The organism is Bradyrhizobium sp. HKCCYLRH3099, from assembly GCF_051167855.1.
Lineage (GTDB): Bacteria > Pseudomonadota > Alphaproteobacteria > Rhizobiales > Xanthobacteraceae > Bradyrhizobium.
On record NZ_JBNPTW010000012.1, the window covers coordinates 114,380 to 225,175 of the forward strand.

Annotated in this window: 93 protein-coding genes and 1 other RNA gene (1 of these 94 running past the window's edge); 50 read left to right on the forward strand and 44 right to left on the reverse strand. The window is 66.3% G+C overall.

Translation table 11 applies throughout. The features are described from left to right. Together ACQR1Y_RS22110 and ACQR1Y_RS22115 are read left to right on the forward strand one after the other, a co-directional pair. Positions 1-619: the 3' portion of an alpha/beta fold hydrolase gene (locus tag ACQR1Y_RS22110; RefSeq protein WP_434878030.1), read on the forward strand. It extends 407 nt beyond the left edge of the window; the window shows 619 of its 1,026 coding nt (coding positions 408-1,026); its start codon lies beyond the left edge, outside the window; it ends in the stop codon at positions 617-619. 12 nt (positions 620-631) lie between these two features. Beyond that, a complete protein-coding gene (locus ACQR1Y_RS22115; RefSeq protein ID WP_434878029.1) occupies positions 632-1,591 on the forward strand; it encodes a fatty acid desaturase family protein in 960 nt (319 codons plus the stop codon). 483 nt (positions 1,592-2,074) lie between these two features. On the opposite strand, the gene ACQR1Y_RS22120 is transcribed toward ACQR1Y_RS22115, so the two are convergent. Next, complete coding sequence (locus ACQR1Y_RS22120; RefSeq protein ID WP_434878028.1) at positions 2,075-4,135, reverse strand: ATP-dependent helicase; 2,061 nt, start codon at positions 4,133-4,135, stop codon at positions 2,075-2,077. A gap of 196 nt (positions 4,136-4,331) precedes the next feature. On the opposite strand from ACQR1Y_RS22120, the gene ACQR1Y_RS22125 reads away from it, so the two are divergent. The 8 genes from ACQR1Y_RS22125 to ACQR1Y_RS22160 all read left to right on the forward strand — a co-directional run bounded on the left by ACQR1Y_RS22125 (position 4,332) and on the right by ACQR1Y_RS22160 (position 14,442). Next, on the forward strand, positions 4,332-6,647 hold the full coding sequence (locus tag ACQR1Y_RS22125) for a Tex family protein (protein WP_434878027.1): 2,316 nt from the start codon (positions 4,332-4,334) through the stop codon (positions 6,645-6,647). Between the two features lie 142 nt (positions 6,648-6,789). Continuing rightward, positions 6,790-7,434, forward strand: coding sequence for a nucleoside-diphosphate sugar epimerase (locus ACQR1Y_RS22130; RefSeq protein ID WP_434878026.1), 645 nt, complete (start codon positions 6,790-6,792; stop codon positions 7,432-7,434). 242 nt (positions 7,435-7,676) lie between these two features. Further along, on the forward strand, positions 7,677-8,657 hold the full coding sequence (locus tag ACQR1Y_RS22135; RefSeq protein ID WP_434878025.1) for a TRAP transporter substrate-binding protein: 981 nt from the start codon (positions 7,677-7,679) through the stop codon (positions 8,655-8,657). Between the two features lie 35 nt (positions 8,658-8,692). After that, positions 8,693-10,708: a methyl-accepting chemotaxis protein gene (locus ACQR1Y_RS22140; RefSeq protein WP_434878096.1), complete on the forward strand. Its 2,016-nt coding sequence runs from the start codon at positions 8,693-8,695 to the stop codon at positions 10,706-10,708. A gap of 89 nt (positions 10,709-10,797) precedes the next feature. Then, a complete protein-coding gene (locus tag ACQR1Y_RS22145) occupies positions 10,798-11,490 on the forward strand; it encodes an alpha/beta hydrolase family protein (protein ID WP_434878095.1) in 693 nt (230 codons plus the stop codon). A gap of 313 nt (positions 11,491-11,803) precedes the next feature. Continuing rightward, positions 11,804-12,805 carry an ABC transporter substrate-binding protein gene (locus ACQR1Y_RS22150; protein ID WP_434878024.1) on the forward strand — a complete coding sequence of 334 codons (1,002 nt, stop codon included), beginning with the start codon at positions 11,804-11,806 and terminating at the stop codon, positions 12,803-12,805. A gap of 40 nt (positions 12,806-12,845) precedes the next feature. Continuing rightward, positions 12,846-13,619, forward strand: a complete 774-nt coding sequence (locus ACQR1Y_RS22155; protein WP_434878023.1) for an ABC transporter ATP-binding protein — start codon at positions 12,846-12,848, stop codon at positions 13,617-13,619. After that, positions 13,612-14,442, forward strand: a complete 831-nt coding sequence (locus ACQR1Y_RS22160; RefSeq protein WP_434878022.1) for an ABC transporter permease — start codon at positions 13,612-13,614, stop codon at positions 14,440-14,442. Before ACQR1Y_RS22155 ends, ACQR1Y_RS22160 begins: the two co-directional genes overlap by 8 nt. 5 nt (positions 14,443-14,447) lie before the next feature. On the opposite strand, the gene gtdA is transcribed toward ACQR1Y_RS22160, so the two are convergent. Continuing rightward, complete coding sequence (gene gtdA, locus ACQR1Y_RS22165; RefSeq protein WP_434878021.1) at positions 14,448-15,485, reverse strand: gentisate 1,2-dioxygenase; 1,038 nt, start codon at positions 15,483-15,485, stop codon at positions 14,448-14,450. Between the two features lie 102 nt (positions 15,486-15,587). Between gtdA and maiA the strand changes: the two genes are divergently transcribed. Further along, the gene (gene maiA, locus ACQR1Y_RS22170; RefSeq protein WP_434878094.1) at positions 15,588-16,220 is read left to right on the forward strand and encodes a maleylacetoacetate isomerase; all 633 of its coding nucleotides are present in this window, start codon (positions 15,588-15,590) and stop codon (positions 16,218-16,220) included. Continuing rightward, complete coding sequence (locus ACQR1Y_RS22175; RefSeq protein ID WP_434861831.1) at positions 16,210-16,719, forward strand: MarR family winged helix-turn-helix transcriptional regulator; 510 nt, start codon at positions 16,210-16,212, stop codon at positions 16,717-16,719. Before maiA ends, ACQR1Y_RS22175 begins: the two co-directional genes overlap by 11 nt. A 39-nt stretch (positions 16,720-16,758) precedes the next feature. On the opposite strand, the gene ACQR1Y_RS22180 is transcribed toward ACQR1Y_RS22175, so the two are convergent. From ACQR1Y_RS22180 to ACQR1Y_RS22190, 3 genes are all read right to left on the reverse strand, one after another. After that, positions 16,759-18,372: a benzoate-CoA ligase family protein gene (locus ACQR1Y_RS22180; protein WP_434878020.1), complete on the reverse strand. Its 1,614-nt coding sequence runs from the start codon at positions 18,370-18,372 to the stop codon at positions 16,759-16,761. Then, positions 18,369-19,508 carry an FAD-dependent monooxygenase gene (locus ACQR1Y_RS22185; RefSeq protein WP_434878019.1) on the reverse strand — a complete coding sequence of 380 codons (1,140 nt, stop codon included), beginning with the start codon at positions 19,506-19,508 and terminating at the stop codon, positions 18,369-18,371. Before ACQR1Y_RS22185 ends, ACQR1Y_RS22180 begins: the two co-directional genes overlap by 4 nt. 82 nt (positions 19,509-19,590) lie before the next feature. Beyond that, positions 19,591-20,574, reverse strand: a complete 984-nt coding sequence (locus ACQR1Y_RS22190; protein ID WP_434878018.1) for an ATP-grasp domain-containing protein — start codon at positions 20,572-20,574, stop codon at positions 19,591-19,593. A gap of 125 nt (positions 20,575-20,699) precedes the next feature. Between ACQR1Y_RS22190 and ACQR1Y_RS22195 the strand changes: the two genes are divergently transcribed. The 4 genes from ACQR1Y_RS22195 (at position 20,700) to ACQR1Y_RS22210 (ending at position 25,295) form a co-directional block, all read left to right on the forward strand. Beyond that, complete coding sequence (locus ACQR1Y_RS22195; protein WP_434878017.1) at positions 20,700-20,864, forward strand: hypothetical protein; 165 nt, start codon at positions 20,700-20,702, stop codon at positions 20,862-20,864. Continuing rightward, entirely contained in the window at positions 20,861-21,634 is a 774-nt protein-coding gene (locus ACQR1Y_RS22200) for a ferredoxin--NADP reductase (protein WP_434861826.1), read from the forward strand. Before ACQR1Y_RS22195 ends, ACQR1Y_RS22200 begins: the two co-directional genes overlap by 4 nt. A 204-nt stretch (positions 21,635-21,838) precedes the next feature. After that, complete coding sequence (locus ACQR1Y_RS22205; RefSeq protein WP_434861825.1) at positions 21,839-23,404, forward strand: acyl-CoA synthetase; 1,566 nt, start codon at positions 21,839-21,841, stop codon at positions 23,402-23,404. A 268-nt stretch (positions 23,405-23,672) separates the two neighbouring features. Continuing rightward, positions 23,673-25,295, forward strand: a complete 1,623-nt coding sequence (locus tag ACQR1Y_RS22210; RefSeq protein ID WP_434878016.1) for an FMN-binding glutamate synthase family protein — start codon at positions 23,673-23,675, stop codon at positions 25,293-25,295. A gap of 232 nt (positions 25,296-25,527) precedes the next feature. Here the strand turns inward: ACQR1Y_RS22210 and ACQR1Y_RS22215 are convergent, their stop codons facing one another. The 6 genes from ACQR1Y_RS22215 to ACQR1Y_RS22240 all read right to left on the reverse strand — a co-directional run bounded on the left by ACQR1Y_RS22215 (position 25,528) and on the right by ACQR1Y_RS22240 (position 34,265). Then, positions 25,528-26,829, reverse strand: a complete 1,302-nt coding sequence (locus ACQR1Y_RS22215) for an ABC transporter ATP-binding protein (protein WP_434878015.1) — start codon at positions 26,827-26,829, stop codon at positions 25,528-25,530. A gap of 15 nt (positions 26,830-26,844) precedes the next feature. Continuing rightward, positions 26,845-28,578: an ABC transporter permease gene (locus ACQR1Y_RS22220; RefSeq protein WP_434878014.1), complete on the reverse strand. Its 1,734-nt coding sequence runs from the start codon at positions 28,576-28,578 to the stop codon at positions 26,845-26,847. A gap of 417 nt (positions 28,579-28,995) precedes the next feature. Further along, the gene (locus ACQR1Y_RS22225) at positions 28,996-30,306 is read right to left on the reverse strand and encodes a hemolysin family protein (RefSeq protein ID WP_434861821.1); all 1,311 of its coding nucleotides are present in this window, start codon (positions 30,304-30,306) and stop codon (positions 28,996-28,998) included. Positions 30,307-30,652: 346 nt separating this feature from the next. Beyond that, a complete protein-coding gene (locus tag ACQR1Y_RS22230) occupies positions 30,653-32,653 on the reverse strand; it encodes a carbohydrate porin (RefSeq protein ID WP_434878013.1) in 2,001 nt (666 codons plus the stop codon). 372 nt (positions 32,654-33,025) lie between these two features. Beyond that, positions 33,026-33,301: a hypothetical protein gene (locus ACQR1Y_RS22235; protein ID WP_434862168.1), complete on the reverse strand. Its 276-nt coding sequence runs from the start codon at positions 33,299-33,301 to the stop codon at positions 33,026-33,028. A gap of 148 nt (positions 33,302-33,449) precedes the next feature. Beyond that, entirely contained in the window at positions 33,450-34,265 is an 816-nt protein-coding gene (locus tag ACQR1Y_RS22240) for a creatininase family protein (RefSeq protein ID WP_434878012.1), read from the reverse strand. A 92-nt stretch (positions 34,266-34,357) separates the two neighbouring features. Between ACQR1Y_RS22240 and ACQR1Y_RS22245 the strand changes: the two genes are divergently transcribed. From ACQR1Y_RS22245 to ACQR1Y_RS22275, 7 genes are all read left to right on the forward strand, one after another. After that, on the forward strand, positions 34,358-35,389 hold the full coding sequence (locus ACQR1Y_RS22245) for an ABC transporter substrate-binding protein (RefSeq protein ID WP_434862170.1): 1,032 nt from the start codon (positions 34,358-34,360) through the stop codon (positions 35,387-35,389). 25 nt (positions 35,390-35,414) lie between these two features. Beyond that, the gene (locus ACQR1Y_RS22250; RefSeq protein ID WP_434878011.1) at positions 35,415-36,215 is read left to right on the forward strand and encodes an ABC transporter ATP-binding protein; all 801 of its coding nucleotides are present in this window, start codon (positions 35,415-35,417) and stop codon (positions 36,213-36,215) included. Then, a complete protein-coding gene (locus ACQR1Y_RS22255) occupies positions 36,212-37,024 on the forward strand; it encodes an ABC transporter permease (protein WP_434878010.1) in 813 nt (270 codons plus the stop codon). The genes ACQR1Y_RS22250 and ACQR1Y_RS22255 overlap by 4 nt, the downstream gene beginning before the upstream one ends. Beyond that, entirely contained in the window at positions 37,024-38,007 is a 984-nt protein-coding gene (locus tag ACQR1Y_RS22260; RefSeq protein WP_434878009.1) for a 2-hydroxyacid dehydrogenase, read from the forward strand. Before ACQR1Y_RS22255 ends, ACQR1Y_RS22260 begins: the two co-directional genes overlap by 1 nt. 92 nt (positions 38,008-38,099) lie before the next feature. Further along, positions 38,100-38,699, forward strand: a complete 600-nt coding sequence (locus ACQR1Y_RS22265; RefSeq protein ID WP_434862214.1) for an AprI/Inh family metalloprotease inhibitor — start codon at positions 38,100-38,102, stop codon at positions 38,697-38,699. Between the two features lie 141 nt (positions 38,700-38,840). Then, positions 38,841-40,496: a PAS-domain containing protein gene (locus tag ACQR1Y_RS22270; RefSeq protein ID WP_434878008.1), complete on the forward strand. Its 1,656-nt coding sequence runs from the start codon at positions 38,841-38,843 to the stop codon at positions 40,494-40,496. A 104-nt stretch (positions 40,497-40,600) separates the two neighbouring features. Then, positions 40,601-40,942 carry a hypothetical protein gene (locus ACQR1Y_RS22275; RefSeq protein ID WP_434862175.1) on the forward strand — a complete coding sequence of 114 codons (342 nt, stop codon included), beginning with the start codon at positions 40,601-40,603 and terminating at the stop codon, positions 40,940-40,942. On the opposite strand, the gene ACQR1Y_RS22280 is transcribed toward ACQR1Y_RS22275, so the two are convergent. After that, on the reverse strand, positions 40,936-42,399 hold the full coding sequence (locus ACQR1Y_RS22280; protein ID WP_434878007.1) for a PLP-dependent aminotransferase family protein: 1,464 nt from the start codon (positions 42,397-42,399) through the stop codon (positions 40,936-40,938). The genes ACQR1Y_RS22275 and ACQR1Y_RS22280 overlap by 7 nt on opposite strands. A gap of 104 nt (positions 42,400-42,503) precedes the next feature. Between ACQR1Y_RS22280 and ACQR1Y_RS22285 the strand changes: the two genes are divergently transcribed. Next, positions 42,504-43,364: a DMT family transporter gene (locus ACQR1Y_RS22285; RefSeq protein ID WP_434878006.1), complete on the forward strand. Its 861-nt coding sequence runs from the start codon at positions 42,504-42,506 to the stop codon at positions 43,362-43,364. Between the two features lie 33 nt (positions 43,365-43,397). Here ACQR1Y_RS22285 and radC read toward each other — a convergent pair whose 3' ends face one another. The 3 genes from radC to ACQR1Y_RS22300 form a co-directional block, all read right to left on the reverse strand. Continuing rightward, the gene (radC, locus tag ACQR1Y_RS22290) at positions 43,398-44,111 is read right to left on the reverse strand and encodes a RadC family protein (RefSeq protein WP_434862177.1); all 714 of its coding nucleotides are present in this window, start codon (positions 44,109-44,111) and stop codon (positions 43,398-43,400) included. Positions 44,112-44,179: 68 nt separating this feature from the next. Beyond that, the gene (locus ACQR1Y_RS22295; protein WP_434878005.1) at positions 44,180-44,725 is read right to left on the reverse strand and encodes an MAPEG family protein; all 546 of its coding nucleotides are present in this window, start codon (positions 44,723-44,725) and stop codon (positions 44,180-44,182) included. A gap of 46 nt (positions 44,726-44,771) precedes the next feature. Beyond that, a complete protein-coding gene (locus ACQR1Y_RS22300; protein ID WP_434862179.1) occupies positions 44,772-46,322 on the reverse strand; it encodes an alpha/beta fold hydrolase in 1,551 nt (516 codons plus the stop codon). Between the two features lie 145 nt (positions 46,323-46,467). Here ACQR1Y_RS22300 and mddA point away from each other — a divergent pair, with 145 nt between their 5' ends. Both mddA and ACQR1Y_RS22310 read left to right on the forward strand, forming a co-directional pair. Next, positions 46,468-47,253, forward strand: a complete 786-nt coding sequence (gene mddA, locus ACQR1Y_RS22305) for a methanethiol S-methyltransferase (protein WP_434878004.1) — start codon at positions 46,468-46,470, stop codon at positions 47,251-47,253. Between the two features lie 185 nt (positions 47,254-47,438). Next, complete coding sequence (locus ACQR1Y_RS22310) at positions 47,439-48,629, forward strand: MFS transporter (RefSeq protein ID WP_434878003.1); 1,191 nt, start codon at positions 47,439-47,441, stop codon at positions 48,627-48,629. On the opposite strand, the gene ACQR1Y_RS22315 is transcribed toward ACQR1Y_RS22310, so the two are convergent. Then, on the reverse strand, positions 48,630-49,433 hold the full coding sequence (locus ACQR1Y_RS22315) for an intradiol ring-cleavage dioxygenase (RefSeq protein ID WP_434878002.1): 804 nt from the start codon (positions 49,431-49,433) through the stop codon (positions 48,630-48,632). Between ACQR1Y_RS22315 and ACQR1Y_RS22320 the strand changes: the two genes are divergently transcribed. Then, positions 49,361-50,728 carry a DUF3616 domain-containing protein gene (locus tag ACQR1Y_RS22320; protein WP_434894315.1) on the forward strand — a complete coding sequence of 456 codons (1,368 nt, stop codon included), beginning with the start codon at positions 49,361-49,363 and terminating at the stop codon, positions 50,726-50,728. The genes ACQR1Y_RS22315 and ACQR1Y_RS22320 overlap by 73 nt on opposite strands. An 85-nt stretch (positions 50,729-50,813) precedes the next feature. Here ACQR1Y_RS22320 and map read toward each other — a convergent pair whose 3' ends face one another. Then, positions 50,814-51,638, reverse strand: coding sequence for a type I methionyl aminopeptidase (gene map, locus ACQR1Y_RS22325; RefSeq protein ID WP_009027481.1), 825 nt, complete (start codon positions 51,636-51,638; stop codon positions 50,814-50,816). A 316-nt stretch (positions 51,639-51,954) separates the two neighbouring features. Further along, the gene (locus ACQR1Y_RS22330) at positions 51,955-53,274 is read right to left on the reverse strand and encodes a mechanosensitive ion channel family protein (protein WP_434862184.1); all 1,320 of its coding nucleotides are present in this window, start codon (positions 53,272-53,274) and stop codon (positions 51,955-51,957) included. Between the two features lie 209 nt (positions 53,275-53,483). Between ACQR1Y_RS22330 and ACQR1Y_RS22335 the strand changes: the two genes are divergently transcribed. Continuing rightward, on the forward strand, positions 53,484-55,277 hold the full coding sequence (locus ACQR1Y_RS22335; RefSeq protein WP_434862185.1) for a potassium/proton antiporter: 1,794 nt from the start codon (positions 53,484-53,486) through the stop codon (positions 55,275-55,277). A 113-nt stretch (positions 55,278-55,390) separates the two neighbouring features. Here the strand turns inward: ACQR1Y_RS22335 and ACQR1Y_RS22340 are convergent, their stop codons facing one another. From ACQR1Y_RS22340 to mepA, 4 genes are all read right to left on the reverse strand, one after another. Continuing rightward, entirely contained in the window at positions 55,391-55,621 is a 231-nt protein-coding gene (locus ACQR1Y_RS22340; protein WP_434878000.1) for a type II toxin-antitoxin system RelE/ParE family toxin, read from the reverse strand. Beyond that, entirely contained in the window at positions 55,608-55,826 is a 219-nt protein-coding gene (locus ACQR1Y_RS22345; RefSeq protein ID WP_434862187.1) for a hypothetical protein, read from the reverse strand. Before ACQR1Y_RS22345 ends, ACQR1Y_RS22340 begins: the two co-directional genes overlap by 14 nt. A gap of 66 nt (positions 55,827-55,892) precedes the next feature. Further along, positions 55,893-56,402, reverse strand: a complete 510-nt coding sequence (locus ACQR1Y_RS22350; RefSeq protein WP_434877999.1) for a hypothetical protein — start codon at positions 56,400-56,402, stop codon at positions 55,893-55,895. Positions 56,403-56,566: 164 nt separating this feature from the next. Further along, positions 56,567-57,508: a penicillin-insensitive murein endopeptidase gene (gene mepA, locus ACQR1Y_RS22355; RefSeq protein ID WP_434877998.1), complete on the reverse strand. Its 942-nt coding sequence runs from the start codon at positions 57,506-57,508 to the stop codon at positions 56,567-56,569. A 377-nt stretch (positions 57,509-57,885) separates the two neighbouring features. Here mepA and ACQR1Y_RS22360 point away from each other — a divergent pair, with 377 nt between their 5' ends. Next, a complete protein-coding gene (locus ACQR1Y_RS22360) occupies positions 57,886-60,105 on the forward strand; it encodes a putative bifunctional diguanylate cyclase/phosphodiesterase (protein ID WP_434877997.1) in 2,220 nt (739 codons plus the stop codon). A gap of 9 nt (positions 60,106-60,114) precedes the next feature. Here the strand turns inward: ACQR1Y_RS22360 and ftrA are convergent, their stop codons facing one another. Then, positions 60,115-61,104, reverse strand: a complete 990-nt coding sequence (gene ftrA / locus ACQR1Y_RS22365; RefSeq protein WP_434877996.1) for a transcriptional regulator FtrA — start codon at positions 61,102-61,104, stop codon at positions 60,115-60,117. Between the two features lie 101 nt (positions 61,105-61,205). On the opposite strand from ftrA, the gene ACQR1Y_RS22370 reads away from it, so the two are divergent. After that, a complete protein-coding gene (locus ACQR1Y_RS22370; RefSeq protein WP_434877995.1) occupies positions 61,206-61,604 on the forward strand; it encodes a rhodanese-like domain-containing protein in 399 nt (132 codons plus the stop codon). 190 nt (positions 61,605-61,794) lie between these two features. Here ACQR1Y_RS22370 and ACQR1Y_RS22375 read toward each other — a convergent pair whose 3' ends face one another. Further along, complete coding sequence (locus ACQR1Y_RS22375) at positions 61,795-63,762, reverse strand: methyl-accepting chemotaxis protein (RefSeq protein ID WP_434877994.1); 1,968 nt, start codon at positions 63,760-63,762, stop codon at positions 61,795-61,797. 133 nt (positions 63,763-63,895) lie between these two features. Continuing rightward, positions 63,896-65,707, reverse strand: a complete 1,812-nt coding sequence (gene lepA / locus ACQR1Y_RS22380; protein ID WP_434873452.1) for a translation elongation factor 4 — start codon at positions 65,705-65,707, stop codon at positions 63,896-63,898. 115 nt (positions 65,708-65,822) lie between these two features. On the opposite strand from lepA, the gene ACQR1Y_RS22385 reads away from it, so the two are divergent. Beyond that, complete coding sequence (locus ACQR1Y_RS22385) at positions 65,823-67,427, forward strand: glycosyltransferase family 39 protein (protein WP_434877993.1); 1,605 nt, start codon at positions 65,823-65,825, stop codon at positions 67,425-67,427. 203 nt (positions 67,428-67,630) lie between these two features. Here ACQR1Y_RS22385 and ACQR1Y_RS22390 read toward each other — a convergent pair whose 3' ends face one another. The 5 genes from ACQR1Y_RS22390 to ACQR1Y_RS22410 all read right to left on the reverse strand — a co-directional run bounded on the left by ACQR1Y_RS22390 (position 67,631) and on the right by ACQR1Y_RS22410 (position 71,697). Then, positions 67,631-67,960: an HPr family phosphocarrier protein gene (locus ACQR1Y_RS22390; protein ID WP_434877992.1), complete on the reverse strand. Its 330-nt coding sequence runs from the start codon at positions 67,958-67,960 to the stop codon at positions 67,631-67,633. Next, complete coding sequence (locus ACQR1Y_RS22395) at positions 67,957-68,358, reverse strand: PTS sugar transporter subunit IIA (RefSeq protein ID WP_006611446.1); 402 nt, start codon at positions 68,356-68,358, stop codon at positions 67,957-67,959. The genes ACQR1Y_RS22390 and ACQR1Y_RS22395 overlap by 4 nt, the downstream gene beginning before the upstream one ends. A 131-nt stretch (positions 68,359-68,489) precedes the next feature. After that, positions 68,490-69,014, reverse strand: a complete 525-nt coding sequence (locus ACQR1Y_RS22400) for an HPr kinase/phosphorylase (protein ID WP_434877991.1) — start codon at positions 69,012-69,014, stop codon at positions 68,490-68,492. Continuing rightward, a complete protein-coding gene (locus ACQR1Y_RS22405) occupies positions 69,011-70,798 on the reverse strand; it encodes a stimulus-sensing domain-containing protein (RefSeq protein WP_434877990.1) in 1,788 nt (595 codons plus the stop codon). The genes ACQR1Y_RS22400 and ACQR1Y_RS22405 overlap by 4 nt, the downstream gene beginning before the upstream one ends. Before the next feature lie 197 nt (positions 70,799-70,995). Beyond that, a complete protein-coding gene (locus ACQR1Y_RS22410) occupies positions 70,996-71,697 on the reverse strand; it encodes a response regulator transcription factor (RefSeq protein ID WP_006611449.1) in 702 nt (233 codons plus the stop codon). 217 nt (positions 71,698-71,914) lie between these two features. Between ACQR1Y_RS22410 and ACQR1Y_RS22415 the strand changes: the two genes are divergently transcribed. The 8 genes from ACQR1Y_RS22415 to ACQR1Y_RS22450 all read left to right on the forward strand — a co-directional run bounded on the left by ACQR1Y_RS22415 (position 71,915) and on the right by ACQR1Y_RS22450 (position 81,949). Next, positions 71,915-72,643 (forward strand): HugZ family protein, encoded by a 729-nt coding sequence (locus ACQR1Y_RS22415; RefSeq protein WP_434877989.1) that lies wholly within the window; start codon positions 71,915-71,917, stop codon positions 72,641-72,643. A gap of 478 nt (positions 72,644-73,121) precedes the next feature. After that, positions 73,122-75,695 (forward strand): CHAT domain-containing tetratricopeptide repeat protein, encoded by a 2,574-nt coding sequence (locus ACQR1Y_RS22420; RefSeq protein WP_434877988.1) that lies wholly within the window; start codon positions 73,122-73,124, stop codon positions 75,693-75,695. A gap of 254 nt (positions 75,696-75,949) precedes the next feature. Beyond that, positions 75,950-77,563 (forward strand): phosphoenolpyruvate carboxykinase, encoded by a 1,614-nt coding sequence (locus ACQR1Y_RS22425; RefSeq protein ID WP_434877987.1) that lies wholly within the window; start codon positions 75,950-75,952, stop codon positions 77,561-77,563. Positions 77,564-77,966: 403 nt separating this feature from the next. Continuing rightward, entirely contained in the window at positions 77,967-78,233 is a 267-nt protein-coding gene (locus tag ACQR1Y_RS22430; protein WP_434860615.1) for a hypothetical protein, read from the forward strand. 722 nt (positions 78,234-78,955) lie between these two features. Beyond that, a complete protein-coding gene (locus tag ACQR1Y_RS22435; protein ID WP_434878093.1) occupies positions 78,956-80,404 on the forward strand; it encodes an autotransporter domain-containing protein in 1,449 nt (482 codons plus the stop codon). A gap of 324 nt (positions 80,405-80,728) precedes the next feature. Beyond that, positions 80,729-80,995 (forward strand): hypothetical protein, encoded by a 267-nt coding sequence (locus ACQR1Y_RS22440; protein WP_434877986.1) that lies wholly within the window; start codon positions 80,729-80,731, stop codon positions 80,993-80,995. Between the two features lie 96 nt (positions 80,996-81,091). Next, a complete protein-coding gene (locus ACQR1Y_RS22445) occupies positions 81,092-81,427 on the forward strand; it encodes a hypothetical protein (protein WP_434862202.1) in 336 nt (111 codons plus the stop codon). An 84-nt stretch (positions 81,428-81,511) separates the two neighbouring features. After that, positions 81,512-81,949, forward strand: coding sequence for a hypothetical protein (locus tag ACQR1Y_RS22450; RefSeq protein ID WP_434877985.1), 438 nt, complete (start codon positions 81,512-81,514; stop codon positions 81,947-81,949). 15 nt (positions 81,950-81,964) lie between these two features. Here the strand turns inward: ACQR1Y_RS22450 and ACQR1Y_RS22455 are convergent, their stop codons facing one another. From ACQR1Y_RS22455 to ACQR1Y_RS22465, 3 genes are all read right to left on the reverse strand, one after another. Further along, complete coding sequence (locus ACQR1Y_RS22455; RefSeq protein ID WP_434877984.1) at positions 81,965-82,780, reverse strand: acyl-CoA thioesterase; 816 nt, start codon at positions 82,778-82,780, stop codon at positions 81,965-81,967. A 92-nt stretch (positions 82,781-82,872) separates the two neighbouring features. After that, a complete protein-coding gene (locus ACQR1Y_RS22460; protein ID WP_434877983.1) occupies positions 82,873-85,380 on the reverse strand; it encodes a glycogen/starch/alpha-glucan phosphorylase in 2,508 nt (835 codons plus the stop codon). 219 nt (positions 85,381-85,599) lie between these two features. Next, positions 85,600-85,902, reverse strand: a complete 303-nt coding sequence (locus ACQR1Y_RS22465) for a GIY-YIG nuclease family protein (RefSeq protein WP_434877982.1) — start codon at positions 85,900-85,902, stop codon at positions 85,600-85,602. 179 nt (positions 85,903-86,081) lie between these two features. Between ACQR1Y_RS22465 and ACQR1Y_RS22470 the strand changes: the two genes are divergently transcribed. Further along, complete coding sequence (locus tag ACQR1Y_RS22470; protein WP_434862207.1) at positions 86,082-86,513, forward strand: hypothetical protein; 432 nt, start codon at positions 86,082-86,084, stop codon at positions 86,511-86,513. 98 nt (positions 86,514-86,611) lie between these two features. On the opposite strand, the gene ACQR1Y_RS22475 is transcribed toward ACQR1Y_RS22470, so the two are convergent. Further along, positions 86,612-87,433, reverse strand: coding sequence for a DUF2865 domain-containing protein (locus tag ACQR1Y_RS22475; protein WP_434877981.1), 822 nt, complete (start codon positions 87,431-87,433; stop codon positions 86,612-86,614). A gap of 175 nt (positions 87,434-87,608) precedes the next feature. Next, a complete protein-coding gene (gene pyrE, locus ACQR1Y_RS22480) occupies positions 87,609-88,166 on the reverse strand; it encodes an orotate phosphoribosyltransferase (protein ID WP_434877980.1) in 558 nt (185 codons plus the stop codon). A gap of 206 nt (positions 88,167-88,372) precedes the next feature. Between pyrE and ACQR1Y_RS22485 the strand changes: the two genes are divergently transcribed. Further along, a complete protein-coding gene (locus ACQR1Y_RS22485) occupies positions 88,373-88,999 on the forward strand; it encodes a glutathione S-transferase family protein (protein ID WP_434877979.1) in 627 nt (208 codons plus the stop codon). A gap of 281 nt (positions 89,000-89,280) precedes the next feature. On the opposite strand, the gene ACQR1Y_RS22490 is transcribed toward ACQR1Y_RS22485, so the two are convergent. From ACQR1Y_RS22490 to ACQR1Y_RS22505, 4 genes are all read right to left on the reverse strand, one after another. After that, complete coding sequence (locus ACQR1Y_RS22490; RefSeq protein ID WP_434877978.1) at positions 89,281-89,916, reverse strand: LysE family translocator; 636 nt, start codon at positions 89,914-89,916, stop codon at positions 89,281-89,283. Between the two features lie 84 nt (positions 89,917-90,000). Continuing rightward, positions 90,001-91,200, reverse strand: coding sequence for a glycosyltransferase family 87 protein (locus tag ACQR1Y_RS22495; protein WP_434877977.1), 1,200 nt, complete (start codon positions 91,198-91,200; stop codon positions 90,001-90,003). Between the two features lie 1,002 nt (positions 91,201-92,202). Then, positions 92,203-95,268 carry a DNA polymerase I gene (gene polA / locus ACQR1Y_RS22500; protein ID WP_434877976.1) on the reverse strand — a complete coding sequence of 1,022 codons (3,066 nt, stop codon included), beginning with the start codon at positions 95,266-95,268 and terminating at the stop codon, positions 92,203-92,205. Between the two features lie 282 nt (positions 95,269-95,550). Next, a complete protein-coding gene (locus ACQR1Y_RS22505) occupies positions 95,551-96,603 on the reverse strand; it encodes an acyltransferase family protein (protein WP_434877975.1) in 1,053 nt (350 codons plus the stop codon). Between the two features lie 151 nt (positions 96,604-96,754). Between ACQR1Y_RS22505 and ACQR1Y_RS22510 the strand changes: the two genes are divergently transcribed. The 4 genes from ACQR1Y_RS22510 (at position 96,755) to ACQR1Y_RS22525 (ending at position 103,004) form a co-directional block, all read left to right on the forward strand. Further along, on the forward strand, positions 96,755-98,074 hold the full coding sequence (locus tag ACQR1Y_RS22510; protein ID WP_434877974.1) for a UDP-glucose dehydrogenase family protein: 1,320 nt from the start codon (positions 96,755-96,757) through the stop codon (positions 98,072-98,074). Between the two features lie 111 nt (positions 98,075-98,185). After that, a complete protein-coding gene (hrpB, locus tag ACQR1Y_RS22515; protein ID WP_434877973.1) occupies positions 98,186-100,660 on the forward strand; it encodes an ATP-dependent helicase HrpB in 2,475 nt (824 codons plus the stop codon). 160 nt (positions 100,661-100,820) lie between these two features. Continuing rightward, positions 100,821-101,318: a TIGR02281 family clan AA aspartic protease gene (locus ACQR1Y_RS22520; protein WP_434861820.1), complete on the forward strand. Its 498-nt coding sequence runs from the start codon at positions 100,821-100,823 to the stop codon at positions 101,316-101,318. Between the two features lie 186 nt (positions 101,319-101,504). Next, positions 101,505-103,004 (forward strand): phosphomannomutase/phosphoglucomutase, encoded by a 1,500-nt coding sequence (locus ACQR1Y_RS22525; protein WP_434877972.1) that lies wholly within the window; start codon positions 101,505-101,507, stop codon positions 103,002-103,004. 59 nt (positions 103,005-103,063) lie between these two features. On the opposite strand, the gene ACQR1Y_RS22530 is transcribed toward ACQR1Y_RS22525, so the two are convergent. The 5 genes from ACQR1Y_RS22530 to ACQR1Y_RS22550 form a co-directional block, all read right to left on the reverse strand. After that, entirely contained in the window at positions 103,064-104,530 is a 1,467-nt protein-coding gene (locus tag ACQR1Y_RS22530) for a methyl-accepting chemotaxis protein (RefSeq protein ID WP_434877971.1), read from the reverse strand. A 19-nt stretch (positions 104,531-104,549) separates the two neighbouring features. Then, positions 104,550-104,876, reverse strand: coding sequence for a hypothetical protein (locus ACQR1Y_RS22535; protein ID WP_434877970.1), 327 nt, complete (start codon positions 104,874-104,876; stop codon positions 104,550-104,552). A 133-nt stretch (positions 104,877-105,009) separates the two neighbouring features. Then, the gene (locus tag ACQR1Y_RS22540; RefSeq protein WP_257170229.1) at positions 105,010-105,510 is read right to left on the reverse strand and encodes an Lrp/AsnC family transcriptional regulator; all 501 of its coding nucleotides are present in this window, start codon (positions 105,508-105,510) and stop codon (positions 105,010-105,012) included. A gap of 136 nt (positions 105,511-105,646) precedes the next feature. Then, entirely contained in the window at positions 105,647-106,585 is a 939-nt protein-coding gene (gene nudC / locus ACQR1Y_RS22545; protein ID WP_434877969.1) for an NAD(+) diphosphatase, read from the reverse strand. A 3-nt stretch (positions 106,586-106,588) separates the two neighbouring features. Next, positions 106,589-107,008 (reverse strand): HIT domain-containing protein, encoded by a 420-nt coding sequence (locus ACQR1Y_RS22550; RefSeq protein ID WP_434877968.1) that lies wholly within the window; start codon positions 107,006-107,008, stop codon positions 106,589-106,591. A gap of 148 nt (positions 107,009-107,156) precedes the next feature. Here ACQR1Y_RS22550 and ffs point away from each other — a divergent pair. From ffs to ACQR1Y_RS22575, 5 genes are all read left to right on the forward strand, one after another. Next, positions 107,157-107,253, forward strand: an RNA gene (gene ffs, locus ACQR1Y_RS22555) — signal recognition particle sRNA small type. Positions 107,254-107,398: 145 nt separating this feature from the next. Beyond that, positions 107,399-109,246 carry a DNA polymerase III subunit gamma/tau gene (locus ACQR1Y_RS22560; protein ID WP_434877967.1) on the forward strand — a complete coding sequence of 616 codons (1,848 nt, stop codon included), beginning with the start codon at positions 107,399-107,401 and terminating at the stop codon, positions 109,244-109,246. Positions 109,247-109,322: 76 nt separating this feature from the next. Next, a complete protein-coding gene (locus tag ACQR1Y_RS22565; protein ID WP_006611474.1) occupies positions 109,323-109,643 on the forward strand; it encodes a YbaB/EbfC family nucleoid-associated protein in 321 nt (106 codons plus the stop codon). A gap of 20 nt (positions 109,644-109,663) precedes the next feature. Then, positions 109,664-110,263, forward strand: a complete 600-nt coding sequence (gene recR, locus ACQR1Y_RS22570) for a recombination mediator RecR (RefSeq protein WP_008964175.1) — start codon at positions 109,664-109,666, stop codon at positions 110,261-110,263. A gap of 19 nt (positions 110,264-110,282) precedes the next feature. Further along, positions 110,283-110,708, forward strand: a complete 426-nt coding sequence (locus ACQR1Y_RS22575) for a hypothetical protein (RefSeq protein WP_434861808.1) — start codon at positions 110,283-110,285, stop codon at positions 110,706-110,708. Positions 110,709-110,796 lie beyond the last annotated feature (88 nt).

Below are 110,796 nucleotides of genomic sequence, written 5' to 3' on the forward strand. Positions count from 1 at the left end.
CTATCACTGGGCTGCGCTTCACCCGGACATGGTGGAGCGCGCGGCGGTCGTCTGTGGCAGCGCGCGCTGCTCGCCCTACAATCATCTATTCCTCGACGCCGTGAAGGCCGCGCTGATAGCCGACCCCGCGTTCCGGAACGGCCGCTTCGTGGAGAAGCCGGTGGCCGGCCTGCGCGCCATGGGCCGCATCTACGCGGGATGGGCAATGTCCTACGAGTTTTACCGCGACGAGGTCTGGCGCGAGCAGGGTTTTGGCTCGCAGGAGGACTATCTCGCCGCGACCTGGGACACCGCCTTCGCCCATCGCGACGCCAACAATCTGCTGACGCAGATCGCGATCTGGCAGGGCGGCGACATCAGCAATTGCGCGGCGTTCTCAGGCGATCTCGACCGGGCGCTGGCCGCGATCACCGCGCGCATGCTGCTGATGCCCGGCCAGACCGACCGCTATTTCGACTGGCGCGACAATGAGCGCGAGCTGCCGAAGCTTATCAACGCGCGCTCCGCCGCGCTGCGGCCGATCCCCTCGGTCCACGGCCACCGCGCCGGCAATCCCGTTCGCATCCCGGCCGATCGCGACTTCATCAAAGCCCAAGTGTCGACCCTTCTCCAGAGCTGAGCCCTATCTGTCATGACCGACGTGCCCACCGACGAATTCGCGCCTCGCCCGAAGCTGCTGACTCCGCCAGTGTTGCAGCAGCTCTGCACGCGCTCCAACCTCAAGGGCGCCCTGCGCACGCTCAGCCATTACGGCGCGATCGTCGCCATCGGTGCGCTGATCGGAGCCATTGCCTCGACGCAGGGCGTCGTGTGGACGCTGCCCTTGCTGCCGGTGCAGGGCGTGCTGATCGCGTTCCTGTTCATGGCGGTGCACGAGACCGCGCACAAGACCGCATTCGACAGCCGCAGGCTCAACGTGGCGGTCGGCAATCTGTCCGGCTTCCTGATCGGGCTGCCCTATGAGTACTACTGCCTGTTCCACTGGGAGCATCACCGCCACACCCAGGATCCCCAGCGCGATCCCGAACTGATCGTTGGCCCCAAGCCGCGCTCCGAGACGCAACTCGCGATCGCCTATTCAGGTCTGGTCCAGGTGGCCGGCCGCCTCAAGCTGGTGCTGAAGCATGCGGTGACCGGCGAAGTGACCGTGCCCTGGGTCCCCGCCGGCCGCCGCGCGATCATCGTGCGCGAGGCGCGTTTCTACGTCGCCGGCTACGCGCTGCTGCTGCTCGGCTCGCTGGCGCTGCACAGCGCGTTGTTGTTGTGGGTCTGGGTCGTGCCGCTGCTGCTCGGCCAACTGATCCTGCGCCCCTATCTCTACGCCGAGCACACCGGCTGCGATCACACGAGAAGCGCCTTCCACAACACCCGCACCACCTTCACCACGCAATTCGTGCACTGGATCGCCTGGAACATGCCCTACCACGTCGAGCACCACGCCTATCCGGCGGTGCCGTTCCACGCGCTGCCGAAGCTGCATGCGATCGTGGATGGGGAGATCAAGTATCGCGGGCAGGGCTATGTCGCGGTGACGCGGCAGACCTGGGCGTGGTTTCGGACGCAGTGGGAGGGGACGAAGTCTCAGACCTAACGAGGTCTCGCCCATGATGAGTTGGGATCCGAGCCGTTGCCACGCGATCAGTGCGCCCTCTCTCCCGCTTGCGGGGGAGGGTCGGGGTGGGGGCGCCACAGCGGCAGTCTTTCCGGATCGGCCCCCACCCGCATCGCATCTGACGATGCGATGCGACCTCCCCCGCAAGCCGGGGAGGCGCAGACCGACCGCGTCGCCTGCGATGTCGGCAAGCCCTCGCCGAGCAGACGGTGCACCCTCTCCCCCAAGGCGAAGCAATAGCTTCGCCAGGGTGGGAGAGGGTGGCTTTCAAGCAACGCATGAAAGCCGGGTGAGGGGTTGCCACGAACTCAGTCCTGAATTTGGGGAAAGAACCCCTCACCCGAGTGAGTATGACGCTTATAGCGGCGATGCCCTTTCCCACCCTGGCGAAGCTATTGCTTCGCCTTGGGGGAGAGGGCGCAGTCATTGGCGCCGTAGGAGCGCTGCTGCTGCAGATTTAGTTCACCGCCACCGCTCGCGCATCCTTGCGCCCAGGTCGATCCGCGGCCCCGCGCTCGCAACCGCCGACCCCGCCTGCACCTTCGGCCAGCTCACACGCTCGAACAAATGCACCAGCGCCTCTGGAATAAATCGCGTGCGCGAGGCGTAGACATGACGATCGCCGCGCACGGGCTGGCCATGGACGAAGAAGCGCTGCGGCACCAGCAGATGCAGATCGTCCTTGGCGCGGGTCATCGCGACATAGAGCAGCCGGCGTTCCTCCTCCAATTCGGCATTGGAGCCGGCGCCGAGGTCGGACGGCATGCAGCCGTCGACGACGTTGAGGACGTGCACCGCATTCCACTCCATGCCCTTGGCGGAGTGGATGGTGGAGAGGATCAGATAGTCCTCGTCGAGCAGGGGCACGCCGGCCTGGTCGGAGGTGGCGTCGGGCGGATCGAGCGTCAATTCGGTGAGGAAGCGCTCGCGCGACGGATAGCCGCTGGCGATCTGTTCGAGCTGCAGCAGATCGGCGCTGCGTACCTCCGCATCCTCGTGCACGCGCTCGAGATGCGGCTGATACCACTGCCTGACGCGCTCGATGTCGGCGGGCCAGTCCGAAACGCGCAGCTGGTCGAGCATGCGCACGAACGTCGCCCAATCCTCGCCAGCGCGCGCCGGCGTCGGTTGGGCGCACAACGCACGAAGCGGATCGGCGCTCTCACCAGCGGCATCGAGCAGCCGCTGCGCCGACGCCGGGCCGATGCCCGGAATCAGATGCAGCACGCGGAATCCGGCGATGCGGTCGCGCGGATTTTCGACGAAGCGCAGACAGGCCAGCATGTCCTTGACATGCGCCGCATCGAGAAACTTCAGGCCGCCGAACTTCACGAACGGAATGTTTCGGCGCGTCAGCTCGAACTCCAGCGGTCCGCTGTGCGAGGAGGTCCGGAACAGCACCGCCTGCTGCTTCAGCACGATGCCTTCCTCGCGCTTGGCCAGCACCTGCTCGACGATGTAGCGCGCCTGGTCGGTCTCGTCGCGCACCGTCACCAGTTGCGGCTTGCGCGAGGCCGTGCGGTCGGTCCACAGATTCTTGGTGAAGCGCTCGCGCGCCAGCCCGATCACGGCATTCGCCGCGGAGAGGATCGGCTGCGTCGAACGGTAGTTGCGGTCGAGCGTGACGATGTCCGCGCGCGGGCTGAACTGATCGGGAAATTCCAGGATATTGCGCACGGTCGCGGCGCGGAACGCGTAGATCGACTGCGCATCGTCGCCGACCACGGTGAGGCCCGCACCATCAGGCTTGAGGCCGAGCAGGATCTGCGACTGCAGCCGGTTCGTGTCCTGATACTCGTCGACCAGCACGTGATCGAAGCGGTCGCCGATCTCGCGGGCGATGGTCGCGTCCGCCATCATCTGCGCCCAGTAGAGCAACAGGTCGTCGTAGTCGAGCACGGCATTCGCCTGCTTGGCCTCGACATAGGCCGCGAACAGGCCCTTCAGCTCGCCCGCCCATTCCGCGCACCAGGGGAAGTGCCGCACCAGCGCCTCGTCGAGCGGCATGTCGGCATTGACGCAGCGCGAGTAGATCGCAAGGCAGGTTCCCTTGGTCGGAAAGCGCTTCTGCGTGTTGGACAGGCCGCGATCGTGCCGCACCAGGTTCATCAGGTCGGCGGAATCCTCGCGATCATGGATCGTGAACACCGGATCGAGGCCGATGCGTTCGGCATAGTCGCGCAGCATTCGCGCGCCCAGGCCGTGAAACGTGCCGGCCCAGGTCAGTCCCGAGGTGATCGCCTCCGCCTGGCTGCCCAGCACCATTCGCGCGATGCGCTCGACACGCCGGCTCATTTCGCTCGCGGCGCGGCGCGAGAATGTCATCAGCAGGATGCGGCGCGGATCGGCGCCGTTGACGAGCAGATGCGCGACGCGATGCGCCAGCGTGTTGGTCTTGCCCGAGCCGGCCCCCGCGATGATCAGCAGCGGCGGCCCAGGTGCGGCCAAAGCGCCGCCATGCTCGACCGCGCGGCGCTGCTCCGGATTGAGATCGTCGAGATATGTCGCGGCCGCTGCCTGCACGAATCGCCCCTCAGCTCGCGAGAATCCGCGATTTGCGCCATGCGCGCAACGACATGGCCCGCTTGCGGCAGCGTTTTACATGATTCGCAATCGGTCTTTTTTGCCACGGTTGCCCACAGAGCGTCAGTCAGCCGCTTGCGCCGGCGCGCTTGGACTCCTATCCAATCAGCCCCGTCACGAATCTCGGAAGAACACCGTGTCGAATTTTGCCTCCATCATCGCTGCTGAGCTCTCTGTCAGGGACGCCCAGGTCCAGGCCGCGATCGACTTGCTCGACGGCGGCGCGACCGTTCCGTTCATCGCGCGCTACCGCAAGGAAGCGACGGGCATGCTCGATGACACGCAGCTGCGTACCTTGGAGGAGCGGCTGCGGTATCTGCGCGAGATGGATGCACGGCGCACCGCGATCATCGAGAGCATCAAGTCGCAGGGCAAGATGACGCCCGAGATCGAGCTTGCGCTCGCGACGGCCGACACCAAGGCGCGACTGGAAGACATCTATCTGCCGTTCAAGGAGAAGCGCCGCACCAAGGCGCAGATCGCCAAGGAAGCCGGACTCGAGCCGCTCGCCGACATGCTGATCGGCGACCCCATGAAGAACCCCGAGGAAGAGGCGAAGGCCTTCATCAAGAAGGACGGCGACAATCCGGTCAAGGACGTCAAGGCTGCGCTCGACGGCGCGCGCGCGATCCTGGTCGAGCGCTTCGCCGAGCATGCCGACCTCGTCGGTTCGCTGCGCGAGGAGATGTGGACGCGCGGCGCCGTCAAGTCGACGGTGCGTCACGGCAAGAAGACCGAAGGTGCCAAGTTCGCCGACTATTTCGATTTCTCCGAGCCGTTCACCAAGCTGCCGTCGCACCGCATCCTGGCGATGCTGCGCGGCGAGAAGGAAGAGGTGCTGCAGCTCGATTTCGGCGACGGCGAGCCGGAAGACTCGAAGGATCCGTCGCTGTATGAGAACCGCATCGCGGTGACCTTCGGCATCTCGCGTCAGGGCCGCCCCGCCGATCAGTTCCTGTCCGACTCCGTGCGCTGGGCCTGGCGCACCCGCATCAAGACCTCGCTCGCGCTCGATGTGCGCATGCGGCTGTGGCAGGAAGCCGAGAAGGAAGCCGTGCGCGTGTTCGCCGCGAACCTGCGCGACCTGCTGCTCGCCGCGCCCGCCGGCGGACGCGCGACGCTCGGCCTGGATCCGGGCTTCCGCACCGGCGTCAAGGTCGCCGTCATCGACCGCACCGGCAAGTTCGTCGACCACGCCACGATCTATCCGCACGAGCCGCAGCGGCAGTGGAACGAGAGCATGCTCACCTTGGCGCAGCTCTGCATCAAGCACCGCATCGAGCTGGTCGCGATCGGCAACGGCACCGCGTCGCGCGAGACCGAAAAGCTGGTCACCGACCTGATGAAGCTGAAGCCGGACCTCAAGCTGACCAAGGCGATCGTCTCGGAAGCCGGCGCGTCGGTCTACTCGGCCTCGGAATTCGCCGCCAAGGAATTTCCCAATCTCGACGTTTCGATCCGCGGCGCGGTCTCGATCGCGCGCCGCCTGCAGGATCCGCTCGGCGAACTCGTGAAGGTGCCGCCGGCCTCGATCGGCGTCGGCCAGTATCAGCACGACCTCAACCAGTACGAGCTGGCGCGCGCGCTCGATGCCACCGTCGAGGATTGCGTGAACGCGGTCGGCGTCGATCTCAACACTGCCTCCGCGCCACTGCTGGCGCGCGTGTCCGGCATCGGCGAGACCTTGGCGCAGAACATCGTCGCGCATCGCGATGCCAACGGTCCGTTCCCGACCCGCGACAAGCTCAAGGACGTGCCGCGATTGGGGCCGAAGGCGTTCGAGCAGTGCGCGGGCTTCCTGCGCATCCGCGACGGCGACAATCCGCTCGATGCCTCCGGCGTGCATCCGGAAGCCTATCCGGTCGTGAAGAAGATTCTCGAAGCGACCAAGAGCGACATCAAGGTGCTGATCGGCGAGACCAAGACCTTGAAGGCTCTCAATCCGGCGAAGTTCGCCGATGAGCGCTTCGGCGTCCCGACGGTCACCGACATCATCAAGGAGCTGGAGAAGCCCGGCCGCGACCCGCGCCCCGAATTCAAGACCGCGACCTTCCAGGAGGGCGTCGAGAAGATCACCGACCTCAAGCCCGGCATGATCCTGGAGGCGACCGTCACCAACGTCGCCGCGTTCGGCGCCTTCGCCGACATCGGCGTGCACCAGGATGGCCTGATCCACATCTCGGCGATGTCCGAGAAGCGCATCAACGATCCGCGCGAAGTGGTGAAGCCGGGCCAGGTGGTGAAGGTCAAGGTGCTCGATGTCGACGTGCCGCGCCAGCGCATCTCGCTGACCTTGCGGCTGTCCGATCCGCTGCCGGCCAAGGGCGAGAAGCGCACCAGCGCGCGACCGCCGGCGGCGGCGCGCATGACCACGCGCGAGGAGAAGCCGTCGGGCGGTGGCGCCTTCGCCGCGGCGCTGGCGAAAGCCCAGGAGCGGCGCAAGGGCGCGTGAGCGCTCAGACGACTCCTGACAACGGTGGCACGTCGCGGGATGGCGCTTCATTCCGCGGCGTTGAACTAAAAAGGTCGAGGCGCCTTCCGTATCGGCCTGGCTATGCTTATCTCCTCCGGCGAGCGTTGTCTGAGGGCAGGGGATGGCGAAACGCACCGCGATCATTGCCGGGGCTACCGGCCTCGTCGGCCGCGAGCTTTTGCGCGGCCTGCTCGCCGATCCCGCAGTGGACCATGTCCACGTCTTAGGCCGCCGCGCGCCTCCGGTGATTTCACCGAAGCTGACAGCCCATGTCGTCGACTTCGCCGCGCTGCCGCCTTTGCCTGCTGCCGATGAGCTGTATCTGGCGCTCGGTACCACCATCAAGGTCGCCGGCAGCCAGGCCGCCTTTCGTGCCGTCGATCACGACGCCAACCTCGCCGTCGCCAAGGCCGCGCTCGCGAGCGGCGTCAAACGCGTCGGCCTCGTCAGCGCGATGGGAGCCGACGCCAAGTCGCGCGTCTTCTACAGTCGGGTGAAGGGCGAGCTCGAAAACGATCTGGCTGCACTGCCGTTCACGGGGCTCGTGATCGCTCGGCCATCGCTGCTGGTCGGCGCGCGGGCGGAACTGGGACAGCCGGCGAGGCCGGGCGAGGAATGGGGCAACAGGCTGAACCAGCTCATCGGCTTTCTCATTCCGCCAAACTACAAGCCGATCCCTGCCGCCGACGTAGCGCAGGCGCTCTTGTCCACGGTGCCTAGCGCTGCCGGCACCACGGTTCTTCCATCTGGCGCGATGCGTAGATAATCAGGCCGCGCCACCTTGCGGACCCGAATTGTCGTTTCCATTTATCAGAAATTCGAGGGTCGTAGCCCTGGCCGTAGTTTTACGGAGACGGCGGCCGAGCAGTGTTGGTTCGCCGAGTAAACAGATCCGGTTGATTAACCTATGATATTCCGTGAGTTGAAGAATTAGCTCGTGCTCGCTTTTAACACCTTAACCATATCTGCCTGCTACCACTGCGGTGAGAACAACGAGCTCGGGATCTCATGCGCAGACAGCTTCGAGATGTTTTTGTTGCGGGACTGATGACAGCGGCATTGCTCGGCCCGCATCCAGCGGCGGCATCGCCCCGCATGGTCTCGCTGGTCTTCAACTCACAGCCGCAGAACCCGCAGCAGATCGGGTCGGACGAGTTCCGGACCAAGCTTCAGGCGCTGGCGGGCAAGAAGCTGATCATCGACGAACGCGCCGGCAATTCGTTCGGCAGCGAGGCGGCCGTCCTGGCGGCGACCCGCACCGGAGCCGTGGACATCGCCGTCGTCTCCGGCGGCATCGCCAGCGCAGTCGTCCCCGAGCTTGGCGTGTTCGACATTCCCTTCCTGTTTCGCGACACCGCCCACGCCAAGGCCGTCGCCACGGGCCCCGTGGCAACCGCGATCGGAACGAAATTCGCCGACAAGGGGCTGGTATTGCTCGCTCTGGGCAAACAGGGCTTCCGCAACCTGACCAACTCGAAGCGCCCGGTGCGGACCGTCGACGACGTCAAGGGGCTGAAGATCCGCGTCATCCCCAATCCGGTCTATCAGATGACCTTCAAGGCGATGGGCGCCGAAGTTCTGCCGATGGACTTTCCATTGGTCTATGCCGCGCTCAAGGACGGTCGCCTCGACGGTCAGGAGAATCCGGTCGCGACCATCGCCGCCAACCGGTTCGAGGAAGTTCAGAAGTACCTCACTCTGACCGGCCATTTCTTCGCGCCGATCGCATTCGTCGCCAATCGCGCGACGTTCGAACAGCTCGATGCGAGCGAGCGCGACGCGCTGATCACGGCCGCCAAGGCCGCCGCAGAAGTGACGTGGCAGGCGCAGCTCGATGCCGAGAGGCTCGCCGACCTGCGCAAGGGCGGCATGGATGTGATCGAGACCTTCGATCGCAAGACCTTCGTCGATGCGGTCAAGCCGCTCGACCCCGAATTCGAGAAGCGCTTCGGCAAGGATCTGCTCGCCACCATCAGGTCCACGCCGTGAACGAGCCAGGAAACTTCATGAATCTCTCTTCGATGATGTCGTGGATCGGCGTCCGCCCGCGGATTTTCGGCGGCTTTGCGCTGATCCTGAGCTTTCTCGTGCTGCTCGGCGGCTTCGCCATGAGTCAGGTCGGACGCATCGGCGGCACCGTGGATGATCTCGTGGCCAGCGCCGCAGGCGATGCCGGCATGTCGCAGGTGCGCGCGGCGTTGCTCACGGCCAATGGCGCGGTGGAGAAGTTCATCCGCACCTGGAGCGTAGGTGACAAGGATGCAGCGGGCAAGGCGATTGATGCCGTCGGCGGACTTGCAGACGAGGTCGAGAAGCAGTCGGGCAAGCTGAAGGTGATCGCCGATGGTGTCGGCTCGGTCAGGAGCGCGCTCGCCGCCTATCGTTCATCGTTTGGCGCCGCCGCCGAGGCGGTTGACCGCCTGCGCGTCGCAACAAACAAGACCGAGGCGCTTGGCGCCGTCGCCGGCGTCAATATCGGCGGCATCCAGGTCGCCCTCGCCAACCGCGCGGGTCGCGAGCCGCTGCTCAATCCGTTGCGTCTCGCCAGCACGGTGGATGCGGCGCGCGTGGCGGTCATGCGCTACACCAACTCACAATCTGCCAACGATGCCGAGGACGCGCGGCTCACCTTCGTCTATGTGAAGCTCGCGCTCGCCGATTCCGAGGCTGAGCTCGCCGGCGTCGATGACGCCAAGCTGAAGGGCCTGATTGCTGCCCTCAAGGAGGCGGTGACGGCCGACGCAGCGGCGCTCGAAGACGTCATCAAAGTCACGGCTGACTTGCGCGCCAAACAGGCCGAGCTCGTCAAGGCGAGCGCGGCGATCGACGAGCAGGTGGGGCGGATCAATCGACAGCTCGGCGCGGCTCGCGCCGAACAGGGCGCGAAGACCGGCGTGGCCGTTGCCGAAACGCGGCAGACGGTGATCGTCACGGCCACCGGCGCGGTCGTGCTCGGAGCAATCCTGGCGTGGCTGATCGGCGCCAGCGTCTCCTCGCCGATCCGCAGCATGACCGATCGCATGCAGTCGCTGGCAGCCGGCGAATTGGAGCAGCCGATCCCCGGCGGCGAGCGCCGTGACGAGATCGGACGGATGGCGCGTGCGGTGGAGATCTTCCGCGACAATGCGCTGGCCGTTCGCCGCATGGAGCAGGAGGCTGCCTCGCAGCGTGAGGCCACGGAGGCCGAGCGCGCCCGCATGATGGCCGATCTCGCCGGGCGGTTCGAACAGGGCATGCAGGGCGTGATCACCGGTGTCGGCGGGCGCGCCTCCGACATGGGCCAGAGTGCGAGAGAGCTTGCTCAGATCGCCGAGCGCGGCCGCGGTCTCGCGGAGGCCGTCGCCAATCGGGCCGAGCAGGCCTCGGTGAACGTGCAGACCGTGGCGTCGGCGACGCAGGAACTCGCGGCTTCGATCCGCGAGATTTCCGGACAGGTGCAGCGTTCGGTGACCGTCTCTACGCGGGCAACGCATGAGACGCAGCGGACGTCCGAACTGATCAACGGGCTCTCGAGCGCGGCGGAGCGCATCGGCACCATCGTACAGCTCATCCAGGCGATCGCCAGCCAGACCAACCTGCTCGCGCTCAACGCGACCATCGAGGCGGCCCGTGCCGGCGAAGCAGGCCGGGGCTTTGCGATCGTTGCGAGCGAGGTGAAAAATCTCGCCTCGCAGACGGCGCAGGCGACCGAGCAGATCTCGAGCCAGATCGCGACCATTCAGGGCGCGACCGAGGAGACGGTTGGCGCGATCGCGCAGTTCGGGAGCACCGTGCGTGAGATCGCCGAAATCTCCAACGCGATCGCCGCCGCGGTCGAGCAGCAGGGCGCCGCGACCAGCGAGATCGCCCGCAATGTCGAGCAGGCGGCCAGCGGCACCGCGGCGGTCACGCAGGAGATCGGCGACGTGCGCACCGTGGCCGGGCAGACCGATGCGGGCGCGGAAGCCGCGCTGACGGCAGCCGCAGCGTTGCAGCAGCAGGCGGAGTCGCTGCGGAGCAATGTCGCGGACTTCCTGCAGACGATCCGCACGGCGGCCTGAGCGCCGACGAACGATGACGTTGGCAGGCCGATGTGCCGGTCCTGCTACGGGAGTTGACGATTGCGGAGCGCGACGGCAAGCATGATCCGATGATCGCTCCGCAGTTGCGCTCTCTCAGTCTCGCGGTCGACGGCGACAGCGCGGTCTCCGCACTGTTCCTCGCTCCACAAGCGCCGCGCGCCTGCTTCGTGTTCGCCCATGGGGCCGGGGCCGGCATGACCCACGCCTTCATGGCGCAGGCAGCCGATGGCCTCGCCGCGCACGGCATCGCTACGTTGCGGTTTCAGTTCCCCTACATGGAGAACGGTAGCAGGCGGCCCGACCCGCCGGCGGTCGCCCACGCCGCCGTTCGCGCTGCAGTCGCCGAGGCGGCACGGCTCTGCCCGGGTCTGCCGCTGATTGCCGGCGGCAAATCCTTCGGCGCGCGGATGTCCTCGCAGGCGCAATCGGTGGAGCCGTTGCCGAAGGTCGTGGGTCTCGCCTTCCTCGGCTTCCCGCTCCATCCGGCCGGCAAGCCGTCCATCGCCCGCGCCGATCACCTCGGCGGCGTCGACATCCCGATGCTGTTTCTGCAGGGCACGCGCGACAAGCTGGCGGAGATGCCCCTGCTCGAACCGGTCGTGACAGGGCTTGGGCCGATTGCGACCTTGCATGTGATCGATCAGGCGGATCACGCCTTTCACGTGCCGGCGCGCTCGGGACGGAATGACCGGGCCGTGATGGTCGAGCTGATACAGGCGTTCGCGACGTGGCTCGATGCGCTCGGGGGGCTCCGCGACTGACGCGCTGAATGGGTGCTCTGAAGAAAAACCGAAAGAGAACAAAGAAAGAACTTTCAATGAATCTAAGGTTGAGCCATAGTTCCAGCAAGGCATTCTGGTAGCGCTGCCTTCCATCATCCCCGAGGAGCCCATGAGAAGGGTCATCTCACGTCTTTCGCTGCTGGTGCTTTGCGCAGCGAACCTGCCAGCGATGTCGGTGCATGCCGAGGACGGCTTGAAAGGCATCGAGACCTTGCGTGGGGCTTGCAAGAAACTGACGGTCGCGGCAAAGGACCGGACTTGGTGCGCGGGTCGCCCGATCTTGGAGAGTTTGATGTTCCGATACCTCGGCTTCGTCCTGGGGCTGCTCTGCAGCCTCGTATCGATCAGCGCCGCGCTGGCCGACGACGCGAAGCTCCGGATCGGCGTTCTCCGGCTGTCGTCGTCAGCGCCCGTGTTCATCGCGCTCGACAAGGGCTACTTCCGTGACGCCGGGCTGGATGTCGAGCTGAAGTTCTTCGATGCAGCGCAACCGATCGCCGTGGCGACGGCCACCGGCGATGTCGATGTCGGGGTGACCGCGTTCACCGCTGGTCTCTACAATCTCGCCGGCAAAGGCGCCCTCAAGATCATTTCCGGCATGAGCCGCGACCGACCGGGCTATCCGCTGATCGGCTACTTCGCCAGCAACAAGGCTTACGAAGCCGGTCTCAAGACGCCGAAGGACATCGCCGGCAAGCGCGTGGCCATGACGCAGGTCGGGTCGAGCTTCCACTACTCGGTGGGGCTGCTCGCCGAGAAGTATGGCTTCAAGCTGTCCGATGTGAAGATCGTGCCGTTGCAGTCGATGTCCAACATGGCCGCTGCCATCAAGGGCGAGACCGTTGATGCGGCGCTGATGCCGGTGTCCGTCGCGCGCAAGCTGATGGAAGAGGGCGCGGTGAAGCATCTCGGCTGGGTCGGCGACGAGACGCCGTGGCAGGTCAGCGGCGTGTTCGCTGGACCGAAGACGCTGGCCAATGCGGCGCTTGTCGGCAAACTGCTGACCTCGCTGCAGCGCGCCGAGCGCGAGTATCATGATGTCGTGCTGTCTACCGTGAAGGACGGCAATGCCGCGATCGATGAGAAGACCAAGCCGCTGCTCGAAATCATCGGCAAATACACCAACCTCCCGGTCGAGCAGGTGGTCGGCAATTGCGCCTATATCGACCCCGACGGCAAGCTCGACGTGAAGAACATCGATAGCCAGATCAAGTGGCTGCAAGGGCAGGGGTTCGCTGATCAGGGCTACGATGCAGCCACGATCATTGCGAAGGAGTTCGTCAAGCCGGACTGATGGGAGTGGGAGAGAGCACAGCCGCCGCGGGATCACCGAGATGGACCTGATCGCCGACGCCATCAGTCATCGCTTCGATGCGCTCGAAGTGCTTCAGGACGTCTCCTTCACGGTCGGAGCCGGCGAAGTCGTCGCCATCGTGGGCCCTTCCGGCTGCGGCAAGAGCACGCTGCTCTCGATTCTCGGCGGCCTGCTGCAGCCCACCCGAGGTGAGGCGAAACTGCGTGGCGCTACGCCAGCCGGCAGCCTCAATCCCCTGACCTTCGTGTTCCAGGATTTCGCCCTGCTGCCCTGGGCCAGCGTCGAAGACAATGTCGCCTTCCCGCTGCTGCATAGGCCGCTCTCGGCAGCCCAGCGCGCTGCTGCCGTCGACGATGCGCTGCGGCGCACGGGCCTTGTCGACTTTCGCCATGTCTATCCCAAGCAGTTGTCGGGTGGCATGCGTCAGCGCGTCGGCATCGCCAGGGCACTGGCGGTCCGCCCGGCGATCCTGCTGATGGACGAGCCGTTGTCCGCGCTGGATTCGCAGACCCGCGAGCTCCTGATGGAGGACTTCGTCGATCTCCTGGCCGACGGAGCCATGGGCGCGGTCTACGTGACCCATAACCTCGAAGAGGCCGTCCGGCTCGCCGATCGCATCGTCGTGCTGTCACGACGCCCTGGCCGGATCCGCAAGGTGGTGAGCGTCCCCGCGACGCGGCAGAGCCGCGGCGATGCCGCGACGCACGCGCAATTGCTGGAGCTGCAGAACGAATTGTGGGCGCTGATCAGGACCGAGGCGATCGACGCCGAGCGCGAGGTTCAGAATGCTTGAGCGCTCCCCGGCAGACCGGTCCGAGATCGTCGGCACGCAACCGACCCGCAAGGTGCCGTTTCGCGGCGGCGGCTTCACGCCGGCCGCGAGCCGCTGGGCCGGGTGGCTGGCGCTCGCCGCGGCGCTCGGCGTCTGGCAGGCGGTCGGCAGTCTGGCGCTGGTCAATCCGTTGTTCCTGCCGACGCCGCTGACGATCCTGCGCGCGCTGGTCCGTCTCGCCGAGAGTGGCGCCCTGTGGCAGCACGTCTCGGCGTCGTTCGTGCGCATCGTGACGGGGTGGGCGCTCGGCACGGCCTCCGGCATCGTCACAGGCTTCGCCATCGGCCTGTGGCGGGTCGCCCGCAGCGTCGGCATCACCTTCGTGTCCGCGCTGTTTCCGATTCCGAAGATCGCCGTGCTGCCGCTCCTGATCCTCTGGCTCGGCATCGGCGAGCAGCCGAAGATCGCGACCATCGCGCTCGGCGTGTTCTTCTCGACCACGATCTCGGTCTATAGCGGGGTCGATGCGGTGCCGCGCAACCTGATCCGCATGGCGCAGAGCTTCGATGTGCCGTTCCCGACCATCGTGCGCAAGGTGATCTGGCCCGGCGCGCTGCCGTCGATCCTGGCGGGCTTCCGCATCACCGCCTCGGTGGCGCTGATGCTGGTCGTCTCGGCGGAGATGATCGGCGCCGAGACCGGCATCGGTACCTTCGTGCTGCAGGCCGGCAATCTGATGCAGACCGATCAGCTGATGGCGGGGATCCTCATGCTGTCGCTGTTCGGCCTCGCCGTCGGCCGGCTGATCAGCCTGCTCGAGGCGCGCCTCCTGCATTGGCGCTGAGCGCGTCAAGCATTGCCGCGATCCTCGCGGAACAGGTCGAGCTTCTCCTGCACCGGCCGATCCGAGAACGAGAACAGCACCGCATCCTCGTCCGCCTCGTGGCTCACCCATTGCCAGCTCGGCACCACGAACAGATCGCGCGGTCCCCATTCGAAGGTCTCGTCGCCGATACGGCTGCGCCCGCGGCCTTCGATCGCGGTGAAGACCGTGGCGTCGGTGGAACGGTAGCGCGCGGACTTGAAGCCCTTCGGCAGCAGCTGGATGAAGGTGCCGATCGTCGGCATCGCGAAGTCGCCGGTTTCCGGATTGGAGAACTTCAGCTTCAGCCCATGACACGCGTCCCATTCCTCGCTGCGCTTGGCATTTTCCAGCGCTTCACGCGTGTAGGCGTAGGGATAGTTGAAGATCGGCGAGGTCCGCGATTTGCGCTTGGCGTCCACCGGCAGCAGATTGTGCCCGTAGCGCGCAAAGCTGTCGCCCGCGGGACGCGCGACCTTCTGCTGATCCTCCTGGGCGCCTTGCGCGAACGAGGCGTCGAGGAACTGCACCAGAGGAATGTCGAGGCCGTCGAGCCAGAACATCGGCTCCGAGGTTTCGTTGCCGTGGTCGTGCCAGGTCATCGACGGCGTGATGATGAAGTCGCCCGGCTCCATCAAGGTGCGCTCACCGTCGACGGTCGTGAACGCGCCCTTGCCCTCCAGCACGAAGCGCAGTGCCGACTGGCTGTGGCGGTGGGCCGGCGCGACGTCGCCGGGGATGACCATCTGGATGCCGGCATAGAGCGAGGTCGTCACCTTCGACTGTCCACGCAAACCCGGGTTCTCCAGGATCAGCACGCGACGTTCGGCCTCCTTGGCGGTGATCAGACGTCCGGCCTCGATCATGTAGTCGCGAATGGCGGCGAATTGCCAGAGGTGCGGCCGGCAGGCGCTCTTCGGTTCGGGCGTGATGAGATCGCTCATCACGGTCCACAGCGCCGTCATGTTCTCGCCGTCGATCTTCTTGTAGAACGCCTCGCGTTCTGGCGTCGAAACTGCGGCCATGAGCGCCTCCCGTGATCAAATGTCGTTGTTGATTGACAGTATACTGCCAATTTGGTTACCGTCAAACCCAATCACAGAGAGACATTCGGGAGGATTGCCATGATGAAGCTGCACGGCTATTTCCGCAGCAGCGCGTCCTATCGCGTCAGGATCGCACTGAATCTCAAGGGGCTCACGGCGGAGCACCTGCCGCACCATCTCCGCAAGGGCGAGCAGCGCGCGCCCGCTTTTCTCGCCATCAATCCTCAGGGACTCGTGCCGGCCCTCGAGGATGAGGGAGGCATCGTTCTGATCCAGTCGCTCGCGATCATCGAGTGGCTCGACGAGCTCCATCCGGAGCCGCCGCTGCTGCCCAGCGATCCCCTGCGCCGGGCGCAGGTCCGTGCCTTTGCGCAGGTGCTCGCCTGCGACACCCACCCGGTCCAGAACCTGAAGGTGCTGGCGCGTCTGCGCGAGCTCGGCCTGCCCGAGGACAAGGTCACGGCCTGGGCCGGCTGGGCCAACCGTGAGGGGCTCGCGGCCTGTGAGGCGCTGGTCAAGCATGAGCCGGGCCCGTTCTGCTTCGGCGCCACGCCGACTCTTGCCGATCTCTGCCTGGTGCCGCAGCTGGGCAATGCGCGGCGTTTCGGCGTCGACGTCGCAGCGTTCCCGCGCCTGCTGCAGGCCGAGGCGGCAGCCAAGGCGATGCCGGCGTTTGCGGATGCCGCGCCGGAGCGTCAGCCCGATGCCGAGTAGACCGCCCGACATCACGATGGACGCGGTCTACACCAAGCCCGGCTATCTGTTCCGGCGCATGCAGCAGATCGCGGTGTCCATCTTCGTCGAAGAGTGCCGGGAGTTCGATCTGACGCCGGTGCAATATGCGGCGCTGGTCGCGATCCAGACTCATCCCGGCATCGACGCCACCCGCCTGTCGGCCGTGATCGCGTTCGATCGGTCGACGCTCGGCAGCGTCATCGAGCGGCTGGAGGCCAAGGGCCATATCGAGCGCAAGCCGTCGCTGGAGGACAAGCGCGTCAAGCTGCTCTATCTGACCAAGGCCGGAGCGGCGCTGCTGCGCGCCATTATGCCATCGGTCGACCGCGCGCAGGCGCGCATGCTGGCGCCGCTGAAGCCGGCTGACCGCAAAATGCTGATGCTGTTGCTGTCGCAACTCGTCGACCTCAACAATGAGGTTTCGCGCGTGCCGCTGCGCGCCGAGGATGCGTTGGAGCATCTCGGCAAAGCCGGCTGAGCGCGAGGTGCCATCGAGCGCCGTGCGGACGCGACGCATTCATAGCCGCATCACCGCCTGACGGTCGATCTTGCCGGTGCCGGTCTTGGGCAGTTCGTCGATGAACACGATCTCGCGCGGATATTTGTACGGCAGCAGCTTCGTCTTGACGTAGTCCTGCAACGCCTTGGTCGTCGCCTGCGCGTCGCGGGCTTCGCCGTTGGTCACGACCACCGCCTTCAGGCTCATCCGCCGATCCGGCAGCTCATGGGCGAACACCGCGCATTCCCTGATGTCCGGATGTTCGGCGAGGCAGAGCTCGACCTCCAGCGGATAGACCCATTGTCCGGAGATCTTGACCAGATCGTCGGCGCGGCCGCGGAAGAAATGGAAACCCTCGGCGTCGCGGACGAAGCGGTCGCCGGTGTAGATCCAGCCGCCATCGCGGATCGTCTCCGCGGTCTTGTCGGGCCTGTTCCAGTACAACGGCGTGTTGGAGTCGCCACGGACCCAGAGAATACCTTCCTCGCCAGTGGCGACCTCGCGTCCGTCACTGTCGCGCAGCGCGATTTCGTAGCCGGGCACGCGCAGGCCGGCGGCGCCGAGCTTCTTCCGGTCCTCGCGATTGGAGAGATAGACGTGCAGCACCTCGGTCGAGCCGAGGCCTTCGACGATCTCGAGGCCCGTAAGGCTCTTCCAGCCGTTGAACACCTCCGACGACAACACCTCGGCCGCGGACACCGCGAGGCGCAGGGACGAGAAATCGGTTTGCCCGACGCCGTCGGCCTTCGTCAGTGCGGTGTAGAGCGTCGGCAGGCCGAAGAACACGGTCGGACGGAAGCGGCTGATCGCATCGAAGATCGCGGCCGGCTTTGGCTGGCCCGGCAGCAGCAAGGTGGTGGCGCCGACCGAGAACGGGAAGGTGATCGCATTGCCGAAGCCATAGGCGAAGAAGATCTTCGGCACCGAGAAGCAGATGTCGTCGGACTTCAGGCGCAGCACGTTCTTCGCGAAGGCCTGCTCGCTATAGGCCATGTCGTGCTGCAGATGAACGATGCCTTTGGGACGGCCGGTCGAGCCGGACGAGTACATCCAGAACGCCATCTCGTTGCGATGGGTGTCCGCCTCCGCGAGCTGATCGGGAAAACCCGGGAGCCAGCGATCGGCCGGGACCGTCGAGGCCGCCGACGTCGCTGTTGGCTCGCCATTGACCACGATCAGTGTCTGCAACGCCGTGGCCGCGCAGGCCTGCGCATCGAACCGCCCGGCGAACTCGGCGTCCGCGACGGCCACCTTGGCGCCGGAGTCCGCGAGATAGAACTGCAGCAGGTCCGGCGGGGTCAGCGTGTTGATCAGCAGCGGCACGAACCCCGCCCGCACCGCGCCGAAGAACGCGGCCGGATAGGCCGGCGTGTCGTCGAGGAACAGCAGCACGCGGTCGCCGCGGGTGAGGCCAAGCGACGCAAAGCCGTTGCCCCAGCGGCAGGCGTCGCTGCACAGTTCGGCATAACTGCGTCCGCCCGCGGGACCGATTAGTGCGGGCTTGTTCGCGTTGCCGCGCGCGAGGTTGTCGAACAGGATGCGGCTGGCGTTGTAGCGCTCGGGAATCGCGAAGCCGATTTCGCGGGCGCCGGCGCTGTCGCGCGGGACCTGATCTGCAATGTCAGTCGTCATGCCGGCGCTCCCACATTGCGAGAGGCCTCGTAGCGCGCCATGAACTGCGGCGCCATTGCGCGCAGCCTGCTGTCGTCGATGCGGCCCGAGCGCGTGATGTAGCTGTAGGCGAAATCCATCAGCTCCGCCTGCATGTGCGCCGGGAACTTCTCGTACCACTCGGCGCTGGTGCGGGCGGCCGTCACCAGCTTCTTCACGATCGGCTGACGCTCAGCCTGATAGCGAGCAAGTCCGTCGGAGAGGTTGGCCTCCGCGTCGAGCGCCTTGGCCAGCGCGATCGCATCCTCGATCGCAAGCCGCGTGCCCGAGCCGATCGAGAAATGCGCCGTATGCAGCGCGTCACCGATCAGCACCATGTTCCGGTGCCACCAATGCTCGTTCCACACCCATGGAAAGTTGCGCCACACCGAGCGGTTGGAGACCAGGGAATGGCCCTCCAGCGTATCGGCAAACACCTGCTCGCAGATGCGCCGGGATTCGTCGACCGACATCTCGGCGAAGCCGTAGGCGTGCCAGGTCGCGCGATCGCACTCGACCAGGAACGTGCTCATGTCGGGTGCGTAGCGATAGTGATGCGCGTTGAAGGTGCCGCGCTCCGTGGCGACGAAGGTCTGCGACAGCGTCGGGAAGGTCTTTGACGTTCCGTACCAGGCGAACTTGTTGCTGGAGTAGGAGACCGAGAAGCCGAAATCGCCCTCGAAGCTGCGCCGGACGAGCGAATTCAGCCCATCCGCCGCGACGATGAGATCGTAGCCGGTGAGCTGATCCAGCGACTGGATGGTCGTGCCGTAGCGGGCGATGACGCCGACGCTTTCGGCGCGCGTCTGCAACAGTTTCAGCAGCGCGAGCCGGCCGATCGCGGAAAAGCCGACGCCGTCGATCTCGACGCTCTCCCCATGCAGATTGAGCGTGATGTTGCGCCAGTTCTCCATCTGCGGTGCGATCGCGTCGACGGTGTCGGGATCGTCCGCGCGCAGGAATTCCAGGGCCTGGTCGGAGAACACGACGCCGAAGCCCCAGGTCGCGCCGGCCGGGTTCTGCTCGAACAGATCGACCACGGCGGCGGGATGCCGCTTCTTCCAGAGATAGGCGAAATACAGCCCGCCAGGGCCGCCGCCGAGCACGGCGATACGCAAGGACGCTCTCCCAAATTGACAGTATACTGTTTATTTTTGGGTCGGAGACTAATCCGTCATTCTCATCGACGCTAGAGAAATTTTATTGCGGGATGTCGGGCGAGCCGGCTGCCGATCCTGAGGGGCGGCATCCGAAGATCGCGTCGAGTGCGGCGAAGGTTGCCTCTTCGACCAGCTCGGGCGCGTAGTCGCCGAGCGCTTCCATCTTCACGCCCGAATTGATTTCGAGCACCTGCCATTGCCCGTCGGCCATGACCACATCGACCGAGGCATAGCGGATGTCGAGGGCGCGCGCGGCATCGCGCGCCAGTGCCGTGCAGGTCTCGCGCAGCGGGCCTTCGGTCAGCAGCACCGGCTGGGCTCCGAATTCGAGGTTGTGTCGCCAGCTCAGCAGGCGCTGCTCGCCTTGCGGGATGATCGCTTGCAGCGTCGATGCGTCGAACTCCACCGCCAGACGCCGCAGCAGGCGTGATTGCTGTTCGACTGGCACCGCCTGGAGCGCAAGGTCGCGCAGCGAATGAAGTCCGTCGCCGGTCACGACGGGCCGCAGCTTGCGATAGACGATCAGCGGCGCGCCATCGAGCATGATGACGCGGACTTCGTCGGCGATCTCCAACAGCGGTGCAATCGCCGCGCTGGCGCCGGTCTCGAAGATCTGGGTGAGCGCATCCTTGAGCTCGGCCGAGGTACGGACGCGCGTCACGGCGCGGCCCGACGTCCCCTCGTTCGGCTTGACGACGAGGCCGGTGGGATGCGTTTCGATCAGTTCCAGCATCGTTGTCCAGGCCGGCGCGCTGACGCCGGTCACCGTCGGTGCGAGGAACAGCGCGTGCGGGACGGCGGGAACCCCCGAGGTCGTCAGCAGGGCGGACGTGGCGGCCTTGTCGCACGCAATTCTGTGCGCCACCGCACTGTTCAGGCCGAGGTCATAGCCGAAGATCAGGTGACGTTCGCGGCCGTTCCCGAGCACCAGCAGCCAGCCGTCCTCCCGGACGTCGAGCGCGATCCTCCGCTCCTTGCAATAGCGGGCGACGGCGGCGAGCTGGCGGTGGGGATGGTTAATCATTGCTCAAGGATTGGGCCGGAGATGCGGAATTAAAGTGCTGGAAAGTCACAATCCCGGCAAGTAAATTGCGCGTATCGTTTGTGTACGAATGAATGGCTGATCGAGGCAATCCGGGACGGGCCGGCATGCGTTTGATCGTGATCAATGGTGCAGTCATGCGGGTTGATTATTTGCTGTTTTCACGTACATCAGGCGCCGAAAACCGCTGGATCTATAGGGTTTTTGCGGGTCTGCCTCGTTACGACTTGTTTCTTCCAACTTCAGCCCACGTGAAAAAACAAACGACATGAGCGCGTTCTATAAAGAGAAAGTTCTTTCCGTTCACCACTGGACGGACACGTTGTTCTCCTTCCGGGCGACCCGTGACGCGGGCTTCCGCTTCCAGAATGGCCAGTTCGCGATGATCGGCCTCGAGGTCGAGGGCCGCCCCCTGCTGCGCGCCTACAGCATGGCGAGCGCCAATCACGAGGAGGAACTCGAGTTCTTCAGCATCAAGGTGCAGGACGGTCCGCTGACCTCCCGGCTGCAGAAGATCAAGGAAGGCGACACCATCCTGGTCGGCCGCAAGGCGACGGGCACGCTGATCCCCGACAACCTGCTGCCCGGCAGCCGGCTGCTGCTGCTGTCGACCGGCACCGGTCTCGCCCCGTTCGCCAGCCTGATCAAGGACCCCGACGTCTACGATCGCTTCGAGAGCATCGTGTTGGTGCATGGCTGCCGCCAGGTGGCCGAGCTGGCTTATGGCGAAAGTGTGGTTGCCAAGCTGCGCGAGGACGAGGTTTTCGGCGAGCTGCTGGAAGGCAAGCTGCACTACTATCCGACCGTCACCCGCGAGCCCTTCCGCAACCGCGGCCGCATCACCGACCTGATCTCCTCGGAGCAGCTGTTCAACGATCTCGGCCAGCATGCCCTGGATATCGCCAAGGACCGCGTCATGATGTGCGGCAGCCCGGCGATGCTGGAAGAGCTCAAGACCATGTTCGAGTCGCGCGGCTTCCTCGAAGGCAGCGGCAACGAGCCCGGCCATTTCGTGATCGAGAAGGCCTTCGTCGAGCGCTGAGCCTCTCGCGCCGCCGTTTCCGACAAATTCCAAAGAGCGCCTCGACGCAATCGGGGCGCTCTTTTCGTTGGCAATATCCTCCTTGCACGTCGCGAAGCGGCCGTGCGATTCTCGACGCAGGACCGGACCTGCAGACGTCCGGCGACAGGGAGGGGACATGGATGCCTGGACGGCGCCATCCCCGCGACGATGAGGGGAATGGCCATGGATTCGATCGTTCGGCGGCAGACGCTCGGTGACCTCCTGCGGCGGAGCGCGGCGCGTACGCCGGGCAAGACGGCGGTCATCTGCGGCGAGACCAGCTGGACCTATGCCGAGTTCAATGCGGTGGTCGATCGCCTTGCCGCGGGCTTGGCGAGCCGTGGCGTCGGAAAGGGCGAGCGCGTCGCCATCCTCGCCCGCAATTCGCATGCCTTCGCCGCCCTGCGCTTCGCGCTGGCGCGGCTCGGGGCGGTGCTGGTGCCGATCAATTTCATGCTGAAGCCGGAGGAGGTCGCCTACATCCTCAAGCATGCCGGCGCGCGGCTGCTGGCCACCGACAGCGGCTTTGCCGGCGTGGCGCGCGCTGCCAAGGCGCTGGCGCCGGCGGTCGAGCAGATGATCTGGCTGCCGTCGGAAGCGCCCAGCGAACGGCAAGCCGACATGATCGATTTTGCTGAGCTGGCATCGTCGACGTCGGCCGCCCCGATTGTCGAGATCGCGGGCAGCGATGTCGCGCAGATCGTCTACACATCTGGCACGGAGTCGCTGCCGAAAGGCGCGATGCTGACCCACGACGCGGTCATCTGGCAGTATGTGAGCTGCATCGTGGATGCCGGCATCGCGGCCGACGATGTCACGCTGCATGCGCTGCCGCTGTATCACTGCGCGCAGCTCGACGTGTTCTTCGGTCCCTCAATCTACGTCGGGGCCACCAACATCATCACGGCGTTTCCGACACCCGACAATCTGCTGCCGCTGATCGCGAAGCATCGCATCAGCTCGTTCTTCGCGCCGCCGACGGTGTGGATCTCGATCCTGCGTTCGCCGCTGTTCGAGACCACGGATGTCTCGACCCTGTGCAAGGGCTATTACGGCGCTTCGATCATGCCGGTCGAGGTGCTGCGCGAGCTGGCGCAGCGGCTGCCGAAGGTGCGGCTGTGGAATCTCTACGGGCAGACCGAGATCGCGCCGCTGGCGACGATGCTCGGGCCTGAGGATCAATTGCGCAAGCCGGGCTCGTGCGGACGCGCCGTGCTGAACGTCGAGACCCGCGTGGTCGATGATGACATGAACGATGTCGCCCCGGGCGAGGTCGGCGAGGTTGTGCACCGCTCGCCACATCTGATGCTTGGCTACTTCCACGATGACGAGCGCACCACTGCTGCCTTCCAGGGCGGCTGGTTTCACTCCGGCGATCTCGCGACCATCGACGACGAAGGCTACATCACCATCGTCGACCGCAAGAAGGACATGATCAAGACCGGCGGCGAGAACGTCGCCAGCCGCGAGGTCGAGGAGGCGCTGTACCAGATTCCGGAGGTGTCGGAGGTCGCCGTGGTCGGCCTGCCGCATCCGCGCTGGGTCGAGGCCGTGGTGGCGATGGTCGTCGTGAAGTCCGGCTGCGAGCTGACCGAGGAGGCGCTGCTCAAGCAGGCCTCCAGCCGGCTGGCCTCGTTCAAGACGCCGAAGCGCGTGGTGTTCGTCGATGCACTGCCGAAGAACCCCAGCGGCAAGCTGCTCAAGCGACAGTTGCGCGAAGCGCATTCCAGCCTGTTTTCTGAAGGGTAAGGCACGGCGGGGCCGCCTGGTCAATGGCTCTTCCGGACAGGTCTGCTCCTCTTCCGGACAGATCGGGGCGGCCGGTCGATCCAACAGGATCTGGCCTTCGCGGTCGCGCACTCGCACCCAGCGACACCGTGACATCACGGTCGATAGCCCCAGGCTATCGACGACGTGAAACCTCGGATAGTCAATCGCGCGCGCTTGTGTAACGATTGTTTCGCGATGCGCGTAGTATGGTCATCGCCGATTGTCCACGATCCGCCCGGGGCCCTCCATGGATACGCTGCTGCTTCCGTTCTCGCCGCGCTACATCGTGCTGACGATCTGCGCCTCGGCGACCGCTCTGCTGCTCATCCTCGGGATCTACGATCGCAAGATCTTCGATCTCATTCTCATTCCGTTGCTGATCTTCGGGGCGCTGACCGCGCTCGGTATCCGCGACTTGCTGCAGAGCAGCCACGCCGTCCTCCGCAACTATCCGATTTCGGCGCATCTGCGCTTCATCCTCGAAGAGATCCGGCCGGAGATGCGGCAGTATTTCTTCGAGAGCGAGAAGGACGGCATGCCGTTCTCGCGCGACACCCGCGCGGTGGTCTATCAGCGCGCCAAGATGGTGCTCGACAAGCGCCCGTTCGGCACCCAGGAGGACGTCTACCGCGAGGGCTATGAGTGGATGCACCATTCGGTGTCACCCAAGCCGCATGCGGAGGAGAAATTCCGGATAGAGATCGGCGGGCCGGATTGCACCAGGCCGTACTCGGCCTCGGTGTTCAACATCTCCGCCATGAGCTTCGGCGCGCTGAGCCCCAACGCGGTCCGGGCGCTGAACGCCGGCGCCAAGCGCGGCGGCTTCGCCCACGACACCGGCGAAGGCGGCTTCAGCCCGTACCACGCCGAGATGGGCGGCGACATCATCTGGGAGATCGGCTCCGGCTATTTCGGCTGCCGGCACCGCGACGGTAGCTTCGATCCCGACGTGTTCGCCCGCGTGGCTGCGGCCGATCAGATCAAGATGGTCGAGCTCAAGGTCAGCCAGGGCGCCAAGCCCGGCCATGGCGGCGTGCTGCCGGCGGCGAAAGTGTCGGAAGAGATCTCGAAGATCCGCGGCGTCGCGATGGGCGAGGACTGCATCTCGCCGCCGGCGCATCGCGCGTTCTCGACGCCGATCGGCATGATGCAGTTCATCGGCGAGATGCGGCGGCTGTCGGGCGGCAAGCCGGCGGGCTTCAAGCTGTGCATCGGCCATCCCTGGGAGTTTCTGGCGATCTGCAAGGCGATGCTGGAAACTGGCGTCTATCCCGACTTCATCGTGGTCGACGGCAATGAGGGCGGCACCGGGGCCGCACCGCTGGAGTTCATGGACCACCTGGGCATGCCGATGCGCGAGGGCGTCAACTACGTTCACAATGCGCTGGTCGGGATGAACATCCGCGATCGCGTCAAGATCGGCGCCTCCGGCAAGATCGCGACTGCCTTCGACATGGCGCGGGCGATGTCGATCGGGGCCGACTGGTGCAATTCCGCGCGCGGCTTCATGTTCGCGCTCGGCTGCATCCAGTCCCTGAGCTGCCACACCGACAAATGCCCGACTGGCGTCGCGACGCAGGATCCCACGCGCGCCCGCGCGCTGGTCGTGCCGGACAAGATCCAGCGTGTCTACAACTATCACCACGCGACGCTGCACGCGCTCGCCGAGCTGCTCGCGGCGGCCGGGTTGGAGCATCCGCAGGACCTGCGGCCGATCCACTTCTCGCAGCGGACGTCAACGACGGAGGTCTCGTCGTTTGCAAAACTCTATCCGTCGCTGCGGCCGGGCGAATTGCTTGAAGGTACGCAGGATATCCGCTTCAAGGATGCCTGGGCGATGGCCCGGCCGGACACGTTCGCGGCGGCGTGAGATAGTTCGGCCGCTTTAACTGAGACGGAACGCGGCGTCCCCACCCTCGGTGTCATCCCCGCGCAGGCGGGGATCCATAACCACAGGGGCTGGTTCGTGGCACGAATGTTCAACTGGCCGCCTGCCTCAAGCGAGATCACGCGGTATGGGTCCCGGGTCGGCGCCCACTGACGCGTTGCGTCAGCGGGCTTGCCCGGGACAACGGCGGAGAGTGAGGCAGGCGGTCAGCGCCTCAATGCGGATTTTCCAGGCTGAACGTCTCCGACTGCTCGTCGTAGGAGAACAGCTCGGCGTAGCGGCCCCAGGAGACGATGGTCTGGAGGGTCTCGTCGGCATATTGCTCGGACATGTAGTCCTCGAGCTCGATGCGGAAGCGCGCGGCGGGGGCGGCGTGTGAGGGGCGGTCATCGAGCACGCGGCGGATCAAGCCCATCAGCGGCACGTTCTCCATCAGATGCGCGGCGAACAGCTTCTTGCGGTCGTCGGTCTCGAGGTCGGCGAAGCGCCGGCCGGCGTCGGTCAGGGTCAGGTCGCCTTCACTGAGCTGGGCGAAGCGTAGCAGTTGCAGCGCCTCGGCCAAGGGGAAGATCTCGTCGACTTCGAGCTGCAGATGACCCGCGAGCACCGGCAGATCGGCGTGACCCTTGTACGGCGCGCCGGCGAGCGCCTCGATCAGGCCCGAGATCGAGTTCGAGGAGACGTGGCTCAGCACCATGCCGACCCCGGCGCTCGCGGTGCTCGGCAGCTTCGGTTCGGGCCGCTGCGTCATGCGCGCATAAAGGCTGTCGACGAGCTGGCGAAACGCCGGATCGAGCCGGTTGCGCGGATGGGCTAAGTCGATCCTGAACTCGGCGGCGACGCGGCCCGGATTGGACGAGAACACCAGCACGCGGTCGCACATCAGCACCGCCTCCTCGATATTGTGCGTCACCATCAGCACCGATTTGATCGGCAGCCGTCCGTCGGTCCAGAGATCGACGAGGTCGGTGCGCAAGGTCTCCGCGGTCAGCACGTCGAGGGCCGAGAATGGCTCGTCCATCAGCAAGAGGTCGGGATGCACCACAAGCGCGCGGGCGAAGCCGACGCGCTGGCGCATGCCGCCGGACAGCTCCTTCGGAAACGCGGATTCGAAGCCGTCGAGGCCGATCAGGTCGATCGCCGCCAGCGCACGCTTGCGCCGCTCGGCGCTGTCGATGCCGAGCGCCTCCAGGCCGAGCTCGACGTTCTGCAGCACCGTCAGCCAGGGAAACAGCGCGAACGACTGGAACACCATGGCGACGCCGCGCGGGGGACCGGCGATGATCTCGCCGCGGCACTTCGCTTCGCCTGACGAGGGCGACACCAGGCCGGCGATGATCCGCAGCAAGGTCGATTTGCCCGAGCCGGAGCGGCCGAGCAGGCCGACGATCTCGCCGGCGCGGATCGTGAGGTCGACCTTCTCGAGCACGACGAGATCCTCGCCGCTGCCCTTCGGGAACGTCCGGCTGACGCTCTTGATCTCGATCAGCGAGCTGTCCTTGACCTGGTCGCGCATGATGATCTCTCCCGGTCAGCCGAGCCGCAGCCGGCGTTCACCGAAGGCATAGAGCGGCCGCCACAGCAGCCGGTTGAACAGAGTGACGAGAATGCACATCACGGCAATGCCGAGCACGACGCGCGGAAAATCGCCGCGCTCGGTCGCCCCAGCAATGTAGGCGCCGAGGCCTGACGCCGTGAGATGCGTGTCGCCCCAGCTCGCGACTTCGGCGACGATCGCAGCGTTCCAGGAGCCGCCGGACGCGGTGATCGCGCCGGTGATGTAGTACGGGAAGACGCCGGGCAGCACGACCTTGAACCACCAGCGCCAGCCAGTGAGATGCAGGCTTGCGGCGGCTTCGCGCAGGTCGCTCGGGAAGGCGCTGGCGCCGGCGATGACGTTGAACAGGATGTACCACTGCGTCCCCAGGATCATCAGCGGGCTCAGCCAGACATTGGCGTCGAGGCCGTAGCGCACGATCAGCACGACGAAGACGGGGAAGGCGAGGTTGGCCGGGAAGGCCGCGAGGAATTGCGCCAGCGGCTGGATGCGCTCGGCCAACTTCGGCCGCAGCCCGATCCAGACGCCAACGGGGACCCAGATCAGCGAGGCCAGCGCGATCAGCACGGCGACACGGACCAGCGTGATCAGGCCGTAGCCGATCGCGGCGAAGACATCCGACGGCGCCAGGGTGGCCGACAGATAGAGATAGGTTTTCCAGCCGGCATAGGCGCAGCCGAGGATGACCACGGCGAGCCAGAGGCCGTCGACCAGCTGCGACGGCGGCGCACGACGCACCGGACCGCTCCAGGCTTTCGGCCAGTTGATCCGCAGGTTGGAGAACGTGCGGTTGATCGCCGCGAACGGGACCGACAGCGAGCGCAGCGCGCGGGTGCGGCGGAACAGGTCGAGCATCCATGAACCAGGCGGATCGCCTGACGCCGTCTGCTCGAAGCGGAATTTGTCGGCCCAGGCGACGATCGGGCGGAACAGCAACTGGTCATAGGCGGTGATCACCAGCAGCATGGTCAGCAGCGCCGCGCCGATCGCGGCGAGATCCTTCTGCTGGATCGCCAGCGCGACATACGAGCCGATGCCGGGCAGGGTGACGGTGGTGTTGCCGACGGTGATCGCTTCCGACGCGACGACGAAGAACCAGCCGCCGGACATCGACATCATCGCATTCCAGATCAGGCCGGGCATCGCATAGGGCACGTCGAGCCGCCAGAAGCGCTGCCAGCCGGAGAGGTGGAAGCTGCGCGTCGCCTCCTCGAGATCCTTCGGCACGTTGCGCATCGACTGGTACATGCTGAAGGTCATGTTCCAGGCCTGGCTGGTGAAGATCGCGAACACGCAGGCGAGCTCGGCGCCGAGCACCTTGCCCGGGAACAGGTTCATGAAGAACACGACCGTGAAGGTCAGGAAGCCGAGAATCGGCACCGACTGCAGGATGTCGAGCAGCGGGATCAGCACGATCTCGGCGCGGCGGCTCTTGGCCGCCAGCGCCGCATAGACGAAGGTGAAGACGAGCGAGCAGATGATCGCAAGCAGCATGCGCAACGTCGTGCGCAGCGCGTAGAGCGGCAGGTTGGACGGATCGAGCGACACCGGGACGGTGTCGAGCGCCGACAGCGGCAGCGTGGTCTGCTCGCCGCCATAGACGATCAGAACCATCGCACCGACCACGATGATCAGCGCGACCACGTCCCAGATGTTGGGGCGCACGGCCTCGCGCAGCACGGCCGTCCTGATGTCGTGGAGCTGCATCGGCGTGTCTCGTCTCGTCGGCCGCAGACAGTGGCTGCAGACGTCTTTGGTCGTGGCGCTCGTGGTGGCTCGCGCCGACACGGCGGCCGGGCGAAGCGGCACCCTAGGTGCGCTGTGTGATGGTTTGATTTCAAGCGGCGGGGGCCGGTGATCCCCGGCTCCGTGACCGGCCTATCAAAGGATACGCCGGCCGCGTCTTCACGTTCCCGCGACAACGTGCGTGTGGGCCTTCGTCGCAAGCCGCAACGACGGTCCGCGCCTCCCCCGCTTGCGGGGGAGGTCGTATCGCATCGCCAGATGCGATACGGGTGGGGGAACGCTCCGGAAAGACTGCCGCCGGGGCTGCCCCCACCCCGGCCCTCCCCCGCACGCGGGAGAGGGGGCGCACCGTCGGTGCCGCGACAGCTTGCGCTTTAACTACCCCACGTTCGGCTCGCCGCCCTCGGGCGCGAGCTTCGTGGCCAGGATCTTGTCGATGCGGCGGCCGTCGAGGTCGACGATTTCGAAGCGCCAGCCTTGCAGCTCGAAACTCTGGCCGACCTCGGGCACGCTGCCGAAATGCTGCAGCACGAGACCGGCGACGGTGTGGTAGCCGCGATGCGGCGGGACTTCGATGGCGAGCACGTCGGCGAACTCGTCGAGCGGCATCCAGCCCGACACCAGCAGCGAGCCGTCGTCGCGGCGGACGCAGGCGGGTTCGGGCGGGCCTTCCTCGGACGAGAAGGCGCCGACGATCGATTCCAGAATGTCGGCCGCGGTCACGACGCCTTCGAACGCGCCGTATTCGTCGTGCACCAGGCCCATATGCACGGGCGCCACTTTGAGGATCGCAATCACGTCGCGGGCGTCGACCGTCGACGGAATGATCGGCACCTCGCGCACCAGGCTGCGCAGGTCCGGCGTCTCGTCGCGCAGATAGGCGACCAGCAGATCCTTCGCCTGCAGCACGCCGATCGGACGGTCGCGCTCGCCGTCCGACACCGGCAGGCGCGAATGCGGGCTCTTGGCGAGCAGCTCCCGGATCACCTTGGGATCGTCGTTGAGATCGACCACGTCCACCTCGGGCCGCGGCGTCATGATCGCGCCGACCGGGCGGTCGCCGAGCCGCATCACGCCGGCTATCATTTCCTTCTCGCCCGGCTCGAGCACCCCCGCCGTTTCGGCCTCGCGCACGAGATGGTGGATCTCTTCTTCCGACACTTTCTCCTCTGCGTCGCCGGAGCGGCCGAGCAGCGCCAGGATCAGCTTGCCGGAGACGTCCAGCAGCACGACCAAGGGCAGCGATACTTTCGCGAGCACTTGCATGGCTGGCGCGACGCGCACGGCGATCGCCTCGGGATCGCGGAGCGCGAGCTGTTTCGGCACCAGCTCGCCGACGATCAGGGTCGCATAGGTGATGATGCTGACCACGAGACCAACGCCGACGATGTCGGCGATCGAGGCGCTCATCCCGAGCTCCAGCAGCGTCTGGGTCAGGCGCTGGCCGAGCGTGGCGCCGGAGAAGGCGCCGGAGAGCACGCCGACCAGGGTGATGCCGATCTGTACCGTCGACAGGAAGCGGCCGGGATCGGAGGCCAGCGTCAGCGCCCGGCGGGCGCCGGACACGCCTTTCTCGGCCAGCAGCGCCAGCCGGGCGGGCCGCGATGACACGATGGCGAGCTCCGACATCGACAACAGCCCGTTGACGACGATGAGGACGACGATGATGGCGAGTTCGGCGGAAAGCATTGCGACCTGATGTGGCGCCCGGATGGGCGGGAATGGACACAGGTCCTAGCATATGGGGAGGGCAGCCGCCCATGCTGCATTGCGGTAGGTGCATGGAGGGATGCGCGCAGGCGGCGGGTCAGTTTGGCGCACCCGCCGGTGCTCAGCCCTCCGCCGTCGTCCCGGCCTCGAGCCGGGACCCATAGCCACCGGCCCTGTTGAAGCAGGCAATTGGCAATGGCGTTCCCTCGATAAGCGTCCGCGGTATGGGTCCCGGCTCAAGGTCGGGACGACAGTGACTATGCCGAGTGATGTGGGACCCTAACTCGCCTCGAGCCTGGCTTGGCTGATCGGCTCAGCCCGCCCCTCAAAAATCCCCGTGCAGGCGGCCCGAGAAGATCGACACCGGTCCGCGGTCGGCGTTGTAGGCGGGGTTGTTGACGAACTGATAGTCCGCCGTGAAGGTCAGGTATTTGTTGATCGCATAGGCGTAGTAGGCCTCGATGATGGTCTCGCGCCGGTAGTTGAGCGCGCCGTCGCCGATCAGCGGGCCGAGTCCGCCGGCGGCGAGGAAGGCGCGGTGGTCGCCGGACAGGCCGTTGGTCACGCCGGCGAGGCCGATCGTGTCGTCGGGGCGGCCCCAGCGGTTGCCCTTGATCGAGGCGCCGAGCGACAGGCTGTTATCGATGTCGGTGAACGCCATGATCTCGGTCTTGCCGTCGTTCCAGCTCCAGCGGCCGAACAGGCCGAACTCGTCCGAGATCGCCTGGTCGAAGCTGACCACGTAGCCATATTTGCTGCGGCCGCGGCGGGTCTGGCTGATGTCGAGATTGAGCGCGGGATTGTCGAGCGTCTCGCGATAGCTGCCGGAGAACACGCTGTTGAACCAGGCGATGGTGCGCAGATGGCCGGGCTGCGAGAACAGCTGATAGCGCGTCTCCAGCTCGACGACGTAGCTGCCGCGGCGGAACACCTTCATGTCGAAATTGTTCGAGTTCGACACGGCATCCATCAGGAAGTAGCCGGTGCGCAGCGCCCAGTTCTTCTGGTTCAGCTCGGCGGTGGCGCCATAGGTCAGGCCGAGCTTGTCGGCGGCGTAGTCGAAGGCGCCGGGGGCCCACACCGACCAGTTCATGAAATCCTTGCGCGCGTCCTTGGCGTAGGCGTTGCCGTCGAACACGTCGAGCACCGGGAACTTGCCGATCTGGAAGGTCAGCCGCGAGATGTCCTGCTTGCCGGAGAGCTGCAACTGGCCCGAGCCGAGTTGCTCCTGCTCGCCGCCGAAGCCGAAGGTCTGGCGCAGAAACAGCCGCGACGTGTTGTAGTGCGGATAGGGGAAGTCCGACTTCTGCGCCTCGCCGTTCGAAAAGCCGGCGATGCCCACGGTGTTGCTGAGGCCGAAGCCCTGCAGCAGCTCGGGATTGTAGTAGACCTCGCCGCCGTCCCACAGCCGCGCATTGATGAACAGGCTGTTGCTCCAGGTCTGCTGGAACTGGCGCGCGGGCGTCAGGCTGTTGGTCCCGGTGTAGGGGGCGCGGAAGGACGGATATCCCTGGCCGATCACGGTGGCCTGGCCATGGATCTCCCAGCGGTCCGACTCGGTGTCCGATGGATCGTTCTTGAGCTTGAGGTCGGGGCCATCGGCAAAGTCGAGCTTGCGGTTGAGCCCGAAACGCAAAGTCTGGAATTCCAGCGCTGAATTGTAACTGGCGCCGTTGGAGAAGCGGACGCCGCCATTCTCGAACCGGTTGTAGAGATATTCGAGACGCCAGCTCCAGTGCGGCGCAAAGCCGCGCTCGATGCCGGCGCCGGCGACCCAGCCGAGCCGCGTCGCCAGCTTCTTTTCCTCATTGCCCGCCGGATCGGTGTTGATGAAGCGACCGCCGGTCCAGGCGAGGCCGCCGGTGGCATAGACCAGCCAGTCGCCCTGGGCGTAGCCGACGCGGCCACGCGCGGTTGCGACATAATCCCACAGCTCGGACACGCTTGATCCCGGCGTGTTCAGCATCGCCACGGTGTGGTTCGAGGTCAGATAGTTCGGGAAACTGAAATCGCCCTCGAGACCGAGCAGCAGGCCCGAGCGGGTCACCCAGTTGTAGCCGGCCTGCACGCCGCCCGTCAGTCCGCTGAACGGACTGCCGGCGCTGGCCGTGCCGAATGGATCGGTCAGCGTCGCCGCTGCATGGTCACGGGTATAGCCGGCGTGGACGCCGACATAGAGTCCGGTCCAGTCGAACACCGTCTGCGCCATCCGGGCCTTGACCGGCAGATCGGCGGCCTCGGCTGACGCGCTGGCGAACGGCCCGAGCGCCGCCATCGCGACGGCGCCGGCAATGATCATCTCCCGGGTGCAGTTCGACTTGATCATGGCGGCAGTCCCCAGGCAAAGCACGCGATTCCGGGCTGAAGTCAGAACCTCATTGCCCGAGCACAGTCACGAGAAGAATACGGAGTCGTCGATCTTCGAGCGAAAATGTGGACGAACACGGTCGATTTGTGGATGATTTATATTGCGATTAATTCGCAATAGCAAGATTTGCGCAATGATCCGAACGATCCGACTGAAAGTGTGGCCGTCGAGCAACAAACAACCCGCCCGGGGTTGGCCGGACGGGTTGTGACGATAGGAACCGGGGCAGAGAGGGTGCGGCGTTAACGATCAGGCGCGGACCTGGGCGGGACGGCGGGCGTGGTGAAGCGCGCCCTGGTTGCGCGGCCCGGCGAAGCGATCGCCGCAGCATCAGTAGCGGCAGGCCCGGACACGGCCGACATACTGGCCATAGATGTCATACTGCGGCACCCAGCGGCAGACCCGATAACCACCGTAGTAGTAGGCGTCGTTGCTGGCGGCGATGGCGCTGCCGACCACGGCGGCTCCGACGAGGCCGGCACCGACACCCCAGCCCCAATGGGGATGATAGCCGCCCGCGGCGGCGGGTGTGGAGGTGGCGGCGATGCCGCCGGTGACGGCGAGCGTGGCGAGGGCGACAGCGGCAATCTTGCTCTTGATCGACATGGCGAAGGCTCCTGTGTTTCGCGTTGGGGCGGCCGGTCCTGGCCGCTTGCCCAATTGGACGAAGCCTTTTCGAAAGCGGTTCGATTCGCGCTGCGGCCGACTGGGGCCGCGTCGAATTCGTGAGGCGATGCAGAGGTTTGCGGTTGGCTCAGTGGCCGGCCAACGGGCCCGCGCCAAGCGTGTTCACGTCGAAGTTATCGACGTCCTGCAGCAGCGCGCAGAATGCGCGGGCGCCATGATCGAGCACGTGCGCGCCCTTCTCCGCAGAGGCCTGCGTGGCATCGCCGACGGCGCCGCTCGCATGGAGATCCTGGGTTTGCCAGGCCAGCGGCGCGGGGCGTTGTGTCGACAACACGCGGTTGTCGCGCGCCATCGCCGCGCCCGAGGATGCGAAATCGGCGATCGCCTCGCTCCGCACGAATTGCGGATAGCGCGCCAGCATGATCGAGGTCTCGATCGCGCCGCCATGGATGCCGTGGAGAATCTCGCTGGCCGAGAACAGCCCGTCAGGCGCGCCGAAGCGCGACCAGGAGGTCGTCACCACCAGCATGCGATGGACCGCGCGCAAATCCTGCGCGACCAGGCTCATCGCGGCGCTGTTGCCGCCATGGCTGCTGACGATGACGAGCTTGCGAATGCCTGCGCGCGCGATGCAGTCGCCGAGCGCCCGCCAGCTCCGCAGCGCGACCTCGGCCGGCAGGGTCAGCGTGCCCGGAAAATCGATATGCTCGGTCGAAATCCCGACCGGCTGCACCGGCAGGAAGGTCACCGGGAGTGCTGGCGGCAGCAGAGCGCGGACCTCCGCGAGATACGCCTCGGCAATGTAGACGTCGGTGCCGAGCGGCAGATGCGGCCCGTGCTGCTCGGTGGCGGCGAGCGGCAGCACCGCAATCCAGCCGGCGACGTCAGGCGTTTCCAGAGCGGGCCAGTTCAGCTCGGTCCAATCGCGGGGCGGCAGGGTCATCGCGCGGGCAGTTTCCTTCGTCCGTCGGGCAGGGTAGTTATCGCTCCATTGATCTTAACATGTTCAGCCAGAAAGAACCGGGGAGACCAGAGATGGCGCAATCGCTTCTCGCGCGAACGTTAATGGCGGCATGGCTGGTGATCGGTGGGACGTCTGGCGCGGCGGTCTCGGCCGCGCAGGCCCAGACCCTGGACAAGGTCTCCTTCGGCACCAATTGGGTGGCCGAGGCCGAGCATGGCGGTTTCTTCCAGGCGGTCGCGGACGGCACCTACAAGCGCTACGGCCTCGACGTGACGATCGTGCCGGGCGGCCCGAACGAGAACAACCGGATGCTGCTGATCTCGGGCAAGATCGAATTCTTCATGGCGGCGAACACGCTGATGGCGTTCGATGCGGTGGCCAACAACGTGCCGGTCGTGTCGATCGCGGCGATGTTCCAGAAGGACCCGCAGGTGTTCCTGACCCATCCGGAGTCCAGGATCTCCAAGCTGGAGGAGCTGAAGCCGCTGACCCTGTTCGTCTCCAAGGAGGGCATCTCCAGCTACTATCAATGGCTGAAGTCGGAATATGGCTTCTCCGAGAAGAACGTCCGCCCCTACACGTTCAATCCGCAGCCCTTTATCGCGACGCCGCAGAGCGCGATGCAGGGCTATGTCACGTCGGAACCCTTCGCGGTCGAGCGCGCCGCCGGATTCAAGCCCGGCGTGATCCTGCTCGCCGACAACGGCTTCAACACCTACTCGACCCTGATCGAGACGCGGCGCGACCTGATCGAGAAGAAGCCGGATCTGGTGCAGCGCTTCGTTGATGCCTCGATCATCGGCTGGTACAACTACATCTACGGCGACAACTCCGCCGGCAATGCGCTCATCAAGAAGATGAATCCGGAGATGACCGACGATCTCCTGGCCTATTCGATCGCCAAGATGAAGGAATACGGCATCGTCGATTCCGGCGACAGCATGGACAAGGGCATCGGCGCCATGACCGAGGAGCGCATCACCAGCTTCTTCGACAAGATGGTGCGCGCCGGTGTCGTCAAGCCGACGATCGACTATCGCAAGTCCTATACGCTGCGCTTCGTCAACAAGGGCGTCGGTCTCGATCTCCGGCCGAACAAGTAGGACGCGCGAGCGGCGCGATCAGCAGATGAGTTCGTCCCCTTCGTCCGCGCGCGCCGACGGAAGCGCCGTGCGCCTGCGCGGCGTCACCAAGGTCTACGAGTCCGGCGTGGCAGCGCTGGGGCCGATCGACCTGACGATTGCCAAGGGCGAATTCGTGTCGCTGCTGGGACCCTCCGGCTGCGGCAAGTCGACGGCGCTGCGCCTGATCGCGGGGCTCGTGGCGCCGACGTCCGGCGTGCTGGATGTGGCGGCGGCAGCCTCCGCGACGCAGTCCGGCCACCGCATCGGCTTCGTGTTCCAGGAGCCGACCCTGATGCCCTGGACCAGCGTGCGTGACAATGTCGGCCTGCCGCTGAAGCTCGCGCATCTGCCGGCCGCCGATGCGCGCCTGCGGGTCGACGCGGCGCTGGCGCAGGTCGGGCTCGCCGATTTCGCCGACGCGTTTCCGCGCGAATTGTCCGGCGGCATGAAGATGCGCGCGTCGCTGGCGCGGGCGCTGGTGACGCAGCCGGACATCCTGTTGATGGACGAGCCGTTCGCCGCGCTCGACGAGATCACGCGGTTCCGGCTCAACAACGATCTCCTGGCGCTGTGGCGCAAGCTGAACATGACCGTTCTGTTCGTGACTCACTCGGTGTTCGAGTCGGTCTATCTGTCGCAGCGGGTGCTGGTGGTGACGGCGCGGCCCGGCCGGCTCAGCGCCGAGATCCCGATCGAGGCCGGGACGCGCGACGATGCGTTCCGCGCTTCGCCGGACTATGCGGCGTATTGCCGTCGTGTCTCGGATGCGTTGGCACCGGCCTACACCGGAGTGCATGCGCTGTGAGCGACGGTCGGCGCGGTGTCTCCGTCTCGGCGGCGCGGCTTGCGAGCCTCGTCTCTCCGGCGGTCGTCTTCATTGCCGTGATGACGGCGTGGGAGCTTTCCGTCCGCCTGAATGACATCCAGCCTTATGTGCTGCCGGGACCGCTCCTGGTGCTGAAGACCCTGGTGAGCGATTGGGACATCCTCTTCCAATCGCTGGTGACGACCCTCATCACCACGCTCGAAGGCTTCGTCGCCGCGGCGCTTGGCGGCATCGCGCTGGCGCTGCTGTTCAACCAGTCGAAATGGCTGGAATGGGCGCTGTTTCCCTATGCCGTGGTGCTGCAGGTGACTCCGGTCATCGCGATCGCGCCGCTGCTGCTGATATATCTGCCGCAGCAGACCGCCGTGGTGACCTGTGCGTGGATCGTCGGCTTCTTTCCGGTGCTGTCGAACACCGCGCTCGGACTCAATTCTGTCGACCGCAACCTTGCCGGGCTGTTTCAGCTCTATGGCGCCTCGCGCTGGCAGACGCTGCGCTATCTGAAGCTGCCCGCCGCGCTGCCTTACATTCTCGGCGGCCTGCGCATCGCCGGCGGCCTGTCGCTGATCGGCGCGGTCGTCGCCGAGATCGCGGCCGGCAGCGCCGGTGCCGGATCGGGACTCGCCTATCGCATCGCGGAATCCGGCTATCGACTCAACATACCTCGCATGTTTGCTGCATTGGTGCTGCTGTCGGTGGCCGGGATTGTCATCTATGGCTTGCTGGCGCTAGTTTCGCACCTCGTTTTACGGCGCTGGCATGAGAGCGCGCTTGGAAAGGATAACTGATGGCGGCGACTTCGTCTGACAAGGTCGATGTTCTGATCTATGGGCCGTTGCGGCCGATCCTGGAGAAGGGGTTCCCGGACAGCTTCAATGTGCATCATGCGACGACGCAGGCCGACCTCGAAGCGCTGCCGGCGGACTTGAAGGGGCGCATTCGCGGTGTTGCCGTGACCTTCCACACCGTCAAGACCGATGCCGCGGTCATGGCCATGCTGCCGAAGCTGGAGATCATCGCGAGCTTCGGCGTCGGCTATGACCACGTCGCGGCGGCTCACGCCGGCCAGCACGGCATCGTGGTCACCAACACGCCGGACGTGCTGACCGAGGAGGTTGCCGACGTCGCGCTGGGCCTGCTGATCGCAACCTGTCGCGAGTTCATCAAGGCCGACCGATACGTGCGCTCGGGCGAATGGGAACAGAAGCCGTATCCGCTCAGCGTCGGCTCGCTGCGCGACCGCACCGTCGGCATGGTCGGCATGGGCCGCATCGGCCAGGCGATCGCGCGCCGGCTCGAAGCCTCGCTGGTTCCGGTCGTCTATCATTCGCGCAAGCCCGCGGCCGGCGTCGCCAACAAGCATTATCCCGACCTGCTGGCGATGGCGAAGGACGTCGATACGCTGGTCGTCATCGTGCCGGGCGGCGCCTCGACCAACAAGATCGTCAATGCCGAGGTGCTGAAGGCGCTCGGACCGCGCGGCGTCGTCGTCAACGTGGCCCGCGGCTCCGTTATCGACGAGCAGGCTTTGGTGGATGCGCTGAAGTCCGGCACGATTCTCGCCGCCGGCCTCGACGTGTTCGAGAAGGAGCCGGCGGTGCCCGACGCGCTCAAGGCGATGGACAATGTCGTGCTGCTGCCACACATCGGCTCCGCTGCCATCGTAACCCGCAACGCGATGGATCAGCTGGTGGTCGACAATCTCAAGGTCTGGTTTGCCGGCAAGCCGCCGCTGACGCCCGTTCCGGAAACGCCGGTGAAAGGCCGCTGATGAAACGCTCGCTCCCATTGCTGATCGCATTGCTGTCGTCATTGGCCACCGTTCCCGCGCCTGCGCAGGATGCGGGCGGCCTGAAGAAAGCGATGATCGGACAATGGGAGCTTGCGACCACCGAGCGCAGCAAGACCTGCGTGCTGACCTTGAAGCCCGAGGCGGCGCAGCGCGGGATGAAGCTCGAAATGGAGCCGGGCTGCGCGACCGCGCTGCCCTTCACCAAGGACATCGCCGGCTGGAACGTGAAGGGGCTCGACGACATCGTCAGCCTGCAATCCGCCAACGGCGAGGCGGTGATCGACTTCACCGAGGTTGAGGCCGGCATTTTCGAGGGCCTGCGCCAGGGCGAGGGCGTCTACATCCTGCAGAACCTCGCGGCAGCGCGGTCGCTCGCCAAGTCGATGGACCAGATGATCGGCGACTGGGCCATGGTGCGCGGCAACGGCGCTGTGATCTGCAGCCTGGTGCTGACCAACAACGACGCCGGCAACGACAATTTCCAGGTGTTCGTGAAGCCGAAATGCGATCCCGCTGTCGCGGCTTTCGCGCCGTCGCAGTGGCGGCTCGAGCACGGCCAGATGATGCTGATGTCCGACCGCGGCGAGACCTGGCGGTTCGAGGCGGACGACAATGCGCAGTGGCGGCTGGTGCCGGACAGCGCGAATCCGCTGATCATGCTGCGGCAGTGAGGCCGGGACCGCGCGCGCCATTCGCTGACGTTAACAGTTCGGTCATGCCGGTTAACGCTTCGTTGCGAGTTGCAGAAGCGATTTAAACGTGTCGTTTACAGATGCTGCGTCTGATGGTTGTCCCAAGGCCGGGAGCCAGCCATGCAGAGTCCAGTGCGCAGGTTCACCCATTCGCTGCCGTCGTTCAGCCTCAACGACAAGATTTCGATGGCCGCCATCGGCTTCGCCGTTCTGGTGATGCTGCTGACGCTCGGCGCGTTGTCGGCGTTGCGCGAACAGCGCATGTTCTACGACCGGCTCGAGCACCTCGCCGTCGCCTCCCGCAACATCGAACGCACCAATGCGCTGATCTACGCCGTCGTGATGGAATCGCGCGGCATCTATATGTCGTTCGATCGCAACGTGGCGCGGCGTTACGCCGATTCGCAACTGGCGAAGATCGCGCAGCTCGCCAAGGTCGTTGAGGAATGGCAGGCCGCGCTCGCCGACGATGATGCGGCCGTGTTCGCACCGTTCCGGAAGCGCATCGACCAGTTCATTGCATTCCGGACGGAAATGGCGCGCCGGACGATTTCAGTCGGTTCGTCCGCGGCGCGCGAGCTCGGCGACAACGACGAGAACCGCGCGGTCCGTACCGCGCTCAACGAGGATCTCGAGGCCCTGTCGCGGCTCTACGACGAGCGCATGGGCGAGCTCAACGAGCTCGTGGACGAGCGTGGTCTTGCCTTGGTCTATCTCGGCGGCCTCGGCCTGCTGCTGATCGCCCTGATCGCGGCCGCGGCGCTGGCGCTGCGCTGGGGCGTCCTGATGCCGCTCCTGGACGTCGCCGAAGTCACCGACCGCATCGCCGCCGGCCGCATCAAGCTGAAAATTCCGCATGCGCGGCGGCATGACGAGATCGGACGTGTCGCGCATGCCGTCGAGACCTACCAGGAAGGCACGTTCCGCCTGCAGGAGCTCGAGCAGCACGAAGTCGAGATCGAACGGCAGCATGCCGATGTCCTGCGCGACAACGAGCGGCTGGAGCAGGGCGCGATCAGCAGCCAGCAGCGGCTCGACGCCGCCGTCGCCAACATGGCGCAGGGGCTCATCATGCTCGACAGCTTCGGCTACGTGCTGATGGTCAACGACCAGTATCGCAAGCTCTACGGCGTTCCCGGCTCGATCGCGAAGCCCGGCGCGCATATGCGCGAGATCCTGGCGCATCGCGCCAAGCTCGGACTGTTGCGCGAGAAGCCGTCGGAGTTTCTCGCCGCGCTGCGTGAGCGGATGAAGCAAAGGCGCGCCGAGACCTTCGAGATGGAGCTGGCCGACGGCCGCATCATCCGTATTGCGGAACGCCCGATGGACGGAGGCGGCTGGATCGCGACGCATGAGGACTTCACCGCACAGCGGCGCAACGAGCGGGTGCTGGCGCGCGCCGAATACTTCCTGGCCGCGCTGCTCGAAAACATTCCGCAGGCCGTGGTCGCCAAGGACGCGCAGTCGCTGCGCTACGTGTTCGTCAACCGCGCCACTGAGGTGCTGTTCGGCCTGCCCCGTTCCGAGATCATCGGCCGCGCAGCGCGCGAGCTGTTCCCGGAGCCGACGGGGGAGCTTCTGGAGACCTTCGACCGCGAGCAGCTCGGCCAGGCGGTCGTCGACCAGGTGCCGAAGACGCACAGCATCGAGACGCCCGGCAACGGCAAGCGCGATGTCGTCGTGCGCCGGTTGCCGGTTTCCACGGGCGAGGGCGAGCCGAAATACCTTCTCAGCATCGTCGAGGATCGCACGCAGGATCAGCGCGCAGCGGCATGAGCGGAACGCGGCGATGTCGGGATACGCCGCCTTGACGCTGCCTTGATCTGCATCAAGAACGGCCGGCTCGGGCGGACTAGCTTGCCCGGAACGGAGACGTGTACATGACCCGACGCCTGGGGATTTCTCTTGCCACCCGCCTCAGTGCCGCAGCGCTGCTGACCTTTGCGACGCTTGCGACGACCCTTGCGCCGCTGCATCAGGCCGCCGCGCAGGACGTGCTGGGCGGTGCGATCCTCGGCGGTGCCGGCGGCGCCATTCTCGGCGGTGCGATCGGTGGCGGACGTGGTGCTGCGATCGGCGCCGTGATCGGCGCGGGAACGGGAGCCGCCATCGCAGCCGATGGCGAGCGGCGCCGCGGCGGCTACTACTCCTATCGCAACGGCTGCTATCTGCAGCGCGGCGACGGCTCCTGGGTCCGCGCGCATCCGCGCTACTGCTACTGAGTCCTGCTGATCGCAACAGAGTCTGACGGCGCGCCGTGTCGCGCCGCGGATTGCTGCAGGGCGCGCTCGAGCGCGGCGATCACGCGCACATCCTCGCAATGCGCCACGTTGAAGCGCATCATCATGCCGGCTGTTTGCGCCGTGCTGAAGACGTCGCCGGGCGCCAGCACCACATTGTCGGCCAGCGCGGCCTGGGCGACGTCGACCGCCGCGCATCCGTCCGGCAGCCTGCACCACAGATGATAGCCGCCGCGCGGCATCAGCCAGGGCGTGATGCCGAGGCGCTGCAGCCGCGCCGCGACGCGCGGACGTGCGCGCGACAGCCGCGCGCGCAGCTCCTCGATATGCTTGCGATAGGCGCCGCTGGTCACGACCTGCGCCAGGGCCTCTGCGGCGAATTGTCCGGGGCCGCCGAAGCCGGTCGCGATCTGCAGGTCGATCAGCGGCTCGATCCAGTCCGCCCGGCCCGCGATGTAGCCGCAGCGGACGGATGCCGACAGCGTCTTGGAGAAGCTGCCGACCAGGATGACGCGCTGCAGTCCGTCGAGCGCGGCCAGCCGCGGCGACGGCTCGGGCTCGAAGTCGCCGTAGATGTCGTCCTCGATGATGATCGTGTCGGATGCGGCGGCGGCGTTGAGCAGGCGGTGCGCGGTCTGCAGCGACAGTGACGCCCCGGTCGGATTGTGCAGTCCGGAATTGGTGATGTAGAGCCGCGGCCGCTCGGCCGACAGCACCGCCTCGAACTGTGCGATGTCGGGCCCGCTCGGCGTCATCGGCACGCTCACGATCCGCGCCTGGTGCGCACGCAGCAGCGCCAGGAAATTGAAATAGCAGGGGTCGTCGACCAGCACCGCGTCACCGGGCCGGAGCATCATGCGGCAGATCAGGTCGATCGCCTGCGTGCCCGACGCGGTCAGCAGCACCTGCTCGCTGAACGCCTCGATCCCGAGGCCGGCCAAGCGGGCCTGCAGTACGCGTCGCAGCGCCGGCGACCCGCGTGAGGCGCCATAGTCGGTCAGCACGCCGTCTTCACTGCGCGCCAGCGCGCGGACCGCGCGACGCAGCGCGTCCTGCGGCATCCAGTCGGCCGGCAGCCAGCCGCAACCCGGCGTCAATGTCGCCGTGCCAGCATCGAGCGACTGACGCGACACGAAGAACGGATCGACCGCACGGGGACGGTGCGGCTCACGCTCGGCGAGAGCGAGCGGCGGCAGCGCGAGATCGGCGACATAGAAGCCAGATCCGCGGCGGGCGCGGATGATGCCCTCCGCGGCCAGCCGGTCATAGGCCTCCACGACCGTCGCCGGCGCCACGCCCATGCTCGCCGCGAACGCGCGGATCGACGGCAGTCGCTGACCTGGGCCGAGCGCGCGCGTCTCCAGCCGCTGGCGAATGGCCGCGATCACGGCTGCCGTGCGCGGACCCCGATCGTGGGAAGCCGTGGTGATCGCCTTCAAGTGTATTGCTCCGATAACCAGTACAGTTTGCCAGGATTGTACTGATCTGTGGCTGCCGCAACAAGGCCGCGCCGGCTAGATCGGAGGCAGCCGGGAGGAAGACGATGAAGGGATCAATCGAAGGCTGGGGCAGCGGGGCGATCGGCATGACGATCTTCAGCGGCTCGCTGCCGGCGACACGCGCAGCGCTGGAAGGCTTTGCGCCGCTGTTCCTGACGGGGGCGCGCGCGACGCTTGCGGCGCTGCTCGCGGCAGCGTGTCTCGTCCTGTTGCGGCAGCCGCTTCCCGGGCGGCGCGACCTGCTGTCGCTCGGCATCGTGGCGCTCGGCGTGGTCGTCGGCTTTCCGCTGCTGACGGCGCTCGCGCTCCAGCACATCACCTCGGCCCATGCGATCGTGTTTGTCGGACTGCTGCCGCTGTCGACGGCTCTGTTCGGCGTGCTGCGCGGCGGTGAGCGGCCACAGCCTCTGTTCTGGCTGTTCGCCGCGCTCGGCGCCGCCGCAGTGTCCGGCTTCGCGCTGATGCAGGATGGCGTGGCGTCGCTGATCGGAGATCTTGCGATGGTCGCGGCGATCATCGTCTGTGGCCTCGGCTATGCGGAGGGCGCGATGCTCACGCGTCGGCTCGGCGGCTGGCAGGTGATCTCATGGGCGCTGCTGCTGTCATTGCCGCTGATGCTCGTGGTCTCGGCGCTGACCTGGCCGGGCCCGTCTCAGGCGATCACGGCCGCGGCCTGGCTCGGCCTCGGCTATGTCTCGGTCTTCAGCATGTTCGTCGGCTTCGCCTTCTGGTACCGCGGCCTCGCGCGTGGTGGCACCGCCACCGTCGGCCAGTTGCAATTGCTGCAGCCGTTCCTCGGCCTCGTCTTTGCAAGCCTGCTGCTGCACGAACCGGTGTCATCGTCGATGGTCGGCGCCGCCGCGATCGTCGTTCTCTGCGTCGCGATGGCACGACGCTGGGCGTGAGCTGACTGTCGCGATGACTGCGGTCGCTCCGCCTCACATCAGCCCCGAGCCCTTCAGGCTGGTGTGCCCGTTCTTGCCGACGATGATGTGGTCGTGGACGGTGATCCCGAGCGGCTTGGCGATGTCGACGATGGTCTTGGTCATGCGGATGTCGGCCTGCGACGGCGTCGGATCGCCGGAGGGGTGGTTGTGCACCAGGATGATGGCGGTTGCGGATAGTTCCAGCGCGCGCTTGATCACCTCGCGCGGATAGACCGGCGTGTGGTCGACGGTGCCGGTCTGCTGCACCTCGTCGGCGATCAGCTGGTTGCGCTTGTCGAGGAACAGCAGCCTGAACTGCTCCTTCTCGGCGAAGGCCATGCTGGTGCGGCAATAGGTGATCACGTCCTGCCACGACGCCAGCGCATGCTTCTGCCGGACTTCGCCCCTGGCGATGCGATGGGCGGCGGCTGCGATCAGCTTGAGCTGGGTGATCGAGGCGTCGCCGACGCCGTCGATCTCGCGCAGCCGCGGCTCCGGCGCATGGATCACCTCGGCGAAGGAGCCGAACGTCTTCAGCAGCGCCTTGGCCAGCGGCTTGACGTCACGCCGCGGCAGCGCCGCGAACAGCACCATCTCCAGCAGTTCGTAATCGTTGAGCGCATCGGGGCCGGCGCTGTGAAAGCGCTCGCGCAGCCGCTGGCGATGGCCGAGATAGTGCGGCGGCTCGCTGGGTGTCACATCGACAGGGGAGGTCTTATCCGGCATCCGCCGCAGCATGCCGCGCCGCGCCGGTTTTGCAACCTCGAAGTGTTCGCGACGGCTGCCGGTGACGGCTAGGCCGCCCGGCCGGTCAGCACGAGGACGATGCCTGCGATCAGCGCGAACGCCGTGGGATAGAAGGTCAACGCGAAGCCGAAGGCGCGGCCGGCCGCGCCGCTTGCATAGCCGCGCCAGAACAGCAGGCGTCCGAGACCGAACAGCACCACCAGCGTCATCAGCACAGGCGTCGGCGCGGGCAGCGCCGCCGCCAGCGCCAGATGGACCGTGACGGCCAGCACCACCTGCTCCAGCGTGTTCTGAAGGATCGCGTTGCCGCCCCGGACGGCATCACTCGGCGCGGTGCTGGCGCTGCCTGCGATGTCCTGGGGCGAGAAGAAGCGCAGCCGGGCGACGTTGCCGATGGATGCGAGCAGCCACACGATCACGAGCAGATCGAGCTTGAGGGCAACCGCGAGCCGCTCCGCCACCGGTTGCGCGGGGCCCCCTGCGGCGCGCCAGAGCGCGAATGCGATCGCGGCGATGGCAACCAGGGCGGCCGCGGCCATGCCAATGGCGACCTGCCGCTGCTCGCGTTGGAAACCGGCGTGGTCTTCGTTCACCGACGAATCCTCCCGTCTCGGGACTACATCGATTGGGTCGTCCCGCCTAGACCGGGAGATGGCCGATGAAGTCCCGGATGCAAGCGAGCACCGGCTGCTGATCTCCGGCAAACACCCAGTGATCGGCACCGTCGAGCTCGACAAAGCGTGCTTTGGGAATGTGGCTGGCCAGATGCCGTCCCGCGGCAACCAGCACGGCGCGATCGCGGCGGCGGTGCAGCACCAGGGTCGGCGCGGCGATTCGCGCCAGCAGGTGCCGGACATCCGTATCCCTCAAGGCCTCGAGCAGGCCCCTGATGGCGCCGGGGCTGGAAGACGCCCGCAGCAGGCCGGCCCACCAGGCGCGCGCCTGGGGATCGCCGGCCAGGCTCGGCGCGAATGTCTCGATGCCCGCCGGCCCGCCCCATTCCGCGACGAGCTGCTGCAGCCACATGTCATACTGGGCGGCCTGTAGCGCGTGAGGATAGTCCGCCGTCGCGCTGCCCTTGGCGAGCGAGGCGAACAGGATCAGCCCGGCGACCCGCTCGGGATGATCGGCGGCGAAGGCGACGCAGGCGGGGCCGCCCTCGGAGGCGCCGAGCAGCAGCGTGCGGCGGCTGCCGGCGGCATCGAGCACGGTGGCGATGTCGGCGGCGGTCGCCGCAACGCTCGGGCTGAAGCCGACGCGGTCGGAGAGGCCGATGCCGCGACGGTCGAACAGGATCAGCCGGCCCATGGCGGCCAGCGCGGACAGCATCGCCCGGCAGCGCGGCTCCTCCCAGACGCGCTCGACATGCGAGACGAAGCCGGGCAGCAGCAGGATGTCCAGCGGGCCGCTGCCATAGGTCTGGTAGGCGAGATGGACATGGCCGCCACGGACATAGCGTGTCGGCGGCACGCTTGGGCCGGGCTCGGCTGCCCCTTGCTTCAACAGCGCCAGCGTCTCGGCTTCGGGCGCCACGCCGAGTTCGTCCCGCAGGCGCTGCGTCAGCGCCTCGAGCTGGCGCTCGGCGGCGGCGCGATCGCCGGCCATCAGCAGGCTGCGGATCAAGGCGCGGCCATAGACCTCGCTGAGGGGATCGAGTGCCACCAGGCGGTGAGCATGGGCCGCCGCGGCAGAATGGTCACCGGCGGCACTGCGGTCCTGCACCACGCGCTCCAGCGCCTGCACTGCGCGGCCGCGCAGGGCCTCGCGCCGGAAGAAGGCCCATTCGTCGAATTGCGGGCAGTCGCCGGCCGTGAAGCCGTCGAGGAAGTCATGTGTGTAGAGGCGGCAGGCCTGCTCGAAGTCGCCGGCATCGCAGGCGGCTTCGAACTGCGCGGAATCGACCTCCGGCATGGCGCTCGCGGCCCACTTGATGGTCGACCGGTCGACGGCAAGGCAGCCGTCGCCGAGCGTCAGCTGGATCCGGTGCAGCAGACGGCGCAGCCGCGCCCGAGCGACGTCGTCTGGCGTCTCCGGCCAGAACATCGCGGCCACGCTGTCGCGCCCGACCGGCCCCTTGGTTTCCGCCAGATAGACCAGCAAGGCAACGCCCTTGCGCAGCGCCAGCGGACACGGTCGACCGTCTCGCTGCAGCTCGGGAAAGCCGAATGTCTGGACGCGGAACTGAACCATCGGGAGGCGGCCTGTGGGAGACGCGTCGGGGGACGCTTGGGGGACGCTCGGTTGCTACGGCTCGGTCTCGCCAGGGACGCGCGCGATCGAACGATCGGACGCGTCGATGGCGGCAGGCCGTCCTCGAAGCAACAAGGAAATAGACATGTTTGGCCGTCTCCTCATTCTGCTCTATGCCGCCGTGAGCTATGCCGTCTTTCTTGTGTCATTCGGATGGGCGGTCGGTTTCGTCGGGAACACCAACCTTATCACGGGCAAGTCGATCGACGTCGGCGTCTCCGGCCCGGTCGTCGAGGCCGTCATAATCGATGTGCTGCTGCTCGCGCTGTTTGCGGTCCAGCACAGCGTGATGGCGCGTCCAGCCTTCAAGCGCATGCTGACGCGCATGATTCCAAAAGCCGCCGAGCGCAGCACCTATGTGCTGCTGTCGAGCCTGGTGCTGTTGCTGCTGCTGTGGCAGTGGCGGCCGATTCCAACGCTGGTCTGGCGCCTGGACGGCATTGCGGCGACGGTGCTGACCGGGCTGCATTGGTTCGGCTGGCTGCTCGTGCTGACCTCGACCTATCTGATCGACCATTTCGACCTGTTCGGCTTGCGCCAGGCGATCTTTGCCGTCCGCGGGACGGAGGCGCCGGCGCATCCGTTCAAGACGCCGCTGCTGTATCGCCTCGTGCGCCATCCGCTGATGCTCGGCTTCCTGATCGCCTTCTGGGCGACGCCGGAGATGTCGGTCGGTCACCTGCTGTTCGCAGCCCTCAACACGGCCTACATCCTGGTCGGCGTGTGGCTGGAGGAGCGCGATCTGGTCGCCCAGTTCGGCGCGAGCTACGAGCGCTATCGCCAGAGGGTTCCGATGCTGCTGCCGCGGCTGGTGGGCAGCCGGTTCAACGCAGATGGTGAGGCCTCGCCGGCCCCGCGCAGCAATCCCTGAGGCCGCTGGCGGTTGCCTCGTGCAGGGCAGGCCATGCGCAGTCGCATGGCCACGCAGACGTGACTTGGTGCGGGAGAGCCCCGAACCTATGTCGAGCGTGAATGTTGCGATGCAAAATCGCGTCTCGACAGCCCGCGTCCGCATCGGCCCAATGGCGGCCGTCCCTGCCTTAAGAGAGATCTGCGTTGACCACCCTGACGTCTGATTCCACCGACCAGCTGTCGGCCTGGATCACACTGCTGCTCGCCTTCTCCTGCGGGCTGATCGTTGCCAACATCTATTACGCCCAGCCGCTGATCGGTCCGATCAGCGCCGACCTCGGACTTCGCCCGCAGCTCGCGGGCCTGCTGGTGACGATGAGTCAGATCGGCTATGGCGCGGGGCTCCTGTTCGTGGTGCCGCTCGGCGATCTCATCGAGAATCGCAAACTGATCGTCGCGACCGTGATCATCGGTGCCGCCGCGCTGGCCTGCGCGGCGCTGGCGACGAGCCCGCCGACCTTCCTGCTGTCCGCGCTGCTGATCGGATTCGGCTCGGTCGCGGTGCAGATTCTCATTCCCTATGCCGGCCACATGGCGCCGGAGGCGATCCGTGGCCGGACGGTCGGGAACGTCACAACCGGGCTGATGCTCGGCATCATGCTGGCGCGGCCGCTGTCGAGCTTCGTGGCCGCCCATGCCTCCTGGCACGTGATCTATGCGGCATCTTCCGTGGCCATGCTGAGCCTGGCCGTCGTGCTGCGCGTGGCGCTGCCGCCGCGCGAGCCGCAGGCGCGGCTCAGCTACGGCCAACTGCTCGGCTCGATGGTGCAGCTCTATCGCGACACCCCGGCGCTGCGCCGCCGTGCGTTCTACCAGGCTGCGCTGTTCGGCTGCTTCAGCGTGTTCTGGACCACATCGCCGCTGCTGCTGGCGGGGCCCGACTTCCGGATGTCGCAGACCGGCATCGCGCTGTTCGCGCTGGCCGGCGTTGCCGGTGCGATCATGGCCCCGGTCGCCGGCCGGATCGCCGATCGCGGCTGGACCCGGCCGGCGACGATCGCCTCGATGCTGATGTGCGCGATCGGCTTTGCGGTCACGCTGCTGGCGCCATCGGGAACCAACTGGTCGCTGGCGGCGCTGGTGTTCGCGGCGATCGCGATCGACTGCGGCGCGCAACTCAGCCTGATCCTCGGCTATCGCGTGCTGTTCGTGCTCGGCGCCGGCCAGCGCAGCCGGCTCAACGGTCTCTACATGACCACCTTCTTCGTCGCCGGCGCGGCCGGCTCGGGCCTCGGCGCCTGGGCCTATGCGCACGGCGGCTGGACGTTCGCGGCCGTTCTCGGAACAGTGCTGCCGCTCATCGCGCTGGCCTATCAGTTCACCGAGCAGCGCTGATCAGAACGGGCTGCGCTTGAGCCCCGGCACCAGCGCGGCCAGGCGATCCTTGATCCAGGGCGCCGGCGGCAGCTTGCCGGTGGGCATTTCGACAGCCGCCGCAGGCTTGCGGCTCACCGCGAGCGTCAGCGTCGCAAGGTACTGATCGCGCTCCTCCTTGATCGCGCAATAGGCGCGATGGTCGGGATCGGCGTCGCTGGCGACGCGGTCATTGGCGTTGACGACGAGCCGCTGCTTCGGTCGTCCGGTGTAGTCCGGCACGTTGGTGTAGATGAACTCGTTCAGCGCTTCGGGGAAGAAGGTCTGGCCGGTCAGCACGGTGGCGTCGTCGAGGAACACCCGGAAGTGGATGTGGGTGGCGCGTCCCGCATACCAGCCGGGATAGATCGTTTTGAATGCGGCCCAGCCCGCGGCATCCGCCATCTGCGTGCCGCGCAGGAAGGTTTTGCCGCTCTGGTCGAGCTTGTGGGTGTCGCCCTGGCCCGGATAGCCGGAATAGATGCCGCGGGCGTCGCAATGCCAGATATCGACGCGGGCGCCCGGGATCGGCGTGCAGGCGCCGGCCTCGATCACACGCAGCCGGAGCGACAGCGGCACGCCGGGCCGGCCTTCGGCGATGTCGGCCCGCACTAGCTTGGGATCGAAGTAATAGGGGCCCGATTCGGATTGCGGCATGAGGACGCAGGCGTCGTCCGCGCCCGCTGAAAGCGTCGAGGACTCCGACTCTGCGTGTGCTGAAGGTGCGAGCAGCGCGGCCCCCGCGGAGACAAGTCCGAGAAAGCCGCGGCGTGTTGCGTTCGCCAAGAGCGCCTCCAATCGCATGCCGATGCTGCTCACAAATCACCCGGGCATGGCAACAATCAGACCTGCACGATGCGCAGCACACGCGCAGGGAACCCGCACGGGCCACAGATGATGCCGTTGCAGCTCTCCGATGGCTGTGCAATCGTCGGTTGTTTTCAGCACGCGCTCATTCTCGGGAGGTCATGATGCGATTGGCATGCGCAATTCTCGTCGCCTCGATGGTCATCGACGGCAGCATGGGATTGGTTGCCGCGCAGGGCGGCACCATTCCTCTCACCAGCCTCGACGTGTCCGGCACCTTCGAGAAGAAGCCCGGCAAGACGGCAAAGGATCTCAGCGGCATCGCGTGCCTGGCGCCGCAGCAGGGCAAGCGCAACTGCCTGCTGATCAACGACGAGAACCGGACGGCCCAGCGCGCCGTTCTGGAGACCGATCGGATCACGGCCGGCGCGATGGTGACACTGGTCGACAAGGAGCCGAGCAAGAAGACGCTGGGCGCCCCGCCGGAAGTGGCATGCAACAATAAGAAAGAGGCCGGCCGCAAGAAAGATGATGCCGACGAGGAAAAAGAGGAGAAGGACGATCTGGACGGCGAAGGCGTCGCCTACGCGGAGCCCTATTACTACGTGATCGGCTCCCATGGCTGCTCGCGCAAGATGAACAAGTTCCAGCGGTCATCGTTCATTCTGGCGCGCGTCAGCGCCAATCCAGCTGCCTCGGCCGAGGCGGAGACGACCTATCGCGTGTCCGATCTGCTGCGAAGCGCCACAACGATCAGTGATTTCCTGGGCAAGGATCTCGAATCCGAAAACGGGCTGAACATCGAGGGCATCGCCGCCCAGGGCGACCAGCTGTGGTTCGGCCTGCGCGCGCCCGTCATCGGCGGCAACGCCTATCTCGTGCCGGCGACGGTGTCCGACCTGTTTGCTGCGGGACATCAGCGGAGTGCTGCCACGGCGAAGGCGGTGCCGATCAGGCTCGATGGACGTGGCATCCGCGACTTGGCGGCGTTGCCGGACGGGCGGCTGCTGGTGCTCGCCGGCGCGCCGCATGGTCCGGAGGTGCCGTTCAAGCTGTTCGTCGTCGAGCCCGCGACCGGAGCCTCCGAGGAACTGGGGACGCTCGCGACCGTCCAGCAAACCATCAAGAGAAAGCCGGTCGTCGGCAAAGCAGAAGGATTGGCCGTGCTCGCGGCGAGCGCCGACCGGCTCACCTTCGTCGTGCTGTTCGATTCGCTGCCGAACGGCGCCCCGCATCGCGGCGCTGTCGAACTGCCGAAACCCAAGCGCAATTGAGCAGCGCGGCTGACCCGGTCGATTAGGTGACGGGCCGGACTCGGCACGTTCTAACGTTCTGGCGAGCTCACACGTCCTGGCAAGCTCACACCTGCGTCAGCGGCTTTTCGCCATGGCGCTCGGACAGCGTGAAGATCTCGACGCCGTCATTGGTGACGCCGACCGAATGCTCGAACTGCGCCGACAGCGAGCGGTCGCGCGTGACGGCCGTCCAGCCGTCGGACAGGATCTTCACATGCGGCTTGCCGAGATTGATCATCGGCTCGATCGTGAAGAACATGCCGGGCTTCAGCAGCACGCCCTCGCCGGGGCGGCCGACATGGATGATGTTCGGCTCGTCGTGGAATAGCCGTCCCAGTCCATGGCCGCAGAAATCGCGCACCACGCTCATGCCCTGCGGCTCGACGAAGCTCTGGATGGCGTGGCCGATGTCGCCGGTGGTGGCGCCGGGCTTCACCGCGGCGATGCCGCGCATCATCGATTCATAAGTGACCTCGATCAGCCGCTCGGCCTTCCGCGAGATCGGCCCGATTGCATACATCCGGCTGGAATCGCCGTACCAGCCGTCGACGATGAAGGTCACGTCGACATTGATGATGTCGCCCTCCTTCAGCGGCCGGTCGTTCGGCATGCCGTGGCAGACGACATGGTTGATCGAGGTGCAGGTCGAGTAGCGATAGCCGCGATACATCAAGGTCGCCGGATAGGCGCCATGGCTGAAGGCGAAGTCGCGCACGACATCGTCGATTCGCGAGGTCGGAACGCCCGGCTTGACGATGTCGGTGAGCGCGTCGAGGCACTTCGACACCAGCGCGCCGGCCTTGCGCATCCCGGCGAAGCCGCTCGGGCCATGCAGCTTGATCTGGCCGTTCTTGCGCGCAGCGGTATCGGTGGCTTCGATATAGCTCATGGGCCTGTTTCGTTCCCGGGGGTGTCGTGGGGTGATTGCCTAATTTAATGATCCTGCCCCCCGGTGCAAGCCGGGTCTGCACGGCGCGGCCGGCCCGCGCAGGCGCCGCGCGCACGGTCTGTTCCCTCTCCCGCGTGCGGGGGAGGGCTAGGGAGGGGGCTGCTCCGGCGGCGGTGCAAGTGGCGCCCCCTCTCCAACTCTCCCCCCCGCAAGCGGGGGAGAGGGCGCAGTGGAATGCGGGGCGGATCAATTGCTCAAACGCGCGAGGAGAATCCCTCTTGAGCCGGTGCGACGGGATAGGAAAACGTCGGTGCCCTCAGGCCGTCGGAACCTCGACCGTGGTTTCGACCGGCAGTGCACCGCCGCGAACGCGAAGCTCTCGCACCGGATAGGGCACGCGGATGCCCTCGCGCTTGAACGCGTCCCACAGCGCCAGCATCACCTCGCTCTTGACGCTGTCCATGTAGCTGGGATCGGCGATCCAGCAGGTCAGCGAGAACTTCATGCCGGCCTCGGTGAATTCGGTCAGCAGGCAGTTCGGCGGCTTGGACTTCAGCGTGCGCGGCATCTCGGCGGCGATGTCGGTGGCGAGCTTGACGACGACGCGCGGATCGGCGTCGTAATTGGTGCCGAAATTCACCTTCACCAGCGTGTTCTTGTCCGTATAGGTCCAATTGGTGACCTTCTGGGTAACGAGGTCCTCGTTGGGGATCAGGAACTCGCGGCCGTCGCCGGCGGCGACCGAGATGTAGCGCGTGTTCATCGCGCTGATGCGGCCCGAGCTGTCGCCGATGGTGACGAGGTCGCCGGGCTTCACCGATTTGTCGGCGAGCAGGATGATGCCGGCGACGAAATTGGCGACGATGCGCTGCAGGCCGAGACCGATACCGACACCGGCGGCGCCGGAGAAGATCGCGAGCGCCGAGAGGTTGATGCCGACGGCGCTGATCGCAATCGCGATGCCGAAGATCATCAGGCCCATGCGGACCATCTTGATCAGCAGCACCTGGATCGATGGCGTCAGGTCGGTCGACCGGGTGATCCGGCTCTCGACGAAATTGCTGGCGATGTTGGTCAGCCAGAGCACGCCGAGCAGCAGGACGCCGAGCTTGATGACAAGAAGCGGCGTCAGCCTGAGGCCGCCGAGCACGACGGAGACCGAGTCGAGCGCGTCGACGACGTTGTCGAGCTGGCCGATGATGCTGAGCGCGGCCACCAGCCACGCGGAGATCGAGACAATCTGCACGATGAAGGTGCTGCGGATCACCGAGGTGATCAGCCGGATCACGAGCCAGGCCAGCGCCAGCTTGAGGGCGACAGCGAGCAGATAGGAGCGGCTCGGCCAGGTCCACAGCACCATGCCGGTGCGCGCGATCCGCATCAGGATCACGAAGACGACGGTGGTCACGCTCTCCAGCAGCACCCGCAGCAACTGGCGAAGCGGGCCGGGCCAACCCATCGCCAGCGAGGTGACGTCGATGCGCGCGCGCACCGCGGCGCTCGCCGCAAACGCGATGCCGGCGCCGCTCAGCACCATGCCGAGCTGCAGATAGAACCAGGGCGAGGTGACCTCGGCGCCGATCGAGCGCGCCACGGTCTGCAGGAATTCGAGAACGTCTTTTAAATCGAAGTCCATCAGAGGGATCTCGGAAAGGAACGGAGGCGCGCGGGAGCCCGATTGGCGGGATTTAGCTCGTTTTCGTCACAGGCGATTGCCGCGAAATATACCCCGAACGCGGGCAGGGATGGAAAAATGGGCATATCGCCGCGATAAGAGCAAATCCGGTTGGCGTGCAAGTGTGGCGACGATAAGGATGTAAAACTCGGATCGATCAACGTTTTTTCATGTCATCCCTCGACGCCGTCAGCATTGCCATCCTCCTTGGCGCGATCCTGGTCATGGCCGGCATCCTGTCGAGCCTGCTGGCCCTGCGCTTCGGCGCGCCGCTGCTGCTCGTGTTCCTGGTGATCGGCATGCTGGCGGGCGATTCAGGCCCTGGTCATATCGAATTTCAGGACGTTCGTACCACCTATCTGGTCGGCTCGGTGGCGCTGGCGCTGATTTTGTTCGATGGCGGCCTGCGCACGCGCTTCCAGAGCATCCGCACCGTGCTGGCGCCGTCGATGGTGCTCGCCACCGCGGGCGTGCTGCTGACCGCGTTCATCACCGCGCCCATTGCGAAATACACCCTCGACCTCGGCTGGACCGAGGCGTTGCTGGTCGGCGCCGTCGTTGCGTCGACCGATGCCGCCGCCGTGTTCCTGCTGGTGCATGCGCAGGGCCTGCGGCTGCGTCCGCGCGTCGGCGCGACGCTCGAGGCGGAGTCCGGCAGCAACGACCCGTTCGCAGTGTTCCTGACCTTGATGTTGGTCGAGCTGATCTCGGTCGGCCACGGCAGCGTCGGGCATTTCGTGTTCGAGCTGGTACGTGAGGCCGTGCTCGGCACGCTGTTCGGCATCGTCGGCGGCCGCCTGGTGGTGATCGGCCTCAACAAGGTCGCGCTTCCGCAGGGCCTGCATGCGCCGTTCGTCACCACGGCTGCGCTCGTCATCTTCGGCCTGGCGCAGATCGTCCACGGCTCCGGGTTTCTCGCGGTCTATCTCGCCGGCCTCATCGTCGGCAACCGGCCGACGCGGGCGCACAACTCGGTCGTCACCTTCCTCGACGCGGCCACCTGGCTCGCCCAGATCGTGATGTTCGTGCTGCTCGGCCTGCTGGTGTCGCCGCAGCGTCTGCTGGACAGCCTGCTGCCGGCAATCGCGGTCGCGCTGGTGCTGATGCTGGTGGCGCGCCCGGTCGCGGTCTTCCTCTGTCTCCGTCCGTTCCGCTTCAACTGGCGCGAGAAGGCGTTCATCGCCTGGACCGGCCTGCGCGGTGCGGTCGCGATCTTCCTCGCCTCCATCCCGATGCTGGTCGGCCTGTCGAACGCCTATCTGTATTTCGACGTCGCCTTCGTCGTCGTCATCATCTCGCTGCTGGCGCAGGGCTGGACGCTCGGGGTCGCCGCCCGCAAGCTGCACGTCGCGCTGCCGCGCACCGATCGCGGCCCGCGCCGCATCGAGCTCGACCTGCCCGGCCAGCTCGAGCAGCAGCTGGTCGGCTATGCGATCCGTCCGAAGAGCCTGTATTTCCGCCGCGGCCTGATTCCGTCCTGGTCGAAGCCGACGCTCGTGATCCGCAATCAGCAGATCCTGTCGCCCGCGGAGGCCGAGCCGGTCGCGCCGGGCGACTACCTCTATCTGCTGGCGCCGCCGGAGAAGGCCGAGTCGCTCGACCGCTTCTTCGTCGACATGCCGCCGTCCTCCGCCCCCGACCCGCATCTGCTCGGCGACTTCATGGTCTCGGCCGAGCACACGCTCGACGAGGTCGCGGGCATCTACGGCGTGAAGCTTGGCGAGGGCGAGGACAAGCTGACGCTCGCGGATTATTTCGACATTCATCTCGACAACGCGCCGAAGGAAGGCTCAACCGTCGCCCTCGACACCATCGTGCTGGTGGCACGCTCGATCTCCGGCGGCCGCGTCAATGTCGTCGGCTTGCGCCTGCCCGAAGACGAAGAGGAGCAGCCGGCCCCGACGCGGAAGGAGCAGGTCAAGCGCAAGCTCGCCGAGGTCTGGTCGTCGGTGGCGGGGGTGTGAGAGTGTCCACCCCGGCACTAATTCGCTGGGGGATTCTGGTCTGCGAAGATCGCGGCTATGTCTTGCCGTCCGTCAATGACACGGACGATCTGTGGTCCGTCCCCTGTGACTCGTTAGAACACGACGTGAGCTCCGACCGATATCGAACGTAGACCCGGCTGCAACTCGTCGCGAGCACGCCCCGCATGCGGAAATTCGATCAAGACGATCACGGTACGCTGAACATCGCGAAGGATGCGGTCGGCGGTTGGTGACCCGGCAGCAACGGCTAGATAGTCCCAAAGTCGGTCGAGGTCGCTGGCGGCCTCCGGCGACCAGAGCGCGCGACGCTCACCCGCGGACATGTCCCGCGTTTTTCCGCTTGATCAACTCTTCGATATCCAGCGTCTGACCTTTGCCGGCATCGAGAGACTGAATGCCCTGGTCGAGCATGTCGCGAAGTGCCTGAAGTTTATCGACATGGGCAATCAGCTCCCGGCTGATCTGCTCCTGATCCGCCGCGGGTAGCCGCTCCAGCGCCGAAATTGCGTGTTCCAGTGCCTTGATCATGAAGACATGATACCGCATCTCCGGCAGGAGCGCACCCCCCGTCAATTCGCGAGATATTCTGCAAGCTCACTCCGCCGGCAGGATCGCGACTGATGCTGCAGCCTCCGATGCGCCGCTGATCTGCAGCACGAAGGGCTGTGCGCCGAGCTCGTACTTCACGGTCTTGCGGATGCCATCGCAATTGGTGGCGCCGCTGAAGGCGATCGGCTTGAGGACCTTGCCGTCCTGCACGACATCGATCCAGGCTGCGGCTGACAGGCTCACGGTGTAGACGCCGGTCTTCACGCTCGCGATGCGGATGACGCCAGCGAAGGTGCCGTCCTTGGGCGCGCGTTCCGGCGGGCTCGGCAGCCTGGCATCGGCGAGTGGATGCAGTGTCAGGGCCATGCCCGAGGCAGGCAGCGCGGCGATCTCGGCGCCCGAGTCGAGGGCCTGACGGTCGGCCGCCGTCAGCGCGGCGCGTTCGCGCGCGATGTCCCATTTGAACTTGTCGCAGCCGCTCGGCTCGGCGGCTGACGCCGTGGTTGCAAACAAAGCGAGGAGAAGGGCAGTCGGAGCGAATCGAGGGAGGCGCATGATGACGGCTCGCAGGACAAATGCGCGGCGGCTCGATGCGCCGCGGCGATCAATGAAGACGTGGGACCGTCATCCCGATGGGTGATCATCACGCTTACGGCGCGATGCTGCAGTCTAGCGGATCGGCGTGCGCTGCCGCGACTCGCAATCGCGTGTGTCGTGCCTCAATTCCTGGCGTCCGGCGCGTGCAGCACGGCGCGGCAGCCCGGTGGCAGTTGTGCCATGGTGATCGGCTGCGGCGGCTTCGGCGGCTCCTTCGGTGGCGGCGGATGCAGCACGGCGTCCGAAAACCAGTAGTCGAGATCGCCGCAGCCGTCGCCGCCGTCCTGGTCGGTCTGGCCGTGGCAATCCGGATTGCCCGGCGGACACACCATGCGGATGTGGAAGTGATAGTCGTGGCCCCACCACGGACGCACCTTGCTCAGCCAGCTGCGGTTGCCCTTCGCCTCGCGGCACAGCGCCTTCTTGATCGCGGCATTGACGAAGATGCGTTGCACCGACGGCTCCAGCGCGGCTGCGCGGATCACCGCGACATGGCCCTTCGTGAACACGCGGGGATCGACGTCGAGACGATCCTGCCGCACCATCATCACCGCCGACATCTCCTCGCGCTCGTTGCGCGACAGCCGGTGCTCCGGCATCGGCGTCAGCCAGATGTCGGCGTCGAGGCCGATCTGGTGGCTGGCGTGGCCGCTCAGCGCCGGGCCGCCGCGCGGCTGGCCGATGTCGCCGACCAGGATGCCGGGCCAGCCGGCGTCCTTGCGCGCGCGATCCGCCAGCCGCTTCAATAGCGCGATCATGTTGGGATGACCGAAATTGCGGTTGCGGGACAACCGCATCACCTGCCAGTCCTCGCCATTGATCGGCATGCGCTCGGCGCCGGCGATGCAACCGCGATTGTAGGTGCCGATCACCTTGGTCGGCTGCGCGGAAGGCTGCAGCCGGCGGGCGAACAGCTCCTTGGCCGGTGTCTCGGGATCGTCCGGATGGGCGAGCGGCGGCAGCGCCTTTGGCTCCACGGTGCCCTTGTCCTGCGCAAGGGCTGGTGCCGCGGCGGTCACCGCAGCCGCACTCAGTGCGGTCATCAGAATCAGACGGGCATGCATTGCGGCAGTCTAGCGCCTGCCGGCGGGCAGGGAAGGGCACGCCGGGCACCGAATCTTAACGGTTGTGTAACCCTGCCGCGGAATTGGCACGACATCCCCAACAAGGCTCAATTGCCTGATTTAGTTCGGTAGTTGAACCCAAATTGGGGGGCGATTGCACGGAATGCGCGCAATTCGGCGCCGCTGAAATCGTGCAGCGCTTACCGTCGGTTGTGGCGCAATTTTTGGTTGACCATGTTGCCGGCGCAAGGCTCCCGCGATGCGAGAGTGTGTGGTCTTGCTCGCGCAATCAGTGATGCTAGGTTTCTGCATCAAGATACCATTTTTTCAGACACTTGGCTGAGACAATGGCCCCAGTAAGGAGAGTGAGGCGTGCGATGCGGCCCGTTCGGCCACCCAAGCCCAAGAAGCTGAATTGCGTGCCCCGCGCTCGTGGTTCCCGTCCGGCCAGACCCGCCCCGAAGCTGCGGCGGCACAACCTGCAGACGACGGCTGCGACCGACGAATCCGGCAAGCGCGCCGAGTGGGAAGCCGCCATCGCCGACGCCAAGACGGCCCATGATCGCCTGATGGAAGCGATCGACCTGCTGCCCGAAGGCATCGTCTTCCTGGACTCCGAAGGCCGCTACATCCTCTGGAACAAGAAATACGCCGAGATCTACAACCGCAGCTCGGATCTGTTCCAGCCCGGCGCGCGGCTTCAGGACACCATCCGGATCGGCATCGCGCGCGGTGAATATCCGGATGCGGTGGGCCGCGAGGACGCCTGGATCGCCGAACGCCTGCAACGGCTGTTCCATCCAAGCGGCCGTCATGAGCAGCGCCTGTCGGACGGCCGCACCATTCTCATCGACGAGCGTTTGACCGCTGATGGCGGCATCATCGGACTGCGTGTCGACATCACCGAGCTGAAGCAGCGCGAGGAATCATTCCGGCTGCTGTTCGACGGCAATCCGGTGCCGATGATCGTGTGCGCCAGCGGCGACGGCAGGGTGCTCGGCGTCAACGCGGCGGCGGCCCAGCACTATGGCTATGACCGTGCAGCCTTCGAGCAGCTCAGCATCCGCAATCTCCAGGCCTATGAGAGCGAGCCGCCGTGGGCCGGCGATCCGTCCGGCGAGGAGAACGCGGCCCGCACCTGGAAGCACGTCCGCGCTGACGGCACCCTGATCGACCTCGCGATCTACTCCCGCCACCTCGTCTATCAGGAGCAGCCCGCCGTGCTGCTGGCGCTGATGGACATCACCGAGCGCAAGCGCGCCGAGGCGCGGCTCGCCTTCCTGGCGCAGCACGATGCGCTGACCGGCCTGCCCAGTCGCAACCTGCTGCGCCAGAGGATCGACGACAAGCTCGCGCAGATGCGCCGCAGCTCCGAGAAGATCGCCGTGCTGGTGCTCGGTCTCGACAATTTCAAATCGATCAACGACACGCTCGGCCATGCCGTCGGCGACCGGCTGTTGCGCGGCGTCGGCAAGCGGCTGCGCTCGATCCTGCGCCAGGAGGACATCGTCGCGCGGCTGAACTCGGACGAGTTCGCCGTCGTGCAGGGCGGCCTGGCGCGACCGGAGGACGCGGCGCTGCTCTGCCGGCGCCTGCTGCAGGCGCTCGCCGATCCCTATCTCATCGATGGCAGCTCGGTCACGATCGGCGCGACGATCGGAATTGCGATGGCGCCGAATGACGGCGACGACGCCGAGAAGCTGCTCAAGAACGCGGACATGGCGCTGTCGCGCGCCAAGAACGAGACGCGCGGCACCTTCAGCTATTTCGAGACCGGCATGGACGCGCGGGCGCAGAGCCGCCGGCGGCTGGAGATCGAGTTGCGCGACGCCATCCAGCACGATGTACTGCGGCCTTACTATCAGCCGCTGGTCGACCTTTCGACCGGCCGCATCACCGGCTTCGAGGCACTGGTGCGCTGGCCGCATGCCGAGCGTGGCATGATTCCTCCGTCGGAGTTCATTCCGGTCGCCGAGGAGACCGGGCTGATCTCGGCGCTCGGCCGCACGATGCTACGCCAGGCCTGCCGGGACGCGGCGAACTGGCCTGATGATGTGCGCGTGGCCGTCAACATGTCGCCGCTGCAATTCCGCGTCGGCAATGTGCTGTCGCAGGTGATGGAGGTGCTCAAGCAGTCCGGCCTGCCGCCGAGCCGGCTCGAGCTCGAGATCACCGAGACGCTGGTGCTGGAGAAGAGCGGCCAGGTGCTGGCGACCCTGCATGCGCTGCGCGCGCTCGGCGTGCGCATCTCGATGGATGATTTCGGCACCGGCTATTCCAGCCTGAGCTATCTGCGCAGCTTCCCGTTCGACAAGATCAAGGTCGACCAGTCCTTCATCCGCGATCTCGCCGCCAATCGCGAGGCGCAGGCCATCGTCCGCTCGATCGTCAGCCTCGGCAAGGGGCTCGGCGTGACGATCACCGCCGAGGGCGTGGAGACCGAGGCGGAGCTGCGCTGCCTGCGTGCCGAGGGCTGCGACGAAGGGCAGGGCTATCTGTTCAGCCGTCCGCGCCCCAATGCCGAGATCGTCGGTCTGCTGCAGGCGCAGCGGGATGCCGCGGAGGGGACGACGGCGGGCAAGGCCATGGTGGCCTGAGCGTGCGCCTCATCCCGCAGCGGCCTTGAACCGCGCGCGGTAGGCGGCGGGCGACGTACCGACGCTGCGGCGGAAGGCGACCCGGAATGTCTCCAGCGACTGATAACCGCACTGCGCCGAGACGTCGGCCAGCGGCATGGTCGCGGTCTCCAGCAGTTCGCGTGCCCGCGCCATGCGCTCCTGTTGCAGCCATGCGGCCGGCGCTGATCCCGTCGCCTCCGCGAAGCGGCGCAGGAAGGTCCGCTCGCTCATGCCGGCACGCTTCGCCATCGCGCCGATCGCGATCGGTTGCGCCAGCCGGGCGCGCGCCCAGTCCATGACCTCGCCGATCGTCCGCCCCGGTCGCAACTGGACGGGAGCGGCGACATATTGCGCCTGGCCGCCGTCGCGATGCGGCGGCATCACCAGACGGCGCGCAACCGAATTCGCGACCTTGCTGCCGAAGTCGCGGCGGACGAGATGCAGGCAGGCATCGATGCCGGCCGCGCTGCCGGCCGAGGTGATGACATCGCCCTCGTCGACATAGAGCGTGTCCTCCTCGATGCTGATGCCGGGATAGAGCCGCTTGAGGTCGGGCATGTGCCGCCAATGCGTGGTGGCGCGCTTGCCGTCGAGCAGGCCGGCTGCCGCCAGCACGAACACGCCGGAGCAGATCGACAGGCAACGCGCGCCGCGCGCCGAGGCCTGCGCGATCGCCCGCAGCAGCCGCTCCGGCGGCCGCTCGTTGCGGTCGCGCCAGCCCGGCACGATGATGGTCCTGGCATCCTTCAGCCGCGCCAGCGGCGCGCCGGCTTCGACAACGATGCCGCCGATCGCGCGCGACCGCCGCCCCTCGGCCGACACGACCTTGAACTGATACCAGGGGAAATCGAATTCCGGCCGCGGCAGACCGAACACTTCGACGGCGATGCCGAACTCGAACGTGCACAGCCCGTCATAGGTGACGACGGCGACGAGGCCCGGATCGCGCGGGCGGGCGCTGGGGGCAGTTTGCGACATTGGCGGAAACTTACCGGACTTTGTCAGATCCGTCACTTGGGGCGAGAGCCGGCCTGCGCGAGATTGCGACCTCGATGATCTCCAGATTGCACGGACAAGCCATGACCACGCACGTTACCGACGTCCCCGCCGCGCCGTCGGCAAGGGCGCTTCAGCATTTCGAGGACATGCTTTCTTTCGAGACGGATTGCTGGGACGTCCACGAGAGCCTGCGCGCACCCGAGGTGGATTTCATCCTGGCCGACGTTCGCGGCCCGGCCTCTTTCGCGAAGGGACACATCGCGGGCGCCATCAACATGCCGCACCGGAGCATCACCGCCGAACGGCTGGCTGACATTCCAGGGGACAGGCTGTTCGTCGTCTACTGCGCCGGCCCGCATTGCAACGGCGCCAACCGCGCCGCCATCCGCCTCGCGCGGCTCGGTCGCCCGGTCAAGATGATGATCGGCGGCGTGACCGGCTGGATCGATGAAGGTTTTGCGCTGACGGCGAGCGACTGAGCGAGAGCCCGGCTCCCCTCCGCCAGCATCGGTGTCGTCCCGGCGAACGCCGGGACCCATACTCCGTGACGCCTCCGGTGAGACGCCGCTGTAGCCTCAGCTCGCTCCAACTCCGGCATCGGTGGTCATGGGTCCCGGCTCGAGGCCGGGACGACACCGGTTTTGTGGCGGGCCGTCTTGGCACCCCTCCCTAGGCCGCCTTGCGCAGCCCGGCCAGGAACGAGTCGATGCTCTTCGACAGCGCGTCGGCGTGCTGGCCGAGGTCGCGGGTGGCCACCATGACGTGATCGGCGAGCTGCCGCGACTGCTCGGCGGCATCGCTGGCGCCGACGACGTTCTGTGAGACCTCGGTGGTGCCGGAGGCCGCCTGCTGCACGCTGCGCGCGATCTCGCGCGTCGCCGAGCCCTGCTGCTCGACGGCGGCGGCGATGGTCGCGGCGATGCCGCTGATCTCCTGGATCGTGGTGCTGATGTCGCCGATCGCGGTGACGCAATCCGACGTCGCGGCCTGGATCGAGGTGACCTGGCCGGCGATCTCCTCGGTCGCCTTCGCGGTCTGGCCGGCGAGCTCCTTGACCTCGGCGGCGACCACCGCGAAGCCGCGGCCGGCCTCGCCGGCGCGCGCCGCCTCGATCGTGGCGTTGAGCGCCAGCAGGTTGGTCTGGCTGGCGATCGCATCGATCAGGCGCAGCACGTCGCCGATCTTCTCGGCGGCGGCAGCCAGGCTGCCGACCATCTCGGTGGTCTGCCGCGCCTTGATGACGGCGCCGTCGGCCACCTTGCTCGAATGCGTCACCTGGCGGCCGATCTCGGTCACCGACGATGCCAGCTCCTCGGAGGCGGCGGCGACCGTGGACACGCCGCTGGATGCCTCCTCGGAGGCGGCGGCGGCAGCAGCCGCGCGCTGCGACGCGCCGTTGACGCTCATCGTGATCTCGCGGACGACCCGCTCCATGTCCTGCGTCGCGCTGGCCACCGCCGAGACCACGCCCTTGACGTCGGCTTCGAAGCGGTCGGCCATCTGCCGCTGCAGCGCCTGCTTCTCCTCCTCGGCACGCTGCTGCGTCGCCTCCTGCGCATCGCGCAGGCTGCTCGTTTCGATCATCGTGCGCCGGAACACGTCGACGGCCCGCGCCATGGTGCCGAGTTCGTCCTTGCGTTCGCCACCGGGAATCGTGACTTCGGTGTCGCCGCTCGACAGGCGATGCATGACGGCGGTGATCGCGACCAGCGGTCGCGAAATGCCGCGGGCGACGAACAATGCGACGGCGACCGCGAGCAGCAGAATGACGACCGTACCGAGGATCAGCTGCTGCTGCGCGCTGCTGGCGGCGGCCTGATAGGCGGTGGTGTCCTTGATCACCTCGAGCACGGCGATCGGATCGCCGGCGTAGTTCTTGATCTGGCCGACATACAGCGCCGCGGGCCGGCCGGCCAGCGTCGCCTCGCGCTGGATCGGCGCGCCCTTGAACACCGCCTGCACTTCGTCGGTCGTGGCGACCGTCTCGTCGCCGAACGTCGACGACAGCCGCTTCGGCTGGCCTTCGTTGATCCAGTAGACGGCGAGATCGATGCCGTAGCGCTGCTTGGCCCGGTCGACGAATTCCTTGCCGAAGGCGGCGCCGACGTCGACGGTCGCGATCACCTTGCCGTCGCGCACCATCGGGGTCATGCCGAAGATGCCGAGCGACAGCCGGCTCTGCTCGACCCCGGCGATCTGCTTGCCGGTCTGGTTGGCCTGGACCACCGTGATGCGGCGCTTTGAGGTGTCGTCGCCGAACACCTTCGGCTCATGCACGCGGTAGAAGTTGGTGGCCGGCGGCGCCCATACGTTCACCAGCGGAATGCCCTGCGCCTTCAGCGAGGTCATGGCGCCGCCGAGCAGGGTGCCCAGCGCCTCGCGGTCACCCTTGAGATAGGCATCGGCGACCGGCGGCAACGCCGCGAGCGTCGAGCTCACCGCCAGCGCGGCGCGGCCCTCGTAATCGATGCCGGCGGCCACGCTGTCGAACTGCAGCTTGAGCTGCTGTTCCAAGGCGAGGCGGGTCAGCGACCGCTGCTGCATCACCGAGAAGGTGCCGAGCACGGCGCAGGCGATGGCGACGGTGAGCGAAAGGGCGACGATGAGGCGGGCGGAGATCGATCGAAGGCGGGACATTCGGGGCATTCCTTGCTTTGCAGCAAGGGTCCCAGAATACCATTAAGGAACAGATACCGTAGTTGCACGGGAATGCAGATTCTGCCGGGAGGTGTCCGCCGCTTGCCTCCAGCGGACCGTGTGCGGCCCGGCCTCAGCTATCCACCTTGAGCGCGGCGATGAAGGCTTCCTGCGGGATGTCGACCTTGCCGAACTGCCGCATCTTCTTCTTGCCTTCCTTCTGCTTCTCCAGAAGCTTGCGCTTACGCGTGATGTCGCCGCCGTAGCACTTGGCGGTGACGTCCTTGCGCAGCGCGCGCACGGTCTCGCGCGCGATCACCTTGCCGCCGATCGCCGCCTGGATCGGGATCTGGAACATGTGCGGCGGGATCAGATCCTTCATCTTCTCGACCATCGCGCGTCCCCGGCCTTCGGCGCGGGTCCGGTGCACCAGCATCGACAGTGCGTCGACCGGCTCGTTGTTGACCAGGATCTGCATCTTCACGAGATCGGCCGGCTTGTAGTCGGTCAGGTGATAGTCGAACGAGGCGTAGCCCTTGGAGACGGACTTCAGCCGGTCGTAGAAGTCGAACACGACCTCGTTGAGCGGCAGATCGTATTTGACCATCGCGCGGGCGCCCACATAGGTGAGCTCCTTCTGATTGCCGCGGCGATCCTGGCAGAGCTTCAGCACGCTGCCGAGATATTCGTCCGGCGTCAGGATGGTGGCCTCGATCCACGGCTCCTGGATCTCGGCGATCTTGACGACGTCGGGCATGTCGACGGGATTGTGAATCTCGATCTCCTCGCCGTCGGTCAGCTTCATCTTGTAGATGACGCTCGGCGCGGTCGCGATCAGGTTGAGGTCGAACTCGCGCGACAGCCGCTCCTGGATGATCTCCAGGTGCAACAGGCCGAGGAAGCCGCAGCGGAAGCCGAAGCCGAGCGCGGCCGAGGTTTCCATCTCGAACGAGAAGCTGGCGTCGTTGAGCCTAAGCTTGCCCATCGCCGCGCGCAGCGTCTCGAAGTCGTCGGCGTCGACCGGGAACAGGCCGCAGAACACGACCGGAATCGCCGGCTTGAAGCCCGGCAGCATCTCGGAGACCGGCTTGCGGTCGTCGGTGATGGTGTCGCCGACGCGGGTGTCAGCGACCTCCTTGATCGCGGCGGTGATGAAGCCGACCTCGCCGGGGCCGAGCTCGTCGACCTGCTGCATCTTCGGCGTGAAGAAGCCGACGCGCTCGACGTCATACGCGGCACCCGTACCCATCATCCGGATGCGCTGGCCCTTCTTCATGACGCCGTCGACAATGCGCACGAGCACGACGACGCCGAGATAGACGTCGTACCAGCTGTCGACCAGCAGCGCCTTCAAGGTCGCGTCGCGGTCGCCCTTCGGCGGCGGCAGCCGGGTGACGATGGCTTCCAGCACGTCGGGAATGCCGAGGCCGGTCTTGGCCGAGATCATCACCGCGTCGGAGGCATCGATGCCGATGACGTCCTCGATCTGCTGCTTGATCTTGTCCGGCTCGGCGGCCGGCAGGTCGATCTTGTTGAGGACCGGGACGATCTCGTGGTTGTTGTCGAGAGCCTGGTAGACGTTGGCGAGCGTCTGCGCCTCGACGCCCTGGCTGGCGTCGACCACCAGCAGCGAGCCCTCGCAGGCCGCCAGCGACCGCGAGACCTCGTAGGCGAAGTCGACGTGGCCGGGCGTGTCCATCAGGTTGAAGATGTAATCCTTGCCGTCCTTGGCGCGGTATTGCAGGCGCACGGTCTGCGCCTTGATGGTGATGCCGCGCTCGCGCTCGATGTCCATCGAATCGAGCACCTGCTCCTTGCCCGCCATCTCGCGGTCCGACAACCCGCCGGTCATCTGGATCAGGCGGTCGGCCAGCGTGGACTTTCCATGGTCGATATGGGCGACGATGGAGAAGTTGCGGATGTTGGGAATGGGGACGGTCGTCATGGGTCGCGCAAATAGCATCACAGGCCCCTCACCAGCAACCATATTGCTGAATTTCCAGGGCCTTTCTTCACGGCAAGCTGATTCCCCGCAGCCCTAAAACAGGCTACGAGAGCGGATGTCGAGTACCTCTCTCCCGCCTGTCGCGGCGCGCATGCGCGGCCGTTTCCGACCGCAGCGGCTGGCCGCCTGGCTGGTGGCGCGCGCCACCGCGCCCGCAACCTCGATCTGGGTCGTGATCGGCTTTGCCGTGGTCCACGCGGTGCTGTGGACGGCGATCCTGACCAATCTCAAGGCGGCGCAGGACGTCCATATGGATGTCGCCGAGGCCTATGCCTGGGGCAGCCGATTCCTGTTCGGCTACGGCAAGCATCCGCCGCTGTCGGGCTGGATTGCCGGGCTGTGGTTCGCGGTGTTTCCGGTCAAGGACTGGGCGACCTATGCGCTGGCCATGGCGGTGAACAGCGCCGGGCTCGTCATCATCTGGCTGGCGAGCCTCAAGGTGGTTGACCGCCGCCGGGCGTTCTTCGTGCTGGTGATGGTCGCGCTGTATCCGATCTTCAATTTCAAGGGTTTCAAATACAACGCCGATCTGCTGCAGCTCCTGACCCTGCCGCTGGTTGTCCTGGCCTATCTCAACGCCTTCGAGAAGCGCAGCGCCGTGTCCGGCCTGTGGCTCGGCCTCGCCGGCGCGGCGGCGATGATGACCAAATATTGGGTGCTGACCATGATCGGCGCCATCGGGCTGGCGGCGCTGCTGCATCCGGAGCGGCTGCGCTTCCTGGCCTCGCCCGCGCCCTGGGTCGCGATCGTCGCCATGCTCATCGCGATGATCCCGCATCTCATCTGGCTGTGGCAGGTCGATTTCGTGGCGCTGACCTATGCCGGTGATGTCTATTCGCTGTCGGATCGCGGCCGGGCGGCCACGCTGGTGCTGGGCTATGTCGGCCACAATCTGGCGCTGCTGGCGCTGCCGGTGGCGCTGGCGGCGCTGGTGCTGGCCTGGCCGGCGCGGTTCGCGTTCGCCAATTGGCGGCGCGGACCCAATCCCGGCGTCAATCGCAGCCAGGCGCTGAACGTCTGGCTGGTGCAGGCGATCGTCGCAGTCGGACCGCCGCTCGGCGGCCTTGCCTTTACGATTTACATGAAAACCGATTGGGGCATCTCGCTATTCTTTCTGGTGCCGCTGGCGCTGGTGGCGATCCCCGCGCTTCGGCTGCGGCTGACGATGCTGCCGCGGCTCACGGCGGTCTGGCTGGTGCTGTCGCTTCTGACGCTGATCGCGTCGCCGTGGATCGCCCGGCGCGAGATGGCGGCCAATCCCAACGGCGCGACTGGTTATGGCGCCCGCTCGGAGCTGGCGCGGGAGCTGACCAAGGCCTGGCATGCCCGATTCGGCACGCCATGGCCGCTTGTCGCCGGCTTCTCCGAGATGAACACGCCGATGACCTTCTACAGCCCCGATCACCCGCGGCCGTTCACGGTGCCCTACACGGCCGACGAGACCTGGAGCTCCGGCCTGACCACGCTCGATGACCTCAAGCGCGAGGGCTTCATCGGCATCTGCGATACCACCGACAATCGCATCGCCGCCTGCGAGGCCTGGATGACCAAGGAAGCGCCCAAGGCCGAGCCGCTGGTCATGACCACCCAGCGCTTCTTCCACGGCCAGGCCGGCCCTGCCATCGTTTGGAAGGTGTATATTCAAGGGCCGGGGAAGTAGCCCCGCGCGGCCGGAGGCCGTCCAAATTGGTGGTCGAGCTGCTGAGCGGAAAACGGTGCGCTCCCTCTCCCCGTTCTTTACGGGGAGAGGGCTGGGGTGAGGGGCCGCCACGCCCACCGACCGTGCGGAAAGCCCCCTCACCCGGATTGCATCTGGCGATGCAATCCGACCTCTCCCCGCAAGCGGGGCGAGGTAAGAGATCGTCACACGCCTTCTTCGTGGAACTTGTCGTTCACGAGATCAGTGATCGCCTGCAGCGCGGCTTCGGCCTCGGGGCCGGTCGCGGACACCAGGATCTTCGTCCCCGGCGCCGCCGCGAGCATCATCAGGCCCATGATCGAGCGGCCGCCGACGGTCTCGCCGCCGCGCGTGACCCAGACCTCGGCCTGGAACTTCTCGACCATCTGCACGAACTTCGCCGAGGCCCGCGCGTGCAGGCCGCGCTTGTTGGTGATCAGGAGCTCCCGCGAGATCGCGTCGGCCGGCACGGCCGGCCCGGCGACATTGTCCTGCGGCGCGTCCTCGTCGCTCATTTGCCGGCAAGCACCCGGCTGGCGATGGTGACGTATTTCCGTCCCGCCTCCTGCGCCATCGCGATGGCGTCGGGTAGCGAGCGCTCCTCGCGCACCTTGGCGAGCTTGACCAGCATGGGCAGGTTGATGCCCGCGAGCACCTCGACCTTGGGCCGGCTCATGCAGGAGATCGCGAGGTTCGACGGCGTGCCGCCGAACATGTCGGTGAGGATGGCGACGCCGTCGCCAGTGTCCACGCGGTTCACGGCTTCGATGATGTCGCTGCGACAGAGATCGGAATCATCGTCGGCGCCAATCGTGACCGCTTCAATTTGCTTTTGAGGACCCATGACGTGTTCGAGCGCCGCCCTGAACTCGTCGGCGAGGCGCCCATGGGTCACCAGTACCAGGCCAATCATCGGATACTCCTCGCGGGCGCCTTGGGTGCACCGCACGAACGCGCCACTTTGACCATCCGGAGCCCTCGCGCAAGAGGGCATATTCGCGAGGCTCCCGGATTCTGGCATACGGCAGGAGAGCTAGCGGCGGTCTAATCGGTGGCGATAGTGGGGCTGATATGGTTACCAATTTGCTCCACACAATCGGCCGAAAGATTACCGGAACATGAAGTATTAGTGGTAATCAGTGCTGCTGCAACCAGTGGGAAGGGCTCGAACCCCGCACCAACGGGGACTCGCGGCAACTCGATACCGTTGAGCGCGATGCGGAGCGTTTCCGCGTTCGGCAGGCGGGCGGCGTCCCCGGCCATGAGGTCGACGACGAGCCCCAGTTTTGCCTCCGACACATGGTCGCACCCCCGGATTCCGAGACCGCGGATCTCGATCAGGCCGGCCAGCGCAGGGGCTGGGCTGACCCATAATTCCCTGCCGCGTGTGGCGAGATGAACACGGTCGTCGCCGACCAGGGTCGCGCGCGGCAGCTGTCCGGCGCGGCCGGCGAGAATCAGATCGAAGGCGAGGCGCGATTTGCCCGAGCCGGACGGGCCACGGATCAGGACCGCGAGTTCCCCCACCTGGACGGCCGACGCATGGATGCTGGCCGATTCGGCGGTCACGACGCCGGCAGCCGGACGATGAAGCGCGCGCCGGCGGACGTCGGATTGCCGTCGGCATCGACCGGGCCGGGCCGGTTCTCGGCCCAGATCCGTCCGCCATGGGCGTCGATGATCTGCTTGGAGATCGACAGGCCCAAGCCCGAGTTCTGGCCGAAGCCCTGATGCGGCCGGTCGGTGTAGAAGCGCTCGAAGATGCGCTGCAGGGCGTCCTCGCGAATGCCCGGACCGTCGTCGTCGACCGTGATCTCGATCTCGGAGCGCACCCGCCGGCAGGTGATGCGCACCTTGCCGCCGGCCTCCGAGAACGACTGCGCGTTCGACAGCAGGTTGGAGATCACCTGGCCGAGGCGCGAATCATGGCCCGGCACCGAGAAGGTGTCGTTGACTCCCCGTCCTTCGAAGCGGACCTCGACGGCGACGTCGGTGCCGTTCTTCTTGGTCTCGTTGGCGACCGAGGTCAGCGTGTTCAAGAGCCGGCGCAGGTCGACCAGGGTCATGTCCTGGCGCTGCAACTCGGCATCCAGCCGGCTGGCATCGGAAATGTCCGAGATCAGGCGGTCGAGCCGCTTGACGTCGTGTTCGATCACCGCGAGCAGGCGGGCGCGGCTGTTGTCGTTGCGCGCCAGCGGCAGCGTCTCGACCGCGGAGCGCAGCGAGGTCAGCGGGTTCTTGAGCTCGTGAGCGACGTCGGCGGCGAACATCTCGATCGCCTCGATGCGGGCGTACAGCGCATCCGTCATGTCGCGCAGCGCGCCGGAGAGATGGCCGATCTCGTCGCGGCGGCGGGTGAAATCGGGGATCTCGACGCGGGTCTTGATGCGGCGGCGCACGCGCTCGGCGCTGTCGGCCAGCCGTCGGACGGGGCCTGCGATGGTGCTGGCCAGCAGCAGCGAGAGCACGATCATGACCGCCGAGGCGACGCCGCCGACCTTCAGGATGGCGAGGCGCTCGGCGGTGACCATCTGGTCGATGTCGTCGCCCTGCGTCGACAGCATCAGCGCGCCGTGAATGGTCCGCGAGCGCTGCACCGACACCGCGACCGAGACGATGACCTCGCCACGCGAATTGACCCGCACCATGCTGCGCTTCTGGCCCTTCAGCGCGTCCGAGACTTCCTCATAGCCGTTGCCATTCTCCGGGCCGTATTCGCGGTACAGCGGCAGGTCGCCGCGATTGAGCCAGGTGCGCACCGAGATCAGCGCGCGCTCGACGAAGCCGGGCTTCTCGCTCGACGGCGGCGGCAGGTCGAAACGCAGCACATTCTCGAGATTGCGGCTGTCGAGCAGAAGGCCGCCATTGGGATCGTAGATCCGCGCCCGCGTCTTGGTCGGCGAGATCAGCGTCCGCAGCACCGGCGCCACGCGCTCGGGATTGATCGGGAAATCGAGCGGCGAATATTCGTCCGGCGCGCCATAGCTTTCGCCGGGCTTGAGATCGAGCAGGCGCTCGGGATCGATGGTGATGGTGTTGGTCTGCACCGTCGCCGAGGCGGCGATGGCGCCGGCGATGATTTCCGCCTGCACCAGCAGGCTCTGCGCGCGCGCATCGATCAGGCCGGCGCGGAACTGCGAGAGATAGAGGATGCTGGCAACCAGCGCGAGCAGGCCGGCGATGTTAAGCGAGACGATCCGCCTCGTCAGGCTCGAGAACGACAGCGCGAACAGGAACTGGCCGGCGCGGCGCAGCCAGCTGACCGGACGCTGCCAGCCGGAGACCTGCGGCGTCTCCTCGACCACCTCGTCCGGGGAGTTCAACGCTGGGTCAAGCTGCGTGCGATCGAGCAATGGGAGTGCTCCGATTCCGGATTTCGCAAGGGTCGTGCGGCGGTCTCCCGTGAGACCTCAACTCGCCGCACCAATTCGCCGCAACAATGGCCCCGTTCCGGCAACTGCGCTCAATATGCGCGCAGGCGTCGTAATCTACCCAATCAAGATCGCGACGTCAGCGCGCAATTTCGCATGACGTCGCTCTCAGCAATGCCTCAGGTTTCCTTGAAGCGATAGCCGACGCCGTACAGGGTCTCGATCATCTCGAACTCCTCGTCGACCATCTTGAACTTCTTGCGCAGCCGCTTGATGTGGCTGTCGATGGTGCGGTCGTCGACATAGACCTGGTCGTCATAGGCCGCGTCCATCAGCGCGTTGCGGCTCTTGACCACGCCCGGACGCTGCGCCAGCGCCTGCAGGATCAGGAATTCGGTGACGGTGAGCGTGACCGGCTCGTTCTTCCAGGTGCAGGTGTGCCGCTCCGGATCCATGCGCAGCAGGCCGCGATCCAGCGCCTTGGCGTCGTTCTCCTTCGGCAGCGCCGTCGGATCCTTCGGCTGCGAGCGGCGCAGCACGGCCTTGACGCGCTCGACCAGCAGGCGCTGCGAGAACGGTTTGCGGATGAAGTCGTCGGCGCCCATCTTCAGGCCGAACAGCTCGTCGATCTCCTCGTCCTTGGAGGTGAGGAAGATCACCGGCAGGTCGGACTTCTGCCGCAGGCGCCGCAGCGTCTCCATGCCGTCCATGCGCGGCATCTTGATGTCGAGGATGGCCAGGTCCGGCTGGCTGGTCCGGAAACCGTCCAGCGCCGATGCACCATCGGTATAGGTCATGATGCGATAGCCTTCGGCCTCGAGCGCGATCGAGACGGATGTCAGAATGTTGCGGTCGTCATCGACCAAGGCGATTGTGGGCATGAGCCTGCTTTCAGAGTCTGGTTACGCCGAGACTTCGAGAATCGAGATAAGGGCCGCGTATTTGGGCTTCGAACATGGTCAACGAGCAATGCAAGCTGGGCTGAAGTGTGACCGAGTTCCACAAATACCATGGCAAAGTCTTGTGCCATGCCCAAGTTTGTGGCCCGTTTAGCCGAAAAAAGGCCTTCATTGCAACCGGATGGACGAGGGAAAGACGATGTCCGAGAGCTTTAACCCTAACCGCGTGACCCGGTCCCTGCTGCGACGAAGCCGCCAAGGCGCGCTCGCGACCCTGATGGCGGGCTCCGGCGATCCATATTGCTCCCTCGTGAACGTCGCCACCGCCGCCGATGGTGCGCCGGTCATCCTGATTTCGCGATTGGCGGTGCATACGAAGAACATATTAGCAGATTCGCGCGTGTCGCTGATGCTCGATGAGCGCGCGCCCGGTGATCCGCTCGAAGGTGCCCGGATCATGCTGTCGGGCAAGGCCGAGCAGGCAACTGATGAGAACAGGGAAAGCCTGCGCCGTCGGTATCTCAATGCGCATCCGTCGGCGAGCGACTATGCCGATTTTGCCGACTTCTCGTTCTTCCTCATTCGTCTTTCCGGCACGCACCTCGTCGCGGGTTTCGGCCGTATCGTCGATCTCAAGCCGGAGCAGTTTCTCACGGATGTCTCCGATGCGGCTGAACTGCTCGCGGCCGAGCAGGGCGCCATCGAGCACATGAACGAGGACCATCGCGACGCGCTCGGCCTGTATGCGACGAAGCTGCTCGGCGCCGAGCCCGCTGAGTGGCGCTGCAGCGGCTGCGATCCCGACGGATTGGATCTGATGGCCGACGGCCGGACGCTACGGCTCGATTTTCCCGAGCGCGTCACCACGCCCGGAGGATTGCGCAAGATGCTGGTGCGGCTTGCTGATGAGGCGCGGGCGAAGGACTGATAGTTGCTTGGAAGGACTGATCGTTCGTTCGAAGGCTGATCATTAGTTCGAGCGTGCATTGGTCGAATCGCATCTGCGCGCCTCGCAAGCGGTGCGCTCCCTCTCCCCGTTCTTCACGGGGAGAGGGTTGGGGTGAGGGGCAGCCACACGGGGATTCTAAATAGCGATCGCGCTCAGACTGTATTTCGCAATGCCGTTGATATCTACCGAAGAGCCTTTGTCCATCATACCCACTCCAGCTGCGTGACCCCGCCAAACCCTTTCACCGAGACCTCCCGTGCGGTTGCCCCTCACCCCAGCCCTCTCCCCGTAAGAACGGGCAGAGGGAGCGCAGCGCCGCTGTGGCGGCGTCGGTTAGAACAGCCGACACCGATATTGGCGGCGATCGTATGCTCCTCTTTCCTGGGCATCTCCCCTTTGCGTCGAACGCAGACGCGTGGCGCCGCGACTAAGTCTCCGTGATGGGCGGAGGTCTGGCATGAGAGGCTGCAAACGCGTGGCGATCGCGGTCGGAGCGGTGCTGCTCGCAAGCGCGTCCGCCCCGCCAGCTCTCGCCCAGAAGACCGATCTCGCCGCCGAGAGCGGCCGGATCATCGCGCTCAGCCGCGCCGGCAAATACCGCGAGGCCTTGCCGCTGGCGCAGGCGATGGTGACGCGACTCGAGGCGACGTCGAACAAGCGCGATCTCGCGGCCGCCCTGACCAATCTCGGCCAGGCGCTGGCCTCGCTCGGTCGCGATGCCGAGGCGGAGCCGGTCTACAAGCGCGCGGTGGCGCTGTACGAGACGGCGCTGGGGCTCGACAGCGTCGAGATCGCGCCGGCGCTCAACAATCTCGCCGCGCTCTATCAACGCCAGCAGCGCTATGCCGAGGCCGAGCCGTTGTTCGTGCGCGCGCTCGCCATCCGCGAGAAGGCGCTCGGCCCCGGCCATCCCGATGTCGGCCAGGCGCTGAACAATCTCGCCACGCTGTACGAACGCCAGGATCGTCATGGCGATGCCGAGCCGCTGTTCAAGCGGGCGCTGGCGATCTATCGCAAGGTGGCTGGCAATGACAGCGCGCCGGTCGCGACGCTGCTCAACAATCTCGGCCAGCTCACCAAGAGCGACGGCCGCGACCGCGAGGCTGAGCCGCTGATCCGGCAATCCCTCGCCATCCGCGAAAAGCTGCTCGGCCCCGATCATCCCGATGTCGCGCGCTCGCTGAACAACCTCGCCGACCTGAAGCAGCGCCAGCAGCGCGCCGACGAGGCGGAGCCGTTGTTCGTCCGCGCGCTCGCGATCCGCGAACGCGCGCTGGGGCCCGATCATCCCGATGCGATCACCGCCTTGAACAATCTCGCCGGTCTCTACCAGGCCGCGGGGCCTCATTCCGATGCGCTGCCGCTGGTCGAGCGTCTCGTTCAGCGCGGGCAGGCGCAGCCGAAGGTCGCGCTCCCCGTGCTGTTTGCGGCCGGGCGCGACGGCCTGCTGCCGGCGCCGAGGGCGCTCGACGAGGCCGTCGACGTGATCCAGCGCGGCGCCCAGTCCCAGGCGGCGGCCGCCGTCGACAAGCTCGCGGTCAGGCTCGCGGCCGGCAATGATCGGCTGGCCGAACTGGTGCGCAAGGATCAGGATCTCACGGCTGAAACCGAGACGCTCGACAAGGCCATCATCGCCGCGGTATCGCGTCCCGCCGCGCAGCGCGATCGCGCCGCCGAGACCCGCGACAAGGCGCGGCTCGCAGCTGTCACCGCTGAGCGCACCGGCGTGCGCGCGACGCTGGCGCGGGAGTTTCCTGACTTTGCGGCGCTCGCGAATCCGCTCCCGCTTCGGCTCGGCGACATCCAGCCGCTGCTGGCCGAGGACGAGGCGCTGGTCGCATTCGGCCTCGCCGAGCGCACGGCCTTCGTGCTGGCGATCACCCGCGACAGCTTCGCGTGGAAGCCGATATCGCGTGATGCGGATACGCTGGCGCGGGACGTCATGCGCTTTCGCCGCGGCCTCGCTCCCACGGCCGCGACGTCCGACCGGTTCGACCTCGTCACGGCCCACGAGCTCTACCAGACGCTGCTGGGGCCGATCGACGCCGAGATCAAGGGCAAGCGCAGCCTGCTGATCGTGCCGTCAGGCGCACTGACGGCGTTGCCGTTCCACCTCCTGGTCACCGAGCCGCCGGCGCAAGCTATTCCGGATCGCGCGGCCGGCTACCGCGATGCGGCCTGGCTGTTGCGGCGTCATGCCGTTGCCGTGCTGCCGTCGATCGGCAGCCTGAAGACGCTGCGGGGCGCGGCGCAGACGCGGCGCGGCAGCCGGCCCATGATCGGCTTCGGCGATCCGGTGTTCGATCCTGGTCGCGCCGGCGCGCCGCCGCGGGCGGTCGACAAGCAGGCCGCGCGCAGCATCGCGACGTTGGCCTATACGGAGTTCTGGCGCGGCGCCGGCGTCGACCGCGCTCAGCTCGCGCGCGCCTTGCCGCAGCTTCCCGACACGGCCGACGAGCTCAAGGCGGTGGCGACCGATCTGGGCGTGGCCGCGGCCGATCTTCATCTCGGCAGCGATGCCAGCGAGACGACCGTGAAGCGGGCGCAGCTGTCGGATTTCCGCATCGTCTATTTCGCCACGCATGGTCTCGTCGCCGGCGACGTCAAGGGCATCGCCGAGCCGTCGCTGGCGCTCAGCCTGCCGTCCGCTCCGTCAGTGCTCGATGACGGGCTGCTGACGGCGAGCGAGGTCGCGCAGCTGAAGCTCAATGCCGATTTCGTCGTGCTGTCGGCCTGCAACACGATCGCGGGCGACAAGCCCGGCGCCGAGGCGCTATCGGGTCTCGCGCGGGCGTTCTTCTATGCCGGCGCGCGGGCGCTGCTGGTCACGCATTGGGCGGTCGATTCGGCGGCCGCGACACGGCTGATGACCGACACGTTCCACCGCCTCACGGAGCACCCGACAATGGGTCGCAGCGAAGCGCTGCGCCAGGCGATGCTCGCGCTGCTGGACGATCCATCTTCGTCCGGCGGCGCGGATCCTTCGGTTTGGGCGCCGTTCGTATTGCTCGGCGAAACCGAAACGCGCTGATATATCTGTTGCATTGCAGCATCCTGGGCAGCCGTGATGATTGCCAACTGAATGAGCACCGCACGACGAAAAATGAGCGACGTGCATCAGCTCGCAGCGATAACCAATTCGGCCGGATCGTCTTGGCAAGACCAGCGTTGATCAGTATTAGGTCGGCGACCGCGCTTGGTAAGGCGATGTAAACGGTAACGGTCACCGCGCAACGCGCCACGCATTTCGCGCGCGAGTGATGCGGGCTCTCAGGAGGGTTCTTCGTGCAAGAGACGGGTATTCGCAACGGCGCCTTCGGTGCCGACAAGTTCGGCTTAAAGAACCTCAAGCAGGTGCATTGGAATCTCGGCGCTCCCCAGCTCTATCAGTATTCGCTGGCGGCGGGCGAGGCGGTGCTGTCGGCTGATGGGGCGCTGTGCGCGGATACGGGCGAGTTCACCGGTCGCAGCCCGAAGGACAAGTTCACGGTCCGCGACGCATCGACCGAGAAGATGTGGTGGGCGGGCAACCAGGCGATCACGGCCGAGCAGTTCGAGGCGCTGTATCAGGACTTCCTCAAGCACGCCGAAGGCAAGAGCCTGTTCGCGCAGGACCTCTATGGTGGCGCCGATCCGGCGTTCCGCATCAAGACGCGCGTCTTCACCGAGCTCGCCTGGCACTCGCTGTTCATCCGCACGCTGCTGATCCGCCCGGAGACAATCGAGCTCGACACCTTCGTGCCGGAGCTCACCATCATCGACATGCCGAGCTTCCGCGCCGATCCGAAACGTCACGGCGTGCGCTCGCAGAACGTCGTGGCCATCGATTTCGCCCGCAAGATCGTCCTGATCGGCGGGTCTTATTATGCCGGCGAGATGAAGAAGAGCGTGTTCACGACGCTCAACTACTATCTGCCCGAGCGCGGCGTGATGCCGATGCACTGCTCGGCCAATGTCGGCCCGAACGGCGACACCGCGATCTTCTTCGGCCTGTCCGGCACCGGCAAGACGACGCTGTCGGCCGATCCGAACCGCACCCTGATCGGCGATGACGAGCATGGCTGGGGTCCGTCCGGCGTGTTCAACTTCGAGGGCGGCTGCTACGCCAAGTGCATCAAGCTCTCGCAGGAAGCCGAGCCGCAGATCTTCGCCGCGTCGACCCGCTTCGGCGCCGTGCTGGAGAACGTCGTGCTCGACGAGGACAGCCGCGTCCCGGATTTCGACGACGGCTCCAAGACCGAGAATACCCGCTCGGCCTATCCGCTCGACTACATCCCGAACGCCTCGCGCACCGGCCGCGCCCCGCATCCGAAGAACGTCGTGATGCTCGCCGCCGACGCATTCGGCGTGCTGCCGCCGATCGCAAAACTGTCGCCGGCGCAGGCGATGTATCACTTCCTGTCCGGCTACACCGCCAAGGTTGCCGGAACCGAGCGTGGCCTCGGCAACGAGCCGCAGCCGGAGTTCTCGACCTGCTTCGGCTCGCCGTTCCTGCCGCTCGATCCGTCGGTGTACGGCAACATGCTGCGGCAACTGATCGCCGACCACAATGTCGACTGCTGGCTGGTCAACACCGGCTGGACCGGCGGCAAGTACGGCACGGGCTCGCGCATGCCGATCAAGGTGACGCGCGCCCTGCTGACCGCGGCGCTCGACGGCTCGCTCCGTAATGTCGAATTCCGCACCGACAAATATTTCGGCTTCGCGGTGCCGACCGCCTTGCCGGGCGTGCCGAGCGAGATCCTCGATCCCGTCAACACCTGGAAGGACAAGGCCGAGTTCGACAAGACCGCCCGCGCTCTGGTCGGCATGTTCCAGAAGAACTTCGCCAAGTTCGAAGCCCAGGTCGACGCCGACGTCCGCGCCGCCGCGCCGGACGTGAAGCTCGCGGCCGAGTAAGTTCGCCAACGCTCGTCGGGTCAGCCGCGGCTCGCGGCTGGCCCGATTTTGCATTTAATAGGTCACTATGGCGGCGCTAGAGCAGATGGCTTTGCCCGAAAGGCCCGAGGTCGCGCCCCACCCACAGCCGTCGTCCCGGCGAACGCCCGGACCCAGAACCACAGGACGGCGTGGTGAGGCAGGCTGGGCGCTCCAGCCTTCGTCAAATTTGGAATGGTGTTTATGGGTCCCGGCTCAAGGCCGGGACGACGCCGGGGTGTGACGCAGCCGACTGCGCTTGCGCGTGAAAGGCGCGCGATCACCAGTGTGACCTCCCGCACGGAAGCCGGCGTTGGTGCCGCCTATCCTCCAATCATCGAACGGCAATGACGCCGGGATCGAATGATCAGAAGGGATACCCACCATGCTCCGCTCCATCCTCATCGCCTCCGCCGCTGTCCTGACGCTCGCCTCGTCGGGCGCGTATGCCGGCAATTCGTCCTCGATCGTGCAGAACGGCAATGGCAACGGTGCCGAGACCTTCCAGAAGGGCCGCAACAACGACAGCCAGATCATCCAGTACGGCAACGGCAACGGCGCCGGCGTGCATCAGATCGGCCGCAACAACAACGCCGGCATCGGCCAGAACGGCGACGGCAACTACGCCGGCGTGTGGCAGCGCCGCCGTTGATCGGTGAGTTGGAGCGGACGGAAGCGGGGGCCTGACACCCCGCTTCCGGTTCGCTGCCCTGATCTCGCTCTATCCGACGTGCTCTCCTCGTCGACCGTCCGCAAGAGTTGCCCAGCTCGTTGCGTGAGACCGATCCAGTCCGACGCGCCATCCGGACAAATCTGCAATTCTGAATTGACCAAGTTTCCGCGCATTCGCTGCGCCCTCTCCCCCGCGTGCGGGGGAGAGTAGGAGAGGGGGCGCCACGCGCACCGCCGCCGGAGCGGGCCCCCTCCCTAACCCTCCCCCGCAAGCGGGAGAGGGGACGTACCGACCGCGTGGTGACAGCGGGGCCAACCTTCAGCCCGTTCTATCGGCGACGGTCGATTCCGAGTTCAGGCAATCAAGCCACCGCGCCCACCGCCTTGCCCTCTCCCCCGCGTGCGGGGGAGAGTTGGAGAGGGGGCGCCATTTGCACCGCTGTTGGAGCGGCCCCCTCCCTAACCCTCCCCCCGCACGCGGGAGAGGGGACGCACCGCCCGCCGGGCGACAGCGGGGATAGCCCCATCCTTGAGTCCCGCGCGCCCCGCGAAAGATTTCAGTCCGTGTCACCTTGTTGCAACGGCCGCGGGCGCGCATTCGGTTAAGATACACGTCGCCGTGAGCGTCGTGGAGCTGGACTTCGCGGCCTCGTGACGTGCGCATCGGGCTTGATGCTCAAGGCAGGATGGGGCGGGGTGTCCATGAAGACGAAGCAGGCTTCGCTGGTCTCCGTGATCGGGACAGCCGCCGTGCTGCTGGCAGCGCCGGCCGCTGCGCAGGTTGGTTTCATCGATACCAACGGCAATGGCTTCCTGCCGCTGAACGGGCCGATCGTCCTCAACCAGGCGCTCCCGCCCGGGCAGAACATCGCGGGCATCGTCCAGCTGGCGCCGAACCCGCTGGCCACCGTCACGCAGAACGGCTTCTACAACCGCACCGCCATCATCCAGGTCGACGGCACCAACACCGCCAACATCACCCAGTTCGGCGACTTCAGCCACGCCTTCATCATCCAGGTCGGCCCGACCAACAACGCCGCCATCGCGCAGACCGGCAACAATGCGTCGGCGTTCGCCATCCAGCTAGCGGCCTCTCCGATCACCGCCCTGGGGACCGGCTATCTGCAGCGCGTGGCGGCGAATCTCCTGTTCGCGCCGGAAACGGCCGCGGCGCTTCCCACCATGGCCCAGCTCAGCGCGCAGGATTTCTCGCGGGACCTGCTGTCGCAGCTCGGCACCGGACGAGGCCAGGCGTGCATCGATCAGCCGCCGCCGGCCAGGGCGCCGCTGATCACCAAGGCCGTGCCGGCGGCGGTCGCGCCGCCGTGCAAGGTCGCCTTGTTCGTCCAAGGCAATTATCACCACGGCGACCACGCCGATGCGTTCGGTTCGACTGCCTACAGCTACGATTCCGGCGGCGTGCTGGCGGGCGCGAAGTTCTATCTGACGCCCGAGCTCGCGATGGGACCGACGGCCGGCTACACCCGGACCGCCGCCAGCTTCAAGCAGGGGCTCGGCTCCACAGATCTGGACTCGTACCATTTCGGCGGCTTCCTGGCCTACGACACCCGCTCATGGTTCGTTCACGCCATGGCCGCCTATGGCTGGAACGGCTACAACATCTCGCGCACCGGCTTTGCCGCGCCGATCACGCCGAAGACCAACGGGCAGAGCGCGGTCGCCGCGATCAAGGCGGCCTATCTGTTCGATCTCGGCATGGTGAAGGTCGGGCCGCTCGGCGGCTACACCTACTCGCAGAGCCATGTCAGCGACTATGCCGAAACCGGCGACCCCTTCCTGACGCAGACGGTCGGCAGCCAGTCGCTGCGATCGTCGGTCGTCAGCGGCGGTGTCCGCTTCGAGCCGGGCGTTGCGGCGTTCGGCCCGAAGACCACAGGCTACCTCGACGTGACCGTCGAGAAGAACCTCATCAACACCACGCGGGTGGTGCAGACGACGTTCACGCTGGCGCCGGGCGTGCCGGTGTTCACGCCGGTACGTCCGTTCGACGACACCTATGTCCGGATCGCCGGCGGCATCGGCTACGATCTCGCGGCCAATACGCGTCTCACCGTGTCCGCTGACGGCGTCGTCGCCGACCGCGGCACGCGGAGCGTCGGCGTCAACGCGGGCATCCGCTTCGGGTTCTGATTTTCCGCCGAATCGCGATCGGCGCATCCGACGGTCGCGCCTCACCTTCCGCCGTCGTCCCGGCGAACGCCGGGACCCAGAACCACAGACGGCGTGGTGAGGCAGGCGATCAGCTCCAGCCTTCGCCAAACCGGCAGCGGTGTTTATGGGTCCCGGCTCGAGGCCGGGACGACGCCGGAGTGTGGCGCAGCCAGCGGCGCATGCGAGTGAGCGACGCGCGATTGCGAGTGTGACCTCCCGCACGGAAGCGGACGTTGCGGTCGCCTATCCTCCCATCATCGAACGGCAATGACGCAGTTCGAATGATCAACAGGGATAACGACCATGCTCCGCTCCATCCTCCTCGCCTCCGCCGCCGTCCTGACGCTCGCTTCCTCGGGCGCCTATGCCGGCAACTCGTCCTCGATCGTGCAGAACGGCAACGGCAACGGCGCCGAGACCTTCCAGAAGGGCCGCAACAACGACAGCCAGATCATCCAGTACGGCAACGGCAACGGCGCCGGCGTGCATCAGATCGGCCGCAACAACAACGCCGGCATCGGCCAGAACGGCGACGGCAACTACGCGGGCGTGTGGCAGCGCCGCCGTTGATCGGCCAAACGGAGCGGAAGGACGCGTGCCGCCCCCTCGCCACGCGTCCTGTCCGCTGACCACCGCCGCCAACATCAAACCCAAGGAAACAGTCCGATGAGCAAGCTTCTTCTGATCGCTGGTGCCGCGCTGGCGCTGGTTTCCGCCCCGGCCTATGCCGGCGGCATCACCGCCTGCGTGCATGCCAAGACCCAGATCGGCAACGGCCTGAGCGACAGCGTCACTCAGAACTGCCAGTATAACATGAACGGCCAGATGCAGGCCGGCAACGGCAACACCGCCAGCGCCCGCCAGACCGGCATGAACAACAGCTCGAACTCGACGCAGCTCGGCAACGGCAACGCGACCCGCCTCGATCAGCGCGGCCGTGACAACAGCGCCGGCGCCATGCAGGTCGGCAACGCCAACCGCGTCAAGGTCCATCAATGGTAAGGGCCGCCGCTCGGCCTGACCTGCAACACAACGGCGATCGGGCGAGGCCTCGCCCGGTCGCATCACCGCCAAGGAGACGGACAGATGAAGCTGATCCCGCATAAGGCGCTGCTGCTCACCGCTGCTCTGGCCGGGCTCACCAGCCTGTCGGCGCAGGCCGAGACGACATCGATCACGAACGGCAGCAACGCGGCGACCGTGACCCAGAGCGGCGTGCCGGCCACCGACAAGAAGGTCGAGACGCGTCCGGGCTATACGAAGATCGAGCAGAGCAGCGGCGGCAATTCGGCGACGATCGTCCAGAAATCCGGACCTGCGACGTCCTCGACGACCGAAACCGACCCGGGCCACACCTCTGCGACGCCGACGCCTGATCCCGACGCTGCTGACGGTGACGACGACCGCAAGTCATCGATGACCGACTCGGATGTCTACCGGGAGGTGCGCAAGGGGGCCTCGCCGCAATCGCAGAAGACGCTCGACAACCTCATGAAGTCGATGGGCCTGCAGAAGAAGATGTAAGCCGCGTCGCTCGCGTCACGCCTTGAAATAGGCGATCTGCGTCGTGGTCGCGAGCAGCCGGCCCGACGGCGACCACAGTTCGCCATGCTGGTCCTGATAGCTCCGGTTGAACACCTTGGCGTCGGCGGTCGCCAGCACATGCGTGATGTCCTCGGCCGCGAGCTCCTCGCGGCTGACATGGAAGTAGGTCGTCAGCGACACCGTGCCGAACGGGATCAGCTCGCCGCGGACGTGGAAGGCGCGGCCGAAGAACGCATCCGACATCGACAGCAGCGACAGGCAATCCAGCTTGCGCGGCTTGCGATCGGAGATCCACAGCCGCGAATAGGCGCTGCGCGGTTCGTCGGAACGACTGCCGAAGTCCGGGCGTCCTTCCACGAAGCGGAAATCATATTGTCTGGTCCAGGACATCCCGGCATCGGGATAGCGCCTGACCTGATCGAACGCGGGCGCGTCCGGTTTGACGGCCGGCTGGTGCGACCAGGACGGCCGGCGCTCGGCAAAGACAGCAGTGGCCAGCGTCGCCGAATCGGCGTCGCCCTGGCTGAGCTCCACGCACCAATGCTGGGACGAGCGGTTGGCCTTGATCAGCCGCACGTCGAGATCGAACGGACCTTCCGCGATCGGCGCGCAATAGTTCACCGTCACGGCCAGCGGATCGCCGATGATTTGCGGATGCTCGATCAACGCGCGCAGCACGGTCGCGGCGGTGACTCCGCCGAACGGACCGACGAAGGCCCAGTAGTCCGGGCTGGTGCGGCCCTGCCAGCGGCTGTCGCCGGCGGTGACGCGGGTGGCCTCGTCGAACAGATGCGCTGTTGTCTCGGTCATGCGTTCCTCCTGGCGGCCATCGTATGATGGCCGTCAGGTGAAAAGCAATCGCAGGCGGACTCAATGACCTCACAGGTCATTGAGCAGCAGTGTCACGCCCGCTGCGCGTGCGGCAGCGCGGCCGCTGGCCCGACCGGCACGTTCCAGATGTCGTCGGCATATTCGCGGATGGTGCGGTCGGACGAGAACCACGCCATGCGCGCGACGTTGAGGATCGAGGCGCGGGTCCAGGCCGGCGTGGTCTGCCAGCGCGCGTCGACGCCGCGCTGCGCCTCGTAATAGGAGTCGAAATCCGCCGACACCATGTAGTGATCGAGATGGCGCAGCGCATGCGCGATCGGCTCGAACCGGCCGGGCTCGCCGGGCGAGAACAGGCTGGACGCGATCGCATCGATGGCACGACCGAGCCGCGGCGAACGCCGGATCACGTCGGTGGCATCCAGCCCCTGCTGGCGCCGGATCATGACGTCGGGCGCCTCCATGCCGAAGATCGCGATGTTGTCGGCGCCGACATTGTCGCGGATCTCGATATTGGCGCCGTCGAGCGTGCCGATGGTGATCGCGCCGTTCAGCGCCAGCTTCATGTTGCCGGTGCCGGACGCCTCCATGCCGGCGGTCGAGATCTGCTCGGACAGGTCAGCCGCGGGAATGATCGTTTCCGCCAGGCTGACATTGTAGTCGGCCATGAACACGACCTTGAGCTTGCCGGCGATCGCCGGGTCGCTGTTGACGACATCGGCGACGTCGTTGATCAGCTTGATGATCAGCTTGGCATAGCGGTAGCTCGCCGCCGCCTTGCCGGCGAAGATCTTGACCCGCGGCACCCAATCGCGTTGCGGATCGTCCTTGATGTCGAGATACAGCGCCACCGCCTCGAGGATGTTGAGGAGCTGCCGCTTGTATTCGTGGATGCGCTTGATCTGCACGTCGAACAGCGCGCCCGGATCGAGCCGGACGTTCATGCGCTCGGAGATGAGGCGCGCGAGCTGCACCTTGTTGTGGTGCTTCACCGCGCGGAACTTGTCATGAAAGCCGGAATCCGCGACGTAGCTCTCGAGGCTTGAGAGAAGCGTCGGATCGTCGATGATGGCGTCGCCGCAGGCCTCGCGCAGCAGGCCCGTCAGCTTCGGATTGGCGAGTGTCAGCCAGCGGCGGAAGGTGATGCCGTTGGTCTTGTTGGTGATGCGGCCGGAATAGAGATGGTTGAGATCGTGGAACACGGTCTCCTTCATCAGGTCCGAATGCATCGCCGAAACGCCATTGATGCGATGCGAGCCGACGAAGGCGAGCTGGCCCATGCGCACGCGGCGGCCGCTCTTCTCGTCGATCAAGGACACCGAGGCGCGATAGTCGATGTCGCCGGGCGCGCGCTGCTCGGCGAGCGCGAGATGCTGCGCATTGATGCGGTAGATGATCTCGAGATGCCGCGGCAGCAGCCGTTCGAACAATTCGACCGGCCAGGTCTCGAGCGCTTCGGGCAGCAGCGTGTGGTTGGTGTAGGACAGCGTCGCGACCGTGATCTTCCAGGCCTCGTCCCAGCGGAAATTGTGCAAGTCGACGAGAATCCGCATCAGCTCGGCGACCGCGAGCGAGGGATGCGTGTCGTTGAGCTGCACCGCGGCCTTCTGCGCGAGACTCCGCAACTGGCCGTCGGAGCCGAGATGGCGCTTGATGAGATCCTGCAGCGAGGCCGAGACGAAGAAATATTCCTGGCGCAGCCGCAGCTCGCGGCCGGCCGGGCTCTCGTCGTTCGGATACAGGAACTTGCAGATCGCCTCCGCGCGCGCTTCTTCCGCCGATGCGCCGAGATAGTCGCCGGAGTTGAACACGTCGAGCTTCAGCGGATCGGGCGAGCGCGCCGACCACAGCCGCAGCGCATTCACATGCTGGCCGCGCCAGCCGACGATCGGCGTGTCATAGGCGACCGCCTGAACGGTCTCGCCGGGATGCCAGATCGCGCGGTCGCGGCCCTTGTCGTCGACATGCTCGACGCCGCCGCCGAAATGGACGTGATAGACCACTTCGGGGCGCTGGAACTCCCAGGGATTGCCGAACGACAGCCAGACATCGGGATATTCGTGCTGCCAGCCGTCGACGATGACCTGGCGGAACAGGCCGAAATCATAGCGGATGCCGTAGCCGATCGCCGGGATCTGCAGGGTCGACATGCTCTCCATGAAGCACGCCGCGAGACGGCCGAGGCCGCCATTGCCGAGCGCGGCATCCGGCTCGCATTTGCGCAGGTCCTGCAGGCCGACGCCGAGATCGCCGAGCGCGGTCTCGAACACCTTCATCAGGCCCATATTGTTGAGCGCGTCGGTGAACAGACGGCCGATCAGGAATTCGAGGCTGAGATAATAGACCCGCTTGCGCCCGGCGTCGTAGCTCTCCTTGTCCGCCGTCAGCCAGCGATGCACGATGCGGTCGCGCAGGGTCAGCGCTGCGGCGTGATACCAGTCCTGCTGCGTCGCCTGGCTCGCCTCCTTGCCGATCGCGAGCCGAAGCTTCGCGAGGATGTCGCTCTTGATCTCGGCGACGGCCAATTCGTCGACGGGCTGGCCGGTGCTTACGAAGCTGCGCTGGGACGGCTGATCTGTCACCTTGAAACCTGTGATGCTACGAGGAACCGGTAAAAGCATACGATGGTTGCGCGCGGTCCGAAACCCGGGGAAAGGCTGGTCCGCACAGCAAGGTGATGGAAAAAGATGCAAGGTTCAGGCCGGAGTTCCGGCGAAGGAACGCGCCAGCCTCCTGCAGGTGCGAGAAGAGGATCGCCGAATTCTCCTCATCGTCATCCCGGCGAAAGCCGGGATCCAGACTCACCGGCCAAAGATGAGGCCCGACAAGTCGCTCCAATCCGGGTTATCCTTTTCAATCAGCTCGACCTTCCAATCGCGATGCCAGTTCTTCAGCTGCTTCTCGCGTGCGATAGCCTCCAGCGGGCACGCGAAGCGCTCGACGTGGACGAGCCGAAAAACCCTGTACCTGCTGACGAACTTTGAGCCCCGCCCGGCACGATGGTCTTCCAGACGCTTCCTGACATCACTGGTTACGCCGATATACAGCGTGCCGTGATGCCCGCTGGCAAGAATGTAGACCGTCCATGCGGCTTGTGCGCTCATCGGTCCGTGCCAACCAATTGGCTTCGGTGGCTATGGGTCCCGGCTTGGAGGCCGGGGACGACGATAATTGACTTTCTTTTCCCGTCAGAACAAATTAAGAACAATTTAGCAAGCGATCGTTATCCCTGTTGCGATTCGATCCGCCCACATCCGGCATCAGAGCATCTCGCGAGGACACCATGTCCACCGTCGCCTTCGATCCCCTGGCCCTCACCCGCATTGCCGATTTCGCGCGCACGCTTTCGCGGCTGCACAAGACCGCGCGGCGGCGTGCCGTCGATGACGACCAGATCGACCGCGAGTTCAACGCGGTCTGCATGTCGGTCTGGGGCTACACCACCGACGACATTTCCGACGATTTGTTTTCCGCCACCGACCACACCTTCCTCGACGGTCTCGACGAGGCGCGGGCGCGCATCTTCGCCGCCGAGCAGGGCTACGACCTGGTCGACGACGAGGGCATGCTGAGCGACTGGTGGGGCTTCTGCTGGATGATCCTGGCCGAGAAGCGCGGCCTGCTGACGCCCGACAACCGCGCCGCCGCGCGGGCGGCGATCGAGGAGAAATATCTCGAGGCGCCGAACGTCATCGGCGTGATCGTGGGACGCTAGCCCAGTTCTCCGTCATTGCGAGCGCAGCGAAGCAATCCAGGGTGGTGTGCGGGACTCTGGATTGCTTCGCTGCGCTCGCAATGACGGGGGGCGAGACCTCAATTCACATCCGCCCGCTTGGCGCGGCCCGTCGGCTGCTTCGGCGCGATGCTCATCGGCGGCGCGACGCTGACATTCTCGATCGGGGTTTCCGGCGGCGGCACCGCAGCCATGGCATCGGCGGCCAGCATCTCGGCGCGCACCGGCGCGACCTTCAGCTCGCCGAGCCGCGCACGCGTGTCGGCGTTCAACCCGGGATAGGACGCGACCGGCTTGAAGTCGGCCGGCTGGCCGCCGCTGCCGCGCGTGCCGGAATAGGCGACCAGCCCGTCGCTGGTCGCGACGACATCACCGGGCCGCAGCGACGTATCCAGCGACAGGTCGACCGGCGCGAGCCCGGCGGGATCGCGGCCATTGCAGGTGCAGTCGGCGCGCAGCGCCTGGCGATAGGCGAACGCCGTCTCGCTGTCGGCATAGCGCTCGCCATTGGCCGCCGTGGCATAGTCGATGTTGGAGCCGTAGTAGATCTTGGTCGGGCTCGCCGGGCAGAACGCCTGGCACATCTGGGCCGGCGAGGCGAGGCCGCGGGTCAGCGGGAAATAGCGCCCGTCGCAGGTGCGCACGCAGAACGCGGCGCCCGATCCGGTCGCGACGCGCGGCTGCGGTGAGGCTTGCGGATTGCTCCCGAACGGATCGGCGAAGAAGCCGCCTTGCGCCGCGGGCCGCTGGGTCTGCGGCTTGTTGAAGCCGCCGAACAGGAAATCGAACAGGCCCTGGGCCGATGCCATCGGCGGCGCCAGCGCGACGGCCGTGACGAGGCCGATGGTGGTTGCGACCGCCACGCGGCGGGATCTCCGCCGAAACGACAACACGCTACGCAACGCCCGCTCCATTCTCACCGCAATGTCCGTCCGGCCGCGGCAAATCCGCGCCGATCATGCGCGAACAGGCCGACCATGCCCACGGCATGGCGCCATCAGCTTTGCGGTAACCTTAACGGGCGTTGGTAAATGAGCGGTGTGCGCGGGTGATCAAATGCGCCTTGCGAGTGCAGTCTCAGAGGAACTCGCGCGCCTTGTAGAGCGCGCGGAACGGCAGGCCGACGGCGGCGAACGCCTCCGCGGCGCCTTCTTCGCGGTCGACCATCGTGAACACCAGCGACACCTCGGCGCCGGCCTCGCGCAGGGTCTCGACCGCCTTCATCGCCGAGCCGCCGGTGGTGGTGACGTCCTCGACCACGACGATGCGTTTGCCGGCCAGGGTCTCGTCCCGGGTGAGGCCCTCGATCGCCAGCTTGGCGCCGTGCTCCTTCGGTTTCTTGCGGACGAAGAAGGCGGCGATCGGATGGCCCTTGATCCAGGAGATCTGCGCGATCGCGCCGGCCAGCGGCACCGCGCCCATCTCCAGCCCGCCGATATAGTCGAAGCCTTCGTCCTTCAGCGCCTCATAGGTCAGCTCGGCGAGCAAAGTCGCGCCCTCCGGGTCCATCATCGTCGGCTTCAGGTTGAAATAGAAATCGCTCTTGCGGCCGGACGCCAGCGTGACCTCGCCCCGGCCGAACGAACGCCTGCGGATGATCTCGAGGAGGCGGGCGCGGGAGGCGGATTTGGACACGGCGTTTTCCCTTGAGGGTCTTGTCTTGAGTGGATTCTCGGGTGGCGCAATCTATCGGGCCCGGGCGGCTGAGGCCAGCCGTCAGGATGTCCCATCAACAACGGTACGTTTGGAGGCTCGTGCAGTTTCGAGCTAATGGAAAGCCCGCCGCCCACGCAAGGATAATCGGCAAGGACCATCGGCAAGGACCATCAGAAGGACGCCCCATGACGATCGAGCTGCACACCTGGAACACCCCCAACGGCCGCAAGATCTCGGTGGCGCTGGAGGAGATGGGCCTGCCCTATCGCGTCATTCCGGTCGACATCACCAAGGGCGCCCAGATGGCGCCGGCCTTCCTCGCCATCAGCCCGAACAACAAGATCCCGGCGATCGTCGATCCCGAGGGCCCGGAGGGCAAGCCGGTCAGCGTGTTCGAATCCGGCGCTATCCTGCTGTATCTCGCCGAGAAGACCGGCCAGTTCCTGCCGAAGTCCCTCGCCGAGCGCGTCCCGGTGTATGAATGGCTGATGTGGCAGATGGGCGGCTTCGGCCCGATGCCCGGCCAGGTCCACCATTTCATCGCGCTCGAGAACGAGCAGGACCGCGCCTACGGCCTGAAGCGCTACATGGCCGAGACCATCAGGCTCTACGGCGTGCTCGACCGCCGCCTGGCGCAGCACGCATTCGTGGCAGGCCCGCTCTCGATCGCCGATTTCGCCATTCTCGGCTGGGCCTGGCGCCACCCCCGCCACAAGGTCGACCTCGCCGACTTCCCCCACGTCAAGCGCTGGTACGACACCCTGATGGCCCGCCCCGCCGTGAAGCGCGGCATGGAGGCGAAGCTGGATTGAGCGAAAGGCGCGGTGCGGCGTTCGCTGCCAGACCCTCTCCATGAACACGCGGCTGATGACCAACGTGCGGCGCCGATCTCGGAAGCCGACCCTCATGGTGAGGAGCGACGCGCCCATTCTGTCATTCGAGGCAAGGCCGCCGCTCGCGGCGCGTCTCGAACCATGAGGCCCCGCCGGTGGCCTCGCCCTTCGAGACGACCGCCCTTGGGGCGGTCTCCTCAGGGTGAGGGTTGAGAGGGGCCCACAAGCCGGAAGGGTCGCTGGTTCGCTGGCGAGAATCGCTACCCCCGCCGCGCCTCCAGCGCCATGCGCACCGCGAGCCCGGCGAGCACCGTGCCCATCAGATAGCGCTGCACCAGCGCCCAGGTCGGCCGTGTCGCCAGGAACAGCGCGATCGATCCCGCGGCCATTGCGATGACAGCGTTGATGCTGACGCTGATCATGATCTGGATCGCGCCGAGCACCACCGACTGCGTCAGCACGCTGCCCGCGGCGGGGTCGATGAATTGCGGCAGCAGCGCCAGGTACAGCATCGCGATCTTCGGATTCAAAAGATTGGTGACGAGCCCCATCAGGAACAGCCTGCGCGGGCTGTCGATGGCGAGCTTCTTCACCTGGAACGGCGAGCGTCCGCCCGGCTTCACCGCCTGCCACGCAAGGTACAGCAGATAGGCGGCGCCGGCGAGACGCAGCGCGTCATAGGCGAAGGGCACGGCGAACAGCAGCGCGGTGATGCCGAACGCCGCGGCCAGCATGTAGACCAGGAAGCCCACGGCCACGCCGCCGAGCGAGACCAGGCCGGCGGCGTGGCCCTGCGTGATCGAGCGCGAGATCAGATAGATCATGTTCGGCCCGGGCGTCAGCACCATGCCGAGCGAGACCAGGGCAAAGGCGAGCAGGGATGACGTGTGCGGCATGACCGGTCCGACGAGGAGAATTGCCGATCGATGCTTAGCGCAGCCGATCGCTCACCGTCATCCGATCAATTGCACCGAGAGCAATCAGCCGGCCGCCGGCGGCGCGGCGTTGAATTCGGGCATGCTGCGGCGGACACGGTCGAACACGCCGGCGATGCTCAGCACCAGCATCACCAGCAGCAGCGCCGCGGCCAGAGGGAGGCTGTGCGTGATCATCGCGAGCAAACAGGCTCCGAGTGCGATCACCAGGCCGATCTCCAGCGGCGCAATTGGCGCGCCGGCCTCGCTCCGCGCCTTCCAATGGATCGCGATCCCGGCAGCCACCATCGGCATGTCGTAGATCATCGCATAGGGCGTGACGACGATGCTGCCGACCGCGACCAGCGCGATCGCCTGATCCGTCATGCCGCGGCGGCAGGCCTTCCACACCAGCGCGACCACGGAGCAGGACAGCATCAGCTGGATCATGAGGCCAACGGTGGGCGGCGCGCCGAGCGTGTGCAGGCCGGCGATGACCGTCGGCATCATGTGATCGAGGCTGGCCTGGTTGGCCCCGAGCTGCGCCTGGTAGTCCGGAAATCTCGCGATCCATTGCAGCCAGATCCAGGGATCGAGCGCAGCGCTGGTGACGATCACGACGATCATCGTCGTGATGATCGCAGACAGGATGGCGCGCCAATTGCGCGAGGCCAGCAGCACGACCGGCATCAGCAGCACGAATTGCGGCTTGTAGGCGAGCAGGCCGAGCAGGCCGCCTGCGACGACGGGATGGCTCGCGAGCAGCCGCAAGCCGCCGATCATCAGCGCCGCCGACAAAAAGCCGTTCTGGCCGGTGATCGCGTTGATCAAGCTCGTCGGCGCCGCGAGCAGCGCGAGGCCGCCCAGCGAGCGCCAGTCACGGCCCAGCGTTGCGAGGCCATAGAGCGCGAACGTGATCGAAATCCAGCAGACATAGGCGACGGGCAATGCCAGCAGGCCGAGCGGGATCATCACCAGCAGGAAGGTCGGCGGATAGGGATAGGGGAAGCCGCCGCCGCCGAGCGTGGGATCGAGCGTCTGCTGGTAGTTGGCGAGCGCGATGGGATCGTAGATGCCAGCGCCTGCGAGTGCCGCGTATTTGCCGAACGACCACAGTCCGAAGAAGTCGCCGAACGGCGGCTGGGGCGACGACAGTGCCCAGCTGACGAGATAGGCGCCGTTGTAGAGCGCAAGCGCGGCCAGCGCGATCAGGATCGCGCGCCGGTCGCGCGTCGCGGGGTGAGCTGCGGATGCGATCGCGGTCATGGAGCTGTGCGGGGACGAGGTGTTCGGCGGCATCGGCATGATCGCGGCATGAATGGGCGGCCCACGTGATCGCTCGCGCGCGGTGCCCCTCGAAGTCTGGCCGAACACGGCTGCATGCCGCGTTACCACCGGTCCGGATGATCAGGCGACGATGCCATCGTGCCTAACGACAGGTAAAGCGGCCGCGGGCCGCGCGGCTCTCGATCGGTCGGCCATGCCCGCACGAGACGACGCCATCCGTCATCCCTCGAAAATTTAGATTGCTATTTTTCAGAAATCATGCTCTACTCCGCGCATCCCGTCCTCATGCAGAGGGGCGTACGCGTCGTCACGATACGTTGAGGCGGGGAGCGGTGGCCGCGGGTCTGTCGGGTGCTGATGCGCTGGACGATTGGCATGCTCGCGGACGTTCAAGCCGTGTGGTCCTGGCGCCCCGATGCTGGCGCCAAGCCGGTCGTGACATGATCAGTGACATGACGTGTCGCGAGGGCGACGGGGGCAAGAAAGCCCGGTCCCCGGGGAGAGCACGGAGCAGCCGTTAAACCCATCGCGCAGGGAGGGCCGGGTCTGTCCGGCTGAACCTGTGGTACCTGCCGCCTGCATTTTTTTTCGCAGGCGGGCCGCAGGCCTCAGCCGAGGCCTGGCTCTCCCTGCGCCCTTTGCATTGTCGGCAAGGGCGGACTGATCGCAAACCTCGGGCACGACATGCCGCGAGACAGCGAAGCCGTGCCCTTCATGTCCTCAGCTGTTTGAACCGTGAATGCGCCTGCACCCCAGCCGTCGTCCCGGACAAGCCGTGACGCGCATCAGCGCGGAACGGCGCCGATCCGGGACCCATACTCCGCGGCGGTCGTGTTGGGCAGAAGGCCAATGACCAGCGTGCCTCGAACCGCTCCCTGGGGGTATGGGTCCCGGCTCGAGGCCGGGACGACGGAAGTGGTTGGCGATGCGATCGGGCCTCGACCAAATGTCAACAACGTCGGAAGGAGTAGGGCGATCAGCTCAATGCGCCTCGTCCCAATTGTCAGCCGCCCGCGCGTCGACGTGCAGCGGCACCGACAGCAGGACGGCGGGGAAGGGGGCGTCCTGCATCACGTGCTGCACCACAGGCAAGGTCGCGGCGACCTCGTCCTCCGGGACCTCGAAGATCAGTTCGTCGTGCACCTGCAGCAGCATCTGAGCCGACAGCTTCTTCGCGGCCAGCGCGTCCTCGACCCGCGTCATGGCGCGGCGGATGATGTCGGCCGCCGTGCCCTGCAGCCGCGCGTTGATCGCGGCGCGCTCGTTGAAGGCGCGCACCGAGGCGTTGGACGCCTTGATCTCCGGATAGTGGCACTTGCGGCCGAACAGCGTGACGACATAGCCGTTCTTGCGGCAGAACTCGCGGGTCTCGTCCATGTAGGCGCGGATGCCGGGGAAGCGCTCGAAATAGCGCTTGATGTAGGCCGACGCCTCCTCGCGCGGGATGCCGAGCTGATTGGCGAGGCCGAATGCCGAGATGCCGTAGATGATGCCGAAATTGATCGCCTTGGCACGGCGGCGCACCTCGCTCGGCATGTCCTTGATCGGCACACCGAACATTTCCGACGCCGTCATCGCGTGAATGTCGAGCCCGTCCTTGAACGCCTGCTTCAGCACCGGAATGTCGGCGATCTCCGCCAGCAGCCGCAGCTCGATCTGCGAATAGTCCGCCGACACCAGCTTGTGGCCGGGCGTGGCGATGAAGGCGCGGCGGATCTTGCGGCCGTCCTCGGTGCGCACCGGAATGTTCTGCAAATTCGGCTCGTTCGACGACAGCCGGCCGGTGGTGGTCGCCGCCAGCGCGTAGGTGGTGTGCACGCGGTGCGTCTGCGGATTGACATAGGTCGGCAGCGCGTCGGTGTAGGTCGATTTCAGCTTCGAGACTTGGCGCCATTCCAGGATTTTTCGCGCGAAATCGTTGCCCTGCTCGGCGAGGTCGTCGAGGATCGAGGCGGAGGTCGACCACGCCCCGGTCTTGGTTTTGGTGCCGCCCGACAGGCCCATCTTGCCGAACAGGATGTCGCCGATCTGCTTGGGGCTGCCGACATTGATCGGCTCGCCGGCGAGCTCCTGCAGCTCGGCCTCGACGCGCGCCGCCGTCTGGGCGAAATCGCCGGACAGACGCGACAGCACCTGGCGGTCGATCGAGATGCCGCGCCGCTCCATGCGCGCGAGTACCGAGACCAGCGGCCGCTCCAAGGTCTCGTAGACCGCGGTCATGCGCTCGGCGACGAGCCGTGGCTTCAACACGCGCCAGACGCGATGGATGACGTCGGCCGCTTCGGCCGCGTGCGCGGTCGCGCGGTCGATCGCGACCTGCTCGAAGGTCAGCTTGTTCTTGCCGCTGCCGATCAGCTCGCTCTCGCTGAGCAAGGCATGGGCGAGCACGTGCTCGGCCAGCGAGTCCAGCTTGTGCGAGCCGCGCCCGGCGTCGAGCGCGTAGCTCATCAGCAGGATGTCGTCGACGTTCTGCAGCGTGACGCCATGCTGCGCCAGCAGTACGGCGGTGAACTTGATGTTGTAGCCGATCTTCAAGAGTCCCGCGGATTCCAGCACCGGCTTCAGCGCGGCCAGTGCGTCGCTCTCCTTGATCTGGTCCGGCGCCAGCCCGGCGTCGAACAGGCCGCCGCCGTCGCCGGACTGGCGATGCGCCAGCGGGATGTAGCAGGCCTCGCCCGGCGCCAGCGCCAGCGACAGGCCACACAGGTTCGCCTGCATGGGATCGATCGAGCTCGCTTTGACCTCGATGGTGATCCGGCCGAAATCATGCGCGCGTGCCAACCAGGCATTCAGCTCGGGCAGCGTCCGCAGCGTCTGATACTTGTCCCGATCGATCCGCGCGCTCTTCGCCGCCTCAGCTCTCGACTCTGCCAGTGCAGCCGGCGTGCCCTTGCTCATCGCGGACTTGTCCGTCCGCGGATCACCACTCTTGGGGCTCCCTCCCCCCTTGTGGGGGAGGGTTGGGGAGGGGGGTGCTCCGGAGGGACCGCCCGTGGGGGACCCCCCTCCCGGACCCTCCCCCACAAGGGGGGAGGGAACGGAGAGAGCAGTGCCCGCCTTACTCTTGAAATTCTCGTCCGCCGTCACGTCAGCCGGATCGATCTGCGAATACTCCGCGACGCGCCGCGTCAGCGTCGAGAACTCCATCGCCTTCAGGAACGCGATCAGTTTGCGCGGATCGGGCTCGTGCACCGCGAGCTCGTCGAGCGGCACCTCGAGGTCGACCTTGTCGTCGAGCAGCACCAGCTGGCGCGAGATCCGCGCCTTCTCGGCATTCTCGATCAGCGCCTCGCGTCGCTTCGGCTGCTTGATCTCGCTTGCGCGCGTCAGCAGGCTTTCGAGATCACCATAGTCGTTGATCAGCTGCGCCGCGGTCTTGATGCCGATGCCGGGCACGCCCGGCACGTTGTCGGTGGAATCGCCGGCCAGCGCCTGCACCTCGACGACCTTCTCCGGCGGCACGCCGAATTTCTCGACCACCTCGGCGGTGCCGATGCGACGGTCCTTCATGGTGTCGTACATCGTGACGCAGTCGTTGACGAGCTGCATCAGGTCCTTGTCGGACGACACGATCGTGGTGGTGGCGCCGCGCTCGCAGGCGAGCCGCGCATAGGTCGCGATCAGGTCGTCGGCCTCATAGCCGGCCTGCTCCAGGCAGGGCAGGTCGAAGGCATGCACGGCCTCGCGGATCAGCGCGAATTGCGGGATCAGGTCATCAGGCGCCGGCGGCCGGTGCGCCTTGTAGTCGGCATAGATCTTGTTGCGGAACGTGACCTCGGACTTGTCGAACACGATCGCCAGATGCGTCGGCCGGTCGGTCTCGGGCATGTCGCGCAAGAGCTTCCACAGCATGTTGCAGAAGCCGAGCACGGCATTGACCTGCAGCCCGTCGGACTTGCGGTTGAGCGGCGGCAGCGCGTGATAGGCGCGGAAGATGTAGGACGAGCCGTCGACCAGGAACACATGATCGCCTTTGGCCGCGCTCTTGACAGCGGCAGGCGCGGGGGTGGCGGACGTGACGGCGGCTTTCTGGGGAGCTTTGGGCATGGCCGCAATGTAGGGAATTTGGCGGGGATTGACACCCTGGGAACGGCAGATTCCGGCGCGTTCCCCACGCAAATCGGTGGCTGTGGAGCGCTCGCCAGGCGCGTCATATTCCGCCGTCGTCCCGGGCAAGCCACGACGCCGCGAAGCGCCGGCGGGGCGCCGACCCGGGACCCATACGCCCAGGCGGTGATGAGGCGGCAAGCTGGAGCCACAGCATGCCCAACACGCAGGACGGTGGCTATGGGTCCCGGGTCTTCGCCCGGGACGACACCGAGTTTGACGCTACTCCGCCGCCTGCAGCACGGCCTTGGATTTCGGCGGCGCGATCCAGAACGCGATCGGCCGCTCGAACAGGAAGCGGGCGCCGACAACAAGCGCGAGGCGCCAGATCACGAGTGCGCCGAGCACGCCGGCGATGGTGACCAGCAGCGAGATCGTGCCGACGTCGGCGATGATCCCCGTCTTCAGCAGCACGGTGCGCGTCGCCGCCATCGGCAGGAAGAAGGCGAGATAGATCACGATCGAATGCTCGCCGCAGAACCTGAGCGCGGTGAGCAGTTGGGCGCGCGCGAGCAGCGTGCCGGCGATGATGATGGCGACCGCGCCGGCATAGCCGAGCGTCAGGGAGATCACCGGCCACTCGCTGACGCCGAGCGTCACGAGGCCCTGGTTGATCACCGCCCAGGCCAGCAGGCCGGCGACGGCCAGCAGGGGCTGTGCCCGCGCGCGGTCCGACACTGCGAAGATGTAGTTCGCGAACAGATAGCCCGAATAGATGTAGACGAAGCGGGCGCAGAACTCGTCGATGACGGTCCAGCCGGTCACGATATGCGACATCTCGAGCCCCGCGGCGATGCCCCAGATCACGGGCGCCGGGGCCTTCCGCGTCAGCTTGATGACGACGAAGAAGATCGGCAGCAGGTAGATGAACCACAGCGTGCCGAACGGCTCGATGAAGGACTCCAGATACAGGTAGCCGGCATGCTGCCAGCCGGAGGCGGCGGCGAAGCCGGGCGCCTTGAAGCCGAACTGGATCGTCACCCACAGCACGTAGAAATAGGCGAAGTGGACGACCTTGCGGTCGATGTAGGTGCGCCAGTCGCGATCGATCACCAGCGGCAGGAACAGGCCGGAGATCAGGAAGAAGTCGGGCATCCGGAACGGCTTGGCGAAGGCGACGACGGCATGCATGAAGCCGGTCTCGCCGGCGGCGAGCTCCACGCCGAGCACCGAGTGCATCATCACGACCATGATGATGCAGATGCCCTTTGCGTAGTCGACCCAGTCGATGCGCGCCTCGGTTCCCACCGTCTGCGGCGTGCCATTTGCGGTCATGCTGTCCCTCTCTGGCGCGGAGCTGCCGCATCTTCGGGCAGAGCCGTTAATACTCCCTGCTGTCATCCAAACGTCATGCCGTTTTCTAAATTCCCCTTGGGCCGCAAATGGTCTAAGACGCTGAAGTATTAACCTTGAAGGGTGGGTTTCTATGCGAATTGCGATGATCGGCACGGGCTATGTTGGGCTGGTGTCCGGTGCCTGCTTTGCCGATTTTGGGCATCAGGTCACTTGCGTGGACAAGGACGAGAGCAAGATCGCCGCGCTTCATCGTGGGGAAATCCCGATCTTCGAGCCCGGGCTGGATGCGCTGGTCGCGGCCAATGTGAAGGCCAAGCGGCTCGATTTCACCACCGATCTCAAGCAGCCGGTTGCCGAGGCCGATGCCGTCTTCATCGCGGTCGGCACGCCGTCGCGGCGCGGCGACGGCCATGCCGACCTGTCCTACGTTTATGCCGCCGCCCGCGAGATTGCCGCGTCGCTGACCGGCTTCACGGTGGTCGTGACCAAATCGACGGTGCCGGTCGGCACCGGCGACGAGGTCGAGCGCATCATCCGCGAGACCAACCCGGCGGCCGATGTCGTCGTCGCCTCCAACCCCGAATTCCTGCGCGAGGGCGCGGCGATCCGCGACTTCAAATGGCCTGACCGCATCGTCGTCGGCACCGATGATGATCGCGGCCGCAAGGTGCTCGGCGACATCTATCGCCCGCTGTCGCTGAACCAGGCGCCGGTGATGTACACCGCGCGTCGCACCGCCGAGCTGATCAAATACGCGGCGAACGCGTTCCTCGCCACCAAGATCACCTTCATCAACGAAGTCGCCGATCTCGCCGAGAAGGTCGGCGCGGACGTCCAGGAGGTCGCGCGCGGCATCGGCCTCGACAACCGCATCGGCGCGAAATTCCTGCATGCCGGCCCCGGTTTCGGCGGCTCGTGCTTTCCGAAGGACACGCGCGCGCTGATCAAGATCGCGCAGGACTACGACACGCAGCTGCGCATCGTCGAATCCGTGCTGGCGGTGAACGACAACCGCAAGCGCGCGATGGCGCGCAAGGTCGCGCACGCGGTCGGCGGCAACCTGCGTGGCAAGACGGTCGCCGTCCTCGGCCTCACCTTCAAGCCGGAGACCGACGACATGCGCGAGGCGCCGTCGATCCCGCTGGTGACCGGGCTGCTCGACATGGGCGCCAAGGTGCGCGCGCATGATCCGGTCGGCATCGAGCAGGCCAAGAAGGAGCTGCCGGAGATCGCCTATTTCGACGATCCCTATGATTGCGCCGCCGGCGCCGATGCCATGGTGCTGGTGACCGAATGGGTGCAGTACCGCGCGATGGATCTCGATCGGCTCAAGCAGGTGATGGCCCATCCGGTGGTCGTCGATCTGCGCAACGTCTATCGTCCGGACGAGATGGCGGCCCACGGCTTCGTCTATGAGAGCGTCGGCCGTCCGTCGGTGACGGGTGCGTGACACGCCGTTGTCATGGGCCGCGCAGGCGGAGTATGCACGACGACCGATTGCCGCGAGGTGATCTGCACTGACTGGATCACCCGCTTCGGCGGGTGATGATTGGTTGATCGATTGCCCCTTCGCTTCGACACGCCGCTGCCGATCGACGCCGTGCTGGACGAATTGTCCGGCACGCTCGAACGCAGCAACACCGCCGTCCTGGTGGCGCCGCCGGGCGCCGGCAAGACCACGCGGGTGCCGCTGGCGCTGCGCGATGCGCCGTGGGTCCGGGACAAGAAGATCATCGTGCTGGAGCCGCGCCGCATCGCGGCCCGCGCCAGCGCCGAGCGCATGGCCAAGTCGCTGGGCGAGCGCGCCGGCGACACCGTCGGCTATCGCGTGCGCTTCGGCTCGAAGGTGTCGCGCGCGACCCGCATCGAGGTCGTCACCGAGGGCATCTTCACACGGCAGATCCTCGACGACCCGGAACTGACCGGCGTCGCCGCGGTGCTGTTCGACGAATTCCACGAGCGCTCGCTCGACGCCGATCTCGGCCTTGCTCTGGCACGCGATGCGCAGCAGGGCCTGCGCGAGGATCTCCGCATCCTGGTGATGTCGGCCACCCTCGACGGCGCCCGCGTCGCCGGCCTGCTCGGCGATGCGCCGGTGGTCGAGAGCGAGGGCCGCGCCTATCCGGTCGAGACGCGCTATGTCGGCCGCAAGCCGGATGCACCGGTCGAGCGGCAGATGGCCGAGACCATTGCGAGCGCCCTACGCGCCGATGCCGGCTCGGTGCTGGCCTTCCTGCCCGGCGCCGCCGAGATCCGGCGCACCCAGACCATGCTCGCCGAGCGCGTCCACGACGCCAGCATTGAGATCGTGCCGCTGTTCGGCGCGCTCGACGCCGCGGTCCAGGACCGCGCGATCTCGCCGGCGCCGAAGGGCCACCGCAAGGTGGTGCTGGCAACCTCGATCGCCGAGACCTCGCTGACCATCGAGGGCGTGCGCATCGTGGTCGATTCCGGCCTCGCCCGCGTGCCGCGCTATGAACCCGATATCGGCCTGACCCGGCTGGAGACGGTGCGGGCCTCGCGCGCCGCCGTCGACCAGCGCCGCGGCCGCGCCGGACGCACCGAGCCCGGCGTCTGCTACCGGCTGTGGGACGAGCCGCAGACGGCCTCGCTCGCGGCCTATACGCAGCCCGAGATTCTCAGCGCCGATCTGTCCTCGCTGGTGCTCGACCTCGCGCAATGGGGCGTCAGCGATCCCGCGAGCTTGAGCTTCCTCGATCCGCCGCCGCAGCCGGCCTGGAAGGAGGCCCGTGGTCTCCTCAACGAACTCGGCGCGGTCGATGCCGACGGCCGGTTGACGGATGAAGGGCGCCGGCTGCGGGCGTTGGCGCTGCCGCCGCGGCTGGCGCGGATGATCGTCGATGCCGCCGATCACGGCGCGGCCGCGCAGGCTGCCGACATCGCGGCGATCATCACCGAACGCGGGCTGGGCGGCGACAGCGTCGATCTCGAAGTCAGGCTCGATCAGTTCCGCCGCGACCGTTCACAACGGGCGCAGAGCGCGCGCGACATGGCGCGCCGGTGGGCGCAGCAGGTCAGTACCGCCCCGTCGTCGCAAGGGGCGGGGGAGCTGACTACCGGTCTGATGCTGGCCTTCGCCTTCCCCGACCGCGTCGCCCGCAATCGCGGCAATGGCAGCTTCGTGCTGGCCAATGGCCGCGGCGCGGCGGTCGAGCAGACCTCGTCGCTGGCGCGCGTGCCCTATATCGCCGTCGGCGAGCTGACCGGGACGGCCGCCAGCGGCCGCATCCTGCTGGCTGCGCCGCTCGCGATCGAGGACATCGAGCGCCACTTCGCCGCGCACCTCGAGGCGAAGGACGAGGTCAGCTTCGATTCCACCGCCATGGCGCTGCGGGCGCGGCGCCGGCGCAAGTTGCATGCGATCGTGATGGCCGATGCGCCGGTGGCGCTGACGCCATCGGAGGACACTGCGCGCATCTTCGCGGATGGTCTCTGCGCGGCCGGGCTGGACCGGCTGCCCTGGTCGAAGGCCGCCAAGCAATGGCGCGACCGGGTGACCTTCCTGCGCAAGGCCGAAGGCGACAGCTGGCCGGACCTGTCGGATACGGGTCTCGCCGAGCGGCGCGAGGATTGGCTGGTGCCGCTGCTCGCCGACAAGATTTCGCTGAAGGAGGTGTCTCCCGGCGATGTGTCGGATGCGGTGATGGCGCTGCTGCCCTGGGATCTCCGTGCCCGGCTCGACAAGGAGGCCCCGACCCATTTCGAGGCGCCGACCGGCACCATGCTGGCGATCGATTACGAGGCCGAGCAGGGTCCGACCATCGCGGTGCGGCTGCAGGAGCTGTTCGGGCTGAACATTCACCCGTCGATTGCCCGCGGCGCGGTGCCGCTTGTGCTGGAGCTGCTCTCGCCGGCGCAGCGGCCGGTGCAGGTGACACGCGATCTGCCTGGCTTCTGGCGCGGCTCCTATGCCGCCGTCCGCACCGACCTGCGCGGCCGCTATCCCAGGCATCCCTGGCCGGAGGATCCGGCCAGCGCGGTGCCGACCCGGCGCGCCAAGCCGCGCGGGACCTAGCTGATGCAAATTATACCGTCTGCCTGGCCGGCGTTAACGCTTCACTCATCGTTTTCGCCAAAATGGCTCCGGCAGCCGGTCCGCCTCAGTCGCCCCCCAGCGGCTTTGATGCTCCAATCGGAGGCGGTGTAGCGTTGGATGGCGTTGTATGCGTAACATCATGATCTTCGCGGCTGTGCTCGTGGGGCTCGGCACCTTCATGGCGCAGCTCGCCGATCGTCTGACGCCCGCATCGGCTGCCGCGACGCCTTCCGCCCGTGCGGCGACGATGGAACCGGTCGCTGCCGGCCGCAGCCTCAGCATCCCCACGGACCGCCGCGGTCATTTCCGGGCCGACGGCCGCATCGACGGCCAGCGCATCAGCTTCATGGTCGATACCGGGGCCTCGATGGTGGCGCTCAACGAGAGTTCGGCGGCCCGTTTCGGCCTCCGCCCGGCCCGCGGCGACTACACCGCGACGGTGACCACCGCCAACGGCACGGTCAAGGCTGCGCGGGCCCGGCTCGCGATGGTCGAGCTGGGCGAGCTCACCGTCCGCGACGTCGATGCGCTGGTGCTGCCGGACGCGGCGCTGTCGGAGAACCTGCTCGGCCTGTCGTTCCTGTCGAAGCTGAAGCGCTTCGCCTATGCCAACGGGCAGATGGTGCTGGAGCAGTAGCCCGCGCCAAATCTGCTTGGTCGACGCGTCGGCTGCCCCCATATACCAGCAGGTTCGGTGATCGGGCGGGCCGGTGCATTCTGCCCGATTGTTGCCTGCATTCATCTGCCTTCTGCCATTGTCCGATCATGTCGTGCCGCGCGCGACCGTTTTCTCCTTTGATGTGATTTTCTGAGGCCTCCCCTGATGTTTCCCAAGCCGAAGCCCGTCCTGCGCCCGAACACCTACGCCTTCGAATCAGAGCCGATGGTGAAGCCGACGGGTTTTCGCGAATATGACGCGCGCTGGCTGTTCAACAAGGAGATCAATTTGATGGGGGTGCAGGCGCTCGGCATGGGGCTGGGCGCGCTGATCGCCGAACGCGGAGTCAAGCCGGAGATCGTCACCGGTCATGATTTCCGCGGCTACTCCGCCTCCATCAAATACGCGCTGATCTCCGGCCTGATGGCCGCCGGCTGCAAGGTGCACGATATCGGCCTCGCCGTGACGCCGATGGCCTATTTCGCCCAGTTCGAGCTCGACGTGCCCTGCGTCGCGATGGTGACGGCCTCACACAACGACAATGGCTGGACCGGCGTGAAGATGGGCGCCAACCGGCCGCTGACCTTCGGGCCTGAGGAGATGACACGGCTGAAGGAGATCGTGCTCAACGCCGAGTTCAAGAACGAAGGCGGCGGCTCCTATCAGTTCCACGAGAATTTTCCGGCGCGCTATATCGCCGATCTCACCAACCGTCCCAAGCTGAAGCGCAAGCTCAAGGTTGTCGCGGCCTGCGGCAACGGCACAGCTGGTGCGTTCGCGCCGCAGGTGCTGGAGGCGATCGGCTGCGAGGTGATCCCGCTCGACACCGAGCTCGATCACACTTTCCCGAAATACAATCCCAATCCCGAAGACATGGAGATGCTGCACGCCATTCGTGACGCCGTGCTCGCCCATAAGGCCGATGTCGGCCTCGGCTTCGACGGCGACGGCGACCGCTGCGGCGTGGTCGACAACACCGGCGAGGAGATCTTCGCCGACAAGGTCGGCGTGATGCTGGCGCGCGACATGTCGGCGATTCACAAGGATGCGCAGTTCGTGGTCGACGTGAAATCGACTGGCCTGTTCATGACCGACCCGGTGCTGCAGGCGCAGGGCGCGAAGACCGAATATTGGAAGACCGGCCATTCCTACATGAAGCGCCGCACCAACGAGCTCAAAGCGCTCGCCGGCTTCGAGAAATCCGGCCACTTCTTCTTCAACAGGCCGTTCGGCCGCGGCTATGACGACGGTCTCGTCTCGGCGATCGCGATCTGCGAGATGCTCGACCGCGCGCCGGGCAAGTCGATGGCTGATTTGAAGGACGCGCTGCCTAAGACGTGGTCGTCGCCGACGATGTCGCCGCATTGTGGCGACGAGGTCAAATACGGCGTCGTCGATGCCGTCGTGAAGCACTTCCAGGCGCTGCAGCAGCAGGGCGGCAAGGTGGCGGGTCAATCAATCCGCGATCTCGTCACCGTCAATGGCGTCCGCGTCACGGTCGAGGACGGCAGCTGGGGGCTGGTGCGGGCGTCATCGAACAAGCCGGAGCTTGTCGTCGTAGTCGAAAGCCCGGTGTCGGAGCAGCGGATGCACGACATGTTCGAGGCCGTGAATGTCGTGCTGCGCACGCATCCGGAGGTCGGCGCCTATAACCAGACGATCTGACGCGACAGCGCGAGCATGCCGACTCACGAGGCATGCTCGCCGACGTTCAGCGATGCGAACTAAGCGGCTCGCAGCGACTTCAGGAATTGATCGACCTCGGACTTGAGCCGCGCCGATTGCGAGGACAGGCCGTTCGCGGATTCCAGCAGCCGGGACGCCGCTCCGCCGGTCTCGTTGGAGGCGTTCGTGACGCTGCCCATGCTCTGGCTGACCAGCCGCGTGCCTTCCGAGGCCTGCTGCACATTGCCCGAGATCTCGCCGGTCGCGAGGCCCTGCTGCTCGACCGCGGTGGCGATTTCCTTGGAGATCCCGTCGATCTCCGCGATGGTCCCGCCGATCAGCTGGATGGCGCTGACGGCATCTCCGGTGGCGCTCTGGATGCTCTGCACCTGGCTGGAGATCTCCTCGGTCGCTTTCGCGGTTTGATTGGCCAGCGCCTTCACCTCGCTGGCCACGACGGCGAAGCCCTTGCCGTGCTCGCCGGCGCGGGCGGCTTCGATGGTGGCGTTCAGCGCCAGCAGATTGGTCTGGCTGGCGATGGTCTGGATCAGCGTCACCACCTCGCCGATCTTCTGCGTGCCCGCGGCAAGGCTTTCGACCACGCTGTTGGTGCGGCGCGCCTCCTCGGCGGCTTTGGCGGCGATTTCCGCCGAGCGTGTCACCTGCTGGGAAATGCTGCCGATCGAGGCCGTCAGCTGTTCGGTCGCGGCCGCGACCGTCTCGACATTGGTCGAGGCGCGCTGTGAGGCCTGGGCGGCCGCCGATGTCTGGCGCGAGGCTTCGGTGCTGTTGCGGCTCATCAGGGATGACAGGTTCTGCACTTCGTTCGCGGCGACTGCCACCGCCTCGACGATGCCGCCGATCTTGCGCTCGAACCCCTCGGCGAGGGCGCGGCGCGCGGCCTCGCCCTGGTCCTTGGCACGGTGCTCGGCCTCGATCCGCTCGGCGTTGGCACGCGCTTCGGCTGCGATCGCCGCGTTGGCTTCCGCGGTCTTGCGCATGCTGGTTTCGAACAGCTGCGTCAGCTTGAGCGCGAGCGCGACCAGGACGCCCGCCTCGATCAGGAGGATCACGGCATGCAGCACGACCCGGCCGAAATCAGCGCCGCCTGGATAGATGGCGGCTGGAAAGACAAAGTTCAGCACCAGATGGTGGAGCGCGACGGCGACGGTTCCGGCCACGATGGGCCGATAGTCGCAATAGGCGACGAGGCACGCCAGCGCGGCGAAGAAGTACATGTGCATGTCGATCTGCCACGCATGCCCGGACATCTGATAGACGAGCACGGACACGCCGCCCATCAGGGCGACCGCGACGGTGAGCTGGGTCGACAGGTTATCACCGGCGCTGCGCCAGGAGAGCGTCGCCACGACGGCGAGCGCGGCCATCATCATGGTCGGCATCATCCAGTCGCCGCGCGACAGTCCGATGATGAGGGACAGTGGAACGTGAATCCAGAGCACCGCCAGCAGGAGCTTGCTGGTCGTGCCACGGAGAATTGCCAGATCGTCGGTCTCGCCGGTCATTCCCATCCCCCGATATTGATCATTTTGTAAGGCAGGCGGAGACCGCTTGCGGGTCGATGATGAGCCAGGCTCCCGCCTCGCGCAGCCGCGCCAAGCCGTCATGATCCCCGGGCCGGACCACCAGCAGCGACGATAGATTTGTCGTGCGCACGAGAGCGGCGTCAGCCGACGCTGTAGCCAGCATCGTCTGCTGCGCGCTCCACCAGGGTGGAAAGGCGACGGCCACGATCTCGCGTCCGGGACGTACCTGCAGCGACAGCGCTGCCACCCCGACGAAGCTCGCGATCAAGAGGGCAATTGCATTCAGCCAGGCGCGCGACGACGAAGGTATTTTTGCACCGGACATCATCACATCTGAAGATAGATGGATGGAGATAACTTCCGGTAAACGATAACCGGAGAGGACGTAAAAATCCGGGCCAAGGCCGGCGACGATCCTGCGGCATGACCCAAGTGAACGGCCGGACTTCCCGGCTGACCTAGACCGGCGGCACCGGCAGCGCGGTCACCGACTTGATCTTCTCCATCGCGAAGCGCGAGGTGACGTTCTTGAGCGGCACGGCGCTGATCAGCTTCTTGTAGAACACGTCATAGCTCTGCATGTCCGCGACCACGACGCGCAGCATGTAATCGACATCACCGGCCATCCGGTAGAACTCCATGACCTCGGGCATCGAGCTGACGGCTTCGGCGAATTTCTTGAGCCAGGCCTCGGAATGGTCGGCGCTCTCCACCGAGACGAACACGGAGATGCCGAGCCCGATCTTGTACTGGTCGACCAGGGCCACACGGCGCAGGATCACGCCATCCGCCTCCAGCCGCTGGATGCGCTTCCAGCACGGCGTCGAGGACAGCCCGACCCGGTCGCCGATCTCGGCGACGGAGAGGGACGCGTCCTCCTGCAGGACCATCAGGATCTTGCGGTCGATGGCGTCGAGCCGGCGGTTGGCTTCGGGGCTCTGGGCGGAGACGTCGGACATGGAGAAATTTGTTCCATATGAAGGTCAGGAAACCCTCATATAGAGAAAATCGTTCCAAAGCAAGGATCGGCCATTCACGCCCCTGATGCGGTCGGCCGAGAGGGTGATTTTGCACGGCGATGGTGTTTGGGTGCCTTCAGACGCCGTCCTTGAGCCAGCGTCCGACCAGATGGTGGGCAATCGCGAACGGATGCGGACCAGCCAGCCCGTCCGGATGCTGCCGCTGCAGCATGAGCCGGGCCTCGTCGCGGCTGAACCAGCGGACGTCCTCGAGCTCGTTGCGGTCGATGACGATGTCTTCGTTCAGCGCCCGCGCACTGCAGCCGATCATCAGCGACGAGGGGTAGGGCCAGGGCTGGGTCATGTAGTAGGCTACGTCGGTGCAGCGGATGCCGGACTCCTCGAACACCTCGCGCCGGACGGCGTCCTCGATCGTCTCGGCGGCTTCGATGAAGCCGGCGAGGCAGGAATACATCCCGGCCGGAAACTGCTTCTGCCGGCCGAGCAGGCAGTTGTCGCCGGAGGCGACCAGCGAGATCACGACCGGGTCGGTGCGCGGGAAATGCTCGGTCTTGCAGTTCGGGCATTCGCGCTTCCAGCCGCCCTCGCGCATCGCGGTCTTGGTGCCGCAATTGGCGCAGAAGCCGTGGCGCTGATGCCAGGACACCATGGACTTGGCCATCGCGATGGTCGCCAGCTGGTCGACCGGGATCGCGCCCTGCATCGCCATCCCGCGCAACTCGGTCACCGAGACGTCGTCGCGGCCTGCGAGCTTTTCGACCGCCGCCGGCGAGATGCCCATGCCGAACACGGCCGCGCCCTCCTGCAGGCCAAGGAAGATCGTGCCGGGATTGGCGCCGAATTTCAGCGCCTCGTCGATCGACAGCAGGGCGCGGAGCTGGTCGCCGTCACGCTTCAGCACCAGCGAATCGCGATGCACCACGTAAGCGCGCGTCGACGGCTTGCTCTCGAAAGCCAACAGCTTGTCGTCATGAAAACGCAGATGCGCGGCGCGCTCGATCGGATGGCCGACGAAGGCCGGCTTGCCCAGCGGAAACAAGTCGAATGGCGACATCTCTCACCCTAGCCAGATCTTGCGCCTGATCGCGCCGATGAAACTCTCGACCTCCTGCGGGTCGTGCGGCACAGGAGGGGCGACGCCCCACACCGGGCGCGGCCACGCCACGTCACTGGTGCGGCGCGCGATGATGTGGACGTGCAACTGCGGCACCATGTTGCCGAGCGCGGCGATGTTGAGCTTGTCGCATTTGGTGATCTCCTTGACCGCGCGTGAGACTCGCGTGATCTCGGTCATCAATTGGGCCTGGGCGACCTCGTCGAGATCGATGATCTCGACCGCGCCTTCGCGGCGCGGCACCAGCAAAAGCCAGGGATAATTGGCATCCTTGATCACCAGCACGCGCGACAGCGGCAGGTCGCCGATATTGATCGTGTCCTTCGCAAGTTGCGGATGCAGCGACCAGGCTGATTCGGGCATGCGGTGGTGTTCCTGGCAGGGCGGTCAGGCGGGAAGATCGACGGCACCTAAAGCCTTTCCGAGCTGCGGCACAAGCCCGCGCGGTGGCGGGCCGGTCCGGCGAAGCTCGCGCTTGCTTTCCGGACGGTTTGGCCCCAAATAGGCAGCGGGAGATTGGCGGTGGACGAGCCACTCGCCAACCGGGTCAGGTCCGGAAGGAAGCAGCCCTAACGAGGTCCGGATCGGGTCGCTCGTCAGTCTCCTACCTGTTTTTCGAGCGAATCGCGCAAAGTCGGCGGGGACCCCGCGCAGGGCGGGCGCTCGACCGCACTCCGGTTGATTGCGTCGAAGCCGTTGGCGTCGACGACCGCGATCGAGACCGGCCTGGAATACTCACTTGCGGATCGATCGATGACTGACGCTGGCGCCCCACCCGTTCCGCCCGACAGCGCCGACGCTCCCGCCAAGCCCTACAGGGTCCTGGCGCGCAAATATCGCCCCTCAAGCTTCGCGGATCTGATCGGCCAGGAGGCCGTCGTGCGTACTGTCTCGAACGCATTCGAGACCGGCCGTATCCCGCAGGCCTGGATTCTCACCGGCGTCCGCGGCGTCGGCAAGACGACCACCGCGCGCATTCTGGCTCGCGCCCTGAATTACGAATTGCCGGATGGTTCGGTGAAGGGACCGACCATCCACATGCCGGTGCTCGGCACCCATTGCCAGGCGATCATGGAAAGCCGGCACATGGACATCCTGGAGATGGACGCGGCCTCGCACACCGGCGTCGACGACGTCCGCCAGATCAATGACAGCGTGCGCTATGCGCCGGCCAGCGCGCGCTACAAGGTCTACATCATCGACGAAGTCCACATGCTGTCGACGGCGGCGTTCAACGCCTTCCTGAAGACCCTCGAGGAGCCGCCGGAGCACGCCAAATTCGTGTTCGCGACCACCGAGATTCGCAAGGTCCCGGTGACGGTGCTGTCGCGCTGCCAGCGCTTCGATCTCCGCCGCGTCGAGGCCGACGTGCTGATGAAGCACCTCGCGGGCATCGCCACCAAGGAAGGCGTGACGATCGAGCCCGAGGCGCTCGGCATCATCGCGCGCGCCGCCGAAGGCTCGGTGCGCGATTCGCTGTCGCTGCTCGACCAGGCCATCGCGCACAGCGCGGGCGAGGTGCGCGCCGATGACGTCCGGCAGATGCTCGGCCTCGCCGATCGCACCCGCGTCATCGACCTGTTTCATCACCTCGCGAGCGGCGACATCGCCGCGGCTTTCAAGGAATTCCGCGAGCAGTATGACGTCGGCGCCGATCCCGTGGTCGTGCTGTCCGACCTTGCCGAATTCGTGAACTTCGTCACCCGCGTGAAGGTCGTGCCGGCCACCGCCGACAACGTCGCCTTCAGCGAGACCGAGCGGCTGCGCGCGCGCGACTTCGCGACCAAGCTGTCGATGCGCGTGCTGTCGCGGATGTGGCAGATGCTGCTCAAGGGCATCGCCGAGACGCAAGGCGCGACGCGTCCGGCGGCCGCGGCCGAGATGGTGCTGGTACGAATCGCCTATGCGGCCGATCTGCCGACCCCGGACGAAGCCATTCGCATGATCGACCAGAACGGCGGCGGATCGCCTGTTCTGACGAATGGCGGCGGCGGCCGCTCTGCACCAGCGCCGAGCATGAGCGCGGCAGCGCCGCCGGTGATGAGTTCGGCATCGATGCAGGCCCCGCGCATGCAGGGGCCGACGCTGGCCGCGGTCGGCGGCGGCATGCGCCCGCAGGCGATGGCGTCGCAGCCGGCACCAGCCCAGCAGGATCAGCCCGCGCTGCGGCTTGGAAGTTTTCAGGAGCTCGTTGCGCTCGCCGGGAAAAATCGCGACCTGATCACCAAGAGCGCGCTCGAGATGGACGTGCGCCTCGTCCGCTTCGAGGAGGGCCGCCTCGAGATCGCGCTGGAACGGACCGCGCAGCGCTCGCTTGTCTCGGACCTCGGGCGCAAGCTCGAGGATTGGACCGGCCGGCGCTGGACCGTGATCGTCTCCAACGAGCAGGGCCAGGCGACCTTGCGCGAGCAGAACCTGCGCGCCAAGAGCGAGCGCGAGGCGGCAGCCGAGGCTGACCCGCGCGTGCAGGAGATCCTGGCACGGTTCCCGGGTACCAAAGTGATCGAAGTGCGTCGGCTCGCCCCCGAGCCGCCCGAATCCGACGCCAGTGCTGTCGAGCCGCCGGACGAGTCCGATTCCGACAATGATGATGATTTCTAGAGCATGATCCGGAAAAGTGGGAACCGGTTTTCCGAAAGATCATGCTCACCAAAAAGGCTGATGACGAGGTGCTCCGATGGCTGACTTTCTCGGCATGATGAAACAGGCGGCGCAACTGCAATCGAAGATGCAGGAGATGCAGGCCGAACTCGGCAACGTCGAGGTCGAGGGCATCTCCGGCGGCGGTCTCGTCGCCGTGCGCATGACCGCCAAGATGGATGTGAAGTCGATCAAGATCGATCCGTCGCTTCTGAAGCCGGAAGAGGCCGAGATCCTGGAGGATCTGCTGGTCACCGCGCATGGCGATGCGCGTCGCAAGGCGGAGGCCGCGATGCAGGAGAAGATGCAGGCCATCACCGGCAAGCTCGGCCTGCCGCCGGGCTTCGGCTTCGGTTAGTTCATGATCGTCGTGACCTGATGGCCGTCGCCGGTCCTGAAATCGAGCGCCTGATCCAGTTGCTTGCGCGCCTGCCCGGCCTCGGGCCGCGCTCGGCGCGGCGCGCTGCGTTGCATCTGATCAAGAAGCGCGAGGCGCTGATGGTGCCGCTGGCGTCGGCGCTACAGGTCGCGATCGACCGCATCCAGGTGTGCAAGACCTGCGGCAATATCGATACGCAGAGCCCCTGCACGGTGTGCACCGATCCGCGGCGCGATCCGGCGATGATCGTGGTCGTCGCCGATGTGGCCGATCTCTGGGCGCTGGAGCGCGCCAAGGCCTCCAACGGCCGCTATCACGTGCTCGGCGGCACGCTCTCGCCGCTCGATGGTGTCGGCCCGCAGGACCTCACCATCGACGCGCTCGTGCAGCGCGCGCATGCGCCGGAAGTGTCCGAGATCATCCTGGCGTTGAACGCCACGGTGGATGGCCAGACCACGGCGCACTACATCACCGACCTCCTGCAGGAGGCGAACGTCAAGGTCACGCGGCTGGCGCACGGCGTGCCGGTCGGCGGCGAGCTCGACTATCTCGACGAAGGCACGCTCTCGGCCGCCATGCGGCAGCGGACCTTGTTCTAAGCACAGACGGAAGTGAATGATGACGAATTGCGGATTCGGCAAACGGCTGGCTTTGGGCGCGATTTGGATGGCGCTCTCAGTGCCCTCCGTGCTCGCCCAGCAGGGCGAGGTGGCACAAAAGGCCGGCAAGCCGCTCAACACCGGCGACGTGCTGTCGGGCGAATTGAACGCGCTGAAGGTCAAGGGCGCCAAGCCGGGCCAGCCCACCGCCGCCTATCAGATCACCAGCGAGCCGCGCCGCCTGCCGCCGCCGAGCGGCCTGTGCAATCTCGAGACCGGCCCGGAGACGTTCCAGCTGGTCACTGCGACGCCCGCGCAGGCGTCGCAGCTGAAGGGCCTGCTCGGCAAGCAGATCGCGGTGAAGGTCGACGAGATCGCCTGCGCTCAGGACGCCGGGCAGATCAGCGAAGCTGTCGTGACAAAGTGGAGCTTGGTAAAGCGGTGATCCTCGGCTAATACTACTGCGTCACAAATTTCTTCTTTTTGGCTTTGGCGCGAGGCCGCAACATGGGCATCGAGGTAAAGTTCTGGCC

What these genes read in the sequence shown, in the direction of transcription:
- ACQR1Y_RS22115 (WP_434878029.1), top strand. Translation starts at nt 632, where the DNA reads ATGACCGACGTGCCCACCGACGAATTCGCGCCTCGCCCGAAGCTGCTG.
- ACQR1Y_RS22130 (WP_434878026.1), top strand. Translation starts at nt 6,790, where the DNA reads ATGGCGAAACGCACCGCGATCATTGCCGGGGCTACCGGCCTCGTCGGC.
- ACQR1Y_RS22135 (WP_434878025.1), top strand. Translation starts at nt 7,677, where the DNA reads ATGCGCAGACAGCTTCGAGATGTTTTTGTTGCGGGACTGATGACAGCG.
- ACQR1Y_RS22140 (WP_434878096.1), top strand. Translation starts at nt 8,693, where the DNA reads ATGTCGTGGATCGGCGTCCGCCCGCGGATTTTCGGCGGCTTTGCGCTG.
- ACQR1Y_RS22145 (WP_434878095.1), top strand. Translation starts at nt 10,798, where the DNA reads ATGATCGCTCCGCAGTTGCGCTCTCTCAGTCTCGCGGTCGACGGCGAC.
- ACQR1Y_RS22150 (WP_434878024.1), top strand. Translation starts at nt 11,804, where the DNA reads ATGTTCCGATACCTCGGCTTCGTCCTGGGGCTGCTCTGCAGCCTCGTA.
- ACQR1Y_RS22155 (WP_434878023.1), top strand. Translation starts at nt 12,846, where the DNA reads ATGGACCTGATCGCCGACGCCATCAGTCATCGCTTCGATGCGCTCGAA.
- ACQR1Y_RS22160 (WP_434878022.1), top strand. Translation starts at nt 13,612, where the DNA reads ATGCTTGAGCGCTCCCCGGCAGACCGGTCCGAGATCGTCGGCACGCAA.
- gtdA (WP_434878021.1), bottom strand. Translation starts at nt 15,485, where the DNA reads ATGGCCGCAGTTTCGACGCCAGAACGCGAGGCGTTCTACAAGAAGATC.
- maiA (WP_434878094.1), top strand. Translation starts at nt 15,588, where the DNA reads ATGAAGCTGCACGGCTATTTCCGCAGCAGCGCGTCCTATCGCGTCAGG.
- ACQR1Y_RS22175 (WP_434861831.1), top strand. Translation starts at nt 16,210, where the DNA reads ATGCCGAGTAGACCGCCCGACATCACGATGGACGCGGTCTACACCAAG.
- ACQR1Y_RS22180 (WP_434878020.1), bottom strand. Translation starts at nt 18,372, where the DNA reads ATGACGACTGACATTGCAGATCAGGTCCCGCGCGACAGCGCCGGCGCC.
- ACQR1Y_RS22190 (WP_434878018.1), bottom strand. Translation starts at nt 20,574, where the DNA reads ATGATTAACCATCCCCACCGCCAGCTCGCCGCCGTCGCCCGCTATTGC.
- ACQR1Y_RS22195 (WP_434878017.1), top strand. Translation starts at nt 20,700, where the DNA reads ATGCGTTTGATCGTGATCAATGGTGCAGTCATGCGGGTTGATTATTTG.
- ACQR1Y_RS22200 (WP_434861826.1), top strand. Translation starts at nt 20,861, where the DNA reads ATGAGCGCGTTCTATAAAGAGAAAGTTCTTTCCGTTCACCACTGGACG.
- ACQR1Y_RS22205 (WP_434861825.1), top strand. Translation starts at nt 21,839, where the DNA reads ATGGATTCGATCGTTCGGCGGCAGACGCTCGGTGACCTCCTGCGGCGG.
- ACQR1Y_RS22210 (WP_434878016.1), top strand. Translation starts at nt 23,673, where the DNA reads ATGGATACGCTGCTGCTTCCGTTCTCGCCGCGCTACATCGTGCTGACG.
- ACQR1Y_RS22215 (WP_434878015.1), bottom strand. Translation starts at nt 26,829, where the DNA reads ATGCGCGACCAGGTCAAGGACAGCTCGCTGATCGAGATCAAGAGCGTC.
- ACQR1Y_RS22220 (WP_434878014.1), bottom strand. Translation starts at nt 28,578, where the DNA reads ATGCAGCTCCACGACATCAGGACGGCCGTGCTGCGCGAGGCCGTGCGC.
- ACQR1Y_RS22225 (WP_434861821.1), bottom strand. Translation starts at nt 30,306, where the DNA reads ATGCTTTCCGCCGAACTCGCCATCATCGTCGTCCTCATCGTCGTCAAC.
- ACQR1Y_RS22230 (WP_434878013.1), bottom strand. Translation starts at nt 32,653, where the DNA reads ATGATCAAGTCGAACTGCACCCGGGAGATGATCATTGCCGGCGCCGTC.
- ACQR1Y_RS22235 (WP_434862168.1), bottom strand. Translation starts at nt 33,301, where the DNA reads ATGTCGATCAAGAGCAAGATTGCCGCTGTCGCCCTCGCCACGCTCGCC.
- ACQR1Y_RS22240 (WP_434878012.1), bottom strand. Translation starts at nt 34,265, where the DNA reads ATGACCCTGCCGCCCCGCGATTGGACCGAGCTGAACTGGCCCGCTCTG.
- ACQR1Y_RS22245 (WP_434862170.1), top strand. Translation starts at nt 34,358, where the DNA reads ATGGCGCAATCGCTTCTCGCGCGAACGTTAATGGCGGCATGGCTGGTG.
- ACQR1Y_RS22250 (WP_434878011.1), top strand. Translation starts at nt 35,415, where the DNA reads ATGAGTTCGTCCCCTTCGTCCGCGCGCGCCGACGGAAGCGCCGTGCGC.
- ACQR1Y_RS22260 (WP_434878009.1), top strand. Translation starts at nt 37,024, where the DNA reads ATGGCGGCGACTTCGTCTGACAAGGTCGATGTTCTGATCTATGGGCCG.
- ACQR1Y_RS22265 (WP_434862214.1), top strand. Translation starts at nt 38,100, where the DNA reads ATGATCGGACAATGGGAGCTTGCGACCACCGAGCGCAGCAAGACCTGC.
- ACQR1Y_RS22270 (WP_434878008.1), top strand. Translation starts at nt 38,841, where the DNA reads ATGCAGAGTCCAGTGCGCAGGTTCACCCATTCGCTGCCGTCGTTCAGC.
- ACQR1Y_RS22275 (WP_434862175.1), top strand. Translation starts at nt 40,601, where the DNA reads ATGACCCGACGCCTGGGGATTTCTCTTGCCACCCGCCTCAGTGCCGCA.
- ACQR1Y_RS22285 (WP_434878006.1), top strand. Translation starts at nt 42,504, where the DNA reads ATGAAGGGATCAATCGAAGGCTGGGGCAGCGGGGCGATCGGCATGACG.
- radC (WP_434862177.1), bottom strand. Translation starts at nt 44,111, where the DNA reads ATGCCGGATAAGACCTCCCCTGTCGATGTGACACCCAGCGAGCCGCCG.
- ACQR1Y_RS22300 (WP_434862179.1), bottom strand. Translation starts at nt 46,322, where the DNA reads ATGGTTCAGTTCCGCGTCCAGACATTCGGCTTTCCCGAGCTGCAGCGA.
- mddA (WP_434878004.1), top strand. Translation starts at nt 46,468, where the DNA reads ATGTTTGGCCGTCTCCTCATTCTGCTCTATGCCGCCGTGAGCTATGCC.
- map (WP_009027481.1), bottom strand. Translation starts at nt 51,638, where the DNA reads ATGAGCTATATCGAAGCCACCGATACCGCTGCGCGCAAGAACGGCCAG.
- ACQR1Y_RS22330 (WP_434862184.1), bottom strand. Translation starts at nt 53,274, where the DNA reads ATGGACTTCGATTTAAAAGACGTTCTCGAATTCCTGCAGACCGTGGCG.
- ACQR1Y_RS22335 (WP_434862185.1), top strand. Translation starts at nt 53,484, where the DNA reads ATGTCATCCCTCGACGCCGTCAGCATTGCCATCCTCCTTGGCGCGATC.
- ACQR1Y_RS22340 (WP_434878000.1), bottom strand. Translation starts at nt 55,621, where the DNA reads ATGTCCGCGGGTGAGCGTCGCGCGCTCTGGTCGCCGGAGGCCGCCAGC.
- ACQR1Y_RS22345 (WP_434862187.1), bottom strand. Translation starts at nt 55,826, where the DNA reads ATGATCAAGGCACTGGAACACGCAATTTCGGCGCTGGAGCGGCTACCC.
- ACQR1Y_RS22350 (WP_434877999.1), bottom strand. Translation starts at nt 56,402, where the DNA reads ATGCGCCTCCCTCGATTCGCTCCGACTGCCCTTCTCCTCGCTTTGTTT.
- mepA (WP_434877998.1), bottom strand. Translation starts at nt 57,508, where the DNA reads ATGCATGCCCGTCTGATTCTGATGACCGCACTGAGTGCGGCTGCGGTG.
- ACQR1Y_RS22360 (WP_434877997.1), top strand. Translation starts at nt 57,886, where the DNA reads ATGCGGCCCGTTCGGCCACCCAAGCCCAAGAAGCTGAATTGCGTGCCC.
- ftrA (WP_434877996.1), bottom strand. Translation starts at nt 61,104, where the DNA reads ATGTCGCAAACTGCCCCCAGCGCCCGCCCGCGCGATCCGGGCCTCGTC.
- ACQR1Y_RS22370 (WP_434877995.1), top strand. Translation starts at nt 61,206, where the DNA reads ATGACCACGCACGTTACCGACGTCCCCGCCGCGCCGTCGGCAAGGGCG.
- ACQR1Y_RS22375 (WP_434877994.1), bottom strand. Translation starts at nt 63,762, where the DNA reads ATGTCCCGCCTTCGATCGATCTCCGCCCGCCTCATCGTCGCCCTTTCG.
- lepA (WP_434873452.1), bottom strand. Translation starts at nt 65,707, where the DNA reads ATGACGACCGTCCCCATTCCCAACATCCGCAACTTCTCCATCGTCGCC.
- ACQR1Y_RS22385 (WP_434877993.1), top strand. Translation starts at nt 65,823, where the DNA reads ATGTCGAGTACCTCTCTCCCGCCTGTCGCGGCGCGCATGCGCGGCCGT.
- ACQR1Y_RS22390 (WP_434877992.1), bottom strand. Translation starts at nt 67,960, where the DNA reads ATGAGCGACGAGGACGCGCCGCAGGACAATGTCGCCGGGCCGGCCGTG.
- ACQR1Y_RS22395 (WP_006611446.1), bottom strand. Translation starts at nt 68,358, where the DNA reads ATGATTGGCCTGGTACTGGTGACCCATGGGCGCCTCGCCGACGAGTTC.
- ACQR1Y_RS22410 (WP_006611449.1), bottom strand. Translation starts at nt 71,697, where the DNA reads ATGCCCACAATCGCCTTGGTCGATGACGACCGCAACATTCTGACATCC.
- ACQR1Y_RS22415 (WP_434877989.1), top strand. Translation starts at nt 71,915, where the DNA reads ATGTCCGAGAGCTTTAACCCTAACCGCGTGACCCGGTCCCTGCTGCGA.
- ACQR1Y_RS22420 (WP_434877988.1), top strand. Translation starts at nt 73,122, where the DNA reads ATGAGAGGCTGCAAACGCGTGGCGATCGCGGTCGGAGCGGTGCTGCTC.
- ACQR1Y_RS22430 (WP_434860615.1), top strand. Translation starts at nt 77,967, where the DNA reads ATGCTCCGCTCCATCCTCATCGCCTCCGCCGCTGTCCTGACGCTCGCC.
- ACQR1Y_RS22435 (WP_434878093.1), top strand. Translation starts at nt 78,956, where the DNA reads ATGAAGACGAAGCAGGCTTCGCTGGTCTCCGTGATCGGGACAGCCGCC.
- ACQR1Y_RS22440 (WP_434877986.1), top strand. Translation starts at nt 80,729, where the DNA reads ATGCTCCGCTCCATCCTCCTCGCCTCCGCCGCCGTCCTGACGCTCGCT.
- ACQR1Y_RS22445 (WP_434862202.1), top strand. Translation starts at nt 81,092, where the DNA reads ATGAGCAAGCTTCTTCTGATCGCTGGTGCCGCGCTGGCGCTGGTTTCC.
- ACQR1Y_RS22450 (WP_434877985.1), top strand. Translation starts at nt 81,512, where the DNA reads ATGAAGCTGATCCCGCATAAGGCGCTGCTGCTCACCGCTGCTCTGGCC.
- ACQR1Y_RS22455 (WP_434877984.1), bottom strand. Translation starts at nt 82,780, where the DNA reads ATGACCGAGACAACAGCGCATCTGTTCGACGAGGCCACCCGCGTCACC.
- ACQR1Y_RS22465 (WP_434877982.1), bottom strand. Translation starts at nt 85,902, where the DNA reads ATGAGCGCACAAGCCGCATGGACGGTCTACATTCTTGCCAGCGGGCAT.
- ACQR1Y_RS22470 (WP_434862207.1), top strand. Translation starts at nt 86,082, where the DNA reads ATGTCCACCGTCGCCTTCGATCCCCTGGCCCTCACCCGCATTGCCGAT.
- ACQR1Y_RS22485 (WP_434877979.1), top strand. Translation starts at nt 88,373, where the DNA reads ATGACGATCGAGCTGCACACCTGGAACACCCCCAACGGCCGCAAGATC.
- ACQR1Y_RS22490 (WP_434877978.1), bottom strand. Translation starts at nt 89,916, where the DNA reads ATGCCGCACACGTCATCCCTGCTCGCCTTTGCCCTGGTCTCGCTCGGC.
- ACQR1Y_RS22495 (WP_434877977.1), bottom strand. Translation starts at nt 91,200, where the DNA reads ATGACCGCGATCGCATCCGCAGCTCACCCCGCGACGCGCGACCGGCGC.
- polA (WP_434877976.1), bottom strand. Translation starts at nt 95,268, where the DNA reads ATGCCCAAAGCTCCCCAGAAAGCCGCCGTCACGTCCGCCACCCCCGCG.
- ACQR1Y_RS22505 (WP_434877975.1), bottom strand. Translation starts at nt 96,603, where the DNA reads ATGACCGCAAATGGCACGCCGCAGACGGTGGGAACCGAGGCGCGCATC.
- ACQR1Y_RS22510 (WP_434877974.1), top strand. Translation starts at nt 96,755, where the DNA reads ATGCGAATTGCGATGATCGGCACGGGCTATGTTGGGCTGGTGTCCGGT.
- ACQR1Y_RS22520 (WP_434861820.1), top strand. Translation starts at nt 100,821, where the DNA reads ATGATCTTCGCGGCTGTGCTCGTGGGGCTCGGCACCTTCATGGCGCAG.
- ACQR1Y_RS22525 (WP_434877972.1), top strand. Translation starts at nt 101,505, where the DNA reads ATGTTTCCCAAGCCGAAGCCCGTCCTGCGCCCGAACACCTACGCCTTC.
- ACQR1Y_RS22530 (WP_434877971.1), bottom strand. Translation starts at nt 104,530, where the DNA reads ATGACCGGCGAGACCGACGATCTGGCAATTCTCCGTGGCACGACCAGC.
- ACQR1Y_RS22535 (WP_434877970.1), bottom strand. Translation starts at nt 104,876, where the DNA reads ATGTCCGGTGCAAAAATACCTTCGTCGTCGCGCGCCTGGCTGAATGCA.
- ACQR1Y_RS22540 (WP_257170229.1), bottom strand. Translation starts at nt 105,510, where the DNA reads ATGTCCGACGTCTCCGCCCAGAGCCCCGAAGCCAACCGCCGGCTCGAC.
- nudC (WP_434877969.1), bottom strand. Translation starts at nt 106,585, where the DNA reads ATGTCGCCATTCGACTTGTTTCCGCTGGGCAAGCCGGCCTTCGTCGGC.
- ACQR1Y_RS22550 (WP_434877968.1), bottom strand. Translation starts at nt 107,008, where the DNA reads ATGCCCGAATCAGCCTGGTCGCTGCATCCGCAACTTGCGAAGGACACG.
- ACQR1Y_RS22560 (WP_434877967.1), top strand. Translation starts at nt 107,399, where the DNA reads ATGACTGACGCTGGCGCCCCACCCGTTCCGCCCGACAGCGCCGACGCT.
- ACQR1Y_RS22565 (WP_006611474.1), top strand. Translation starts at nt 109,323, where the DNA reads ATGGCTGACTTTCTCGGCATGATGAAACAGGCGGCGCAACTGCAATCG.
- recR (WP_008964175.1), top strand. Translation starts at nt 109,664, where the DNA reads ATGGCCGTCGCCGGTCCTGAAATCGAGCGCCTGATCCAGTTGCTTGCG.
- ACQR1Y_RS22575 (WP_434861808.1), top strand. Translation starts at nt 110,283, where the DNA reads ATGACGAATTGCGGATTCGGCAAACGGCTGGCTTTGGGCGCGATTTGG.